The organism is Acinetobacter sp. B-6, from assembly GCF_056930735.1.
The window spans coordinates 1-114,923 of the sequence record NZ_JBXPBY010000004.1 but is presented as its reverse complement, the minus strand read 5'-3'; the positions used below and the strand labels follow the sequence as shown (position 1 = coordinate 114,923).

The window sequence follows — 114,923 nt, the reverse complement described above, 5'->3', positions numbered from 1 at the left end:
TTCTTTAGCCAAGATATTTGCAACACGTTTATTTGCAGCAGCGAGAGCAGCAGCTTCTGGCAAATCACGGAAATGATTCACTGCGGTAACACGCTTATCAAAATCTAAAGGTGATTTTGGTGAAAGTGCTTGAACAGCCTGAATCACATCAACGGCAACACCTTGGTCTTCGTATTTAGCACGATAACGACCTTCAAGGAATGCCACAGCATCGGCTAAAGTCTTCGCATGATCTTTCAATACATCGCCATAAGCAGCCAAAGCTAACTTGATGAGTTCTTCAATCGAAACATCAAGATTATTTTCAGTCACTAAACGCAAGATACCAATCGCAGAACGACGTAAAGCAAATGGATCTTTCGAGCCTGTTGGCGCTTGACCAATACCAAAAATACCTGTGAGGGTATCTAAACGGTCAGCAAGCGCAAGCGTTGTACCTGTTTTGGTTTTTGGTAGAACATCGCCTGCAAATTTAGGCAGATATTGCTCGCCTAAAGCTTCAGCAACTTCATCATTCTCGCCTTCAATGCGAGCATAATAAGTACCTGCAATCCCTTGCAGTTCAGGGAATTCACCGACTAATTCAGACGTTAAGTCACATTTAGCAAGTAGTGCGGCTTTTTCAGCATCCGCAGGATTTGCGCCTGTGATTGCAGATAATGCCACAGCCAATTTAGCAATACGCTCAGACTTATTCCAAAGTGTTCCTAACTGTGCTTGGAACACCATATTGGCTAATTTATCTTTACGTGATGCAAGTGGCTGCTTTTGATCTTGTAAGAAGAAGAATTCAGCATCTGACAAACGTGGACGTACAACTTTTTCATTCCCTTCAATAATTTGAGTTGGATCTTTAGACTCAATATTTGAAACAGTAATGAAATAAGGTTGTAATTTATTGTCAGCGTTGACCAAACAGAAATATTTTTGGTTGTCTTGCATGGTCGTGATCAAAGCTTCTTGAGGGACAGCAAGGAAACGCTCTTCAAAACTTGCACGAAGTGCAACAGGCCATTCCACCAATGCTGTCACTTCATCACGAAGATCTGCCGGTACAATCGCAGTCGCATTCACTTCATCTGCCAAAGCCTTGACTTGTTGATCTATGATCGCTTGGCGCTCAGCAAAGTCAGCAACAACATAAGCCTGACGTAGAACATCTAAGTATGTATCTGGGTTTGCCAATACAATAGCTTCAGGTGCATGAAAACGATGACCATAAGTCACATTACCGGTTTTGTGATCTTGAATCGATGCATCAATCACAGCATTGTCTTTCAGTAATACTACCCATTTCACCGGGCGGACAAATTCGGTACGGCTTGCAGCAGAACGCATACGTTTAGCAATTGGCAGGTTATCCAATGCTGTTTGTAAAATTTGTGGAAGTAAAACGTCAAGGCTTTGACCTTTTACATCTTTAAGGAAGCAAACTTTTTCAACTTTACCGGCTTGGAAAGTTGATACTTGATCCGCTGTAATGCCTTGACCACGCATAAAGCCTTCCAAAGCTTTGGTTGGTTTGCCTTCAGCATCATAAGCCGCTTGAACAGCAGGACCATCAAAACGCTTTTGGGTGTCTGCTTGAGCAGCATCCACATTGACGATCTTCAAGGCCAAACGACGTGGTGCAGCATAAGCTTCAATAGCTTCAAATGCTAAACCCGCTTCCTTTAGCCCTTTTTCTGTTTCTGCTTTTAAGGCATCACGTAACGTTTTTAGGCTTTTAGGTGGTAACTCTTCACAGCCAAGTTCGAATAAAACAGTATGTTTAGACATTATTTATTCTCCTCAGCTTTTGCTTCTGCTTCAACTTGCGCCTTTAACTGTGCCAATACTTCATCACGTAAATGTGGTTCCGCCATTGGGAATCCTAATTTTGCACGGGCAGCCACATAGCTTTGTGCAATAGAGCGAGCCAAAGTACGGACACGTAAGATATAACGTTGACGCTCAGTGACTGAAATAGCACCACGAGCATCAAGCAAGTTAAAACTGTGTGATGCTTTGATAACTTGTTCATATGCAGGAAGTGGAAGCTCAGCTTCCATTAAACGTGTTGCTTCAGCTTCGTAAAAGTCGAACAGCTCAAACATTTTTTCAACGTTGGCATATTCAAAGTTATAAGTCGATTGTTCAACTTCGTTTTGATGGAAAACATCACCATATGTCACTGTACCGAACTGACCTTTGGTCCATACCAAATCGTAAACAGAATCTACGCCTTGTAGGTACATTGCCAAACGTTCAAGTCCATAGGTAATTTCACCAGTCACTGGATAACATTCAACACCACCTACTTGTTGGAAGTAGGTAAATTGAGTGACTTCCATCCCGTTTAACCACACTTCCCAACCTAAGCCCCAAGCACCCAGTGTTGGAGATTCCCAGTTGTCTTCTACAAAACGAATGTCATGGGTTAAAGTATCAATACCGATTGCTTTTAACGAGTCTAAGTAAAGCTGTTGGATATTGTCAGGGTTCGGTTTAAGTACAACTTGGAATTGATAATAGTGCTGTAAACGGTTTGGGTTTTCGCCATAACGCCCGTCTTTTGGACGACGTGATGGTTGAACATAGGCTGCGTTCCATGTTTCAGGACCAAGTGCGCGTAAGAATGTTGCAGTGTGGAATGTCCCTGCACCCATTTCCATATCGTAAGGCTGTAACACCACACAACCTTGTTCAGCCCAGTAGTTTTGTAAGGCAAGAATTAAGCCTTGGAATGTATCAATATGCGATATGGCGCGACTCATGCAGCATCCACTATAAGTATTAGAAAAAATTGGTTCTAAGTATAAGGATTTTGCGGAGGTGTGGCAAAGGTTAGTCTACAAATATTGACGCTCATCGCAGATCAGTTCAGGTACATTTTTTAAGATTTTCTTTTGAGATCAAATTTTTCATTTGATTGGCCTCTTTTCTTATTTTCATTTCCTGAATATGTGCCTCGATTTCTGCATCTGGGGAGTCTGTATCGATGACGGTTTCTGAGGTAGAATTCTCAGAAATTAAAATGAGACCATCTCTAAAAAAAGCCCAGTCTTTTTCAATGGGCGGGGTATTCTTTACACTTGTTTTTGTTTTTAATAGACAGATTTTACCTTTCTTGATCAGTGTGAGTTCAAGTACGCTTAAAGGGTTGTTTGCAATTTCAATCTGCTGAGTTTCTAAAATTACAGGTTCATTCGATGAAAGGCAGGCGCTAAGAAAAAGACAAGAAGTTAAAGTGATTATACGGGGTGTTTTGTTCATCATTCATAATTAAAAAGTTAAATTATATATTTGATATTAACATGGAAATTATAAATATTATGTATTTGATAGATTATGAGCTTAAATTCAAAAGTTGGCAAAGTTATGTTGAGTTGCCATTCGGCTTATCTTTTTTAATGGACGAATTCGAATTAGAACACTATTTTTCCCAACGGATAACTTTTTTGAAAGGCTTTGATGCCACTGAGTTTTCTCTGCTCATGTATAAAGAAATGCCTAAAACATTTAGGGATGAGCAATACTTAAATGTTTCCGAAAGTTGGAATTCTGATCTTGAGATTGCTCAAGTAAGAGAATGGTTATTTCAGAAAAAAATTCCTTTCGATCAAGATATTTACATGTTATATGATGAAAATGTAATCAAAACCAAATGGAAAGTTTTTGTGAAACATTGGGATATTTTTAGTTGGTCTGTCGGAATAAGTTTAAATATTGTGGATCAAACAAGAAGTTGGATGTTGGAAGTTCATCATGAAAATGTCATGACTTTTTATTCAATGGAATCAGTTCGTGGTTGAGAGGAAAGTACTTGTAAAAATGCCCAATAACAGCAACCTGAAAATATTGCAATTGCATAGAAAAACCAGTCACTGAATAATTTCCAGATGGGCGTTGGGAACGCGCCCGTAAAAACCAAATAACCAATCATAGTAACAATCAGCCACATCAATAATGAACCCGCGAAAATATTGAAAAAATTGAGCCAATATTTGTGTGCAAGCCATAATGAAAGTACATATGCAATTGGAATGACGATCACACAGTAAATCAAATAAATCATTAAGCTGATGCCAAATACTGTGAGTATTGACTGCACATCATATTGATGATTCATGAAAAGAAAAAAAGTGATTAATAGGATTAAGCTAATACTCGGTGCTAAAAATAAAGCTTTTAAAATAGATTTATTGCTATATTGAACCATGATCAAAACAACAAAAGAGATTAAATAATGAAAGCATGCCTAAAATTGATTATTTTTTCTACTGTGATTTTTTCCACTTTGCTATATGCGGAAAATCAAGATGTACAGATAGATGTATACAATAAATGTGTTGATCAAACCATAGAAGAACTTGGATTGGGCAATATTAATAATGCTGTTGTAGAAATATGTAGTCATCAAGGCAAAGCATTCTATGAAAAAGAAATTGTTAAAGTGTTGGATCAGATTAAAAAACAAAGTCAAAAAGACAATCAACAAGAACGTTATACGGACCTGATGAAATCTCAACGCTTATGGAAAGCCTATGTTGATCAGGAGTGTCAAAACGCAGGGCGTTATATTGGTTCACCGATGTATGAATTTTGCCTTATGCAAGAATATGGCAAAAGATTAGCCCAGTTAACTGAATATACACGATAAAAAATCACTGTGTGAGAAATATAGTAGAAAAATTTATACAGCTAAGATGGATAATAAATACATCTTATAATCACAACAACGTATAATTCGCACTTCAACAGTGCAAAAGTGCAGGATCGTCGTGTTTCATACGCAACTTGAATGGTTAAATACCTTAAAACCCAATTTTAAAGTGTTACCTCTAAAAGATCGTTTAATTTGTGGCTTAGGCGCACTTTTAGGCTTGGCGATATCTTCACTGATCTGTTGGTATGTATTAGGCGGCTTTAACGCATGGTATATCGCACCGATGGGAGCATCCTCTGTATTGCTATTCGCAGTGCCCGCAAGTCCTTTGGCGCAACCTTGGAATATGGTAGTAGGCAATACCATTGCTGGTTTGGTTGGTGTGACCTGTGCATTATTGATTTCCAATCCAACGGAAGCATTTAGTATAGCCGTTGCATTGTCGATCTTCTTAATGATGAGCACCGATTCATTGCATCCGCCAAGTGGAGCTGTGGCAATTACTGCTGTATTGGGCGGTGATTCGGTACACCAACTGGGCTATCATTTTATTTTCTATCCCGTGTTGATCAACTCTGTATTTTTGTTGGCTATCGCAATTATTTTTAACAGAATGCTAGGCAAACAATATCCCCAAAGTGCACAGCTCAATGTTCGATCTAAAGACCCAACACCAACACAGAAGGTCACCATCCAACCCCAAGATATTCAAGAGGTCTTAGAGTATCAAACTCAGCTTTTAGACATTAGTGAATATGATTTACAAAAAATCATTTTAGAAGCACAAGAGAAAGCCAATGCGCGTGCAGTTCATGAGTTTCTTTGTCAGGATATTATGAGTAAAGATGTGATTCGTTTAGACGAGCAGGACGATATTCACCAAGCTTTAGACAAATTCAAACGGGTAAATTTAATGAGTTTACCTGTGGTCAATGCCGCACATGAATTGGTGGGTACATTGGCGCTGTATGAAATTGTGGAATGGTTTAAACGAGCGGCTGATCCACGAGCCTCATGGGAGCACTTTGTAAAACAAATTATGAATCGACAGGTCGTAACTGTACAACCAACACAGCCGATTCAAGATCTTGTGCCATATTTTGTGGAACGGTCTTTTAACTATATTCCTGTGATTGAAAATCAGAAATTGGTGGGGATTATCAGTCGCGCAGATATGATTGCCGCATTACAACAACAGTTAAATCATCAAAAATAAAGTGATGTTGAATAAAAAAAGCTACAACAGTTTGGGGGAACTGTTGTAGCAGAAAAGGGAAAAGTGTTTAAAAGAATTTTAATTAATGGGTTTTCTCTTCATAAATGGTACGTACGGGACGCTGATAACCTTGATGATCATTCAAACGTAAATTCTGTTTAGGCATCAGTAACCAAAGAATTAGATAGACCAGAATACCTGGGAATGCAGCACTCATACATGAAACAATCACGAAAATGATGCGCAGCAAAGTCACATTCCAACCAAAACGTTCAGCAATACCGCCCATAACACCGGCGATCATATTATGTCGGCTTGAACGATATAAACCAGAATTGGTCATTTAAATCTCCTTAGAAAGTTATCTGTCACAGATCATGCTTTAGCACTATAAGAACAATCTCTGTACTTTTAATAATGGAGTTCTGACACAATTCTTCAAGTAAAGTGCCGATAAAAATTGTTAATACTGTGTAACAATGTTTCTTAAATTATTCAAAATACTGTAAAAAAGCGGACGTAAAGCAAGTGCTGACGAGTTGAAAAAAAAGTGTTTTTTATACTTTTGTAAAAAAAATACCGTGAAGATTTCGAGAAGTGGTACAACGCAATACTATATGCGCATGTAGATGAATGTTTGACATGTTTTTTACTCAGTATATTTGGGTTATTGGGATTTATGCATTTGATGGTTCATAAAACAAGCTTCCTTGGAATTTTAGGTATAGGCATCTGTAGCCTATTGAGTGCTTGTGATTCTTCAAAATCGAACAATAAGCAGCAGGGGGCTTCTGATTCACAGAATTCATCTAGTGAGATTGCTTTGCAAGAAGCAACACAAGCTGTACCTGCCAGTGATGGCAAGAAGTTGAGTGAAGTTGCGGGGCAGGCGACCTTACCTGCAATGGCAGAGATTAAAGGTTTTGCACCGCAGCGTGAAACCTTACCATCCAAAGCTGAAGAGTTTGTTGGACGCTATCATGTGCAAATCAGCTGTGATGATCCATTTGCCAAGTGTGAACAGGGCAGTGCAGAGTTTATTATCAACTTACTCGCAGATGGAACAGCGCACCGTACATTTGTATATATGGGCAAAATAAGCAATGAAAATAGTGATGTAAAATCAAATCGAAGCTATCAAAAAAATACATGGATTTATGATGACGCGCAGCATGAAATCATTGTAAATCGAATCGAAGGAATTCAATTTTTTTATAAAGTGGATGAGAAAAATAATTTGGTGATGGACATTGATAAAATTCTTAATGGAACTGAAGAGAACCGTTTGTATTTTGCTCAACACCATACAGCGCCAATGAAAGCGTATGTCTTAAAGCGTTTTGAGAATTAAAACAGATAGATCGTTTTTAAATTTGGTGGGTTGTGTGGGGTTCGAACCCACGACCAATAGATTAAGAGTCTACTGCTCTACCAACTGAGCTAACAACCCAATACCTGTCTAAAAGTGTTTAAACAAAAGTAAAAGATCAAGCAAAATTTCGAGAACGGCGAAGCATCAAAAAAGATGATGTTTTGTCTAGGTCGGAATATTTGCAGGTTTCATTTCTAGTATAGTACTTAAACAGTACAGAAAGAAGCCCGAAGAAAGAATGGTGGGTCGTCCGCGATTCGAACGCGGGACCAACGGATTAAAAGTCCGCTGCTCTACCAGCTGAGCTAACGACCCTGAGTCAGGATGTATAAAGTATCACTTTATCCGAATCAATGAAAATCTAGATTTTCATTCGGTATCCATGTTCAGATTGAAACATATAGATGGTGGGTCGTCCGCGATTCGAACGCGGGACCAACGGATTAAAAGTCCGCTGCTCTACCAGCTGAGCTAACGACCCTGAGTTAGGATGTAAAGTAAAACTTTACTTAAAGCGACATGAAAATCAGTAATTTTCATTCGATATCCATACAGGTCAAAACAATAAGTGGTGGGTCGTCCGCGATTCGAACGCGGGACCAACGGATTAAAAGTCCGCTGCTCTACCAGCTGAGCTAACGACCCTTTTGTTTTGATGGAGCGTATTTTAGCAAGATATTGATAGAGCGCAAGTAAAAATTAAGAAACTTTGCAACGTTCGGTTATAAATAACACAAAATCAATTAAAAAAGCCCTGAAAACAGGGCTTTTATTTCTAGAAACGGTATTTATAAGCTTCGATATTGGCATAAACCTCTGCTGTGACATCACAATATGCTGTCGCACTTGGCAATAAAACCAGTAAACGATCAGAAGTTTTTTCAGGATTAAAAGCCTGTTCCTTCAATTTATTCTTCTGATATTTAAATGTTCCAGTCGTTTCTACAATCTGTTGAATACGTAAAAAAACTGGAACTGCATAAGCAGGTAAGTTCTTTTTAAAATCTGTAACCATCTGGCTTAAATCTTGTTCTGTCAGCTGTTCGCCTTCATGTAAGGTAATTGCTGCCATACCTGCACGACCATTGGTATTTGGAATCTCAACGCCGTAAACCACTGCTTCTGTAATCTTGGGATAGTCGCTACAGATATTTTCAACTTCAGTGGTAGATACATTTTCGCCTTTCCAACGGAAAGTATCTCCCAGACGATCAACAAATTGAGCATGACGGAAACCGATATCACGAACCAAATCACCTGTAATGAAATAAGCATCGCCCTTTTTAAAGACATCTTTCATGATCACGGATTTGTTTTTTTCGGGGTCTGTATAGCCATCAAAAGGAGAACGTTTGGTAATTTTACCAATCAGTAAGCCCACTTCACCTTTTTTGACTTTTTGGCAGTAGCCATCTGCATCACGTACTGCTTCGTTACTTTCTTTATCAAACTGTACAATGGCATAAGGAGTAGGTGAAAACCCAACAGTATTATCAAAATTGAAGATATTGCTGAACCCCACATTGCCTTCACTTGAAGCGTACAGTTCAAGAATTTCTTCTACGCCAAAACGCTGTTTAAACTTGTTCCAGATATTTGGACGCATGCCATTACCGATCATTTTGGTAACGCGGTGTGAATGATCAAGTTCGGATGGGGCTGCATCCATAAGATAGCGACAAAGTTCTCCTACGTACCCAATTGCAGATGCGTTAAATTTTTTCACATCTGACCAAAATGCAGAGGTTGAAAATTTACGTCGAATTGCCAAAGCCGAACCACCTGCAATGACGCCACACCAACATACCACCATGCCTGTTGCATGGTAGAGCGGTAAAGTACAGTACATTACGTCATCTTCACCTAAATTTAGGATGTGACCATAGGTTCCATAAGCGAGTGTCCAACGACTATTGGTGAATATAACCGCTTTAGGTAATCCCGTTGTTCCAGAGGTATAGATATAAAATAATCCATCTTTACCTTTAACATTGTGAGTTGTTGCAGGATTAAATTTAGGGAATGCATCAATTTGCTGTGCAAGATTGACATAGCCTTGTGGTGCACTACCTGGTTCTTTTAAGGTGTCTTGATCTGCAAACCAGTGTAGGCGATCTGAAGCGATGTTTAAATCTTGACGAACTTCATCCACAGCAGCACGACATTCCTCTCCCACAACAATTGCCACAGGATTAACGAGGTTGACACTGTGTGTGAGTACTTTGCCTGTTTGTGAAGTGTTCACAAGTGCAGAGGTTACGCCAATTTTTGCTAAAGCGATCACTGTTGCAATCAACTCTGGACGATTCTCGATCATCACAGTGATCACATCGCCTTTTTTTATACCAAGAGAAAGATAGAAATGTGCAATTTGATTTGCCCAAGCATTCAGTTCTTTATAACTGTAGCGTTGGTTTTCAAATAATAACGCATCTCCATATGGATTACGTTTGACCGCACGCTCAAAAGCTAGACCTAGCCCAGCAGGTGTGTTGGGCGTTCTGATATAAGCTTGTTTAAGTCCAGTCAGGATATTTGGAAGCTTATTGATGAGCTGTGGTAAGCGCTCGGCTACATCAGCAAATCCGATGAGATCGGTCTGTGTTGTTTGACTCATATCAATCCTATTTTTTTTTCGTAATCCGATACAATTTCTTAGTGTGTCATTGATCTGCATAAGGTACACATCAACTTTCATGTCATGTCTGCATTTGAGTAAACATGTATACATGATCTGTAGATATTATTCTTAGTTCCAGATTCGAGAATCAAATTGGAAATAAAAACCACCTTATCGTTTAGACATTTGTCTTTTTAATCGTTTAAGACTAGTGCAATCAACCTAATCTGACAAATGTCTTTAAAATCTATTCAAAATAGCAAAAAAACCTAGCCATCGAAATGACTAGGTTTCCTTTAATCGCTATATTTTAAGCAAATTTGCTGAATTACTCCGCAGCAGGTGGTGTCGCTTTTTTCGGTGGACGTCCACGAGGGCGACGAGGGCGAGCAGGTTTTTCTTCTGTTGCCGCAACATCTGTCTTAGATGTTTCTGCCTCATCAGAAGTTGCTGCTGTATCTAAAGCTAAAGCTTGCTGTGCTTTTTGTGCTTTCTCTGTCGCGGCTGTTGCGCTTTTAGACGGTTTTGCTACTACTGTTTCAGTTGCTGTAGCTGTTTTAGCTGCAACAGGCGCTACTGTGGTTTCTACAGTATTTTCTGTTGGTGCTTTTTCTTCAACAGCTTTCGGTGCAGAAATATCTACAGTTGCTGTGTCTTCAGCTTTAGCTTCAGCTGGCGCTACGGGTTGTGCTTGTTCTTGATTTTGCTCAAGTTCAGCCTGATGCTCTTGCTTTGCTTGTACCGCAGCCTGTTTTGCTAAACGACGACGTTCGCGAGGGTCATTGGCTACACGACGGTCATTTTCAGGTTTTGGTGGAGTTAAGTCTAACACTTCAGCAGGTTGTGCTTCTGGTGCTGCTTTTGTAACAGCAACATCACGTGTCACAGGTTGCTTCGCAGGTTCAGCAGTTTCTTGAACCGTTAAGGTTGCAGAATACTCTTCTGTGAACTTAAGCAATGCACGATTGAATGTTGGAATTAGACCAAATTGTTCAATCAATACCGCACAATCATCACCATAGACATGGCGAATCAAAGAACCAACTGAGTACTGGTTTAATGTCGGTACTTGTGAAGGTCTGATCTTTGGTGTTGCTGCTTTTGCTTGTGCTGCTTCACGCTGTTGACGACGTTTTTGACGAGGATCATTGCTCGCACGTTGAACAGGTTGCTGTACTTCAGCCTTTTCAATACTGAGCTCTGGTTCAGCCTGTGCATGCTGATTTTCTTCAACAGGCTTCGCCACAGGTTGAGTTTCAACAGGGCGAGGTGCTTTTGCGACAGTTTCGCCTTTTTCATGACGATCATGTTTCTTCGCTTTTGCAGGTACTGTGGCTTGTTGTGGTGTCAATGCAACAATTTCACTTTGCGCCTGATCAAGATTGACCACCAATGCAGTTGTCATTGACGCATGTTGTGGTGCATCAATAATTTCAACTTTTGGTTGTTTCTCTTGAGTTTGAGCTAACTCTACAGGCGCGTTGTGAGGCGCTGATTGTTGCTCATCATTAAATACGCTGCTGTCGCGATGGCGATTTGGGCGATTTGGGCGTTGTTGATGATTGCGATCACGACGTGGAACAGCTTGCTCATTGTTGCTATCAGCCTGTTGATCGTGTTGTGAACGCTGTTGCTTTTGTTGGCGACGTTGATCACGTTGCTCTTGACGCTGTTCTTGGCGTTGCTCTTGACGAGTCACTTGAACAACTTCTTCGATCACTTGATGCTGATCATTCGCTTGTTCACGAGACTCTTTATGCTTATTGCGATTTTTGTTTTTATTGTTGCGTTGAGATTTTTCTTCTTTCTCAACATGCTTTTCATATTCACGCGGTTCTGACTTTTGAACAGGTGTATGTGAAAGATAAGCATTTGTTTCAGGAACAATCTGAGCTTCAATCGCTGTTGAAGCATGCTGATTGATTTGACCAAACTGACCACGGCTGACAGCTCCACCATTAATCATTTGCTCAATTGCTGCTGCTGCATTATTTGCAGTGCGTGATTGATCAATGGTTGCAGCTTGTTTTTGTACAAACAAGTTTTCTAACCAAGCGCATGGGCTTGATGATGTTTGAGCAATTTGTGCTGGTACTGCTTTTTGAGCTTGAGCAGGTTGTTGCTTTCTATTTTGCTTATTGTTTTGAGCTTGAACAGGTGCTGTATTTTGCTGAGTCTGTTCTTCTTCCAAATGCCATTCAGAAGATTGGTAACCCAATTCTTTTTCACTTGAACGTGTTGCTTCTGTACGCTCATAGCTTGTCGGCGCAAAGCCTTCTGGGTTATACGAAATTTCGTAATGCGGTGTTTCTAAATGCGGGTGAGGGAGTACAGTCACGCGTACATTTGAGGTTTGCTCTAAGTAAACTAGGCTGTGACGTTTCTCATTTAATAAGAATGCCGCAATTTCAACAGGCACTTCAACTTGAACTTCACCATGACGTTCACGAAGCGCGATTTCTTCAACCTTACGCATGATTGAAAGAGACAGTGAGCGTAAGTCACGTACCATACCTGTACCGTGACAGCGTGGGCAGACATAACCTGTTGCTTCTTCCAATGAAGGACGTAAACGTTGACGGCTCATTTCCATCAAACCAAAACGTGACAATTGACCAAACTGGATACGTGCACGATCACTTTGTGTTGCTTCACGAAGTTTGGCTTCAACCATACGTTGGTTACGTTCTTTGGTCATATCAATAAAGTCGATTACAACCAAACCACCGATATCACGTAAACGTAATTGGCGCGCAATTTCTTCAGCAGCTTCTAAGTTGGTGCTTAACGCAGTTTCTTCTACGTCGTGACCACGTGTTGATTTTGCTGAGTTGATATCAATTGAAACCAATGCTTCAGTTTGGTCAATGACAATCGAACCACCTGAAGGAAGTTTGACTTCACGTTCATAAGCCGTTTGAATTTGGCTTTCAATACCAAAGTGAGCAAACAATGGTTCATTCAAGGTATAGGTTTTGAGTTTATCCAATTGATTTGGCATCACTGCTTTAACAAAGTTATAGGCTTCGTTATATGCTTGCTCTGAATCAATTAAAATTTCTGCTACGTCATCACGTAAGTAATCACGAATTGCACGTGTTACCACACCTGCTTCTTGGTGAACCAACATTGGTGATGGACCAGAGTTCGCTGAGTTTTGAATTTGCGCCCAAAGGTCCAATAAATGTTGTAAGTCGAGTTGTAGTTCTTCTTGTGAGCGACCAATCCCCGCAGTACGTACAATGACACTCATACCACGTGGAGTGTTCAATGATGCCAACATCTCTTTCAATTCTTCACGAACTGATCCAGAAATTTGACGACTGATACCGCCACCTTTTGGATTGTTTGGCATAAGCACCAAATAGCGACCAGCAAGTGAAATATACGTCGAAAGCGCAGCACCTTTATTGCCACGTTCTTCTTTTTCAACTTGAACTAAAAGTTCAGTACCTTCTGTGATTAACTCACGAATATTTGAAGTTTGACGAGGGTCTGCTTTGTAGTATGTATTGGCTATTTCGCGCATCGACAAGAAACCTTGACGACCTGCACCATATTCTACAAATACAGCTTCTAAAGAGGGTTCTACGCGAGTGACATGCCCTTTATAAATATTGGCTTTCTTTTGCTCACGGGTACGATTTTCTAAGTCGAAATCATAAAGACGGTGACCAGTGATGAGTGCAACGCGAACTTCTTCTGCATGTGTTGCATTAATCAACATACGTTTCATGGGTGTAACACCTAATAGTGATTCACACCAACAACTCGCTATCTGTTTAAGTGAAGCGAACATCTGAATATTGGATCAAAACTCAAACCATCAGTACATCTATATGATTTCAGTAATGAACCCACTTGTTTTGAGCAAGCTTGGGCTTTTGATACCTGTATTGATGCTGCAATACTTCTTTAATCTTTGCACAATTAAAGTTTTGAGGCTTTCACTGGTACTCAAAGTGGTGCATTGGATGACTGATTTGTTCGTCTTTCACTATCACATTGCTCGAAGAGTCTCTCAACTTTGGTGAGAGCGTCTTGATACGGAATGATCATCGTATCTTTACAAATTGTGCAGTTCCAATGCCTCAAACACTTATGTCCTGAAAAACACTCTAAAGCGACTTGTCTGATGTGTATCAGTTTATGTTTAAAAACCAACGTCTGGGTTGGCGACATATATTTTTAAACAAACCGATTTCTGTACTTTAAGTACAATTAAACGCAACAGTTTGTCTTTTTGCCGATATAATAAAGCCTTCGGCGTCGGCATATTCTTTTGGGACCTTTCCGCATCTGTCGTGAGGTTTACCTTTTATATTCCATTTTCAATGGGTGAAAGGAACATAATAAACTTCACTTACGGTGGTATCCGTGCGCTGACTATAGCAAACCTTGAATCATCTGCCTATGGGCTATACACTTATTTTGTATGAAAAGTATAGTCTAAATGATCAGTTTTTAATCAAATTTTAGTTTTTTATTGGATCACGTAACTGTATGAATTCTACGCAACAATGGCAAAGTGTCACTTGGTTTGAAGTGGACGAGCATCAAGAAGGTCAACGCATAGATAATTTCTTGTTTACGCGTCTTAAAGGTGTGCCAAAAAGTCGGATCTATCGCTTAATTCGTGAAGGGCAAGTACGCGTCAATAAAAAGCGTATCAAGGCTGAAACTAAATTGGCAATTGGTGATCAAATCCGTGTTGCTCCCATTCGATTTGAACAGAAAGATGAAACGGATGCTCCTGTGTCTGATAAAGTCGCACAGAGTTTACTCAGCCGTGTAATTTATGAAGATGAAGGGTTGATGGTGGTCAATAAACCTTCTGGAATTGCTGTACATGGGGGGAGTGGCGTAGCGTATGGTTTGATTGAAGGCTTGCGTGCAGCAACAGGCAAAAAATATTTAGAGCTGATTCACCGTATCGACCGTGATACTTCTGGTTTGGTCATGGTCAGTAAAAAACGCAGTACATTAAAAACACTACAAGACTTGCTGCGGGAGCATAAGATTCAAAAAACTTATGCCGCAATCGTGAAAGGGCAGGTCAGTCTGGATCGTCAACTTATTGACCAACCATTATTGCGTTATGAGTTATCTAATGGCGAACGTCGTGTACGTGTGTCAAAAGATGGTAAAGAATCTAAGACGCAGTGGAATGTTGCTGAACGTTTTATGCATGCCACTTTGGTCTATGCGTCACCTCTTTCAGGGCGTACCCATCAAATTCGTGTGCATGGATTAAGTATTGGTCATCCTCTGGTTGGGGATGAAAAATATGGTCATGAGACAGAATATCGCGGACCAAATCCACGTCGCTTATGTTTGCATGCGATGCGCTTGGAAATTCCGGGTTATCCTGTGATTGAAGCGCCTTTACCCGAAGATATGCAGAGTTTGGTTGCACAGCTAAGAGCACAAAAGAAAGATTAATTGGATCAAACGATCCTATTCTTTTGCTTTATAGCATGTGGAAATTTGATGATCAAAATTTCCACATGTTTAAAATAAGTGATGACTTTAACCTGTCAAGGATGAAAATAAATCAATATCACCTCTCTTGGTCTGTGATACGGTAACCTTTATCGGGAATGTAAAGACCCAATCAACGGAACACATATTGGAAGTAATTCATGCAAAAGCCTGTAGAACTGATTGTCTTTGACTGGGATGGAACATTATTTGATTCAGTTGGGCAAATTGTTGAAAGTTTATTATTTGCTGCAAAAGTCTATGATCAACCCTTAACGCCTGAAGCAGCTAAAAGCATTATTGGTTTAGGGTTGCCTGAAGTGGCACAAGTGCTATTTCCTCAAGTTCCTGCATTGCATGCAGATATTTTGAAGTGTTATGGCGATCATTATGTTGAACACTCTAAAGATGATCAGTGGTTCGCTGGCGTCTCTGAGATGTTGTACGATTTAAAAAATCAGAATATTAAATTGGCTGTTGCAACAGGGAAAAGCCGTCGTGGTCTAGATCGAGTTTTAGCTCAAACACAAAGTCTTGAATTATTTGAAGTCACGCGCGCAGCCAATGAGACTAAATCTAAGCCAGATCCTTTGATGTTGACTGAAATTTTAAATTACACGGGGATGGATGCTACACAGGCGATTATGGTGGGGGATACCTCATATGATCTGGAAATGGCGCAAAAAATTGCAATGCCGCGTGTGGGTGTGAGTTATGGTGTGCATAGTGTTGAGGTACTGAAAACATTTAATCCCTTGATGATTGCCAATAATGTGACTGTTTTACATCAATTTTTAAAGACGCAAATCAATACTTCTGAAGTCGCTTAAATGTCTCTTTACGTTGTTTGTATATGGCAAACAACGTCTTTACTCAAAAGCAAAAAACATTACAAGAAAATTTTTTATGAGCCGCTCAATACGATTACTCACTTTACTCCAACATTTACGGGAACAACGTTATCCGATTACTGCACGCCATTTAGCCGAGCATTTAGAAATCAGTGTTAGGAGCGTTTATCGGGATATTGAAAGTTTACGAGATCAAGGTGTTCATATCGAAGGCAGTGCAGGTTTAGGTTTTCAGCTCAAAGAAAACTTTTTGCTTCCCCCGATGAGTCTGGATGAAACAGAAGTTGAAGCAGTGTTTTTGGCACTGCATTGGTTAAAATCTGTGCCAGATCCCGCATTGAAAAGTGCCTCACATTCCGTCTTAACGAAGCTCAATGCAGTGCTTCCAAAAAATAAACAGGAATTAATTAATGAAACCATGCTTCGTTCTATCAATCACTGGTTGGCTGTTGATGAAAAAACTGTAGAACAGGTGCGTTTGGCAATCCGCTATCAAGTCAAAATTGAAGTCGATTATTTAGATGAAAAACAGAATATTTCTACACGAGTACTTTGGCCATTTGTGTTGGGCTATTTTAATGACAAAATGCTTTTGGCTGCGTGGTGTGAATTGCGCGAAGACTTTCGAAATTTTCGTTTAGATCGCATTCAAAAAATGCATGTGTCAGAAACGGTCTATCCTGAATTTAAACGTCATCTTTTTCAGGCATGGTGGCAAAAAGAGCAAGAAAGGAAATCAAACACACATGCTCCTGACAAAAACTGACAATACCCACGTTTATATTATAACAACCACAATAAAGGAATGGAAAAATGGGCTTAAAACTATATACCAACGCACAATCTAGAGGTCTTGTGATTGAGTGGCTATTGATTGAACTTGGTGCTGAATTTGAAAAAATTGAGTTGGCGTATCATACTGAAATGAAATCAGAATCTTATCTAAAAATTAATCCATTTGGGAAAGTGCCAACTTTGGTTGATGGCGATATTGTGATTTATGAAATGGCGGCAATTTGTGCTTATTTGGCAGATAAATTTTTTGATCAAGGTCTTGCACCTGCATTAGATGATCCAAAACGTGGCTTATATTACCGTTGGTTACTCTTTGCTGCTGGTCCGTGGGATGCAGCCAATTCAGATCGCGCATTAAAAGTTGAAATTTCTGATGACCAAAAAATGTATATCGGGTATGGGAATTTTCAGGATACTTATACGGCTTTAATTCAAGGCTTGGAACAAGCTCAACCCTATCTTTGTGGTGAGCAATTTACCGCAGCGGATGTTTTTGTGGGCTCGATGCTATTTTGGCAATTAAAGATGGCACAGATTGAAAGTCATCCAGCAATTGAAAAATATCTTGATGCAGTCAAAAGTCGTAAAAATTTAAAAAATCCTCAATCGCTTTTTGCAGAGTAACTTTCAAGACCATGCAAAATCAGAAATTAGACTGGTTTTGCATCATTGTCTTGAAAAATTGAGGTATTGCTGAGAAGAGAAAAATTATATTTTATGGTATGAGTTTTTAACAGTTACGCGAATTTCAACTCTCTAAGTACTTAAAAAAAAGGACATAACACAATTTAACCTGAGCTCGATAAAAATTCTTGATGAAATATGATACTCGGAAACGTCATCCGCAGTTGTTTGAGGCAGGACTACTTCTATAAGGTATTGTTTCTGCGACTGATCGAATATGTAGCTGGTCGTTGACGAGTTTTGCGGATGACAATGGTTTTGCATACTTTTGCCAAAACAAAAGTATGGCGAGCCGCAGGCTGATCCTGAAATTGGGTGAGAACTCAGCAAGACTCCGCAGAGACTTATTTTTTTTCAATGAGTTGAAGATATAGTTGCGTCGAACTCACGTAATTTAGAATTCAAAATGTGAGGGCTAGGGATTTATGGCATTTAACTCATCGGGTCATGCGAAAAATTCTTTCGCATTCAGTTTCAGTTATTTTAAATTTTCAATGAGGTCATCCGCCTTTACAGTTGGAAAACCTAATTAAAAGTTGAGAGTGGCGTAACAGTTTTACGATATCAATGATTTGAACTCACGTGGCTATATCCGTGTTTAGATAAAACCTGCCGCAACATTAATACAGATTGCCAAAATTGTAGTGTTAAACCCATAGGCCAAAAGGATATGTAAAATATTTAAGACACGCATTGAGCGAGAAGTAATGGATACATCAGCGGTTTGTGCAGAAGTACCGATCACATAACTAAAATATAGAAATTCAGGATAGGTTGGTTCAGGTGTTTTGGGAAAATCCAATCCGCCATCTTGATGCTTTGCCACAGCCAAATAAAAATCATGTGCATAATGAATGGCAAACACAGTATGCATAAATAACCATGCGAAAATAATGGTCAATATCGCCAAGCTCAAATGCCCAAATTTAAACATTGTATTGCTGGGCATATGTGAGAGTTCAACCACAATTGCAATGAAGCACATCACTAAAGCAAAGATGACCAAAAGTAAAATAATCCACTTACTGGCATCCTGTTGTTGGGCTCGCTTGAGAATGTGGGTTTGATGGGTTGCCCATAAAGTCTTCATGGTCAGTACTAGATAGATCATGATTGCGATATTCCAACCGAATAACAATTTGGTTGACCATGCCAAATCTGTACTTAGCCCCAATACAGCATAAACCACAAAAGTGATAAGAAAAGTAATAAAAAAATAGGGACGAGATTGAATCCCTGTACGAATATGATGAAATGTCGATATCGCCACAATCATTCAGCCTTTACTATCATTGTTATGATTATTCAGAAATATCTTAACTGAAATAGCATCAGATGATGAGACTTATGTTGTCGTTCTTGATTAAAGAAAGTGAAAAGCTTCGGTAATCCCCCATTCTAATACTTTAGAGGATATTTTTCTCTAAAATGAGAAATATATGCGATTGAAAGTAACTTATTCAAGTGTATTTGTTGCTTTCAAAGATGAATAAGTTTCGCTGTTTGTGAGCATGAGAATGTCTTAAGCACTCTGTGCGATGAATCATGTAAATACAGCATGATTTTATCCCATAGCAACATTTAACTGTCTATACGGTTGATATCAAGATGGAACGTTTTTGTCAGTAAAGCCATAAATTTTTGTACTGCAACAGCGTGGGTAAGTTTCTTATAGCTGACATATAAGTCTAAATAAGGAAGTTCAACATCTAATGGACGAATGATGGTATTACTCATTGCCAATGGAGCGATATAGCCAGGCACAATACTACAACCGAGCCCCATACCCACAGAATTGATATGAGATAAAATATTGTCTACTTTTTGCACAACATTAAATTCAATATGATGCTGCTTCGCAAAGTCTAAAATAGAATTGTGTAATGTACCTGATGGCTCTTCCGCAGGAATCACAAAATCAACGCCATTGAGTGCTTTTACTGGAATACGCTCGTATTGTGCCAGTGGATGGTCTTTAGGCAAAATAAAAATGAGTGGTTCACGCAATACAAATTTACTTTCGATTGTATCATTATGAAAATTATGCCGAGTAAAGCTGATATCCAAATCACCTTTTTTGATGGCACGTATTTGTTCGTGATTGTCTAAGCTGAGTAGCTCAATCTTTAAATCAGGGTTTTGAACTCTGAGATTGGGCAACACATAAGGGAAGACTTTCATTTCAGCAACAGGTACAAAACCTATGCGTAGTAATTGTTGTTTTGCCTTAGAAACTTGTCGAGCCATGGCAACAGCCTTATCTGCTTGTGCCAAGGTGAGACGTGCTTGCTCAAGAAAAACAGCACCTTCTTCTGTCAGTTCGACTTTCCGTTTGGTTCGATGCAATAGTTTGACACCGACATCTTCTTCAAGATCTTTGATTTGTTGGCTGAGTGAGGGCTGTGCAGTATAAAGCCTCAATGCTGCTTTACTGAAGTTCAGCTCTTCAGCCACAGTAATGAAGTATCTTAGGTGTCGTAATTCCATATAACTCGTCCAAAGAATAATCCAAAAAAAGTCTTATTAAGATTTTGCAAGAGTATAATCGATAAACAATGATCAGGTGAAGATGGTTATAGTATTTAGAAAATAAATGGATTATTAAAACCCATAGGTATTTCAATATAGAAAATCCTCTTTTAAATAATTCTTAAAATATATTAATGAACAGCAATTCAATATTTAATCATTATTCTTTTAACTACAACTTTTTGAGCTTATTACCGTATGAGATGATCTAGATTTATCTCATACGGTATACAGGCTTTATCGTCTTGATTACTTTTTCAGTTTCAAATGCAAAATTGGAAAGGGATTACCTTCCGCATCAAGTTCAGAGCGCGCCATTTGTTGAAAATTATGTTTAAGATAAAACTCTAAAGCGCGAGTATTTTGTTCATTGACATCCACTTCATCCGCACCTAATTCAAAAGCTTTTTGAATCAACAGTGAGCCAATACCTTGATCAAAAAAAATAGGGTTTACAAATAGCATTTCAATTTTTTTATAAGCTAGCCCCATAAAACCTGCAATTTGCTGTTCGCGTTCCACATGAAACAATTTTACATGGTCAAAGTAATGGTGCTGAATGATTAATTCTTTAATTTGCAGAATATGTTGTTCATTTAAAAAATCATGTGTTGCACGTACAGATGCCTCCCAAATTTCTAATAATTGTGGGTGGTGCTTTGAATGAGTCATTAGAATAGGGGTTAAATCAGATTGCATAAAAAGATTCACTCAATTGTGAAAAGCAACAAAAAATAAAAATAAATCACAAGTTGTTTGGTTAATATGAGGCAGGATAGGTATAAAAATCAAATTGATGTATTTGATGATAAAAAGCAGGACAATAAATGTCAGATTCCAACAAAATTGTTGTATATGCAGCACTTTTGGGCAATTTAGCAATTGCTTTGGTAAAGTTCATCGCCGCTTATATCACCAATAGTTCTGCTATGTTGAGTGAGGCTGTTCATTCTGTAGTCGATACACTCAATGAAATTTTATTATTGTATGGCTTAAAGAAATCTCAGCAACCTGCAAATTATCAACATCCTTTTGGCTATGGTCGAGAGTTGTATTTTTGGGCATTTATTGTTGCATTGTTGGTTTTTGCATTGGGTGCAATGGTTTCAATTTATCAGGGTATTCAACATATTCGTCATCCAGAAGTTATAGAATCACCTTTGGTGAATTATGTTGTACTTGGATTTGCAATGCTGTGTGAAGGAACTTCGTGGTTTATTGCCTTAAAAAGCTTTAAGAAAATGAAAGGGAAAATGGGCTATTTTGAAAGTTTCCGCCGCAGTAAAGATCCTACGACATTTACAGTGCTTTTTGAGGATTCTGCAGCATTGATCGGCTTGATCATTGCCTTTGTTGGTATATTCTGCGCACAACAGTTTGATTTACCTATATTGGATGGTATTGCTTCAATATTGATCGGTGTGGTTCTTGCAATCTCTGCTTTACTTTTAGCCAGAGAGACGAAAGGACTACTGATGGGTGAAACTGCTGATCCAAAACTGCGTCATAATGTATTAGAGGTTGCTCAGGAAGATCCTGCCGTATATTCAGCAAATGGTGTATTGACTGAACAAATGGGTGCTCATCAGGTGATTGCATCATTAAGCTTAGAGTTTAAAGATGGTTTAACTTCTGATGAGATAGAAGCCTGTGTCAACCGAATTGAAGTAAAGATTAAAAGTATTCATCCCGAAATCGTGGCATTATTTGTCAAGCCACAAACACAGCAAGTTTGGCTTGAAAGAATGAAAGGGCGTTTAGAGTAATCATGTCGAAACAAGAGCCAATCGTCCGTTTGGATGATAAAACGGTACAAGACCATACAATGCAAGAAAAGACAATTCAATCTGAGCATATACAGCAATTGCATTATCGAATTGATACTGAAAATTGTTTGTCACACACCTGGTATAAACCTGTATTTAGTGTAATTGGTTCTAAGCAACACAATGGCGAACGTTTCTTTAATGAAGTACGTAAACCACAAGGTCGTAGCCGTTGGGATCTTATGAAGTGGCTGGGAACACGTAAATCCTATACTTGGAATGTAGACACTCAAAAAGAAGCAGCAGAGTTTTATGCAACTAAGCGGCTACTTCCGCAAAATCGCCAAGAAGTCGATGATCACGATTGGCAAGTCTGGTTTGTGAGTCATGCCACAGTGTTGGTACAAATAGGTCCTTATAATTTCTTAACTGATCCTGTTTGGGCAGATTATGTCAGTCCAAAACATGGTCGTGGTCCAAAACGCGTTATTCCAGCAGGAATTGCTTTAGAACAACTTCCAGAAATTCATGCTGTTTTATTGAGTCATAATCACTATGACCATATGGACTTAGCAACATTGAGATGGTTGCATAACAAATTTGCGATGCCGATCTACACGGGTTTAGGCAATGCCAGTTATTTACCTAAAGAATTTCATGTGATTGAAATGGATTGGTGGCAATCTGCACTTTTTAAAAACTTAAAAATCGTTTATACCCCAGCACAACATGGTTCTGGTCGTGGTTTACGTGATCAAAATATTGCCTTGTGGGGTGGATTCTCGGTCGTGTCTGAGCATGGTCATTTCTTTTTTGCAGGCGATACAGGCTATGGACCACATTTTAAAGAAATTCAAAAGCGTTTAGGTGCACCACGTATTGCACTATTGCCTATTGGTGCATATGAACCGCGCGCGTTGATGAAATATATGCACATGAATCCACAAGATGCATTTCAGGCACATTTAGATTTACAAGCTAAACGCTCTTTGGCGATACATTACCGTACTTTCCAATTGACTGATGAAAATCGTGATCAGCCTGAACTTGATTTACAAAAGGCCATGAAGAATTCATCGAAAATGGTGAATCCATTCTATTGCATTCGTGAAGGACGTAAATTGGTGGTCTAACTTATATTAATGGTTGAGATAAAAATGATAAAAATAGCTTTAAGTACACTGTTGTTGAGTTTGACATTCACTTCGGTTGTGGCAAAACCTGTAACAGTTGCAGCAACTGATGCAACAGATTGTGTTTCAGATGAGCTGTGTGCTGTTGCAGAACAGTTGACGATGGCAACATCTGAGAGTTCATCATCTGATGATTCTGAACGGATTAAGCCTCTTCATGAAAAATACGATTTAGACACAGGGGATGAATGGAAATTAATTCACCAGCATGCAGATACCCAATTTTTTGAAAGTATCACCACCATATCTGATGGTAATCAACTTATCCAAGCTTGGGTGAAAAGTGTAAATCCGAAAAAACAATATACAATTAATTATTATCAACTATTATGTAAAGATCGGACATTTACTCGACTGGAACAATTTAAGAGTCGAGATGATCAGGATTATAAACGGGTCAAAAGAGTAGAGCATTATCGTCAAACACAACCTTTTGATCAGGCAGGTGAATTGCTTCCAGTTTTAGAAAAGTTATGTTTATAAATTAAAATGGATGAACTTAATTAGAACAAAATATTTATGCCTGATTAAAAAAAGAGGGAGCTGAACAATGAATACAATTCAATGTTTCCTGCTATCACTAGCATTATCTAGCACTGCTTTTGCAGAGAATCAAAATCTAAAAATTAATCAAACTGTTTTTGAGTTAAAAAGTGCCTCAAATCAAGATGATGTCGGCTTTATAAGCAATGATATTGAACTTTATCGGCATGGCAAAAAACTTTTAACGCATACCCTATATGCAACATCTGGCGACTGTAGTATCACTCAAATCGAAGTAGGTGATTATGCAGTCAAAGATAATCAGATTATTTTTTATAGTTACTGGGCTGCCGCGGATCGACAGGGGATATGGAGTTATCCCTATGGCGTCCGTAAACAAACTTATACTGTAGATGCAAAGGGAAATGTTAAACTAGTAAGTGCGTTACTTTACGTTGAAGATGTCATGGATGATCCATTAAAGATAAATCCTGACGAAGGCTATCTGCAATTTCTACATCACCCACCAAAAACCAAGCAACAGCAACGTATATTGAATGATTATGTTCAAACTATGCAAACCCAATATAAAGGGCGTTTTGTTCATGGACAGGAACGGGCTTTGCTAATTAAAGAAGTAAAAAGCAGATTGGCGAAACAAATTGCTCGTGAAACTCAGGGATGGAAAGAACAGTTTGGCAACAATGCCCGTATGTAAATTTACGAATGTTTAGCAGTGTCCAAAAGCTGTAATGCAACAATCGACAGTGCAGCCATAGCTGTATTCATGATAAAGGGATTAAAACCCTGAACAAAATAGTGTGGATAAACAACTGCAACCACGACGATAAAGAACAGCATTGCCATGATATTTAAATAATGTAGTACCTTTGATTGTCTAAAAATTAAAAACAATATGCCAAATATGATTTCTCCAACGCCAGAGAGTTGGATTAAGCTTGGAATGCTCAGGAATTGAATCCCTGTAAATTCCCAAAACTGCTGTTCTTCAATGACCTTATATATGACTTTAGGCACCAAGCCTTGATAAATCCATAATACAGCTAAAGTGATTTGGATACTCAATAAGGCATGGCTAATTGCTTGAAGTGGATTCATAAACAACATGTTCCAAAAAATGGTGTTGATGATGTGAAGAAATGAATAGGCATTGATCTGTGGTACCAAATAGGCGATAGCGATTTAAAGCGATTCGGCGATACACAAAGTTTCGGATAAACTTTGGAATTAAATAACCAATTTTTAATCCAGAAAAAGGAAAGCCTAGTTCTTCAATGACTTTTAAAAATGCTGTAGATTCACGGCTTGCTTGTCCATTTTTAATCACCAACATGGTGTCAAAGTGTTCAGTGGGCATTTGATAGTAGTTTAAAATGGATTGACCCAGTGGAGATTGAACGGAAGCCAACTTAAATCTTGCTTGAGTATCATGCTGGATTAAAAACTTTGCCCAAGCATTGCATAACACACAAATTTCATCGAATAAGATAATGTCATATTGTTGAATGATCTCTTCAATTTTCTGTTGCATGTTTGCACTCTAGATGGGAGCTTTTTTTCAATATAGTTGATTTATAGACAATAAAAAACCACCCGAAGGTGGTTTTTCATGTTTCTATCAATTATAGAAAACCAGGATGACCTTTTGCAGGATCACTGTCTCGAGCAGCTTGCGCATCGGCAACGCTGAGTCCTAATGCTTTTGCAACACCTTCGCCATATGCAGGATCACATGCATAGCAGTTACGGATATGACGATACTTGATGAAGTCTAAGGCATCGCCCATTGCACCCGCCGTATTGTCAAATAAAGCTTGTTTCTGTGTATCATTCATTAAGTTGAACAAGGCACGCGGTTGGCTAAAATAGTCTGCATCATCCTGACGGAAATCCCAATAATCGGCATCACCACTGATTTTTAATGGAGGTTCTTTAAACTCAGCCTGTTCTTGCCATTGACCAAAACTATTCGGTTCATAGTGCGGTAAGCCACCATAGTTGGCATCTACACGACCTTGACCATCGCGATGATTGGAGTGGACAGGGCAACGTGCAGCATTGACCGGGATCTGTTGATAGTTCACACCAAGACGGTAACGTTGCGCATCTGCATAGTTAAAAAGTCGTGCTTGTAGCATGCGGTCAGGTGAGACGCTGATTCCTGGCACTAAATTACTTGGTGCAAACGCTGACTGTTCAACATCCAAAAAGAAGTTTTCAGGATTTTTATTCAGCTCAAATTCACCAACATCAATCAATGGATAATCTGCATGTGGCCAAACTTTGGTGAGGTCAAATGGATGATAAGGAACTTTTTCTGCATCAGTTTCTGGCATGATTTGAACTTGAAGTTTCCACTTTGGAAAGTTGCCATTTTCAATTGAATCGAATAGATCACGCTGGTTACTTTCGCGGTCTTTTGCTACGACTGCTTCAGCTTCGGCATCAGTTAAATTTTCAATGCCTTGTTGTGTACGGAAATGAAATTTCACCCAAAAACGTTCGTTGTTTGCATTGATGAAGCTATAAGTATGGCTACCGAAACCATGCATATGACGGAAGCTTTTCGGGATACCGCGATCAGACATTACAATCGTAACTTGATGCAACGCTTCTGGTAATAATGTCCAGAAATCCCAGTTATTGGTTGCACTACGTAGATTGGTTTTAGGATCACGTTTTACGGCTTTATTTAAGTCTGGGAATTTACGTGGGTCACGCATGAAAAATACAGGGGTATTGTTTCCGACAAGGTCCCAGTTACCTTCTTCAGTATAGAATTTTAATGCGAAACCACGAATATCTCGTTCTGCATCTGCTGCACCACGTTCACCTGCGACTGTTGTGAAACGAGCGAACATTTCTGTTTTCTTACCAATGTGTGAAAAGATTTTAGCGCGTGTGTACTGTGTGATGTCATGAGTGACAGTAAATGTACCAAAAGCACCAGAACCCTTGGCATGCATGCGACGCTCTGGAATTACCTCACGTACAAAGTTAGCGAGCTTTTCATTTAACCATAAATCTTGTGCAAGCAGAGGACCTCGTGCGCCTGCCGTTAAACTATTTTGGTTGTCTACAACAGGTGCACCAAAAGCAGTTGTTAGGTGGGTGACAGGGCATTTTTTTGAGTCTTGGCTCATTCTATTTCTCCATTTTTAATTAATCATGTATTCATTTTTGAATAGATGGAATAGATAAAGAATATTCGCTATTACATGACATTAACTGTATTTCAAAAACCAATATAGTGAACAATTGTTAAATCTATTTGTCCTTAAATTAAATGATTAATCTTTTAATTTAAGGCACAGGACAGTGCTGGATATCTGCTTTAAATACACAGCTTCTATACGAAGCGTTGTGTGCTTTTTAAAAGAGACAATTACACTTTAAGTCGAACTTTGTTATTTGTAAAATTGATAAAAATATTATATTTGATTTATTTTTACGATTAAATGGTTGTGCATACCCATTTACAAGCTAGGAAGAGTGACTCAATAAATTTTTGCAATATTGAAATCAAAATACAGCTTCAGATGGGATAGTGGTCTCTTCTTTAAATCTGAAAGTTAAGATAATCCTGTAGAATTTCCTATAAAATATAAGATATTTCGCCTAAGAAAACTGAATGGTAAAAATGAAGAGTCATGCGACTATCCTCTTCTTTTTAACTCAGCGATCACCCCTTATCTGAAATTACGCTGAGTTGCTGAAGGATTTCATTTTCTAAAACTTTCCAATCTTTAAACTCAGGTTCAATCAACAATGTCTGAGAGACAAAACCATAGCAAATCCGTTGTACGTTTAGACTGATCTGTTCGAGTTGTTCATTATCCACAATAAAAGGTTTCAGTATGTTTTGCCACATCTGTACCATCATGGCATAACTTTTTTGATAAGTTTCTATACTTGAAATCTGCCGTTCTAAGAGAAAAGACTGCGCCCATAAAAACTGTTGAGATTGGATTTGCTCAATTTGAAAATGAATAATTTGCGCTAAATAGTCAGTAAAACTCAAATCTGTGGATAAGTCATATCTGCTTTGTGCATAACTTTTAAGAGTTTCAGCATTGTTTTTAACATGTTGATAGATGGTTAACGCTATCAAATCTTCCTTTTTAGAAAAATACTCATAAAAGGTACCTAAACCAACACCAGCAATATCGGTAATTTCTCGAATGGTAATTTTATGAGCAGGATGTTCATGTAAAAGCCGAACAAAGCTTTCAATCAACGCTTCTTGCGTGATACGAGCCCTTGATTGGCGAGGTTTACGACGTACATTGATTGCAGGTAAAGCCATAAAAATAATCCGAACATCCTTGAAGGTATTTTCTTCTATACTGAATGTAATTGGTTAAAACAACAAGATAGGATTTTCAGGATGAACACGCTACAAAATTGGCAAACCCATGAAATCAGTAACCAGTTTGACGAGTTACAAGCTTACAATCTATTTGAAACAGATCAGGTGTTGCAGGAAATATTGCAACGTTATGGCAGTACAGATCAGCAAAACCTCAGTCAACTCGCGCAGATTGTGGGTTCCACAGAATATTATCAATATGCCGATTTAGCCAATCGCCATACCCCTGAATTACATGCTTTTGATGCTCGTGGTCGTCGTAAAGATTTCTTAGAATTTCATCCAGCATGGCACCAATGGATGAAGCTCAATCGTCAATTTAATACCCATGCTTATCCATTTAATCATCCACAATCGAGTACCAAATGGGTGGATTGGGCAGCACGTTTCTTTCTGAGTGGGCAAGTTGAGTGTGGCAATTTATGTCCAAATTCGATGACTTTAGGCAGTATTCCACTCATTCAAAATGAACCTGAATTATGGGCAAAAGTGGGTGAAAAACTATTATCTACTGAATATGATGAACGAGATTTGCCAATTGCTCAAAAAAAGTCAATTTGGTTAGGTATGGGGATGACGGAGAAACAAGGTGGTTCAGATGTTCGAGCCAATCAAACCATCGCAGTACCTGTTGCCGAATCAGGTCGTGGACAGGCTTATCTACTGACAGGACACAAATGGTTTTTCTCAGCTCCCATGTGTGATGCACATTTAGTTGTTGCGAAAACTGAACAAGATGGTTTGGCGTGTTTCTTTGTTCCTCGTTGGTTGGAAGATGGCACGAAAAACAATATCCATGTGCAACGTTTAAAAGATAAAGTGGGTAATCGTAGTAACTCAAGTTCAGAAGTCGAATTTAAAAATGCTTGGGGCATCATGATCGGAGAAGCGGGACGGGGCATTCCCACGATTATTGAAATGGCAAATTATACGCGCTTGACTTGTTCTGTAGGCTCAAGTGCGATGTTAAGACAAGCCTTGGTGCAGTGCATTGCCTATACGCGTCAACGAAAAGCTTTTGGTAAACATTTGGCAGAACACCCTTTGATGCAAGCGGTGTTAGCCGATTTAGCCTTGGAAACGGAAGCAGCCATGCAATTGAGCTTTCATTTAGCGCATTGCTATGAAAATACAGATGAGTTATCACTGGCGTGGAAACGGATCATGACCCCAGCCGCAAAGTTCTGGATATGTAAACGTACTGTTGAATTGACTGGCGAAATGATGGAGGTTTTTGGTGGTAATGGTTATGTTGATACAGGAATTATGGCGCGTATTTTTAAAGAAGCGCCAGTGAATACGATTTGGGAAGGCTCTGGTAATGTGATGTGCTTGGATGTATTACGTGCCATTCAACGTGACCGCGATTCAATTGAAGTCTTATTTAAATCATTGGCACAAGTCGCATCTCAAGATTCAATTCTACAAAATGAATTACAAGCTTTATTTAAATTATTTAATGGCTTACAAGCAGATGAATTGCAATTTATGGCACGTAGCTTAGTTAGCCGATTAGTTATTTTGGCACAGGCTATTTTGCTGAAACAATATGCACCCGATTTTGTTGCGGATGCTTTTATTGCAACACGTTATAGTGCGTTTTATGGAAGGGTGGTTGGAATGCTGGATGCCAAATCGGTAGATGTAGAAAGATTATTAGGTAGAGCTTTTGCCTAATTTCTTTAGCCGTGTAAAAAGGGCATTATTTACATAATGCCCTTCTTTTTAAGCGACTTTTATCAAAGTTCAAACTTAAAATAGGTTATCGGAATTACTTCTGTTTTTTAAGCTTTTTCTTGAGCTTTTTTAATTTACCTTCGTGTTTGGAGATTTTTTCCAAACGTGCTTTGATTTTCTGCTTTAAAGATTTAACTTGCTTAGACATCATGTTACTCCTTAGTTTGAGTATCCGTTGGCTGATGTTTTTTGATAAAACTACGGATAAATTTTCTTAACTCACGTGCTGCGCTGGTGTCCATCGTTTCACAGAGTTGTAAAAACTGATCACGCTCAGCACTGTTAATGCGAATTAAGAGTTGCCCATCTTTTTTATTCACCTTTGTCTTTTTGGGTAATTCAGCCATGACGTATATCCCCAAAGGTGATAATCAAAAATGTATATACAATATATATGCATTTTTTAGATTCAGCAAATTTATATTATTGAAAATATTTAATATTCTGTGTTTTATTGATTTTTTTTGTAATTCATCTTCCTTTTGTGTTGATAAGTGATTGTTACTAAAACTTTTATTTTTGAATCAAAAAAGATTTGTAAAATAGCAAATCAATCGCAGGTTATAAGTGGATGATTTATCGTTTTAGAACATCATTTGACCATTTACTTGGTTATTTTAGGTAGCGTTTTGCTCAGTGTGTTGCATATGCAAGAAATAGATCTTAAACAAAACCCATTGATTTAAAATGGGTTTTGTTAATTTAAGAAATTCAATATTTCATCAGAAAAATTAATGAGACTTAATCAGTTCAACCCGGCGATTTAAAGCTTTACCATTTTCTGTTGAGTTTTCTGCAACCGGTTGAGTATCACCAAAACCTTTTGCAGTTAATCGATTTTGTTGAATCCCAGTATTATCGGTGAGTGCTTTAACAACAGCATTTGCACGCTGTTCTGAAAGGGCTTGATTGTGTTTTGCATCACCTGAACCATCGGTATGACCATTAATAGTTAATTTGAGTTCAGGATTATTTTTTAACAATTGAATGACTTGTTCTATTTGAGTCTGAGATTCAGGCAAAATATTGGCTTGATCTGTGGCGAAGTTGACCTCGATATTGACCTTATTTTCTTTGTCTAAAGTAGTCTTTAATTGATCTGAATTTAATACTTTTGATGTAATTTCAACAGGTTTTGTTTCAGCAACCAATAAGCCTGCATTTCCATTTCCTGTTTGAGTAAGTTGAAACCAGATATTCTTATTCGCTTGACGAACTACAAAGGTCTGAGTTGGGTTATTAAAAACATCTCCTAAACCAGCAACATAATCTACTTGGAACTTTTGTGGAAGCTTGTCTAACGCTTGTTGAGGAATTTTACTCATTGTAATTTGCTTGCCCCCCAACTGTTGAATTACATTTTCCAAATTACGTTGTAACTCTAAGAAGCTACCTTCTTTGTAATCCTCATTTTGTTGAATAGCTGCGCTATATAATTGCCCTTCAATGTTTTGAATATGTTGACCTGTCCAAAACGGTATTTTCTCAAAATTTACTTTGATTGCGTCATGAAACTGATAGCCATTCGGCAAGGAAATATAGGGGAATTGACCGAGCGTAATATTTGAAATTGGAATCTGTGAAAGATCAAAAGTGTTTTGAATAGATTCGGTTTTTACTGTTTCTGAGGCAACAGAACTTGCACTTGATTCGGTTGTAATGACTTCAGCTTTCTCAGGTTTACTACATCCCATTAAGCCGAAGGTTGGAAGCACCAACAAGAGTAGAACACTTGATAATTTTTTTTGATTGAACACATTATTCTCCAATTTTAACTTATGACCCTATGTTGTATTGAGCATGTTTATATTCAAATTTATGTGCATACTATAGAGAACGGTGTTTAAAATTTATACGTGATTTTTAATTTGATTTGTAAAACTTTAATTGAATTCAAAAGATATCGGCTGGTGAATATAATCAATTTAAGATCAATCTAAAAGATTGTCTCAATATAATATATACAAGGATTAGGCATTAAATAGTGACAAAGCTGATTAATTTAAATACTTGTATTCTGCACAAAAAAGCGTAATATCACAGTCCCACTCATGAGGTGGTAAATCATAAAATAGGTAAATAAAATGGCAAAGAAAAAAGTCATGCCTGAGGTTGTGATTCACAACTTTGTGGCAAAACACATGCACGAAGTCAACAAGAGTCAAGTGTTTGTAGATCGTAAAAAGAATGCAAAACGCGGTTATGATAAACACAAAAAAGGTCGATATTCTGATGATTATCGACCTTTTTTGTGGACTACGATTTTTGCTTAATCTTAAGAAAAATAAGAATTAAATATTCACTAAACGATTTGATTTTACCATGTCAGCTAGACCATGATGTTTAAAGTAATACTCCATCCAGCTTTTCACCATCAATGGGTTATTCATTGCCACAACTTCTTCAAGTAGCTTTTCTGCATCACTCATTGAAACGTGACAAATCGCCTTACGCACACGTAAGATATTGCTTGAACTCATCGATAAAGTATTGAAACCCATTGCCATCAGCAGAATTGCAGACAATGGATCTCCCGCCATTTCTCCACAGATACTGATTGGTTTATCGTATTTATGACACTCTTGAACCAAACGTGTTAAAGCACGCAAGATGGACGGGTGAAAGTGTGAGTAAACACTTGAAACACGTGGATTATTACGATCGACAGCCAGCAGATATTGGATTAAATCGTTTGAACCCACCGAGAAGAAATCAACCAATTCTGCAAATTCACCAATTTGTAAAAGTACACTTGGTACTTCAACCATGATACCAATTTTAGGTTTGGTAATTTTAACCTGTTCTTCTTCTTGAACTGCAATCCAGTCTCGCTCTAGTAAATAGAGGGCTTCCTCGACTTCACTGACACTGGTTACCATCGGCAGTAAAATATGAAGATTATTCAAGCCAATGCTGGCTTTAAGCATGGCACGAATTTGCGAAGAAAAAATTTCAGGGTGGTCAAGGGTAAAACGAATGCCTCGCCAACCTAAAGCTGAGTTTTCTTCTTCAATTTGGAAGTAAGGTAAGTCTTTGTCAGCGCCAATATCCAAGGTACGCATTACCACAGGTTTATTGGCAAAATGGCTCAACTGTTGACGATAAATAGCACGTTGTTCTTCTTCGCCAGGAAAGCGCTCGCGTAACATAAACGGAATTTCAGAACGATAGAGTCCTACACCTTTGGCGCCACGTTGAACACCACGAACTACATCAATCATCAAGCCTGTATTGACATAAAGCTTTACAGCAACGCCATCAGGCGTGATGGCATCTTTGGTTTCGTATTGCTTTAAATCTTTGGCAATTTGTTCTTCTTCTTTTTGAATTTCTTTATATCGTGTACGTAGACGGCGTGGTGGGTTAACAAAAACACGTCCTTGATATGCATCCACGATCATTTCAACATCATCAAGGGTATTGACGGGCAATTCAGTGACACCCACTACAGTTGGAATACCGAGTGCACGGGCGACAATCACCATATGTGAGTTAGCTGCACCTTCAGAGGTGACGATTGCTGCAATCTTATCGACAGGAAGCTCAACTAATGCAGCAGTGCTAATCTCATCTCCGATCAGAATACTTTCAGAGGTGATTTCCTTATGACTGGTATCACCTTCTTGTAAGGCTGCTAAAATTCGCCGTCCTAAATCTTTGAGATCAGAAACACGTTCTCGTAAATAATCATCTTCCATTTGAGCAAAGAGAGCAACGTGACGGTCAATCACATGCTTTACAGCACCTTGCGCCCAACTGCCATCTCGAATAATTTCTTTGATTTCAGTAGGCAAAGCATTTTCATCTAGCATGCGTAAAAACACACTAAACAACGCTCGTTCTTCAGCCATAAGTGAGTCTTGCATTTTGTCATCAAGTGATTGAATTTCTTCACGTACAGAAGCAATCGCATGATCTAAAAGCTTGAGTTCTTCACTAATATCATCGGCATCACGATCTGGAACAGCCGCAAGGTCCGCGGGAGGATAAAGAATAATGGCACGACCTAGAGCAATTCCTCCTGCACCCGATGAACCTTGGAACGTTTTATAATTAGAGGAGTTACTTGGCTTGCGGAATACGTCAATATTTCCAACAGCATGAGCATGTGCAATAACGCCTGATAGCTGCGCACACAAAGTCACTAAAAAAGATTCCGCTGCTTCACTAAAGTCTTGAGGTTCAGTATTTTGAACCACCATTACGCCCATTACTTTGCGGCGATACATGACAGGTACGCCAAGGAACGAATTATAAATTTCTTCTCCCGTTTCAGGGAAATAGGCGAACCGTTCATGCTTAAATGCATTGTCTAAATTGACAATTTCTTCACGTTGACCGACTAAGCCAACGAGACCTTCACCTAATTGTAGGGAAACATTGCCAACAGACTCCTGATTTAAACCTTTGGTTGCCATGAGTACATAGCGTTGATTACGTTCATCTAACAGATAAATCGAGCATACATCTACATGCATTGCTTCAGAAACTTGATTGACCATGATTTCTAAAGATTCATGCAAACTGACCGATGCATTGATCTCTTGTACAATGCGTCTTAAGGTGTCCAGTTGCATGTTCGACATAGGTGTATGCTCCTAATCTAAGCTATGTTTTAAAGCGTTTTCATCAGTATTATTTATAACAGCACTACTTTGAAAAATCATTCATATTTTTGAAGAAATTTCAGGGGTGTAGTGTGGCATTTGCATACATAACTCCATCATCGCTTTACGATAAACATCTCGTTTAAAATTAACCACTTGACCAAGTGGATACCAATAACTGACCCATTGCCATTGATCAAACTCGGGCGGATCAGAGAGATTCAACTGAATATGTTTCGTTGAAGCTGTGAGTTTGAGTAAAAACCATTTTTGCTTTTGTCCAATACAAATCGGATCGGAGTCCGAACGAATGTATCGAAGTGGCAAACGATAATGCAACCAGTCATCTGTCTGGGCAATTATTTGGACGTGCTCGGGTAAGAGCCCAACTTCTTCACGTAGTTCTCTAAAAAGAGCTTGCTCAGGAGTTTCTCCAAATTGGATACCTCCTTGAGGAAATTGCCATGCATTGTGCCCAATGCGCTTTGCCCATAAAACTTGTCCAATATCATTTGCCAAAATGATCCCGACGTTGGGTCGGAAACCTTCTGAGTCGATCATTTGGCTACCTAAAATTTGTTAATTTCATCTGACTTTATATATGGGGACTGACACTCTTTTGTCCAACTCGATAAAGTCAAAGTAATAATGTTGTAAAATTGCTATGATCTTAACGAATTTCTATCGACTAGCGGTGATAGATTTACAATTTTTTTCTTAAATTTCAGTTTAAACGAGTATTTTCATGAAATTGGCGCTGTTTGACTTAGATCACACCTTATTAAATACAGATTCGGACCATTCTTGGGGAGAGTTTTTGGTCAATGAAGGCTTGGTCGATCCAGTTCGCCATCGTGCGATGAATGATCAGTTTTATGAAGATTATAAAGCAGGGCAACTTGACCCGATTGCTTATAATGAGTTTGTTTTTGAGTTTTTGACTCAACATGATAATGACTATTTAACTGAATTACATCAGTTGTTTATGAAAAAAGTCATTCGCGCACAAATGCGCCCGAAAGGCTTTGCTGCGATTCAAAAACACAAAGATTTAGGGCATGCTTTAGTAGGGATTACAGCAACTTCTGATTTTATCACTGCGCCTATTTTTCGTGAATTTGGAATTACTGAAATTATCGCAACCAATGCAGAAGTTAAAAATGGACAATACACGGGCAAAGTCACCAATACCCCATGTTATCAAAAGGGCAAATTAGCACGTTTGGATCAATGGCTTGAGGGACGTGATGTGACTGAATCCTGGGCATATTCAGATTCGATCAATGATCGCTTTTTATTGGAGTATGCAGATCATGCGATTGTGGTAAACCCAGATGATCGTTTAGAAGTGTTAGCCAAAGCACAAGGTTGGGATATTCAGGATTGGTCGATCTAATCCAGCTTGTTCGTTATCAGCAGCACTTCGGTGCTGTTTTTTTATAAAAATCTAGTAAAAATACAGCAGCAGAGTCTGTCATTTAAAACCCAGCAACAGTAAAAAAATACAGCATGATTTATGATAAAGAGGTAACTTTTGAGCTAGATTTATGATTGATTTGCAGCGTTATTCAAGCAATGTATTCGGTCCAATCCTGTTCAAATCACTGAATAGAAAATGCTGAATGGGTTGCTAAATTTGATCTGTTCATCAATTGTAAATATTTTTATAAATGAATATTTTGTGCTTCATTTTCAGTGTAAAAATGCTATGTTGAGCTGAGAACTTTTAAAACTGATGGAGATTATATAATGAGCCAGACACGTCCAAGAATGACCAATTTATTTGAACAACTTGGTTTAGACTCTAGCGAAGAAGCAATTCAAAATTTTATTGAAAATCATCAGTTAGATGCCGACACATTTTTGACTAAAGCTGAGTTTTGGACCGATGCACAACGTCAGTTTTTAGATGAAAAATTGAGTTCTGATGGGGAATGGGCAACCATTGTTGACCAATTAAATGAGTCTTTGCATGAAGATTCAGTCAAATAAGGCTGGGGATATTCTCAATCTAAATAAAGCGCTCATTATTCAAATAATCAGCGCTTTATTTTTTTTATTTCATCATTTCAATTAATTCCTGAACAGCTCTGGATTGAGTACGTGCAGGATGCCAAACCATTCCCAATTGACGGTTCATCTCGAAATGAAGATCCAACTGTTGTAAATCTTGATTGAGCAAGGTTTTGGGTAATACAGACCAACCTAAACCGATTGAAACCAGCATGCGAATAGATTCTAAAGGGTTGTTACTCATGGTGGTTTTAGGTTTTAAGCCTTTCTTTTCAAACTCTGCTAAGGTGATCTGACTGGTATACGTCTGTGCAGCTGGCAATAAACTTGGATACTCAATTAAATCTTCAAGTTTAAGATTTCTTTTTTGCGCCAAAGGATGAAAAGGAGCCACAACAAAAACCAAAGGATCATTCCAGATGGTGATGTAACTTAAACGTTCATCTCCCTGAGGGGGCAGGGTTAAAAAGGCAAGTTCCAAGTCGCCTGCCAGCACTTGTTCATGCGCTTGTTCAGAGTCGACAAAATGTACATCCAGTTTAACTTCTGGAAAGAGTTGTACATATTTTTTTAAGTGCTGTGGTAAATGATGTAAACCAATGTGGTGACTGGTTCCAATTTTGAGTTTTCCTCTTACTTCACCTTGCTCATGGCTGAGGGTATGGTGAATATCCCCTAATTCATTGAGCCAGTTTTTTACTTTGGGCAATAGTGAATGTGCTGCATGTGTTGCTTGAACACCACGTCCTGCGGATTCAAATAGTTTGACACCAAAATATTCTTCTAGACTGTGTATCCGTTTGGTCACAGCAGGCTGGGTAATAAATAGATGTTCTGCTGCCATCGAAATAGAACCAGTTTCCATAACTTTGACAAAAGCTTCAAAAGCAGCGAGATTCATGATCTTTCCATCCATAAAGAATTTTTATGCGTATTTCATTATTGAGAAGTTTTAAGAATTAATCAAAGTAATTTTCACTTTTTTTCGATTTTGGCTATTGTGATCTGTGCTTGGTTACAATGATAAAACTTTCATACAGGTTTAAACTGTACACAGCTAAGTTGACTGATTTATAGTGTGACAATAAAAATAATCGAGGAAATATTATTTGACTCAACCTACTCGAAGCACTATTGATGACTTTCAACAACGCACTCGTGACACATTGCCAATATCTTGGGGAAGATTTCTTGTGATTATGCTGATTCTCGGGGGAATCAGTTTAGTATTGTTATATTTCTTCCAAATTTATTTTCTTACCATTCTTGTCGGCATTATCGGTATATTTTGGTTGAGAGCACGCATACACAGACTACGAAAAATCCGCGCATGGAATGATTTTAAAATTCCTGCTGAAGTTTGGCGGGTATTTAAACAGCGACATCCCAATATTGCGACATCATCATATCCTTATATTGAAGAGGGTTTTAAAGATTATTTAGCGATTCATCTTTTGCGTAAAGATGCGTATGCTATGCCTTCTCATTCTGTAGATGCCTTATGGCATGTATTAATTGAAGAGTTTGATACATTTTATCGAACGATGTGCCTAAACTTCTTAGGTTATGAATTAATTCATCAACCCCATGATCCACTACCGACAGAAGCACAAAGAGCCTCTCAAAAAAAACAATTGCTCAATACATGGCAAAGTACATGCCATTTACATGGTTTAAATCCAGAAAATACTCAAGTTTTACCGAGATTGTTTCAAGTCGATGGTCATATTCGTTGGGAAAAAGGACTGATTTTTAGTTTGCCGTTCATGCTTGGAATGTATAGTCAAATGATGAGCTCCACATCAGACGCTTCTTCTACAGCCACGACATCCTCTTGTTCATCTTCAACCTCGTCATGTTCTTCAAGTTCCTGTTCTGGTTCGAGTTCTTCACATGATTCTGGACACTCTCATAGTCATAGTTCAGACTCTTCATCTTCTTGTAGTAGTTGTAGTAGCTGTGGAGGTGGTGGTGATTAACACCTCCCGCTACAGTCAATTTATCTAAGCTTTCACTTCTGTTCTTTGAGCAATTTTTTGATCTCTTTTATTCCAGACTTTTTCATGGAAAAAGAATGCAAAGGCTTGAACTGTAGGTTCGAGTAGACTCAATGTCACAGCCATCCAAAAGTTACCTGTCACCACATAAGCAACCAACATTGCGACAGTAATGTGCATGATGTAGTAGCTTAATGTTTTCTTGAAAACGCGTTGATTGTTTTGTAAAAAGTTTTGAATATTCGCCATCAGGTTCACCACTTATTGATTCATTATTTAAATAATAATCATTATCAATTGCAATGTAAAAAGGTTTTTTTGACTCATGCTGATTGGATTTCTAAATAAACAATAAAGAATAATTGAAAAGAGGTTGTTAACCGCCTAGATTAAGGCGAAATAAATCGATGCTCACTTTTATCATTCTACTTAAAAGTTCTGGGAAAAGTGAAAGTTAGGTCATGGTGTAATCGGTGATCTAGCAAACTGATTTCATTGGAGAGCTAGGGGTGATGAGGATTAAACTTTTAACTTCATTTAAGCTTATCTACAATGAATCTTTGAATTTTGATCATGCCTATTATTTGAAAATATGATTTTTTGAGCTGAAAATAGAGCATGATTTCAAGTCATTTATCTGGCAAAGAATGATATGGAAATAGTTTTAATGGATTCCAAAAAGTTTTTAAACTGATAAAAATGATAAATTAGATTTATGTAAAAACGTGGTTATAATCGACATTAATGAAAGAATTACCCAGTCCAGTGGAGCACATCGACATGGCAGGCGAAAACCAAAAAGCAAAAACCTTATATGATAAATTATGGGATGACCATCTAGTAAAACAACGAGATGATGGCTCTGCATTACTTTATATCGATCGTCATCTATTGCATGAAGTAACCTCTCCTCAGGCATTTGAAGGTTTGCAGCTTGCTGGGCGTAAACCATGGCGTTTGAGTGCCAATGTCGCGACTCCTGACCATAACGTACCCACTTCAACCAAAGAACGTTCTGAAGGAATTGCTGGAATTGAAGATGATACTTCACGTATCCAAGTTCAAACTTTAGATGATAACTGTAAAACATTTAATGTGGTGCAATTTGACATTAATGATATTCGTCAAGGGATTGCACATGTGGTTGGTCCAGAGCAAGGTTTGACTTTACCAGGAATGACGGTGGTATGTGGTGATTCACATACAGCCACACATGGTGCATTTGGTTGTTTGGCACATGGAATCGGAACTTCAGAAGTAGAACATGTATTGGCAACACAATGCTTAGTTCAAAAGAAAATGAAGAATATGCTGGTTCGTGTCGATGGTACATTGGGTCAAGGTGTGACGCCTAAAGATGTGGTGTTAGCCATTATTGGTAAAATTGGGACTGCTGGCGGTACAGGTCATGCGATTGAATTTGGTGGTCAAGTCTTCCGTGATATGTCGATTGAAGGTCGTATGACGGTGTGCAATATGGCTATCGAAGGCGGTGCGCGTGTCGGTATGGTAGCTGTTGATGAAAAAACGATTGAGTATGTAAAAGGTCGTCCTTATGCACCACAAGGTGAGCAATGGGATGCTGCTGTAGCTTATTGGAATACTTTGCATTCTGATGATGACGCGCACTTTGATACAGTTGTGGTTTTAAATGGTGAAGAAATTGAACCACAAGTGTCTTGGGGAACGTCTCCAGAAATGGTCATTCCAGTCTCTCAAGCGGTTCCAACTTTAGAACAAGCCAAAGATGACGTGCAACGTAATGACTGGACTCGTGCTTATCAATATATGGGTTTAAATGCTGGTCAGGCGTTGGCAGATATTCAATTGGACCGTGTTTTCATTGGTTCTTGTACCAACTCTCGTATAGAGGATATTCGTGCAGCTGCTGCTGTAGCCAAAGGTAAAAAAGTGGCTTCAAGTATTAAGCAAGCGATGGTTGTACCGGGTTCTGGTTTAGTGAAACAACAAGCAGAAGCTGAAGGTTTAGATAAAATCTTGATCGAAGCTGGATTTGAATGGCGTGAGCCGGGTTGCTCGATGTGTTTAGCGATGAATGCGGATAAGTTACAGCCTGGCGAACACTGTGCATCAACTTCAAACCGTAACTTTGAAGGTCGTCAAGGGAATGGTGGTCGTACTCATCTGGTGAGTCCAGCAATGGCAGCAGCTGCGGCGATTGCAGGTCACTTTGTCGATGTTCGTTCATTCTAAGCTGGGGTAAGGAGCAAACTATGAAAACTTATACCGTTGAACAAGGTATTGTTGCACCATTAGACCGTGCCAATGTTGATACAGATTTAATTATTCCAAAACAGTTTTTAAAATCGATTAAACGTACGGGTTTTGGTGACAATTTATTTGATGAATTGCGTTATTTGGATGAGGGTTATCCAGGGCAGGATAATGCTAAGCGTCCTAAGAATCCAGATTTTGTTTTAAACCAGCCGCGTTATCAAGGTGCATCGGTTTTAATTTCTCGTGCAAACTTTGGCTGTGGTTCAAGTCGTGAGCACGCACCTTGGGCATTGGAAGAGTTCGGTTTCCGTACCGTGATTGCACCAAGTTATGCAGATATCTTTTTCAACAACAGTTTTAAAAATGGCATGTTGCCAGTAATTTTGTCTGAAGAAATTGTTGATCAATTATTTAAAGAATGTGCTGCTACTGAAGGCTATCAGCTCACGATAGATTTAGAAGCACAGGAAGTCCGTACACCAAGTGGTGAGGCATTCAAATTCGAAGTAGATCCATTCCGCAAGCACTGCTTATTGAATGGTTTGGATGATATTGGTTTGACTTTACAGGCAGCAGATGAAATTCGTGCTTATGAAGAAAAAACCAAGCAATCACGTCCTTGGGTATTTGCTGAAATTCAAGGTTGATTTTCAGTGAACATTTTACTCGTAGCGTGAATGCCTAACTCTTGCTAACATGCAAAGCATAACAAAATGAATGTTGGCTCGGTAATGCAAGGGTTGGGGTTGAGCGATGACTAAGTTTTTAGTTCGTGGTGTTTTAATCAGTTTGACAGGTTTAATCTTGAGTGCATGCCAATCAGCACAAATGGTTGATTTGGTTCGTATTAAACAAGCTGAAAAAAATCAGATGAGCCAAAATACAGTTTCAGTTTATTGCTCAGGTGCAGAGCATTGTGAATTTGCGCGATTAAATGATTTGATTATCATGCAGGAAAATACACAGCGTGCGAATCGTAAAGCCATTGATAAAGGTTATCTAAAGCTAACAGGTAAGCCTTTAGATCAAATTGGTGTGTATTTAACGATTCCACCGCAGCAATATGAAATGGTGGTTCGGTTCTATCCAATTACCAAAGATCATGCTGAAGTTTTTCATGTGATTCATGATTTTAAAGCAAATCAAAAATATACATTTAAAATGTATCGCCAAAGATCACAGGGTGCAGGAAGCTTATTGAATGTTTCCTCACCAACACCACTCTGTGTCGATATGCTTCAAGAAAGTCGAACAATTCGCCGTTTCTGTCGTCCTCATAATGCAGTGACAGGGGTGAGCGAATTTGTTGAGCAAAAAATTTAATCTCAAATCAGTATAGATGCTGAATAAAAATGGAACTGCAAATGTCTAAACAAATTTTGATTTTGGCAGGTGATGGTATCGGTCCAGAGATCGTTGCCGCTGCTGAAAAAGTACTTACACGTGTCAATGAAAAATTTAATTTAGGTTTAACATGGGAACATGGTTTATTGGGTGGTGCTGCAATTGATGCTCACGGTGAACCTTATCCAGCAGTCACAGCAGAACAAGCAAAAAAAGCAGATGCAATTTTACTCGGTGCAGTCGGTGGTCCAAAATGGGACACGATTGAGCGCTCGATCCGCCCTGAACGTGGTTTATTAAAAATTCGTAGTGAATTAAACCTATTCGCAAACTTACGTCCGGCAATTCTTTATCCACAGTTGGCAGATGCTTCAAGCCTTAAGCCTGAAATTGTCGCAGGCTTAGATATTCTGATCGTTCGTGAACTCACAGGTGGTATCTATTTTGGTCAGCCACGTGGTATTCGTGAGCTCGAAAATGGTGAGAAGCAGGGTTATAACACCGACGTCTATGCAGAGTCTGAAATTAAGCGTATTGCGAAAGTTGCTTTTGAAATGGCGAATTTACGTGGCGGTAAAGTCTGCTCAGTGGATAAAGCTAACGTTCTTGAAGTGACTGAGCTTTGGAAACAAACCGTCACTGCATTGAAAGAACAGCATTATCCAAATATCAATCTTTCACACATGTATGTAGATAATGCTGCAATGCAATTGGTACGTGCACCAAAGCAATTTGATGTGATTGTTACAGGTAATTTGTTTGGTGATATTCTTTCAGACGAAGCTGCGATGCTCACAGGTTCGATTGGTATGCTTCCATCTGCATCTTTAGATGAAAATGGCAAAGGGATGTACGAACCATGTCATGGTTCTGCGCCTGATATTGCTGGTCAAAACGTGGCGAATCCGCTGGCAACAATTCTTTCTGTCGCAATGATGCTTCGCTATACCTTCCGTGAAGAAATGGCTGCAAAAGCAATTGAAGATGCTGTAGGGCAAGTGTTGGACCAAGGTTTACGTACAGGCGATATTATGTCGGAAGGGATGACCAAAGTAGGTACTGCTGAGATGGGCACAGCTGTGGTTACAGCGATTGCTTAAGTCTAGATTTTAGATCACTTTCAAAAACACAGCCTAGGCTGTGTTTTTTATTGCGTTGTGATCAAATACATTTAACAGGCTCTCCCCATATATTCAACGGACTCGGCAATATCATTGTTTAATTTAAAGCTGACTTTGCAATTAAAGTTAACATCGTAACTCGGTGTGCTTGCCGTATCATAGCGAATGACAGGCATTCCCATTGCATTTGAGCCGACCGTTGCATTGCTTCCTGTCATCGGGATATTGATAGGGCGAAGGATGGTATATGTTAATGTGTCATTGGTGGTTTGGATATGATCACTGACTTGATAACCTAAAGCTTTAAAGTTTAGTTCGGCTTGTATTTCAGCGCTGGATTTACCAATAAACTGTTGTAAATATTGATCTAAATTTGCAGGTCGGGTATCAACACTCTGACAGCCTGCAATACTGAAAGCGATCGAAACAAATGTAGAGGTGTATAAATATTTTTTCATCAGCTTCACCCAATCAAGTGAGAGTTTGATTTGAAACGCTCTATGCAATGAGTTTAATCAATCTACAAGCAAGTGTCTGTAGACAGATTGCGAAGTTGGATTGAACCCCTAAGCTTAAATTTGAAATGCGATTAAGGGAAAAGTGACGAAGATGTTGAAAATACACCACAAATAATTAGAGGCAGTGTAAAAATGAGAATTTTACGGGTAATTATAAATTGATGACATGCGACGTATGGCAATCAATAAACAGATTTAACAATAGATTTTAGCGTCAGGAACGTAATAACTAGACAATAACAATGTATCGTAAGCCAGATGGTATATTGTATAGATATTGAAAAAGCCACCTAATAGTGGCTTTTGCTTACACTAAAACTTAGCGTGCACGATAAGTAATACGACCCTTAGTTAAGTCATAAGGTGTCATTTCTACTTTTACATTATCGCCAGTTAAAATACGAATATAGTGTTTACGCATTTTACCAGAAATGTGAGCAATCACTTCGTGACCGTTTTCTAAACGTACACGGAACATAGTATTAGGAAGCGTTTCGGTGACAACGCCTTCGAACTCGATAAGTTCCTCTTTATTGGCCATAGCCTACCTGATGATCAAATTGGAAAGGCGCAAATTATAGGCAATTTTTTATAGAAAAACAAGATTATTCGGCATGGGAAGGTGGCAGATGACTTGAAAATAGGCGAACATATTGTTAAACAATTTCTACAAAAAAAAGCGGATAAATATTGTCAGTTCGGTCAATCGACGGTAATCTAAATCAAAGGTTTTAAGTATAAATGAATAACATACAAGGAAGGGCACTGCGTGAGCCAGCTAACTGATGCTTCGGTTGTTTTACGATTAGGCTATCAAGCGATCCGTCGTGCAGGATTGCCGACAGAAGAAATATTATCAAAAGCAGGTGTGGCATTGGGTCAGGTTGATCAAAATGCACGAACGCCATTAAATGCACAATTTGCTTTTTGGGTGGCTGCCGAGGAAGTCAGTAACGATCCAGATATTGGTTTACATCTCGGAGAACATTTGCCTCTTTATCGTGGGCAGGTGATTGAGCATTTATTCATCTCAAGTGAAAACTTTGGTGAAGGACTCAAACGAGCACTTGCGTATCAACGTCTGATCAGTGACGCTTTCCATGCGAAGTTGGTGGTTGATGACAATGGACGTTGTTATTTAACCAATGGTGAACAACCCTGGGGCGAAAATATTGTCAACCGTCATTTTTCTGAATGTGCCATTTCGGGGATTTTACGCTTCTTTAAATTCATTACTGAAGGACGCTTTGAACCGATCTACATCGATTTTAACTTTTCTCAAGGTGCTTCAGATGGTGAGTATTATCGTGTGTATGGCTGTCCTGTAAGTTTGGGGCAAAAAGAAACACGGTTGTATTTTGATCCTTCAATTTTAGACTATCCATTGTGGCAAGCTGAACCAGAGCTGTTGCAACTCCATGAGCAGTTGGCAATTGAAAAACTTCAAGAATTGGCGCGTTATGATTTGGTTGGCGAAGTTCGCCGAGCAATTGGTTCAACTTTGGAGAGCGGTGAAACAACCTTGGAAACAGTGGCGGCTCAACTGAGCATCACCCCTCGTCGGTTACGCACCCAATTGTCAGAAGCCAATACCAGTTTTCAGCAAATCCTTTCAGATTACCGTTGCCGTTTAGCCAAAAAATTATTGGCGAATACCAATGAAAGTGTTGAGCGTATTGTATATCTCACAGGTTTTTCTGAACCAAGTACGTTCTATCGTGCCTTTAAACGTTGGACCAATGAAACACCTGTTGAATATAGAAAACGTAAACAGCGTTAAGTGCAACGTTTTAATTATTGAGAAATTTTAAACTGCTTTCTAGATAAAAATCTTTCAGTTGTGAAGGATTTTTTATCTCATTTGGAAAAGAGTTATTCGGGCATATTTAGCCAATGTGGTCCTAGAGGTGGTCGCGGTAATTCAAACTGTTCTGGATAATCTGCATGAATGAAATATAGACCGTCAGGAGGGGCTGTAATCCCAGCGGCTTTACGGTCTTGTGCGGCAAAAATTTCGTCAATATGATCAATTTCATACAAGCCCTGACCAATTTCAAGTAGACAGCCCATAATGTTGCGAACCATGTGATGCAAGAAGCCATCAGCCTGAATATCCAGAACCAAATAATTGCCATGACGAATTAAACGACAGTGTTTAACATGGCGTACAGGTTGATTGGATTGACATGCCGCAGCACGGAAACTTTCGAAATTATGTGTTCCTTCAAATTTTTGCGCGGCTGCAATCATCTTATCGACATCAAGTGGATAATAAGCATGGGTAACTTGCTTGTGTAATAAAGCAGGGCGATTCGCTGATTGATAGACAACATAGCGATAACGACGTGCTTGTGCCTTAAAACGAGCATGGAAATCACGATCCATCTCTTTGATCCACTGGATAGAAATATCTTTGGGTAATTGGCTATTAGATCCCATTAACCAGCCACGCATAGGACGAATCGCATTGGTATCAAAGTGAGCAACCATATTGGTGGCATGGACACCTGCATCAGTACGACCCGCACCGTGTAAGATAATGGGTTCATCCGCGATGGTGCTTAGTACTTTTTCCATTGTCTCCTGAATACTACGTACGCCAGGCTGTTGAGTTTGCCAACCTTTATATCGAATGCCACAAAACTCAATACCAATTGCAAAGCGTTGCATAAATACCTCTATTCAGGATGATCATACCAATGGTCATGCCATTGTTGCGAAGTTGGGTATTGTAAATAAATTTTTAGAATTTTGGCATAAAGATCTGCTTGACTGAGTGCATCACTGACTAAAATTTTTGAGTCCTGAATCCATTGGCTAATCGCATAACGTTGATCCATACCGCCTAGAGGGACTTGAGTTGATAAAATAATTTGGCAACCTTTGGCTTGTAAGTTTTTAAAACTTTGGATAATCATTTCATTAACCGCCAAATTTCCAACACCATAAGCCTGAATCACTAAAAATTCTGGAGGCTGTTGAATGAGGCTGTTGAGATTATTTTCAAACTGTAATAATTCAGTGGGTACCATCATCCAATTCACGATATTTAATGATTTGGCTTTTTCAATATGGGATAGCTGGATTTGAATAACAGTTGAGTCATGATCAATAGGTTCTTCCGCTTTTAAGCCTCTGAATGCGTCCAAAGCAGTACTATGGGTTTTTAACGCAGTACGAGCATGAATCACTTGATGGAAGAATGTGAGATAAACACCTACAGGTAACTTGGTGATGGCATCGAGTGCTGTATTTAAATTATCAATCGCATCAGTAAAATCACGTGTGTCATCGCCTTGAAGATTGAGTAAAGGATATTGGCTTCCTGTAAGAATGACATGACATGATTCAGCGAGGAAACGAGATAAAGTTGCAGCAGCATAGCTGAGGGTATCAGTCCCCTGAATCACAACAAAATGTTCAAAATTTTGTAGTTGTAAGCTTTGAATTTGTTGAATCAGCATTAACCAATCAATTGCAGTACATGCACTACTGTCTTTAATACTGGGCGCTTTAAAGCATTCAATTTTCAGTTGAGGTGGGAGAATCCGTTTGAGCTGTGGAATGAATTGATGTTCAGGCATGGGAGCTAAAGGCTCACCAATACACCCAAAAGTTCCACCCATGTAAATTAAAGCAATTTTTTTGTTCATAATAAAAAGCAGCCATGAATGACTGCTTTATCTTAAATCGCTTAGTGATGTCTGACAATTCGTATTATCAAATTGCAACAGACAATAACCTCATCAAGCGATTTGGTTCAGTAAATTTTGTGATTGTTGGCGTTGCTCAGCCGTATATACAGACTCATCCTGTGACAATAATGCACGTGCTGAAGCATAAGCACCTAGATGAATATATTGTTGGGCAAGATCTAAATTAAGCTGAATTTCATTGACTTGAGCAAGCTCAGGAAATGAAGTTAGCAATGGATCAGTTGTTTCAACAGGCGTAACTGCTTCAACTTGGCTGGGTACTTCTAAATTCAACTGAGAAGCTGCCGATTCAGGTTCAACACTTTCTGATTTTGTTTCTTGATCAAAAACAAAAGTAGGCTGTGTTTCAACAGGTGTTTCAGCTTCTGTTGGTGTTAATTTAAATTCGAATGCTTGAGGCGCTGCCGTCTGTTCTTTTTCTGGAGTTGCAACAGGCTCAGCAAAATCCAGTTTAAATTCAGGCGCAATTTCAATTTCGACAGGCTTTTCAACTGGCGCAACGATAGGCTCATTAGGTGTAAAACTAAATTCTAAAGGCGTTATGGTTTCTTTTGCAGTCTCAGTTGTTGGTTTAACTGTTTCGAAAGAAAACTCTACAGTAGGCTCTGTCTGTGTCTGTGTCTGTGTCTGTGTCTGTGTCTGTGTCTGTGGGGATGAATCTAAATTAAATTCGAGTGCTTGTGGCTTTTCTTCTGATTTTTCTTGAGCAACTGATGGGGGGAAGTCAAGTGTCTCAACGTCATTGCGAGTAGGTGTTTCTAAAGTTGCAGTAGATGGCGTTGGGGTTGCTTCTATATTGCCAATCAAAGCATCGAATGCAGCAGTATTCTTGACTTCTGGAACAGCAGGCTCTGGTGTAGTTGGAACAAAAGCAATCGACTCAATCGGGCTTTCAGTTTGAGTAGCTTTTTTCTTTTCTTCAGCCTGAGCAACAATATCATCAAGACCCAATGAGCGAATATGGTTAATCAATTGATTCACTGCAAATTCATCTTTTTGTGCTAAATGCACATCCAAGAGGTAAAGATAGAGCTCATGTTGAGCATTATCTTGATTGAGTGCTTGATTGATTTTTGCTTCAGCTGAAAAATAGTTTTTTGCAGCAATCAGTTTTTCGATACTACTTTTTAATTCAGGGCTTAATGGTTTTGTTGCTTGTTGCACCACAACTTCGTTTTCAACAACAGCTGTGCGTTGTTGTTTTTGCGAGGTACGTGCAGTACGTGCTACATTCTTTTTTGACGATTTTTTATTGTTGGTCTTTTTACTCGTCGTATTGGTATTTTCTTTATTGGCATCTTCACGTTTCTTTAAAACGATGGCAACCACCAACAGTAAAACAAATGGAATCACATACAACAACATTTTATTTCCCCTTCATTGAGCACAATGAATCAATTTCCTTAATATATCCTAACTATTTGGCTTCTTTACATTTTGCTGTTGTAATTGCTGTTGCAATTGAGCAAGCCGAGCATTTAATAATTGAATTCGCTGATTCTTTTCTTGTAAAGCCGATGCAAGTTGGGTCACATTCTTCTGTAATTTAACTGTTTTTTCACGAGATGTCATAACTTTTGTAGATAATTCAGCAGTTGTCTGATTCACCTGTGTATTTTGTTTTGCAGAACCTTGTGCAGAAGATTGCTCGTTATCTGCAACCAAACTCATCTCTGCCTGATCTAAACGGTATTTGGCAGAACCAGATTGCTTTTTGGCAATCTGAGGTGCCTTAGGTGGAACTTTAGATTTCGGTTGTGGAACTTGTTGATAACTTGCAGCTAAATTTAATGCAACACCTCGACGGATACGATTGATGTCCCCTTGAATAAAGGCATCTGGATTATTCTCTTTGATTTGACGCATGACTTCAGGAACACTTTGATGTGTTTCTGCTGCGATACGAGATGCAATTTTCCAAAGTGATTCGTTGGCACGAACAACATGTCTTGGTGCTTTGTCTAAACTATTATTGGCGGTCGGTTTATTTTGTTGGGACGCTTTTTGAGTGTCAGTTTTAGGCTTGATCGTATTGGCTTTTTCAGATTTATGTTCAGCAGCAGTTTTTTCTATTTTTTGTGGTTCAGTTTTTGGTGCTGGGGTGTGTGCTGTTTGAGTCTGTTGGGATGATTTTTCAGGTTGTGCAATAGGTTTGGGTTGGATCACCACTTGCGGATTTGCAACAACAGTAGAATGAGTGTCGTCTTTATTGACCGCTACAGAGGTGGTGTTTTGAGAACTTACGCTATTGGTCACCGCAGTTTTTTGCTCAGTTTTTAGTGGGGGAGGCGCAATAACACTGATTGCCAATGATTGTTGAGTATCCGGCACTGCATTAGATTTTTTGATTGTTGGTGATGTTACCGTTTGTGGTGTTGTAACTTGGTATTGAGTGCTGGTTGGCAAATTCAATGCAATGTCTTTTTCACTCACAATAATTTGAGGTTTAAGTGGCTGTTCTTTAGCATTGGCATTTACCATAGGTGTAGGAATGTTATTGCGTCCACGTGTTAAAGGTGTTCTTACTTGTTGAATATGTGTAGCACTGCCTTCTTTAACCTTGAGTAAGATATTGAGTTCAGACTCAACAATGGGGCGAGAAGATGTAATGACGATAACCCCAGTCCCATCGCCAGAACGACGCGTATAAAAATTTAAATGTCCAGGTGCCTGTGTGGTAATTCCAATATGTTGTATATCGTCTGCATCTGCCAAACCCACTTCTATTTTTTCATTTGGATTGGCATTGCTAAATTTCATTTCTGCGTACAGAAGATCCCCAGACCCTGATTGAACTTGAATCGGATCTATCGTAATCGCACTGATTGTTTGCGACGTCATGATGGCTAAAATGGCAATTTTTAATTTGTTATATACAGTCATCTCTATCCATTGCTCTGACAAATTTCAAGGCATCCCAATGATACAATATTTCGCTGTAGTCTATATGTAAATTATTAACATTAGAGTTACACAAATATAGTTACATAAAAAAGCCGATCAAGATAGATCGGCTTTTTCAATGTTTAAGGCTTTTTTGTGACTTTAAGCATTTTTATAGTCAATTAAGATACGTAACATCCGACGTAAAGGTTCAGCAGCACCCCAAAGTAATTGGTCACCCACAGTAAATGCGCCTAAATATTCTTTACCCATATTTAATTTGCGCAGACGACCTACAGGCACAGAGAGCGTTCCTGTAACCGCTACAGGAGTAAGATCATTCATTGATGCTTCACGTGTATTGGGTACAACTTTTGCCCATTGGTTAGACTGACGAATCATATCTTCGATTTCATCAAGCGGCACATCTTTCTTCAATTTCAAAGTCAATGCTTGAGAGTGGCAACGCATTGCACCAATACGTACGCAGTGACCATCAATCGGAACAATTTGAGCATTGCCTAAGATTTTGTTGGTTTCAACTTGACCTTTCCATTCTTCTTTTGACTGACCACTTTCAAGTTGTTTGTCAATATAAGGAATTAAAGAGCCAGCTAAAGGTACGCCAAAGTTTGCTTTCGGGAAACCTTCACCACGTTGTAATTCGGCAATCTTACTGTCAATATCTAAAATCGCAGAGCGAGGATCATCTAACAAGTCTTGAGTATTGTTATATAAATAGCCCATGCCTGTAATCAATTCACGCATGTTTTGTGCGCCAGCTCCAGAAGCTGCTTGATAGGTCATCGCAGTCATCCATTCCACCAAGTTGTGTTGGAACAATGAACCCATACCCATTAACATCAATGAAACCGTACAGTTACCACCGACAAAGGTTTTGATCCCATTGACCAAACCATCTTTGATGACATTTAGGTTTACAGGATCAAGAACAATGATTGCTTCGTCATCCATACGTAGAGTAGACGCTGCATCAATCCAGTAGCCTGACCAACCTTCTGCTTTAAGCTTTGGGAAAACTTCAGAGGTATAATCACCACCTTGACAGGTAATAATGACATCCATTTGCTTCAGACTGGTAATGTCTGTCGCTTCCATAAGTGCTGGAGCAGTTTTACCACCAAAAGCAGGGGCTTCACCACCTGCATTACTGGTAGAGAAATAGAATGGCTCAAAATGAGCAAAATCATTCTCTTCAACCATACGTTGCATAAGGACGGAACCAACCATCCCGCGCCAACCGACCAGACCTACTTTCATGTCACTTTGCCTCGGTGCGTTAAAAAATTAAAAGGGGTTTGAGTGTATCAAAAGGACGTGTAACTGCAATAGCGTACACAATGAAAACACAACTATATTGTGCAATATATCTTGTTTATGATACATGCAAAATTGATATTAATTTATGAATCATTCAAAAATTAAGAATATAAGAGTGACAAAATATGATTTGGATAGAAATCCTTGCTGTGATCGTGATTTGGCTCAGCTTCTGGTCACTGATTCCACGAGATGAATGGTGGTTTAGGGGGGCAGATTTTCCACGACTACAGATTTTATATGTGGGTTTGACTGCTTTGGTGTTATTGCTATTTTGGGATGCACCTTGGGACTTGGCGCGTGAGATTATTTTATTTTTATTGATTGCTGCTTTGGCTTTTCAGTTAAAAATGGTTTTGCCTTATACCTTTATCTGGAAAAAGCAAGTTCAACATGTGCAACATGATCAATTGAATCCAGATCAACAGATTTCAGTCATTGTATCGAACGTACTAACGCCAAATCAGCAATATGATTTACTGATTGAGCAAATCGAAAAACATCAGCCTGATCTCGTGCTTACACTTGAGACGGATCAAACATGGCAAAACGAGTTGGCGAAGATCGAAAAAGACTATCCTTATCGTGTGCCTGTTCCTTTAGATAATTTGTATGGCATGCATCTCTATAGCAAGTTAAAGCTGGTCGACAGCGAGGTTAAATTTATTCTCAGCAATGAAATTCCTTCAATCCATACCACAGTGATTTTGCCTTCTGGACAGACTGTACAATTGTATTGCCTGCATCCAAAACCACCCAGCCCGACAGAAGCCAAAGATTCAACTTTACGAGATGCGGAATTATTGATTGTGGGTGATCAAATCAAGGATTTAGATGAAAGCTGTATCGTGATGGGGGATTTAAATGATGTGGCTTGGTCTCGAACAACACGATTGTTTCAACGCATCAGTGGGTTGCTTGATCCTCGTGTGGGGCGTAGATATATCAACACTTTTCATGCCGACTATAAGTTTTTAAGGTGGTCATTGGATCACTTATTTCACAGTACAGATTTTGCTTTAGTTCATATGGAGCGGTTGCCTCATATTGGTTCAGATCATTTTCCAATCTATGTGGTGTTACAATCAAGTCGTATTTTTGAACAAAGTCAAGAGGAGTTGGAACAAACTGACTCTGATGAGCAAGAAGCTCAAGAAGCTATTCAGGAAGGTATTGAAAAAGCAGAAAAAGAAGAGAAGATCGTGACCGATGAATTGGCTCAAGACTATAAAATGGACATGTCATTATCTAACAAGAAATCTTGAAAAAGGCGATTTTTTGTAAGCAATTTCTTACGTGGATTTAGTCTCTAAGCGGGTAGTATCTGAACACGATTCGTTTTAATCTTTACTCATCGACACATGGAACGAGAACGGAAAATCTCACTAAGGAAGACGAAGTCGATGGAGCAATCATCAAGGATTTGATGTTGGAATGGATAACCACAGTAAAATAACAATAAGATTTGAAAGCACAACCTCATAAACCCGAGTTTTGCAGGACGCAGAACTCGGGTTATGCTTTATTTATAGTATATAATTTGTGATAGACAAGATCGAAAATAAAAATTGAGTCCTTATGTTGCTATCAAAAATCCAAGAATTTGCACTGAGCCTTAAACATTTTACAGGTTTAAGTAGTGATGCTTTGTTTATCTATGCAGGTTTAATCTTCTACTTTATTGTCGCTGCAATTCATAAACGCCAACTGAAATCCAATATTGCTATGATTCTCACGGTTGTCTTGGCTTTTAGTATTGAGATTTTTAATGCGCGAGCAGATATTTTTGGTAAGGGATATTGGCGAATTTGGAGCAGTATTCATAGCATCGTTAATATGATTTTTTGGCCTTATGTGATTTGGGCAATGGCTCGCTTTAGAATATGGAAAGGTTGATGACTTCAACCTAAAAATTATATGTATTGATTTTCAATTTTTTAAATACGCTGACTTGAATGATGATCCACAATCAAATGAAAAAAATAATTCTACTATTTTGCTTAAATTTAATTTTAACAGGCTGTGAAAAGTCGAGTGTTGAGGTTCAAAAGTCTCAAGAGGTTGAACGACGGCAAGAGAACAAACAGAATTTAAATGATTTACAATCCAGCGAGATTTGGGAACGTCTCAATCGCCGTATTTATCATTGCCAGCAACCTTGTTCACGCAAAGATTTAACCGAAATCAGTTTTTCTCAAGCTTCGTCTTATTATTTGCTCATCACTCAAGATCAAACAGGATTTATCGAAGCATTAAACTCAACTCAAGATGGCATACAAATGAGGATTCTATGGGATGATGGTTCAGGCAAGTCAAAAAATGAAGATTTAGAAATCATTTCACTGGATAAGCAACAGCTCAAAATGAGAGACCAATATAGCCATATCAATACATATCAATTTGTGAAATTTGATGATGATTGAATCGGCTATATTTGTTAGCCCATGTTTGAAACGATATTACAGGATATTTAACTTTGCTTTTTTGATTTTAAAATTCGAGCCAAATAAAAGTAAGAACTTAATAAATTTTTTCATAACCTTCTGGACGGGTTTTAAAACGACGATGGAACCACATATATTGTGTGGGTGCGATCCGAAGTTGATTCTCGATGATTTTATTGACACGAATAGCATCATCCAATTCATCATCACTCGGTAAGGGCTCGACGGCAGGTTCAATCAAGACATGATATTTTGGATTTTTAATATCTCCATGACGATAAAAATACAAAGGAATCGCCACAGCTTTTGATATTTTTAATAAGCGTCGATGTGCGGTTACTGTTGCCGCAGGTGTACCAAAAAATGGCGCCATCACGCCTTGTTTCAGTCCAAAATCTTGATCAGGGCTGTACCAAATCGCATCGCCTTCCTTGAGGTGGCGAATCAATCCTCGCATATCGTCATGATCAATCTGTGCCTTATAAATGGTTGCACGGCAACGATAAATCAGCATGTCTAACAAAGGATTATTTTGCGGACGATACACCACATCGGGTTCAAAGAATTGGGCACATAAATAACCACCTGCATCGAGCATTGTACTGTGTGTACCTAAAAGTAATATGCCCTGACCTTGTTGTTTTGCAGTTGTAATATGTTCTAAGCCTTCAATACTGACACGATTTTTAAACCACTGTGGGGAATACCATGCATTCAGAGTTTCAAATACACCTATCATTTGGTCAACAAAGACTTGTCTTGAATTTTCAAGTACTTGCTCCGATGACCATTCTGGAAAGCAGACTTCCAAATTGCGTACAGTTGTTTCACGGCGTGATTTAAGTCGATCAAAGGCAATATTTCCTAATACCGTCGCGAGTCGGTGTTGAATTGCCCAAGGTAAGATCGCTAGTAACATCAAGAACACAATTGCAATCCATATTCCCCAATATTTTGGATGTAAAAATGCCCAATAAAATTTTCCAGGTTCGTATTGAAGCTTTTTACTCATAGCAATTTTGTAAATTTGGGGGTGGTTAAAACTGAAAGAAGTGTAGCATGAAGCCGTTTAAAGAAGAAAACTCGAGATGTGAATCATCATCAACAATGATGAGCAAGGAAGTAAAATGAAAATTATTCGATTAGTTCAAGGTGATATTACACTGCAAAAGGTTGATGCGATTGTAAATGCTGCAAATACCTCTTTACTTGGCGGTGGTGGTGTAGATGGAGCAATTCATCGGAAAGGTGGGGATTCAATATTAACTGATTGTCAAAAAATTCGTGCCAAACAAGGGGGATGTGCAGTAGGTGAAGCCGTAATCACAACAGCTGGACAATTACCCAGTCGCTTTGTTATTCATACTGTGGGACCGACTTGGCAAGATGGGCAACAAGGAGAAGCTCTACTGCTTGAATCCGCTTATACCAATAGTCTGAAACTGGCGGAACAACAGCAATTGAATACACTGGCACTTCCCAATATTTCTACAGGAATCTATCGTTTTCCAAAAAATGATGCAGCATCGATTGCGATCAAAGCCACGACAGATTTTTTGGAGCAAACAACACATTTACAAGAAGTCAATTTTGTCTGTTTTGATTTAGAAAATTTTAAAATTTATCGACAGCTTCTTGCTGAGATTGAGCAAAATCAATTACAGATTTTAGGTATATAATGATGATCAATCATTATTCTCGACCATTTGATCATGAGAGATACTTACTTAGACAGTTGTAAGGCAACCCTTATATTTCTTGTGGTTCTCGGACACTTCCTCGAACGAATGATTGGATGGGATGACTCATTTAACCATGCCTTGTTGGGGACTATTTATTTTATACACATGCCTGCATTTATTTTTATTTCAGGCATGTTATTTAACGAAAAAAAATGGCGGAAGAATATTTTATTTTTTATTTCGCTGTATCTACCTTTTCAAATTTTATTTCCTGCCTTTGATGCCATCTGGTCTGGGCAGTTCCAAATCAATTGGAATTTATTTGAACGACCTTACTGGATTCTATGGTATCTGTTGGGCATGATTGCATGGACAATGATTACCCATTTTTTGATAAAAACAAAATTTCCCCTATTGATTGCATTGATTTTTGCTTTATGTATTGGTTTAAGCCCTTGGAACAATTATCAATATTCAATTGGACGAATTTTTAATTTTTTACCATTTTTCGTTGCTGGTGCACTATATGGAAAAGAGATTTTAGTCAAAATTCAGCAAAGTCACTTTAGCAAAGTTTTGAGCCTATCTCTTCTAGGGCTGATCGCTATTTTGGTCTATTTCACGCAACTGAATCCATTTTGGTTATATGGCAGTTTGAGTTATTCGCAACTTAAAGTCAGCATACCTGTAGGAATCGGAATGAGACTAGCATGTCTGCTCATTTCATCATTGGGGATTTATGCGACTTTTGTATGGATTAAAAGTTTAAATCAGCACTTTGTACACTTGGGGCAAAATACACTGGCTGTTTATCTATTACATGGATTTGTGGTGATGTTGGTTGCACGTTATTGGCAATTGGATTTCGATCTTTTTATTGAAGTGAGTATTTGTATCATTTTATCTGTTTTGACCTGCTGGATTTTACAACAGTCTATATTTGATAGAGGATTAAGAAGATTATCATTGTGGCTGATCAAGCCCGCTGAAAAATTGGGGTTTAAGTAAAGCAAAAGTTTTAAAATGATCTCTATCTATATTATTTCTAGCGATAAAAATTTAAAAGCTACATCATTGATGTAGCTTTTAAGCATGAGGATCATTGATTTATAAAGTGTTTAAATTAACTCGATTATTTAGTTGCAGCTTTATCCTCTACTTTTTTTGCTGTTGCTGATTTATGAGCAGCTGCATGATGTTTTTTGGCATGTCCAGCTTTATGCTGTTTTTGAACCTGATGTGTTTTCACTGGTTGAGATGAATGTTGTGCTGGTGTTGCTGCCATTGCAGAACCTGCAAAAACTGCTGTTGTAAATGCTGCAATAAGTAATGATGTAACTTTTTTCATGATCATATTCTCACTAAATAATTCGAGATCTGAATTAGATTCGATAGTTGTATATTCAGGCATTTATATGGAAACATCATGAAGTGCTTGTAGCGAAAATCAGTATAAATGCAATGATGTAGAGTGAGATGATAGGGGAATGGTAAGTGTTTTAATTTTTTAAGATTTATTTAATTTTAATGCTTAAAGTATTGCCTTCATTTATTCTTTAAATAAGATTTGTTGCCTTTTGAACTTTCAAATTAACAATGAAAAGTCTGTTTTTTAATGCTATTCTTAACTTAACTATTGCTCTTGATAGTAATGTTTATTTTATGTCATTGTTAATAAAATAATTTTTTTATTTGATGTTTTTTTATTATTAGAATATCTAAAGAGAGAACAAAATATAATGGTTAATTATTATATCTGTATTGGTGATCGCACTTCGGGTGGTGGGGTCGTGGTTGAAGGTAATGTGAGTAATATCATTTTAGGGCGACCTGTCGCTTCAGTGGGAATGAAAGCAATTTGCTGTAATCGTCCTCAAACCATTCAACAAGGCTGGATAGGACATCTCGATCAAGATAGACAGATTGCTTATGATGGTTGTGTACTGAGTTGCGGGCATACGGTTAAAGCCAGTCAGAACTTAATGGGATGGAGTGATGGACGTAGCGATACAAGCATTCCAGAACAATTGATTTCTAAACCTCAAAAGTATTATGAATTTTTCACCTTGTATGACCATGATAATCACCCAGTCGTCAATCAAAAATATCGTTTAACGTCAGAAGATGGTTCTTTCATTGAAGGCTATACCAACGCACAAGGGCAAACAGAACATTTGTGGACTCATGAAGAATTGCCAGTCAATTTTGAAACGCTTGACGATGATGAAAATACTGATTTCGACAAATACCACACCACAGATAAAGAATAAGGATAAGAAAAATGGCTGGACGTCATACAGGTGGTTCAGGTTCTACCAGTCCCAATAAAACCAAACCATCAACGACAAAACCCAGTACCAAAGGTACGGACATTAAATTAGAAACGGGTATGAATAAAACTTATTTATGTGCACATATTTGCGCAGCCAGTAAAGCCCCTAAAATTGGAGCAATTGGACAAAAGCTTTACCAACAAACTGTTACAACAGCGATTCGTGCCGAAGCTGATTTAAACTTTGGGGTATGGGCATATCTTGCGGAAGTAGGTTACGATATGACACGCGATCCTCCAAAACCATTAATGAGTGATAACCCTGAACGGATGCATCGTCCTTCTACATTTCCACTCGGTGCAGCGCAAAACCAAATTGAAAACCTTGCCAAAGGTGATTTTCGTATTCCTGACCTGACTATTTTAACCATTAAAGCCGCAGAAATTATTGAAATGCGCATGTCAGGGATGATTGATTGGAAGCGTTTCTATCCCTTTGATGATAATATTGAGCGTTTGGTTGAAATTAAGTTTGGTAAGGATGATTGGGCGCTAGGTCAATATGAAGCTTACGAAGATATTGCTCCCAAAAAAGTACGAGAAGTCTCCGATAAAGATTGTCATTGTGATACCCGAAAACCACCCAGTGGCGGAACAAAAATTCCAGTTTATCCGCCGATTAAAAATCTAACTCCGTATAAAAATGCTACATTTCGCCCAGCAACTATTGCTTTAACTCCTAAAAAAGGCATTCCAAGTATGCTGGGTGCTTTAGGTAAATTGATTGTGCCCCCCTCACCACAAGTACAGTTTTATCGCAAACTTGTACCCCTTCAAGAGTATCAAAGCATGATGATTCCAATTACCGCCAGTGTTGGGGTCGCAGGGGCTTTTATTTGTGGAACAGTGGTTTTGGCAGGCGCAGCAGGTGGGGCAGTGGCTACAGCAGGGGCAATCGGTGCAAGTGAGGCAGTGGGTGGTGGTTTACTGATTACAGGCTTTGCCACTTTGGCACATTCATAAAAAATAGGAAACAACAGTATGATCAACAGCTATGCAGATTTAGAACCTTATTTAAAAGATTTTCAGTGGCTAGAACATAAAAAAGATCAACCCTCCTTATTTATTACGGGTGCTGAATTTCAGGCACATTTTTTATATTTTGCAGGACATACTCCTGAAAAACGCCAAGCTTTAGCCGAATGTATTGAAGCTTATAACCAATATTTTGCAGAGCATTTCACTTGGGGCATTGATTTTGATAAGAATGGAAAAATCCATTATACCGATATTACAGAAATGCCGAGTATTCGTGAAGTTCTTAAAAAGAATCCAGATCCAGATGATCAAATCGAATGGTACTGTGCATCAGGCGAACGTGATGAGGCACCAGAATATGCACTGATGGCATTTACCAATCGTGGTTGGGAAGGGCATAAACTATATAGTTCAACATTAACTTTTCATGTACCTAATCAATTGATTTTTGATCTTGAACAAAAGCAAATCCTGATGTCTTTAATCCAAATGTGTATTGATAAGCTTGGGGTATATCATGCAGTGGCTGGTTTTCAAGGGGTTTTACCCTTTAAGCCAATGGGCGTTGGTGATTATTCATTGGCACAAGGCGAACGCTTTTGGGGGATTTATCAAGGTGCTAGTATTCGTGAAAGAAGTAAAATTCGAAATGGCATTAAAAGTATTGATTGGCTGACCTATATTAGTCATAGCTTGGTACAACGAATTTGTGAAGTTAAAACTTTTCCAAAATATTGTGAGCACTTTAATTTAAAACCACAGCAACAACAAGAAGGTTTTTTATTTCAACTTGAAGAATTTCCTCAATTACTGCCAAGCAATCAACCTGTTTTAGACAGTTATTTTAATCTCAATAAGGCACTACGCCCTTTACGGAATGGTGCATATTGGCATATTAGTTGGGATACGGGTAATAACTATCAAGTTTTAGATGTTGATGAAAGTCGTAAATGGATTCGACGTTTAGATGCGCCTGATATTTTCCCTGATCGTGGGCATTATCAAGAGCGTAAACCCCAAAAAAAGAATATTTACTTGGAATCTGGACGACCATGCGAGATTGATGGCGTCTACCGCTATGATGAACAGTTGGATTTAGATGGTCAGCCAGTACATAGTGGGGGTAAGTATGAAATAGATCCGATAAATAGTTATGAAGAAAATTACCTTTCTGACTACCGCCAACATGTAGTTTTATTGAAAGGCGATATTGCCCCTCGTTTTTTAGAATGTTACGACCATATGGTTTTAAAACAAGCCAAGAAAATTAAATGGCATCTGGTAAGTGAGATTGTACGAGTAAAAGAATGATCAACAGCTATGCAGATTTAGAGCCTTATTTAAAAGATTTTCAGTGGCTAGAACATAAAAAAGATCAACCCTCCTTATTTATTACGGGTGCTGAATTTCATGCACATTTTTTATATTTTGCAGGACATAGTCCTGAAAAGCGCCAAGCTTTAGATGATCTATACGCTTAATACTTATCAAGGAATGCTAGCGATTTATCCTGATGGGAATACCTAGAGTGAAAACTGTGCTGATTTTTTAGAGTATTGCTACAATAAAAAAACTCCGCAGATTTACGGAGTTTTTTGGAAGAAACAATAAAAAATTAACCTTTGGTCATCTCTTCTAATTGATCCCAACGCTCCATTTTTTCCAACAGAAGATCATCGATTTCAGCCAAGCGTTGAGAAGCTTGTGTTGCTGCATCGGCATCTGTGACAAACCATGAACCGTCTGCGAGTTTTTCTGAGAGTTCAGACTGTTCTTTTTCCAATGCCTCAATTTCGGCAGGCAATTGTTCTAAAGCGCGTTGGTCTTTATAACTCAGCTTTACTTTCTTGACTGGTGCTTCAACGGCTACTGAGGCTGCTTCAGCTTTGGCGATGGCTTTTTTTACATCACTCTTTTGGTCTACAACTTTTTGATCAGGACGTTGCTCAAGGTAATCTTGATAACCACCAATATATTCATCAATATTGCCTTTACCATCAAATACCCAAGTCGATGTCACCACATTGTCCATAAAGGCACGGTCATGCGAGATCAACAACAAGGTCCCTTTATATTCACTGAGCATTTCTTCAAGAAGCTCTAAAGTCACCATATCCAAGTCATTGGTTGGTTCATCCATGACGATCAGATTGGATGGTTTGAGCAATAGTTTTGCCAGAAGAATACGATTTCGTTCGCCACCCGAAAGTGCTTTAACGGGTGTGCGTGCACGCTCAGGAGAGAATAAGAAATCTTGTAAATAGCTGTAGATATGACGGCGACCACCGTTAACATCCACAAAGTCTGAGCCTTCCGACACATTTGCCATGACTGATTTTTCAAGGTCTAGCGCATTACGCAGTTGATCAAAATAAGCCACTTCAAGTTGTGTACCTGTTTTAACCGAACCCCCATGTTCAAGTTCACCCAGTATGGCTTTTACCAATGTCGTTTTACCGACACCGTTATCACCCACCAAACCGATTCGATCACCACGCAGAACCAACGCAGAAAAATCTTTGATGATCGGGTAACCATCATATTCAACACGTAAGTGTTCAATATCGAAGACTAACTTACCTGAACGATTGGCTTCTTGCGTTGCCATACTGACTTTGCCTTGCTGCGAACGACGAGCTTTAGACTGTTCACGTAAATCTTTTAATGCACGAACACGACCTTCATTACGGGTACGTCGTGCTTTAATACCTTGACGAATCCAAGCTTCTTCCTCAGCCAGTTTTTTATCAAATAAAGCATTTTGTTTTTCTTCTGCTTCCATTTGTTGGGCTTTTAAGTCGAGATATCTTGAATAGTTGCCTTCATAACTGCGTAAAATACCACGATCTAATTCAACGATACGAGTTGCAATACTGTCGACAAAAGCACGGTCATGCGAAATAAATAACAGCGTGAGGTTGTTCTGGTCGAGTAAGAACTTTTCTAACCATTCGATACTTTCAACGTCTAAATGGTTAGTCGGCTCATCAAGCAATAAAACATCAGGTTGAGTAAGCAAAGCACGTGCTAATAAAACACGGCGTTTACGACCACCAGATAAATCTGCCAAATCAGCTTCTGGATCTAAGCCCATTTTACTGAGAATAGCATTGACTTTGGTTTCTAAAGCCCAGCCATCAAGTAGGTCAAGCTTATGTTGCAAGTTGCCCATACGGTCACAAGCATCCATATCACCTAATACACAAGCATCACTCGCTTCGTGGTATTCTTTGAGGACTTGAGCAGCTTCACCTGCACCCTCAGCGACAATATCCGCAACCTTGCCAGAGTCCATAGGGACATCCTGAGCAAGCATAGAAATGGTGATTCCGTTTTGTAAGGCAATTTCACCTTGATCGGGTAATAAACTTCCCTCAATCAGTTTGAGTAAAGTAGACTTACCTTCACCGTTACGGCCAATCAAACAGACTCGTTCGCCACGTTCTAAATTGAAGTTTGCGCCATCGAGCAGGGCAGGTCCACCAAACGCAAGTTGGACATCCCTTATAGTAATATAGGCCATACGGTTTCCTAAACATCCCACAGTGAGGACTAAAAATGACTAAACATAAAAATCTTGATGATCAGGCGTCATTTTCCGCACCTATCGAAGATTTGCAAGTCCGAATTGCATTTTTAGATGATTTAGTCGAACAATTAAATGATCAAGTTGTGCAACAGAGCTTGGAAATTGCTGATTTAAAAAAACAAATGCAATTACTTTATCAACGTGTAGAGTCCGCTGATTTGTCAGAAGGTATTGCTGCTTTTGATCCAATGACCAATCGTCCACCGCATTACTGAGGAGATAAAATGTAATTTGAATGTTGCTGGCATGATTTAAACTGCTTATGCATTTACACAATTATCCGTTACGCTGGCAAAGGATTTGCATACCGTCATCATTCATAGATAAGGTCAAGATGGATCATGAACTTAAAAAACCTTGAAGCATTTTATTGGGTGGTGACTTTAAAAAGTTTTAATAAAGCAGCGACCAAACTTCAAACTACACAACCCGCAATTTCACAAAAAATTACTGCGATTGAAAATGATCTTGGCTTTAAAGTACTGGATCGTAGTTCTCGTCAAATCAAAGCCACCCATAAGGGAACCACATTATTCAAGTATGCTGAAAAATTTATGCGGCTTGAAACAGATCTGGTTGCTGAGCTTACTGAAAGCCAATATTTAACGGGTACAATTCGTTTAGGTGTCTCTGAAACCATCGTACACACATGGTTAGTGGAATATATGGAGCAAGTCCAAAAAGAGTTTCCTAAAGTTTCTATCGAAATCGTGGTGAGTTTGACTCCTGATCTGCAAGAAGGTGTACGCGTAGGGGATTTGGATATGGCTTTTTTGCTTGGACCGACTTTACCCTTTGAATGTATTGAACGTTCACTGTGTGATTTTGAATTAAGTTTTTTAGCATCCCCTTCCTTTAAAGGAGGCATCGGACAAATGTCATTTCGTACATTGATGTCGCATACTATTTTGACTTATCCAAGAATTACTTATCCATATAAAGAACTCAAAGCTCGAATGAAAGAACAGGCAATAGATGAGCCACTTTCAATTACCAGTTATTCATTGGCAACCTTATTACGTTTAGCTGAACAAGGTTTAGGGATAGCTGTTGTCCCTAAATTGACTGCACTCAAGGAAATTTTAGATGGTCGCTTAGAGATATTGGATACCCCGATTCAGCTCAAGACTTTTCATTTCACTGCAATTTATACTCAGGGAAATAATACTGCTCTAAAGGAAAAACTAACGGATTTGGCGGTGTTAATCTCCGATAAAGCAATGAAAAAGTTGAATGATAAAATTAAAAATTAAGTAATTATTACTGTTGTACTTTATTTTTGATTCATAATTTGATCTTTTAAAGTTCCAAAATTGTCACATTATTGATAATTAGAACTTATCGTTATCTATAATGAATCATTATTAAAATGATATTATTAAAATAAAACATATTAAATTCAATATTTTAAAATTTTATTGCTAATCTTTTTGGCTGATTGTTCTGGCTCATTTCCTATGCTTTTATTTCAAATATAGATTTGGTAGGGCACTACCAAAAAAATCTTCAAGATTTAAAGGATAAAAGAATTTCATATTTTCAGAAAAATTGATGTTCTTTGTTTAACTTGAAATAGCGTTGATTAAGCTCAAATGGATGAGGAACGCATACATGTCTTTATTGAAATCTTCTATATTATCTGACCGTCAATGGGCAATTGTTGCATCGATATTTATGATGGCAACTTCTGCAATGGGTCCGGGGTTCCTTACACAAACTGCTGTATTTACAGTGAAATTAGGTGCAGCATTTGGCTTTGCGATCTTGATTTCTATTCTGATTGATTATGTGGTTCAACAAAATATTTGGCGTGTGGTGACCCTAACTCAGATGCGAGCCTCTGATATTGCCAATAAGGCTTTACCTGGCAGTGGTTATTTACTTGCATTTTTGGTCATTCTTGGTGGCTTCTTCTTTAGTATCGGGAACATTGCAGGTGCAGCGCTTGGCTTAAATGCCTTATTTGGTTTAGACACCAAAGTCGGTGGTGTACTCAGTGGTGCATTGGCTATTCTTATTTTTGCTTCCAGAAAAGCCACACTGGTGATGGACAAAAGTATGATTGTTTTGGGTTTGCTCAAAATTATTCTAATTGTCATTGTCGCCTTTATTGTCATGCCACCCGTGGGACAAGCTGTTCAACAAACTTTTGCGCCTGACCAAATTGATTTTGCGATTATCACCACGATTGTCGGTGGAACCGTCGGAGGCTATATCTGCTATGCAGGTGCACACCGTTTACTCGATAAGGGTGCTGTTGGGCCAGAAAACATTGATGAAGTCGCAAAGGCAGCAACCAAAGGGATCGTGGTTGTTGGGATCATGCGCTATGTTTTGTTCTTGGCGTTTTTAGGTGTGGTGGTCAGTGGTGCAACAATTGATCTAGCCAGCCATGATGCCAATCCTGCAGCACAAGCATTTCAATATGCCGCAGGTACTTTTGGGTATAAACTGTTTGGTTTGATTTTTTGGGCAGCAGGGATCAGTAGTACCATCGGTGCAGCTTATACATCAGTTTCATTTATTTCAGCTTTTAAAAAGAATCTAAATGCTAAACAAACCAACTATATCACCATCAGCTTTATTTCTTTGGCATTACTGTTGTATGTAGTTTTAGGTGCAACACCAGCTGGATTATTGATCTTTGTCGGTGGTTTTAATGGGCTGGTTTTACCGATTGGTTTGACAATTTTTGTCTATGTCGCTGCATGTCGTAAAGACCTCATGGGCAATTATAACTATCCAAAATGGTTATTGATTTTAGGTGTGCTGACCTGCTTACTGACATGGTGGATGGGATATATGTCATTCACAACAGTATTTAATTATCTCACTAAACTGTAATCAATCTAACACTCAATTAAAAAGGAAGTACGCTGATGTTTGTCGATTTAAATAGTGACTTGGGTGAAAGTTTCGGTTCATGGAAAATGGGCAATGATGAGCAAATTTTGCCTGTGGTCAGTAGTGCCAATATTGCTTGCGGTTTTCATGCAGGTGATCCATTAGGGATATTACAAACATTAAAGCAGGCTGTGCGATTAAATGTGTGTATCGGTGCGCATGTTGCTTATCCTGATTTAGTTGGGTTTGGTCGTCGCAATATGGATTTGTCTCAGGATGAGCTGATTGCTGATGTGCTCTACCAAATTTCTGCATTGGATGGGCTTGCCAAAGTGGCTGGTTCGGCAGTGAGCTATGTTAAACCACATGGTGCACTTTATAACACGATTGCCAAAGATGCAGTTCAGGCTGAAGCCGTCATTGCAGCGATAAAAATGTATAACCCCAAGTTGGTATTGGTCGCTTTAGCGGGGTCTAATCTGGTCGATCAGGCGCGTCAAGCAGGGCTAACAGTGGTTTCTGAAGCATTTGCAGATCGAGCTTATAACCGAGATGGTTCATTGGTTTCACGCCGTTTGCAAGGTGCAGTGCTGCATGATGCTGATTTTGTCGCTCAACGCGTGGTGTCTATGCTGAAAAACGGTGGAGTTGAATCCATTGATGGGGTATTTACCCCGATCCAAGCCGATACGATTTGTTTGCATGGTGATACGGCTGGTGCTTTAGAAATGTCTGCTGCGATTAAAGCTGAACTGTTAAAAAATGATATTCAGGTTCGTTCATTTTGTGGATAAAGGAAGATACACATGTTGAAAAATATCAAAGTAGACCCAGAAAAGTTAAAAGTGACCCAACAAGCAAGACAGCAAATTCGTGCAGGTTTTGATCGACCTACGGCTGGTATGGCACCGGGTATGACCCAAGTGAATATGATTTCTGTACCCAAAGATTGGGCTTATGATTTCTTATTATATGCGCACCGTAATCCTCAAAGTTGTCCTGTTCTCGATGTTCTAGAAGAAGGTGTTTATGCCACAAAATTGGCATTGGATGCAGATATTCGAACCGATTTTCCACGCTATCGAATTTGGAAAGATGGTGAAATGGTCGATGAAGTGACCGATGCAACTGAGATTTACAATGATCATCCAGATTTGGTGACATTTTTAATTGGTTGTAGCTTTTCTTTTGAAACGGCATTGCAAGATGCTGGTATAGAAGTCCGTCATATTCATGATAAAACCAATGTACCCATGTATTTGAGCAACATTAGTTGCGAACCAGCAGGGCGTATTTCAGGAAATATGGTGGTTTCCATGCGACCAATTCCTGCAGATCAAGTTTCAGAAGCTGTGAAAATTACCGCACGTATGCCAAGTGTGCATGGTGCACCTGTGCATATTGGACATCCTGAAAGTTTAGGTATTCAAGATATTAATCAACCTGATTTTGGTGAAGCATCTCGTATTGAACAGGGCGAGATTGCTGTGTTTTGGGCGTGTGGTGTAACACCTCAAGCAGCTGTAATGAACTCAAAGATTCCATTTGCAATTAGTCATGCACCGGGACACATGTTGATTACCGACATTCCAGATCGTGTCTGGATGGGTTAAAAAAGAAAGGATCAGTAAATGCGATTTTTATCAGTAAATTCCGATAGTTTCTTGATTGAACTTGCCAGTTTGCAAGAAACTTTGGCTTTATACAGCAAATTGCAAAATTTACACTTGAAAGGAATCAAAGATTTAATTCCTGCTGCAAAGACGATTTTGGTGTTTTTTGATGAGATCAACACTGACTTCAAAACCTTATCGACTTTAATCGGTAGCTTAAATATAGATTTAGATATTCAGCGACATTGCCAGCAAGTGATTATTCCCATTCGTTATGATGGTGAAGATTTAGCACAAGTGGCAGAGTTACAGGGCTTATCTGTCGCAGATTTGATTCGTAAACATCATCAAAGTACTTGGGATGTCGCATTTATTGGTTTTGCGCCTGGTTTTGCCTATATGAATAGTCCTGACCAGCCGTTTACGGATATTCCGCGTTTAAAAACGCCCCGTAAAAAAATTCCATCAGGCTCTCTAGGGTTAGCAGGTCAATATTCAGGCATTTATCCGAAGGATAGCCCTGGCGGTTGGCAATTGATTGGTACAACAACTGAAAAAATGTGGGATTTGGAACGCTCGAATCCTGCACTGTTAAGACCCGGAATGACTGTAAATTTTGAAGATGTGACACGTCATCCTATTTCTGTAGATGTACCAAAACAGATCACCTCGGTGCAAGACAATGGTTCAAAATTACCATTATTTAAACTGACTGCATCTGGATTGCAAACTTCGATTCAAGATGAAGGCCGCTTTCAACAGACCAGTATTGGTGTTGGGACAGCAGGTGCGATGGATATTGATTCTATGCACAGTGCCAATCGAATTGTGGGTAATCCAACTGACACACCCGTAATTGAGATTTTAAATGGCGGTTTAAAAGCAAAAATGCAACATTCAGCGGTTATTGCTGTGGCGGGTGCAATTTCAAATATTCATGTGAAATTTGCAGATGGTCAAAACGCTGATTTTGAGTGTTATCAACCCATCGCATTAGATTGTGGTGATGAGTTTCACATACAAACTCCTCGTGCTGGACTACGAAATTATCTTGCAGTTCGTGGTGGTTTCGACATTCAGCCTGTTTTAAATAGCTGTTCTTTTGACAGTTTAGCAATTCTTGGTCCACATCCCTTAAAAGTGGGGGATGTGCTTTACCAAGGTCAAGTTGTCCCATCCAATATCACGATCAATGACGTGGCAAAAGCCAATCTCCCTCAACTTGGCGACACGGTTGAACTGGATATTGTGATGGGACCCCGCACGGATTGGTTCGATCAAGACAGTATTGAGAAACTGTGCAATCAATCCTGGTTAGTCACCAATGAAAGTAACCGTGTTGGTTTGCGCTTGTTGGGTAAACAACCACTCAACCGTAAAGTGACCCATGAGTTGGAAAGTGAAGGTACCTGTATTGGCGCTTTACAAATTCCACCAAATGGTCAGCCGGTCTTGTTTATGAACGATCACCCACTTACTGGTGGTTATCCCGTGATTGCCTCGGTTGCTAAACACCATTGGAATCTGGTGGCGCAAATACCTGCAGATTGCCATGTCAAGTTTAGAAAAATTGCCGAATTTGTAGAGATAGAGAATTGAAATGAACAAGCAAAATTATGCCAATGAAAAACTATTAATCGCCAACCGTGGCGAAATTGCTGTACGTATTATTCAAGCGTGTCGTGATATGGGTATCACATCTATTGCCATGTATGCAGATGATGACATCGGCAGCTTACATGTCGAGCTTGCAGATGAGGCATGGGGTTTAGCGGGGGCAACCGCTAAAGAAACCTATTTAAATATCGATGCCATCATTGATGTTGCTAAGAAATCTAAAGCCACGATGGTGCATCCTGGTTATGGTTTTTTATCAGAACGTGCAGAGTTCGCTCAAGCAGTGATTGATGCTGGTTTAAAGTGGATAGGTCCATCTCCAACTGCGATTCAAAAATTAGGAGATAAAATTGAAGCACGTAAAATCGCAGCTTCAGTCGGCGCACCTCTGGTTCAAGGTACACAAGATCCTTTGAACAATGCAGAAGAAGCATTAACCTTTGCCAAACAGCATGGTTTGCCTATTGCAATTAAAGCTGCTTTCGGTGGCGGTGGTCGTGGTCTAAAAGTGGTTTGGAAACTTGAAGAAGTGAAAGAACTCTATGAGTCTGCGGTTCGAGAAGCCAAGGCTGCATTTGGTCGTGGTGAGTGCTTTGTTGAGCAATATTTAGATAATCCTCGTCATGTAGAAGCACAGGTGATCGCTGATCAGCATGGACATGTGGTGGTGTTGGGGACACGAGATTGTTCTCTACAACGCCGTAATCAAAAACTGGTCGAAGAATCTCCTGCGCCATTTATCAGTGATGAGATTTATCAAGATATCCTTAGTTCTGCAAAAAATATTTGTCAGGCAGCACAATATGTCGGAGCAGGAACAGTTGAATATTTGTTGAGCCAAAATGGTAGATTGTCTTTTCTTGAAGTAAATACGCGTTTGCAAGTCGAACATCCTGTGACTGAAGAAACAGCACAGGTAGACTTGGTGGTTGAACAAATCCGAGTTGCATTAGGTGAAGAACTGTCTATTCAAGATACACCAAAGGCACTTGGGCATGCTATTGAGTTCCGGATTAATGCGGAAGACCCAAGTCGTGGCTTTATTCCTGCATTTGGCACATTGAGTCTATTTGAAGCACCTTTTGGTCATGGTGTACGTGTTGATACAGGGGTGCGTACAGGCTCGTTGGTTTCAAGCCACTTTGATTCTTTGATGGCGAAGCTCATTGTGACAGGCTCAACCCGTGAGATCGCAATTGCACGTGCAAAACGTGCATTAAAGCAATTTAAAATCGAAGGTGTTGCTTCTGTTCTTGATTTTCATCGTGCTGTATTGAATGAGCCTGATTTTACTGAAGAATTTAAAGTCCATACTCGGTGGATTGAAAATGACTTTAAGCAGGTATTAAAACCGACGCAGCGAAGTATTCCTCAACATCAGCAAGCGATGACTTTGAGCTATATCGAAATTGATGGGAAATTACACCGTTTGGGACTGCCTGCGGGGCTGTTTGCCCAAAATATTATGCCAACGAGTCAACATGTAGAACAAAAAACATCCTTTGAGACTCTACCTGAGCATTTGCTTGCACCCATTAATGGCGCAATCGTGGCATGGAAAGTTCAAACAGGCGAGCACGTCACTGAAGGGCAAGTAGTAGCGATTATGGAAGCCATGAAAATGGAAGTTCAAGTGCTCGCACACCAAAGTGGTCAAATACAAATATCGGCAAACGTGGGGACAACTTGTCAGGCTGATCATGTGATTGCCAGTATTCAATAGTCTTTAGACATGTGCAATTTAACCTGAGCGTAAAAATTGGAAATTTATAGTTAAATTTCCAATTTTATTTGACCTTTTACTGAAAGCCCGCTGTAATGCACGCCACTGTTTAATTGCAAACTTTTGACCATGCCGGATACAGTTGTTCTTTTTGACCTTGAAAATAATATGCCTACAGCACCAATGCTGGGTAAAATGGTTGAGCATTACGCTACATTATATCTTTTTAATTGTACTGGGCATTTTCATTATTCACTGACTGATCTCACAGCGCTTTCCAGTTGGATCAACAGTGGTCAAGTGGTGATTTTAGACGTTCCTCAAGCGGCTCAAAAAGAATATGAGTATGCCGTGATTGCAGGGCAATTATTGGCACTCTTAACACCAGATACACAGATCGAAATTATTTCTGCCACATCCACTTGTACGGTGTTGTTGGATATTATCCGTAATGTACATCTCGATTGCCGTCTTGTTCAAATTGATCCGACTGGTCAATTGCCAAGTCAAAAACGACAGCTTCCAAGTCTTGAAACAATTCAAAATAAACCGTATTTACAAATGGTTAAAAAGTATTGTGATGCTTTAGCAAAGATGACAGGAAAGCCGAATACAATTGAAAAATTACGCAACTCTGTTGCCAATACATTGCAGATTGTACCAGAAAAAGCACAGCATCTTGTAGGAATGCTGATTAATTTAAGAATTGTGAAATGCCTTGATGAACAAATTTCTTATCGGAAAAAGGTCTTAAAACAGTGGATCAGTCTCGATATAGAAAATTCAACTTCTCATGACCAAGCTGATCAACAGCTGGACAAACAATCGCATATTAAATTACATAAAATTGATCAAATTTTAGAAAGCTTACATGCGCATCCGCAACAGGTTATCCAAGAAATAGATGATCAGGAATCACTTGAAGCTGTACAACAGGTGCTGTTTAAAAACTTTGAGCAGATTGATCCTGTTCAAATTGAAGTGATTCATAAACTGAATGATTTAAAAACATCGAAACCCAAAGATATTTATGCATTGCGCGATCTATTGGAAAAAATGTTCCCTAAATCTGATGTTCGTTTATTGCTTAAAGAGTTGATTGAAAAAGGCTATATTTATTGGAATGGGCATGAAGTGGTCTACAGTCATGAAATGTATTTGAATTAATGCTGTTCAAGTAGATGAGAGAAACACTCCAAGATATCTCTGATCTACTTTCAGATTTTTTGATTTAAATGCTTTACAAGTTGGCAACACCACCATCTATCAATAGTTCTGTTCCAACAACAAAACGAGACTCATCAGAAGCAAGATAAATAAAGGCGTTGGCAATTTCTGTTGCTGTGGCAAGTCTTTGTAGTGGGACTAAATTTTCAATACTGGTTTTGAGCTGTTCAACTTCAGCAGGGCTGTCTGCGACTTTATTCAGTGCAGGTGTAAATGTCGGTCCAGGAGAAAGCAGATTAAAGCGTATTTTATGATTTAACAGTTCCCTTGAAAGTGTTTTGACCAAGGAGCGTAAGGCGATCTTTGAAGCAGCATACACACTGCTTTTTTCTAATGCGATATGAATGCTGGTTGAACCACATAAAATTACTGAACTGTTTGGATTAATCATGGGAAGAAGGCTTTGAATCAAAAAGAAAGGACCTTTTAGATTGGTATTTAACACCTCATCAAATTGTTCAACGCTCCATTGCCCAAAACGTTGATGGTTCACATTGCCTGCATTGATATAAATCACATCAAAGATAAAGGATAATTGCTGTAATTTTTTGAGAAAATCATGCTGTGAATTTAAGTCAGCATGGTCACATGTAAAACCGAAACTTTGCGATCCTAATTGCTGTTGAACTTGTGCAATTTGATTGATATTCCGTCCAGTAAAGACTACTCGTGCACCTTCTTCAATGGCTCGTTGTGCGGCAGCAAAGCCAATTCCACTGGTTGCACCTGTGATTAAAACAGTCTTGTCTTTTAATCTCATTTTTTCACTATAATGTCATTAAGAAACACGTATATTGTGAAAATTTATGCGCAGATGTAAGAACTTACCAAATGGTAACTAAGTCGCTGTTGGGTTTGAAATAGGCTGAAATCAGCTTTTATAAATTGTAGCTTTATGTAAGGTGAAAAATGACAACTGTGCAATATGAGCAAAACTGTTCAATTATGCGATTCGTTGCGATATTTTCAGGCAAATGGGTCTTGCCGATTGTTTATCATCTTATACAAGCTCAACATCCTGTGCGATTTAATCAATTACAAAAGGCTTTAGCACCGATTCCTCAAAAGGAACTTTCAAAACAGTTAAAGCTTTTAGAAGAATGCCAACTGATCTCCAAACAGATTTATCCAGAAGTACCTCCACGTGTAGAATATCAAATTACTGCATTGGGAAAATCTTTGGAAAGTTCGATTCGCTCATTGGGTGATTGGATGACGTTTTACGAAAAAAATAGAGATGAAAAATAAGACATTAAACTGACTTTAAAATTACAGATTCGTTGTAATTTTAATTTTAAACTTGCGTTTTATATTCAGCTTATGCAACTCTAATATAGGAATTTAAAGGTGAACTATGGAACACACTGGTCTTTGGGTTGCGCTCGTAATCGTTGTTTTTGTATTGGGCTCAATTTTTGGCTTACGCGTAAGCCCAAGAGAAAAGGCATTAGGTTTAATGCGTGAAAAAGCCCGAAAGATGGGTTTACATCCGCGTTTGGTGGCTGCGCCAGAATGGACTAAAATCCCAATGGCAACAGAATCTCGTGCAAGTATGGTGGCTTATTATAGTGTACTTATTCCTGATGCACGTTTAGCGCTGATGCGTGCATGTGTCGAAGATGAAAAGCTTCACGTGATTCAAGGTGATGCGAAATTTAAAGATTTTCCCATTGCATTAAAGGGGATTTATGCTATTGATATGCAGGCAAATTGTGTAGGGCTATATTGGGATGAAGAATCTGACCTAAGAGCAACACAACTTGATGATATGAAAGCATATTTACTCAAATTGGCTGAAATTTAACTTAATAATAGGAACAGTGGTTTATTATGGCGAACGCTCCTCGGTCCACATCCAAAAGCACTACAGCAAAATCTCCTGATGCTGGAAAAAAGCGTGCATTAGTGATTGTGGAGTCGCCTGCAAAAGCGAAAACGATTAATAAATATTTAGGCTCAAATTACATTGTAAAGTCATCCGTAGGTCATGTCCGTGATTTACCTACAGGCGGCTCAAGTAAAACAGCAGAAAAAAAGCCAGCAACACGCACCAAGTTGACGGAAGATCAGAAGGCTGAAAAGGCACAATCCGCACTCGTCAATCGTATGGGTGTTGATCCAGAACATGGTTGGAAAGCTAAGTATGAAGTCCTTCCCGGCAAAGAGAATGTTGTTGCCGAACTCAAAAAGCTTGCCAAAGATGCAGATGAAATCTATCTCGCAACGGATTTGGATAGAGAAGGGGAAGCAATTGCTTGGCATTTGAGAGAAGTCATTGGTGGGGATGATAGCCGTTACCATCGTGTGGTTTTCAATGAAATTACCAAAAATGCCATCCAAGAAGCATTTAAACAGCCGACACGTCTAGATTTAAACCGAGTCAATGCGCAGCAAGCTCGTCGTTTTCTAGACCGAGTTGTTGGCTTTATGGTTTCACCATTGTTATGGGAAAAAATTGCACGTGGTTTATCTGCGGGTCGCGTGCAATCTGTAGCTGTGAAATTGGTGGTGGAACGTGAACGTGAAATTCGTGCCTTTATTCCTGAAGAATATTGGCAAGTTTTTGCAGACACTAAATCTCAAAAAGATGAGATTCGCCTAGAAGCAGTGAAGCAAGCTGGTAAGACATTAAAATTACAGAATAAAGCGCAAACTGATGCTTTGTTGAAAATTTTAAAAGATGCTGAATATAAAGTTGCCACTCGTGAAGATAAACCGACTAAGGTTAATCCAAGTGCGCCATATATCACTTCAACGCTACAACAAGCGGCAAGTACACGCTTAGGTTTCTCAGTAAAGAAAACCATGATGCTTGCACAACGTTTATATGAAGCTGGTTTTATTACCTATATGCGTACTGACTCAACATTTTTAAGTGATGATGCAGTCAGTATGGTGCGGCAGCACATTGAAACAGAGTTTGGTGCGAAATATTTACCTGCAAAAGCCAATCGCTATGGCAACAAGGCAAATGCACAAGAAGCCCATGAAGCAATTCGTCCTTCAAACGTTGGATTAAAAGGCGACAGCTTGGCTGGCGTTGAGCGTGATGCACAACGTTTATATGATTTAATTTGGCGTCAATTTGTGGCATGTCAAATGACACCTGCAGAGTATTTATCTTCAACAATTTTAGTGGATGCCAATGGCGTAGAGCTCAAAGCCAAAGGTCGTACTCTAGTTTTTGATGGTTTTACCAAAGTTCGTGGTCAAAACAAATCTGATGATGATGTTCTATTACCAGCCGTAAAAGTGGGTGAAATTTTAAAACTTGAGAAACTTGATCCTTCTCAACATTTCACTAAACCACCTGCACGTTTTACTGAAGCATCATTGGTCAAAGAATTGGAAAAACGGGGTATCGGTCGACCATCGACATATGCTGCGATTATTTCGACGATTCAAGATCGAGGCTATGTCAAGTTAGACAACCGCCGTCTTTTCGCTGAGAAGATGGGTGAAATTGTCACAGACCGTTTGGATGAGAACTTTAACAATCTAATGAATTACGCTTTTACAGCGGATTTAGAAGGTCAGTTGGATAAAGTTGCAGATGGCGAACGTAATTGGAAAGAGCTTCTTGATAGTTTCTATGGCGATTTTAAAAAGCGTTTAACCACAGCTCAAGGTGAGAATGGCATGCGCCGTAACTTACCTGTAGAAGTTGAGGCGGTACACTGTAAAGAATGCGAACGCCCAATGCAGATTCGTACAGGGACGACAGGTGTCTTTCTGGGGTGTTCAGGTTACAACTTACCTCCAAAAGAACGTTGTAAGGGCACGTTGAATCTAACGCCTGTCGAATCACTGGCAGCACTTTCCGATGATGATGGTGCTGAAACTGCCGATTTGATGTCGAAAAAACGCTGTCCAATTTGTGGTACTGCAATGGACAGCTATGTCATTGATGGTGGTCGAAAACTGCATATCTGTGGAAACAATCCAGACTGTGATGGTTATGAACTTGAAGAAGGTGAGTTCAAAATCAAGGGCTATGATGGTCCAACCATTCCTTGTGACAAGTGTGATGGTGAAATGCAGTTAAAAAATGGTCGGTTTGGTCCTTATTTTGCCTGTATGAGCTGTGATAATACCCGTAAAGTATTGAAGAATGGTCAACCTGCGCCACCACGTGTAGATCCAATCAAAATGGAACATTTACGTTCAACCAAACATGATGACTTCTTTGTTCTTCGTGATGGTGCTGCGGGTCTATTCTTGGCTGCAAGTAAGTTCCCGAAAGTACGTGAAACACGTGCACCCAAGGTTGCTGAATTGCGTTCTGTTGCAGATCAACTCGATCCAAAATATCAATTTATTTTGCAAGCACCCGATCAAGACCCAGATGGAAATCCGACATTGGTGAAATTCAGTCGTAAGAATCAAGCACAGTATATTGGTTCGGAAACACCTGAAGGTAAACAAACCAAGTGGTCCTTGGTTTACCAAGATGGAAAATGGGTTGAAGCCTAAGTTTTAATTACTCATAAAAATGCTCACAAAAGTGGGCATTTTTTATATCAATTATTATGGGAAGCGGTATGATAAATGAATGAATAAAAAACTAAAAATTGGGGATATTGTGGAAAATACTAAAAAATTTGCGGTTTTAATTGATGCTGATAATTCATCTGTGAACTCAATTTCGTCGGTATTGGAGGAAGTGGCAAAATATGGGATTGCCAGTGTAAAGCGTGTTTATGGAGATTGGAGCAGTGATTCTCTAAAAAAATGGAGAGAAGTCTTATTGCCGCATGCGATTACCCCTGTACAGCAATTTGCATATACCAGCGGTAAAGATGCTACAGATATGATTTTGATCATCGATGCGATGGATTTATTATATGGTGGTGCATTGGATGGCTTTTGTATTGTGTCTAGTGATAGTGATTTTACCCCTTTGGCTTCAAGAATAAGGGAAAGTGGTTTAGTTGTTTATGGTTTTGGGCGTAAGAAAACACCTGAGCCATTTAAAAAAGCCTGTGATAAATTTATTTCGATTGAAAACTTGATTGCTGAAGAGAAAGAAGAAGAAAAACAAAGTACTGAAACTAAAAATAATGAAGATACCAAAAAACCTTCTCCAATCGATAAAGAAGAAACGAAAACACCCATTGATAAAGCCACTTTAAATTTGATTTATAAGGCGGTAAAAGACAACTCAGATGACAACGGTTGGGCATATCTAGGTTCTATTGGTACCTATTTAAGTACAGTAAAGCCAGATTTTGATACTCGTGATTATGGTTATACGAAGTTATCAGGACTGATAAAAGCTGTGGAAGTCTTTGAAACTAAAATAGAGGGGAGTCAAATGTTTCTTAAAAAGCGTAAAAAACAGAGCTAAATTCAATGTGGAAAAAACTTCGAATTGCAATTTTATTGATCATTCTGCTTATTGTAGGAATGAATGCTTGGCGAGATATGAATCAAGATTGGACAAAACCGATTGTGGTTTTACTCCATCCGATCAATGCAGATGGACAAGTCTCCACGTCTCATTATATACAGCAAATTTCTGTCGATGATTTACAAGAGATGACGCATTATTTGGCGCAGCAATCTCAACTTTTCCGTGGTCAAGCGCTATCTTTTCATTTTCAGCTTGGGCGTGAATTAAATACTCTGCCGCCAAAGTTTCCTAAATCTTCAAGTATATTGAATACGATAATATGGAGTCTAAAGTTCAGGTTCTATGCATGGAACCAACATCAAGGAGCAGATGGAACGCCATCTGTGACCTTGTATTTGAATTATTATGATCCAAAGTTACAGAAAGTTTTAAAGCACTCAACTGCCTTAGAACGTGGGCGTATTGGCTCAGTCAACTTATTTGCCTCACCAAAGCAAAGTGCAAGTAATCAAGTTGTCTTAGTACATGAGTTATTACATACCTTTGGTGCGCAAGATAAATATGATTTATCGACAGGGCAGCCTCTTTATCCAACAGGTTATGCAAATCCTGAGCAACAACCTCTTTACCCGCAACAGCGCGCAGAAATTATGGGCGGTTATATTCCACTTTCCCAAAGCAAAAGTAAAACCCCTGAACATTTGGAAGATACCATGATCAGTCGCTTAACTGCACAAGAGATGGGGTGGGTAAAATAGTATCTAGGGAATGCTGTTATTTTGTTGATTTCGTATAAAGGCAATATTTTATATGCTTTAGATGCAGATTTTATACAGACAAGATGCTGAATTAGATCAACAATCAAATCAATGAATAACAAACAAGAGAAGAATATGCGTACAGTCGGAAATGATTTAGTTCGTCACCAACTCCATGAAAACCGCAAATGGTATCTTTTACTTGGGGCATTGTTGGTCATCTTTGGATTGGTCTTATTGGCTTCATTGGGTATGGCAACACTTACAGTTGTCGTACTGTTTGGTGCGTTGATGATGATTGGTGGGGTTTTGCATCTTATCGCAGCATTTAAAATTTTTGATGGCGGGTTCCGCTGGCTTTGGGCATTGTTTGGTGTGCTGTATCTGGTTGCTGGATATTATGCATTTAAGTCACCCGTGACTACCGCAGTGGTGCTTACCAATCTTCTGGCAATTGCTTTATTGATTGGTGGTTTTATTCGTATTTTTAATGCTTTTATGCTCAAGCCAATGTCTGGATGGGGATGGACATTATTTTCAGGTTTATTAACTTTGGCAACTGGGGCAATTATTTTGGCTTCACCAGATGCTCCTTTTTGGGTACTTGGATTATTCTTAGGCGTAGATATTTTATTTCAAGGAGTGAATTACCTGACTTTTGCCGCAGCAATTAAGCAGATTCCTCCTGCAAGTCACTAATTTAATCTTTGCTTCTAAAATAGATCAATAATAAAAAAACGCCTGATGTGTTACATCGGGCGTTTTTATTTTGCAGTTTCAGTTGATGAAATTTGATCTTGATCAAACATCAGATCTAACACAAATGTTGTTGGCTTATTCAGGCGCAACACGATATTGACTAGAAATAGCAATGCGATTCCATGTGTTAATCACTATCCCAATCCATTCAATTGCAGTAATTTCAGCACTGGATAAATGTTGCGCTGCCTGCTCATAAGCTTGGTCAGGAAAATGATGCTGGGCAAGCAATGTGATTTCTTCAATTAAAATTAACGCTGCACGTTCTTTTTGATTAAAGTATTCGCTTTCACGCCAAGCACTGATCAGGGCGATACGATCAGTCGTCTCACCTGCTTTAACTGCATCTTGGGTATGCATGCGCACACAAAAAGCACATTGGTTGATTTGAGAAGCGCGTAATTTCAGTAAATGTGAAAAACCTATATCTAGCCCAGCTTGTTGAACTTTTTGCATCGATAAGTTTTCAAGTTCGATGACCGTTTTATAGAGTTCAGGGGCAGTTCTACCGAGATTTATACGTTGCATAATGATTATTTCTTGAGTGTTAATTTTTTCACTTTACAGTTTATTCGCTATAAAAAAATCGTTATGTTATTTTTTGAATATCACCAAAATAAATTTTCTCATGACTAAAGTTTTTGTTCTTGCTCCAGACTCATTTAAAGAAAGTATGACGGCTGAACAAGCCTGTTTTGCAATGCAACGCGGCATTGAAAAAGTCATTGCTAATGCGCAGTTTATTCATGTACCTATGGCTGACGGTGGTGAAGGAACCGTTGATGCTTTAGTCGCTGCTCGGGATGGTCGTAAAGTACATTTTGAAGTCACAGGTCCTTTGATCGGTCAAAATGTTCAAAGCTATTTAGGTTTAATTGATGATGGCAAAACAGCCGTTATTGAAATGGCGATGGCGAATGGTATTCACTTGATCGAAAAATCCCAACGTAATCCTTTAGTGACAACAACTATGGGTACAGGTGAAATGATCAAAGCAGCATTAGGGTTGGGTGTGTCTAAAATCATTATCGGTTTAGGGGGCAGTGTCACCAACGATGCAGGTGCAGGAATGGCACAAGCATTGGGAGTAAAATTTTTAGATAAGAATTTGCACATTGTGAATGTTGGTGGTGGGCAACTGGAGCAAATTGAGAGCATTGATATTTCGCAATTGGACCATCGTTTAAAGCAGACCGAGATTATCATTGCCAGTGATGTGACTAATCCTTTGTGTGGAGCGTCTGGCGCTTCTTATGTGTTTGCCCCACAAAAAGGAGCAACACCAAAGATGGTTGAAAAACTTGATCAAAATTTAAAATATTTTGCGGAGTTGGTAAAACATCAATTAAATGTCGATGTTGCCGATGTACAGGGGGCGGGTGCAGCAGGTGGTTTAGGTTTTGGTCTGATGGTATTTACAGGTGCGAAAATACGTTCAGGCGTTGAGCTTGTGATTGAAGAAACTCAACTCGCTGAAAAAGTTGCGAAAGCTGATTATGTTTTGACTGGAGAAGGTGGTATGGATTTTCAGACCAAGTTCGGTAAAACCCCTTTTGGAGTGGCGCAAGTTGCTAAGAAGTTGAATAAACCAGTGATTGCTTTTGCTGGGTACGTGGGGCAAGGAATTGAGGAGTTATACACTGAGGGTTTCACTGCAATTTTTGCAATAGTTGATGGTGCTTGTGACTTACAAACAGCATTGAAGCAAGGTGAGAAAAATTTACAGCGTTGTTGTGAAAATGTGGCTCGCTTAATCAATCTATAGTGTTTCTAGATCGAGTAAATTTTGATTGTTTTTTATAGAGGTTGAATCTTTTATCTTCAATATTTCTCGATCTTCGATCCAGAGTAAAGCGTCAATTCACGACTTGATCATGAGCTTAAACTACATAATTTCATGATAGCTCTGCTAAACTAACGACCATCCATAAAGTGATGAGTGAAAATGAGTTTAGCCAACCTGATTGATGAATTAAACCCTCAACAAAAACAAGCTGCTACGACTAAAAACAAGCATAGTCTAGTGCTTGCAGGGGCAGGTTGTGGCAAAACAAAAACCATTGTCGCTCGTGCTGCATATCTCATAGATCAAGGTATTCCTGCGAATCAAATTCAGATTTTGACCTTTACTCGTCGTTCTGCCAGTGAAATTGTAGCAAGAGTAGAGTTGGCATTGGGTGATCAGGCGAGAGGATTACGCGCTTCGACATTCCACACCTTTTGCATGTATCTACTGCGCCGTGCACCGAAAGCATTTGGTCTGGACCAGTTTTCAATCATTGATCGTGATGATCAATTGATGTTATTTCGTTTGATTCGGGGCAAGGATGATAAAAAGAACCCGAATGCGTTACCCAAGCCACAACAACTTTGTGATTTATATTCTTTTGCTCGCAATACTCGTCAAAAACTCAGCTTAGCTTTAGAAAAACAGTTGCCTGAGTTTTTAGAATATAAAGATCAAATTGCTGAAATTATGAAAGAGTACGAAAGCCGTAAACGCACTCGTAGCTTTCTCGATTACGATGATATTCTGGCTGTTGTTGCATCGGCTTTGGCGCAATCTGAGGGATTGGTTGAATATGTGGCAAGCCTATGTCAATACATGCTGGTTGATGAAATGCAGGATACCAATCCTTTGCAATGGGCGATTTTAGAACCGTTGAAAGAAAAAACCTCATTGTTTTGTGTCGGTGATGATGCACAATCTATTTATGGTTTTCGTGGTGCAGATTTTGAAAACATTCATCATTTCAAAGATCGAGTACCAGACGCAGAGATTTTCAAATTAGAAAAAAATTATCGATCTACTCAAGAGATTTTAGACCTCTCCAATTGGCTATTGGAGCAAAGCCCGATTCATTATGATAAAAAACTAGAAGCTTACCGCGGCGATGGTCTTAAACCACGTATGCATATTTTCCCAAACGAGTTTGATGAAGCAAAGTGGATTGCAATCGACATTAAAGAACGTCATTTGTTGGAAGCCTCGGCATGGAATGATCATATGGTCTTGGTGCGTTCAGCTTTTGCTGCCAGACATATCGAAGCTGCATTTATTCAAGCCAATGTTCCATACCGGTTTATTGGTGGGATGAAATTACTTGAAACGGCACATGTCAAAGACTTGTTGAGTTTATTGCGTGTGATTGCCAATCCGCTTGATGATATTGCTTGGATGCGTTTCTTAACCCTGTGGAATGGTGTCGGTGATGTCGGTGCAAGTAAGCTTGCTCAACAGCTGTTACTTGATCCTGATATTGAAAAAATTACGGAGAAACTTGAGAAATTTGGGCGTATTCCAGATCATACCTTGTTGATCATGAAGCAAATGAGTGTGTTGAAAACTGAAGTTGAAGCTTGTGTTCGGCTTGGTGTTGAAGCAATTCTGAATCAGTTAGAAGAGAATTATGCTAAGAAGGATTGGCATAAACGCGTGGGTGATTTTGATCTGGTTAAACAGCTTGCCTCAAAACATAGCCAATTAAGTGAGTTTTTAGAAGAGTATGTGCTTGACCCTGTTTCAATTAGTGAGATCGAACGTCAGTCGCAAGATGATGTGGTAACACTGATTACGATTCATTCTGCAAAGGGCACTGAACAAAAAGTGTGTTATGTTGCCAATGTATCCGCAGGACAATATCCACATGCACGCGCACAAGGTGATTTTGATGAAGTTGAGGAAGAACGCAGAGTTCTTTATGTGGCACTCACCCGTGCACAGAACGAATTGATTTTAACCAAGCAAAATTTAAACTTTTGGGCGCATCGTCAGACGGATGAACAAGGCAGAGAAATTGAAAGTTATTTCTTCAATGATTTAACTCGAAATTTATGTACAACAGAAACTCATTACAGACAACGAGAACAAACGGTTAAAAGTGCTTTAATCGAGCGACAAGCGATTAATTTAGATTTTGGCATTGATCTGGATTAAACTATAGCAATCGTTTTTCATTCAAAAAGTAGGTAGGCGAGTGCTTTTTGATGTTTTTTGCCTCGTTTATATTTAAGGTTGTAAGATGAAAATTTTAGTTCGCAGTTTAGAACGCACTGTAACAGAAGCTGAATTATTAGAGTTGTTCCAACAATTTGGCACAGTGAAGTCTTGTACATTGGTGCTGGATGCGACCACGGGCAAATCAAAAGGTTTTGCTTTTGTTGAAATGCCACATGGCAGAGAAGCTGTAAAAGCGATCAAAGGTTTGAATACTTTGCGTTTACATGGTCATGGGATTCGTGTCAAAGCTGCTGAAGAAAAACCAGAAGCTTAAATCAAAAGGGAGCAGGAATGCTCCTTTTTATTGCAAATACGATTTATAAAAAAATATAAGATAATGATTTAAATGTATTTTATTGCTAGATTTTTTCTATTCATTTTATTGACATTCGACATGGATAAAATTTATTGTGATTTTTGTGAAATAAAGATTAAGCTAAGTAAAGTATGTTGACACTTCACAGATACCTGCGACAGTGGACATTTTTTCATGCCTTGTTTATGTAGTTTTAACTGATAACGCAGTGCACGGTTGAAATATCAACAGGTGTTATATAGTAAATGCCAAAATCTTAGGGAACATCCATGTCACGTGTAGCTCGCTTTCATGCAGACCGTACCAATCAAAAACTTTATTTTGCTCGTCTTTCATGTATGCAGGCAGAGCAGACAGAAAATGTTCAGCAAGCCCAAGCTCAACGTGAAGCAGCGGTATTTCATCTGCATGGTGCGGTTTTGGCTTTTTTACAGGAACTGGTTCGTTATTATCGCTTAAATGATTTATCTCCTACTCTGAAGTCGATTGAAGAGAACATGGCAGCAAAAGGGCAAGTATCACCTGAAGTTTTGGTGATGCAAAAATTGGCAAAGGAAGGATTTATTGCTGAGCTTAAAAGAGCATATCGACTTTGCCAATATGCACCTGAACCGAGTGCGCCAGAACCTGAAGATGAGACATCATCTAATTTAATTATTAAAGTGACACAAACACCACAAGCATGGTTGCCAGATACCAGAATTTTAAGAGAATGGCATCGTGATTTATCACAACTTATTGATGGTTTTCGTAATGAAATGGTTGAATTCTGATCTTTTTGATCAGATTCACTTGAAATTTTGTTTTAAATGACTATATAAAATATCTACAAGATGCAAAGTGCATTCAGTGCTTTGCCCCATGTTGAGCATGGAGGATTTATGTCTATCGAACAGTTAAAAGAGTTATTTGGGAATCAAGAAGCTATTTTGGAGTTAGTACAACTCGAAGGTGGTGAATTGGCATTGCGTAATGCAGGATCTGAAAAGGATCCATTGGTCACGATCCAATTTAATGAAGAAGTGAAAGCGTTATTGGGTGATCAAACACCAGCAATAGCTCAACAAATGATTCAAGCTGCATTATTCGCTTTACTTGAAAAGCAGGCGGATGAATGGCATGCGGAAGTTGTTGATGTGCAGCCGAAATATATGAGCTAGTACAGCTAAGGTTTGGTTTTCTAAAATAATTAAAAAACGCACTTTAAAGTGCGTTTTCTTTGTCACATGTTTTAAATTGGCTGAAAGCTCATTTCAAATTCAATGTGTTGGTTCATGATGATGTGCAATTTGAATTTGGTTCAAAATATGATTGCTCATATTTTTCGCCATTTCCTCTTTTGCATAATAGACTTCACCAACATTGTCTTTGCGAATAACTTCTGCCTCTTCTTTATTTTCAGCACAAACCAAAACTTGAATTTCTGGATTCAGTAATTTTGCTGTGTCGACAATTTTATGAATATCGACAATATCCATCGGTGAAATAACCAATAGTCTTGCATGTTGAATATGCGCTTGAATAAGGACACTGGGTTCAGTGGCACGACCTGAAACCGCAGCAATACCTTTTTCACGTAAGTTTTCTACGATTTCACGATTTTCTTCTGCGATCACGACTTTAATACCATCTTCCATAAGTGTTTTGGTAATACGACGACCGACTTCACCATGACCGACAATCACCACTTGGTCACGCAAGTAAGCTTGATCGACTTCATCAGGAAGCATTGCCAAAGGGTCACCACTACGTTCAAGCAAGCGTGCTAAATGTGAACGTTCACGAATCCAGTTCTGTACAGGCTCAATGGCTGAGAACAGGAATGAGTTTAAGGTAATCGAGAATAATGCACCTGCCAAAATTAAGTTTTGTGCTTCAGGGCTGAGTAAGCCAAGTGAGAGACCGAGTGTGGCAAGGATAAATGAGAATTCCCCAATTTGTGCCAAACTTGCACCAACAGTCAATGCAGTATTGATTGGGTAGCGGAAGAATAAAACTAACGCCATTGCTGCGAGTGTTTTACCAATCATGATGATGGCAATCACGGCTAAAATATGTAAAGGTTGTTCAATAATAATGCGCGGATCAAATAACATTCCCACAGAAACGAAGAAGAGGATTGAGAAAATTTCTCTTAATGGTAAGGTTTCTTCTTCTGCACGATGACTAAAATCAGACTCTTTTACCACCATCCCCGCAAAGAATGCGCCTAATGCCATAGAGACGCCAAAGATCGCGTAAGAGCCATAAGCAATTGAAACTGCTGCTGCAACCACTGTTAAGGTAAAAAGCTCTCTAGAACCCAAACGAGCGACATATTGCATGATCATTGGAACAAGTCGTTTCCCAATAATGAGCATAAAGGCAATAAAGCCAGTGACTTTGAGTAGCGTGATGCCTAAGGTCATCCAAATGTTTTGATCTGACTCATGCCCTGCGATGGGATGTCCTCCCAAAAGTACTGCGGTTGCAGGAAGCAGAACCAAAACCAGTACCATGACCAGATCTTCGACCAATAACCAGCCAACTGCAATTTTACCATTGATCGAATCGAGTAAACCTTTATCACCCAAAGCCTTCAATAAAACCACGGTACTAGCACAAGATAAACTTAAACCAAAGACCAGTGCAGATCCAAAACTCCATCCCCAAAACATGGAAACAGCTATTCCCAACAAGGTTGCAACTGCGATTTGTAAAATTGCACCAGGTAAAGCAATTCTTCGAACTTGCATTAAATCATTGAGGGAAAAATGCATGCCTACACCAAACATCAAAAACATCACGCCTAATTCAGCAAGCTGATTGGCAAGTGTGATGTCTGCGACCACACCGGGTGTATTAGGACTAATAATAATCCCTGCAATAAGATAACCAATCAAAGGAGGAAGGCGTAAACGTGCAGCGATATAGCCAAAAATGAGGGCTATACCAAAGCCAACTGCAAGCAAAATAATCAGATCTACGTCATGAGGCACTAAATACTCCTTAATATTGAGGAGAAATCATTCAAAAAATCATTTCTAGAAGGGTATGGCTCTGTGTGAAACCATAGAAAATGCACGAATAGTGCCAAATTTGATGAAGATTTTAACAAGTTGAAGAAAAAAAAGGCAAAAAAAACGACCCAAATGGATCGTATTTTTTAAGAAAACTAAAATTATTTAATTTTAGCTTCTTTGAAGATAACGTGTTGACGGATTTTTGGATCAAATTTTTTGATTTCCATTTTTTCCGGCATAGTACGTTTGTTCTTAGTAGTGGTATAGAAATAACCTGTACCAGCAGTAGAAACTAGGCGAATTTTATCACGCATGGTTCAGACTCCTTAGATCTTTTGACCTTGAGCACGTAGGTCAGCAACAACCTTTTCAATGCCCAATTTGTCGATAATACGCATACCTTTAGTAGTTAGACGAAGACGTACGAAACGTTTTTCGCTTTCTAACCAGAAACGGTGGTGATGCAGGTTCGGCTCGAACCGGCGTTTAGTTTTGTTGTTGGCGTGTGAGACGTTGTTACCAACGACTGGACGCTTGCCGGTAACTTGGCAAACCTTAGACATGGTGTAACTCCATTGATTTAGCCAACAGCAAATCTGTATGGCCAGTCAAAATAAAACGGATTGAATTCATTCAAGGGGCGTTTTATACCAAAATTCCGCTTAAAAGACAAGCGGAATTCGTCAAAACGCAATCTGATCTATTGTGATAGATCATGCCTTGATCAGTTAGCGTAAGAAAGTTTTCTCTAAAATTTTATTTAGGGGTTTATCGTAAGGCGCTAAGATGAGTTTTAAGCTGAATAGCTTAGGAATAGACATCACTGAACGCTCATGTGATAAACCAAAGAAACCTTCTGGGCCATGATATTTGCCCATACCCGAAGCACCTACGCCACCAAATGGTAGATCGTCTTGTGCAACATGGGTTAGAACGGCATTTTGACCGAAATGTCCTGAGTGAGTACGTTGGGAAACATATTCAGCACGAGCATTGTCAAAGTCGAAATAGTATAAAGCAAGTGGACGAGGTCTGCCATTAATAAAGTCAATCACATCGTCGATTTGATCATATTCCATGATTGGAAGGACTGGACCAAAAATTTCATTCTTCATAATGTCCATAGTCGGTAAGACACCTGTTAAGAATGTTGGGGCTATTTTTCGTACAGCAGTTAAATCCTCATGATTGGGATTAATCTCAGTGAATTGAGCGCCTTGTTGACGCGCATCTTCTAAATACCCTTGGATACGATTGTACTGTTTGTCATTGATGATGCTGGTGTAATCCTGATTGTCTCGCAAGGTTGGGTACATTGCTGTAGCGATTTCTTTAAATGAATCAATGAACTCAGCAGTTTTACCTTTAGGCAGGAACATATAGTCAGGTGCAACACAGGTTTGACCTGCATTCCAAAGCTTACCAAATGCAATTCGTTCAGCCACCAATTTTAAGTCGCTAGACGGATGTACAATCACTGGTGATTTACCACCCAGTTCAAGAATAACAGGTACAAGATTCTCTGCCGCTGCACTCATCACTGTTTTACCCACATTGGTAGAACCAGTAAAAATGATTTTATCGAAGGCTAAATGCGAAAAAGCATCAGAAATTTGTCCACCACCATTCACGACTGCAACCAACTCTTGTGGGAATGCTTCTGATAACGCATTTTCAAGCACATAACCAAATTGAGAAGATGAACTGGAAATCTTTAACATGGCATGATTACCAGCAGCCAAGGCGCAAATCAGCGGTCCAACTGACAGTAACAATGGGTAATTCCAAGGTGCAATAATTCCAATTACACCTAGAGGTTGATATTGCACCCAGGCTTTGCCTGGTTGGTGTAACATAGAGACATGGCGCTTAGATGGTTTCATCCATGCTGTTAAATGCTTGCTATAATATTTAATTTGCTCTAAACAGGTAAGTAATTCACCGATTTTAGTTTCGCTGATTGAACGATTGCCGTAGTCTTGATTGATTGCATCTGCAAATTGATCTTGATATTTTACCAAAACTTTTTTCAAGCGAGCTAAACGTTCAATACGCTCTTTGGCTGTAGGAACAGGATAACGCTGATAAGCAGCTTTCTGTTGTTCAAGCAGATCGTGCATATGTTGAACTTCAGGTGAATAGGAAGTCATTGAATTTGTTTTTGTATGACTGTTCATGACAAACACCATTTACGAATAGGTTAATATAATATATTTTTTAGAGTAAATACTCTAAATAGTCAAGTCACTTTATGTTAGCTTGTGCTAACGGTTAAAAATGGTAATAGGATGTCAAGCTCCAAAACTTTGAAAACGAAAGATCGAATTTTGCAGATTAGTCTGCAACTTTTTAATGAACGCGGAGAGCGTGCAGTTACGACAAATCATATTGCTGCTGAGCTTGGGATTAGTCCTGGAAATTTGTATTATCATTTTCGAAATAAGCAAGAAATCATTAAAGAGTTGATGGAGCAATATCAAAAAGAAACATTAGATATGCTTTCATTACCCGATGACCGTAAAGTCAATGCAAATGATAAGATTCGTTATTTTCAAGTTTTGAGTAGCCAACTTTGGGAATATCGTTTCTTACATCGTGATGTTTATCACTTAATAGAAAATAATGATGATTTTAGAAAAATATATCCTCGTTTCGCTGGAAAAGTGATGCAGCAGGGACAAAAAATTTATCATGCCTTTGTTCAAGCGGGCTTGATGCAGATGACAGCATCTGAAATTGAAGCGTTGATTATCAATATTTGGATTGTACTGACCAACTGGACAAACTTCCTTTATATGTCTGGGCATTTGAGTGATTCCAATCATTTGGATGAAAAATGGATTTGGCAGGCGTTACGTCAAATGGTGTTTTTGGAAGGTCCGTATTTGCGTGGTGAAAGCCGTGAAACCTATGAGCGCTTGTTGGAAAGTTTTGGTTCTTCAGAATTATTTGCAAGTTTATCGGCAGTAAAACACGATTGATGCTGAATCAAGATTGAAAGCTGCTAAAAAAGCGTTAGAATACTCGGCTGTTTTAAACTAATTTATAAGTGATATCCTTCAACATGAACATGACTACTGCCAACACAGCACGTCTACTGATTACTTGTGAAGACAAGCCAGGAATCGTGCAAGCTGTATCGAGCTTTTTGTATCATCAGGGCGCAAATATTACCGCGCTTGATCAATACGCAACTGAAGCTCAGGGCGGACGTTATTTCATGCGTGTTGAATTTGAACTTGACCATTTGCAATCTCGTCGTGAAAGTCTGATCCAAACTTTTGCAAGTAATGTTGCTGAACGCTATAGCATGCATTGGCGTTTAAGCTTGGTGAGCGATATTAAAAAAGTAGGTATCTTGGTCTCTAAAGTCGACCATGCTTTACTTGAGTTACTTTGGCGTCATTCACGTGGCGGTTTACATTGTGAAATCACACAAGTGGTTTCAAATCATGAAGATTTGCGTGAGTCAGTAGAGAACTTTGGTATTCCTTTCCATGTGGTTCCAGTCAATAAAGAAAATAAGCGTGAAGCGTATGCGCAAATTGATGAACTCATGCAAGGCAATGACTTGCTGGTGCTTGCACGCTATATGCAGATTCTTGATGAAGAGTTTGTACAAAAATGGGAAATGAAGGTGATTAATATTCATCATTCATTCTTACCTGCATTTGTCGGCGCTAATCCTTATAAGCAAGCCTATGAAAAGGGTGTGAAGTTGATTGGTGCAACAGCCCATTATGTCACAGCTGATTTGGACCAAGGACCAATTATTGAGCAAGATGTAGAACGTGTAAATCACGATTTTACTGTTGAGCAATTACGTGAATTAGGTCAGGATGTTGAGCGTAATGTTTTGGCAAGAGCAGTCAAATGGCATCTTGAAGATCGTATTATTGTCGATGGCAACAAGACTGTAGTATTTCAATAATATGTGAATGTTGGTTAAATTTTTAAGATGAAAAAGGGATGCTTTAAGCATCCCTTTTTATTTTTTTATTTGTAAAAATGATAAAAAACGCAAAAAAAGCTGTTGCAAATGAAAACACTTCTCATTTATCATTGTTGCACTTTAATTGTTCTATCCGATGAGCTTAATCTGTAAATTGATTATTTTACAGTTTACTCAATTTTAGGTATTTAGATTCTTATGAGTCAGTCTTCCTCTGCACCACTTCAAACGCCTCCACCGATGAAGAAAAAAGTCCTTGCTGCAGTCTTAGCAGTTATTGTTGGGCATGTAGGTGTATTGTGGGGAATCAGTAATATGAAGGCTTTTGAATTACCTCAAATAAAGAAAGAACCTTTAAAAATCAAATTTTTAAAGCTCAAAGAAGATGCTCCACCACCGCCTCCACCTCCTGTTGAACAGATCAAGCCTAAAGTTAAACCTAAGCCGGTAGAGAAGAAAATCGAACCGAAACCGGTGGTTAAACCGAAAATCATTGAACAGAAAAAACCTGTTGTAAATGATGATCGTGCAAGAAAGCTTGAAGAGCAGAAACGTTTAGAAGATCAAAAACGTTTAGAAGATCAGAAGCGTATGGATGAGCAAAAACGTCTAGATGAGCAAAAGCGTTTAGAAGATCAAAAACGTTTGGATCAACAGAAGCGTGAACAAGAGGAGCGTGACCGTCAGCGTCGTGAGCAAGAGCAAAGAAATACACCACGCAATGTAAGCGAAGGGCAGGTTTCTTGGAATCGCAGTCCTCGAATTGCAAAAGACCAGTTGCTTAAACTGATGTCACCTGAAGATGGTACAAAGGTTGTAAATCTTGAAATTACCGCAGATGCGAATGGAAATATTACCAATGTACGTGTGATCCAATCGAGTGGTAACTCAAGTTTAGACAGTTACGTTGTTAAACAGACACAATCTGCAAAATTTAAAGCCTACAAAGAAAATGGCACTGGTGTACCATTTAAAATTAGGCAGGATTTTGCGTTGTCAGTCTCTAAAAAATGATTTTTTTTAAGAATTAGGAAATGTGCATATGAACTTTTCAGTTTATTGGCAACATGCTGATGCGGTCAGTAAAACACTGTATTTCGTGTTATTGGCAATGTCTATTGCAACGTGGACTGTGTTCATTTTGCGTATTTTGGGCACGCGTCAACTCAAGCAGGTTGCTCAAGACCATCTCGCTCAAGCGTTGAGTGCATTAAAGGCAAAACTTGCACCACTTGGATTTGATCAACGTAAAGCAGTTGCAGAACAAGCTTTATTGCGTCAGATTTCAGTAGAGAAAGCCAATGCTGAAAAGGGTGTTTCTGTATTAGGTACGATTGCTTCACTGGCACCATTTGTGGGTTTATTTGGTACAGTATGGGGAATTTTCCATGCATTGGTTGCTGTCGGTAAAAGCGGTCAAGCAGGTTTAGCGCAAGTTGCAACACCTGTTGGTGAGGCGTTGATCATGACAGGGCTTGGTCTTGCAGTCGCAATTCCTGCTGTATTGGCGTATAACATCTGTGTACGTTTCAATCGCACTTTGTCAAATGAATTACAAGATCAAGCACATGGTTTATTGATTGATACGATGTTGCAGCAAGAATCTTCAACAAAAAAAGTTGAAGCTGAAGCAACAAATAAAGGTTTAGTTGGAGGTCAAGCTTAATGGCTTTTCAATTGGGAGAAGACAACGATTCTGGCATGAATGAGATGAATCTTATTCCGCTGATCGATATTATGTTGGTATTGATGATCATCTTCTTGGTGACAGCAACCGTTGCTAACCCATCGATACCGTTAACCTTACCGAAAACTACCGCTGAAGTGAATGCTCCACCTCCTGAAGCCATTACGATTAGTATTAATCAGCAAGGCGAAGTGGCTTGGAATGATCAAATCATTACTTTAGATGAATTATCAAAACGATTTGATGAAGCAGGACAAAAAGCTGTTAAACCAGCTGTTCAGCTAAGAGCCGATAAAGAGTCGCGTTATGATACTGTTGCACAAGTGATGTCACGTGCAAGTGAGGCAGGATTAAATGATCTTGCGTTTATGAGTGATAATTAATAAATAACAAGAAAATGATAATATTTTTTAAAACCTCCCTGATGGGAGGTTTTTTTATACGGATTTTAAACACTTTAAATTTTAAAAAGACTTAATCTTTGAGTAAGTCTTGGAATTGGCTATGTAATTTGAGCAGTTTAGGAGGAATGGCAAAATTACAGTATCCCTGCGCAGGGTTTCGAGCAAAGAAGTTTTGATGATATTCTTCCGCAGGATGGAAGATTGGGGCTGGACTGAGTTCAGTGACAATATTTAGCCCATCTGCTTTGAGTTGCTCAATAAAGCTTTCAGACTCAGCTTTTTGTATTTCATTGAAATAATAAATGACAGAACGGTACTGTGTACCAATATCATTACCTTGACGGTTTAATGTGGTTGGATCATGTATCGCAAAAAATACAGTGAGCAATTGTTGATAGCTGATCTGTTGTTCATCGAAATCAATCAAAATCACTTCAGCATGATTGGTATCTCCATTGCAAATCGCCTCATAGGTAGGATTGGTTGTATGCCCACCAGCATAACCACTTACCACCTTTTGAACACCTTTAAGCTGTAAAAAAACGGCTTCTGTACACCAAAAGCAGCCACCACCGAATAAAGCTTGTTGCATTGAGAAATCCTTTTATTATTGAATAGGAAAAATATATGATCAAAATGATCATAGCGTGAATGATGTGATTGTGTCATATCACTATTTCAGAATAGATAGTATTACAACCTGATTAAGTTGATCAGTCAGTGGAAATTGTAGCTAGATTTAACATCAAAAAAATATAAATAAATTGTCAAAGCTTATTGCATTCGTGTGAGTAAAAGACATTTGAAAAAATGCGCTCATAAAAAATTGATTTTATAACAAATAGGTTGTTAAGTTTTTTTGTATTCGCTTAAATGCCAGGTGGAGTAGGAGAAAAATTAAGCTTTCCTTTATGAAAATATTTCTTTCCTTCAAAGGATAAGTACGATGAGTAATCGTTATCAAGCATAAGAATGACTTTTTTTTCCGCATGTATTTTGTAGAAAAAATCAGATTCTTTATGCGTTGTAACTTTCACTATTATTCCATTGGGTAGAATCGCTTTAGCAGCTTGGAGGTCTGTTTTATATTTATATATATCAATACTTTCTTGATCTTCCCACCATGAAATAATAATTTCCATATTGTCAAAAGGGCTATACCAGAGCACTTCAATCGCCCCATAATCAACCCACACTGGTATGACGAATGACATTTTGTTCACCAACTATTTATTTTCTATACAACTAACATACGACATCTTATGTGAAATTCTTAAATTTTATTTTTGATCAATATTTTAAACTTAAGCCATTCCAGTATACTGAAATGGCTTTAATGATTTTCATATTCCAAAATTAATCAAGAAATAATGCTTCTCAATGATATTTGTTTCAATGAAACAATCTTTATTCGTCGTCTAATAAGTCCATTTGCTTGGCAATTTGGTAAAGATTATTTGAACGATTGCCTGTGCGACAGAACATAAGGACCGGCTTTGGAAGTTCATTAAAACGATTCGCAAACGTTCTGACATCGACTTCTGTAATTTGTCCTGCAACAACAGGTAAAAATACATAATCTAACCCAGCAGCACGTGCTGCTTCTTCGATCTGTGCGCTGGTAGGCTGTTCTGAACCACCCTCTAAATCAGGGCGGTTATTGATCACAGACTTAAACCCTTTCTCTGCAACTTGAGCAATATGTTCTGGACCTATTTGACCTGCGAAACCAACATTTTCACTCATTTCGTCACTCCTATATTATTTAAAATCAAATATGCTATATATAATAGCATTAAGCTCAGAACTGAGTTTGGACTACAAAAGATTTATAAAAGAAATATCTATAAAAGATAACGCAATGGAGTGTGTATGTACGCATATACAGTTGAACCACTGTATGTCCCGATCGGGCAAGAAGTTATAGCCGCAGATTTTTATCGTCCTAAAAACTTAAAGAAACCAGCTGTAATCATTATGGCACATGGCTTTGCTTGTCTCAGACAATTTAGACTGATTGCATATGCACAAAAATTTGCGCAAGCTGGTTATGCGGTTGTGCTCTTTGACTATCGTTTCTGGGGAGGGAGTACTGGCTTTCCCCGTGAACTGATTTCTTTACAAAATCAGATGGAAGATTGGAAAACGGTCGTTAATTATGTGGCAATACAAAAGAAAATAAATTCTAAGAAAATGGTGTTATGGGGGACATCGCTGAGTGGTGGTTATGTATTGAGCCTTGCCAGTGAACTTAAAAATGTTCAAGGGATCATGGTACAGGTACCTTATGTCGATGGGGCAGAAACGGCAAAATCATTCCCGATTCAGCAGCTTCCTAAAGCTTTAAAAATATCCAGTCAAGATTATATGGGGGCAAAAGTTGGGATGCTGCCACGTACCTTACCTGTCGTGCATCCCTATGATCTTTGCTTCATTCCAACCAAAGATAGCTACAGCGGTTATATGTCGATTGTACATCCCGATTATTTTTGGAGTGGTGAAGTTCCTGCACGTGTTTTCTTTAACTTAATTCGTTTTAGACCGATTCAGACAGTAAGAAGTATAAATATTCCAGTGTTATTTATTGCTTCTAAAAAAGATAGTTTTATCCCAATAGAATCCAGTCGAGAAACGGCGACGAACATAGCACCTTTTGTACAATATCATGAGTGGGATATGGCGCATTTTGATATTTATCACGGGAAATGGTTGGAAAAAGCAATTTTGACCCAATTAGACTTTTTACACCAACATATAGGAGTGAGCTAGATGATTATCGTATGTCCATCATGTGGCGCAAAAAACCGTGTTCCTGAAGACAAGCTGAATGCGCAGCCGAGTTGTGGGCAATGCCATCAAAATCTTATACCACTTGCTCCAATTGAATTAAATGAACAGAATTTTAGTAATTTCGTCAGTCACAGTGACCTACCTATTCTGATAGATTTATGGGCAGAGTGGTGCGGTCCATGCAAAATGATGGCACCTCATTTTGCCCAAGTGGCGGGCAGTAATCCCAATGTGGTTTTTGCCAAAATTGATACAGAAGCCAACCCTCGTTTGAGTAGTGCATTTAATATTCGTAGCATACCAACCTTGGTTTTAATGAATAAAACCACAGAAGTTGCTAGAATTAGCGGTGCGTTACGGGCTAACCAATTACAAGAATGGTTAGATCAACAATTGAATGCCCTTAAGTAATTCACGGGCTCGGAGTTATTGTGTCAGATTCTCATGTAAAACCTGAAGGTACACTGTCTTTACAAACCATCGCAATGCCAGCGGATACAAACTGGAGTGGTGATGTTTTTGGTGGTTGGATTGTTTCACAAATGGACTTGGCTGGCGCTATTCATGCAGAACGTTTTAGTAAAGGGCGTTGTGCAACTATTTCTATTAATCAAATGACTTTCCTTGTTCCAGTGAAAGTGGGTGATGTGATTAGTTGTTATACCAAAATTTTAAAAGTGGGGAATACCTCCATTCAAATGCAGATTGAAGTGTGGGACAGTCACGACAGTTCACGTGCTGCCAAGCGTGTAACAGCAGGTGTATTCACTTTTGTTGCTGTAGACGTTACAGGGAATAAACGACAAATTCCTGAGGATGTCAAACAAAAGCACCTTGCATCACAAACAGTGTGATGGCTTCAAATTAAAAAATCCCAACATTGTTTGGGATTTTTTTATGGGTTCGAACAGTACAGATTTGCTGTTTCAGAACATGGTGTTTTGATTGGCACTTGTCTCAGGAACGGGTTGCCGTACATCCCAGTGCTCAACAATCTTGCCATTTTCAACTCTAAAAATGTCGATGATTGCAACACCGCGATCTTGTGGATTCATTGTGGAATGAACATGCAGAAATACTAAGTCTCCTTCAGCAACAGCCCGCTTAATGACGCTTTTAGCTTCCGGATTGTCTTGAAAATATTGGGTAAAGTAATTTACAAATGGTGCTTTGCCGTCAGGGACACGTGGATTGTGTTGAATATACTGTTCACCAATATAGCGATCAGCATAAGTTTTGACTTGGTGTTTCTGAAATACACCCTCATAAAAATCAGTCACAAGCGCTTTGTTCTGTTGTGCAAGCTGGTTTACCGCCACGACTTTTGTGCTGTTGTTAGTGAGGTTAGAGTTGATTTGATTTTGGGCACATGCTGTTAAAAATAAAACAGGACTCAACATGAGCATCAATACAATTAATTTACGTGGGATATTGGATTTCATGATTATTCTCAATATTTCAAGATGATGTTTTAACATCATCTTGATGAATAAATATTGATGAATATAGTGACCAATCGTCATTCATTATGAGGACTTTAGTAATTTTTATACTTACTTAAAAGTAAGTTTTATTTACATTTATTTATTTTTTAGGCGATCTTTAGATACCCATGCCCAAACCATTTGGCATTCTACAGGTTCTTTGCCTGATTCATCCATAATCGTAACTGGAACTAGGGTTTCACCCTTTTCAGACGTTTGCATTTCTAAAATTTGTTCAGGGCTAAGGGTAGCTGTTGCTGTCATGTCACCCTTGGATGGGCGTTTGTAGTCAATATGCATACTTTTGATCAATACAATTGAGCTATCAGGAACATTCATTCCTGTCACAAAACCTGTGGCTGTTTCTGCAATTAATGCCATCGCAACAGCGTGTAATTGACCAATATGATTTTGCATAGCGCGATGGTTTTTAATCTCCACCACCACTTTTGAAGAGCTGACCTCGAGGTATTTAATATTGGCTGTACCCACCATAGGGACAACTCGACCAAAGGCTTTACTCCAGAGCGTACTACGAATGCCTTTAGGGAATTTACAAGTCGCTTTTACAAGTTTAGATAAACGATTGGTCTGAGTCATGTCTTAACCTATAGGGCTATTAAAGACTTTAGTCTTTGAAGTTGTTAAATTGTAAAGGTACACCGAACTGTTGTTCTTTTAAAAACGCCATAACTTGCTGTAATGTATCGCGCTTTTTATCCGTTACACGAATCTTGTCACCTTGGATAGAAGATTGCACTTTGACGCCGCTTTCTTTAATGGCTTTATTAATTTTTTTTGCGGTATCTGAGTCAAGTCCATCTTTGAGTTTGATCACTTGAATAACATTCTTACCTGAAGCCGTCATTTTTTGAGGATCAAGTGCTTGGATATCAACTTTACGTTTAAAGAAATGATTTTCAAGCATGCTATAAACCTGTTCACATTGGAAATCGCTTTCAGTTGAGATTTTAATCTCTTTGGCTTTTTCGTTGATCTCAATAGAAACATCCTGACCACGGAAGTCGAAGCGTGTAGCAATTTCTTTTTGGGTGTTTTGAACCGCATGATTGACTTCAAAAATCTCTAATTCTGAAACAATATCGAAAGATGGCATAGTTTAGACCTTTACAAATAGAAAGAATATCTGAGATGCTAGGGATGTTTTCTTCATTTGCCAAGTGTTGTTTACATCAAAGGAGTGCACAATGATCCGTAAATTAGAAATTACAACATTTGAGTTCCCAGAAGATGCCATTATCTGGGATGTTCGTGACGCAAAAGCCTTTGCTGAAGGTCATGTGAAAGGTGCTGTAAATCAGCCCATCGATAGCCTAAGTGCAGAGAGCTTGACTCAAGTGAATTCGGATCAGTCCATCTACATCTTATGTGGTGGTGGAAGTAAGGCACCTCGTGCTGCTGAAAAATTAGAAAGTTTAGATGGTTCTCGCGATTATGTCGTGCTTATGGGCGGTACTCGTGCTGCACGTGATGCAGGCTTACCATTAGAACAAGGTTCGTAAAAAAGCGCCGAAAGGCGCTTTTTTATTGCCAGTAGATGTGATTAACGATCAATATGATTTGGCTTGAAGTATGGTTTCTTTGGTTTTAGTTTTTTATTGAAACGTTTGACATCCAATTTTCTCAAAAGCGCTTCTGGCACAGGGCAAGCTTCATTTAAAATCATTGCAATCAAAACTTCACTACACAATGGTGCAAATAAAAAACCTTTAGAACCCAGTCCTGAAAAAGTATAAATTTCTTTGTCTTTCTCAACTTTTCCGAGCAATGGGAAATAATCCAAACTCTGCGCACGTACGGATGCACGACCATGCCATTCTGCAACAGGTGCGAGCCTTTCTGCATATTGTGGAAATACACTGTGGATAAGATCATAGTTATGCACATGGTCTTCCGCTAATGCTTCAGTATCATCTCGATTAGGATAAAAAGAAGCGCCTAAGATCAACTGTTGATCATCAAGTTGCATGCAATAACCGCCGTAGCTATAAGCATGTTTGGGATTGAGTTTGTGTTGACTGTTGTTGAGCCAACTCACTTGCCCACGGATGGGTTTAAGTATGGGAAAGTTTTCAAAAAAATGTTGGCTGTCTTTGGCACAGCAAACAATCACATGATCAAAGTTGCCCAAATGACTATGCTGATGATCGAATAAGGTCAGTCGCTGAACATTTGTTTGAGTAATATTTTCGATTTTGGCATGTTTTAATTGAATCAACGGATGTTCAAGAATTTGATCTTTGAGTTGTTGCGGATAGACTGAACCTGCTTGAGTCAACTGCAAACTTTTGTATTGAGTGTGCAGATCGAGTTGTTCCGCTGTTTGTGCTTTAAGTAAATCTTGAGGATATTCACTCGCTAAGTGAAGCAATTCATCCGGATTTTTTTGTGCCAGTTGCTGAACGGCAATCGGACGAAAGGCACTAAAATTTTGATAATGATTAAGCGCATATTGCCAAGCTAAGGTCATTAAATGTTCTGAACTCTGCTCAATCGGGCTGAGTTTTGGATTGAGCAATGCCAAGGGATTACCAGATGCACCTGATAATGGGGCAGATTGCTCGTAAATCGTAACTTGATGTCCACGTTGAGCTAAACCCCATGCACAACTTAAACCCGCAACTCCTGCGCCAATAATCGCAATTTGACGTTGACCAAAATGATCTGTTGAGTTGCGATGATTGTGTAGTTGTAGTTCTTGGCTTTGTTCTGCAATGGGTTCAGGCGCATTCCAAATCGCTTTTAACATCTCGCGTTTATGTCCAAAACCACGTGGACGTGAAATGGTGATACCGTGTTGTGTTAAACCGCGCTTAAGCACGCCTGCTACACTGAATGAGGCAAATGTTGTTCCTATGTCAGAAAGTCTGATGAGATTGTTTAAAACATTGGCTTCCCACATGTCAGGATTGCATGAAGGCGCAAAACCATCTAAAAACCATGCATTGACGGGATGGGTTTTTGCAATAACGGGAAAGACATCATGTGCATCACCTAACCAAAGATCAATTGAAAATCGGGCTTCAGGAAAGTTTAAACGATGGCATCCTGCAATTGGTAAGGGGTACTGTTCAATCAGTTGTTGTGAAAAACCTTTTAGCTCAGACCAGACTGCTAAAGCACGGATTAAATCTTGCTTAGACAGTGGGAACTTTTCGACGCTGATGACGTGCAAGTGACTATGATTATCAGGACGAACCTGTTGCCAAAGTTGCCATAAGGCGAGAATATTGAGCCCTGTACCAAAACCTGTCTCACCTACACAAAAATACTCAAAATCACGCAAAGCCCCCAGTCTGGTTTCAAGGTCATTGCCATTCAAAAAAACATGCCGTGTTTCTAGTAGTCCATTGTCTTTTGAAAAATAGACATCACCAAATTGTTTTGAAATTGGAACTTCAATTCCATCAACACATTGCCAGTCTAAGTCGGCAGTTTGAATGGCATTTGACAACGTGAATTACCTTTTAATGATTGAGATGTGGAGAACGCTTGAAATTATTCATATTCAAAACGATAGAGCATTATGATGCCAACAGATCACGGAGATTTACAACACTTGATTTGACGCTAGACACTATTTACAACTTTTTCCAGTAGGTAAATCGCATTTAAATGTAGTCTAGCTGTTCTAAAACATATTTCAATAAGAATGCCCTGCAGGCATAAAAATGTCGAAAACAACTTTTATACGTGGAGGGCATTAGAGTATCTGGATGAATGCGGTCTTGATCGTGGTTTACCACTGACGACGGCGTTTGGTATAGATATAGCTTGCGATTAAAAAGCCAAGTAATACACCCACAGCAATAGTAGCTGCACCATATAAAAACATTTGTGCGCTTTGTTCACTTTGTAGGACTTGAACCTGCACCCCAAGATTATCATTTTTCAATTGTAATTCTTGGTTCTGCGCCAAGGCTTCTAAATTGGCTTTTTCAAGCTGTTGCAACCGAGTTGCTTGGTCTTTAACTAAAGCCTTGACTTTGGCATCTTGAGACGCTTTTTCCTTGACAATTTGTTCAGCAGTCAAAGGTTTATTTTCTTGTGCCTGTGCCTGAGTTTGAACTGTCGCATTTGCACCAGCAACTGCAGGAATGATATTGGGTTTTGGTGGCGCGACAGTTGGGTTCGCCTGAGCGGAAGGCGCTGCTGTCGTTGTTTGAGCTGTGAGTGCCTGTGTTGGCTCTGCCCATAACATAGGAGATAGAAGTATCGTAGAACTTAAAGTCAGACGAAGTAAGCTTTGAACGACAACGCGCATTTTGTTATCCCTTAGGTAATGCTTTATTGAATGGCTTAACATCGATATGACGATAAATTCCTTCTTTAAGGAAAGGTTCGTCTTTCAGCCATTCATCTAATGCCTCACGACTTTCAAAATCAAGAATCATCGTACTGCCATAAAAACCGGCTTGGGGATTTTCACGATCAACGGGCATTGCTCCAGCCACAATAACACGACCTTCAGCATCTAATTTTTCTAGTCGAGCCAAATGCTGTGGACGTACAGCAAGACGTTTTTCTACTGTACCTTCTTGATCAGTACAGGTAATTACAAATAATGGCATGATATTTCTCGATTTTTCTAAAACACTTTATTCGTCGCCTGACTTGAAGTGTTTTCGTAATATAACAAACTGGATAATGATAAAGGAAAACATCACAATCATGTCACCAAATGCTGTAAATTCTCCCCAATATTTGCCGCCTGCAAATAAAAAAGCAAAGAAAACATGTAAACCTGACATCACAATGAACATCGCTGCCCAAGCAAAGTTTAAATTTTTCCAACCTTTTTCAGTCAGGTCTAAAACCGGACCAAATAGTCGTTGAATGAGTGGTTTTTTATCTTTACCAAAATAAGGAGAAAGCAAGAAAGCGCCTGCAAAAACTAAATTCAGAATTGCAGCTTTTAAGCGAATATAGAAGTCATCACTTAACATTAAAGTGATTCCACCAAAAATCACAGTCATAAATAAAACAAACCATTGTTGTTTATCCAGACGGAATTTTTGTGAAATGAATAAAGCACCATAGACAACAAGCATTGAAATAATCAAACCTGTTGTTGCAACAAGAATGTTATTGTTATTTACACCACCTGCTGAGCCGATCAACTGTAGTAAGGGATGATCAACATCTTTGGGATCAACCGTTTTGTATAAATAAAAGAAAATTATGAGGGGCACAAAGTCTAAAAGTGCTTTCATGTTAAAGTATCTAGTCTGTTCAGGTTGATGGGATAGTATAAAAGATGCAAGGCATAGATTTACATACTCACAGTAATATTTCTGATGGAACTTTAACACCAGCATTACTGGTTGAAGCTGCCATCGAGAAAGGCATACATACGCTTGCCTTGACGGACCACGATAGCATGGATGGCTTAATACAAGCTGAACAATTTGCAAAAAATCAACCAATTCAAATCATTTCAGGTGTAGAAATCTCGAGTCAGTGGTCTAGACCCGCCACAAAAAAGAGTTATGGCGTACATATCGTTGCACTCAATATGCAAAATCCTGAACCTTTACAACGGCTTTTAACCGCACAGAAAAAAATTCGTGCCGAACGAGCAAAGGAAATTTGTGAGCTGTTGATTCCTTTGATTCACCAAGATATTTATGCCGATGTTGTGGCAAAGGTAGATGGTGAGCCTGATCGAATTACACGAACGCATATTGCGAAAACATTGGTTGAAAAGGGCATTGTACAGCGCGCACAGCAAGCATTTGATAAATACATCAAAGAGGGCAAAAAAGCTTATGTGAAGTTTGATGGTTTAGGCTTGGCAGAAACCATACAGGTGATTCATGAAAGTCAGGGCTTTGCGGTATTGGCACATCCTACACGCTATGATTTATCAGCAACCAATATTCGATATTTGATTGAATTATTTGCTCAACACGGGGGCGATGCTATTGAGTTACCTCCTGCGATTGAAACCGCTTCAACACGCCAAATGGTTGATCGAATGATTGCTGAACATGCATTAAAGGTTTCAGTAGGCAGTGATTTTCATGGAGATAATATGCCCTGGATTAAACTGGGCAATATTCCACACGTGAAAGAAGGTCAAATTGGAATTTGGGAAAGTTTTCGATAATATTTTTTGAAGTCTTAAAAGTGCAGTCTAAAATATTTTGTGTCGCTGGTGCTTAGGATTTACTGATGCTGTGTGAGCGCTACAATTCATATCTTTTGAGTCTTCTATGCATTGGAAGCCATCCACATGTCATATGTAAGTACGACCATCTATGATGAAAAATACCAAACTATATGCTTAGGTTGAATTATATTTGGCGATTCTAAGGTATCGCTATGCGTGCGAGTGGTGCGTAGTAATGATGTGCATAGGTACTGTATTGATGAAATAAAAAATCCTTCTTTTTAGAAGGATTTCAGTTTGATTGGAAGATCAATCTTCCTTTACGGAATAGGGATTTTCGAAACCAAGTTTGTTTAATATTTCGATTTCTAATGCTTCCATTTCTTCGGCATCTTGATCTGAAGTTTCATGATCATACCCCATCAAGTGCAGTGTTCCATGAACCAACATATGGGTAAAATGTTCAATCGGCGTTTTTTGCTGTTCAATGGCTTCTTGCAACACCACTGGGATACAAATGACTAAATCACCTAAAGGTAACGCATCCAACAGCGGTAGCACTTCTTCAGGGATATCACTTGGAAAAGACAACACATTGGTGGGTTTGTCTTTTTTTCGATATTCAGCGTTTAACTGATGGCTTTCGTCATTATCTACACAAGCGATTCCAATTTCACAATCTTGATCAACTTCGATATGACGTAAAGTGGTTTCAATGACTTTCTTTAAATAGGCACGTTTGAGCACCAGAGTTGGTGCTTCAAACGATTGTTGTAACGATAAGCTAAGTTTCAAAAACAATCCTTAAACATTTTCCTGATTTGAAGCAACTGCGTCTTGGTGTTGAGCATCTGCCGCAGAATCATTTTCAGCAATTAAGGCTTCCTGACGTGCTTTACGTTCAGCACGTGCTTCAGCACTTAAACGATATTGTTCACTGTCCCATCCTTCATAAGCTTCGACGATTTTCTGTACCAGCTGATGACGAACCACATCCCGAGAATGGAAACGTGTGATATGAATTTCCTTGATTTTTTCGATGATTCGTAAGGCATGTGCCAGACCAGACTGTTGTCCTCGTGGTAAATCGACCTGTGTAATATCACCTGTGATGACTGCACGAGAACCAAAACCTAGTCGCGTTAAGAACATTTTCATCTGTTCTGGCGTGGTGTTCTGAGCTTCATCTAAAATCACGAATGAGTGGTTTAATGTTCGACCACGCATATAGGCAAGTGGTGCGACTTCAATGACTTGGCGTTCGATAAGTTTTGCAACTTTTTCAAAGCCAAGCATCTCATAGAGTGCATCATAGAGTGGACGTAAATACGGGTCGATCTTTTGACTCAAGTCACCGGGTAAAAAGCCCAATTTTTCGCCAGCTTCAACAGCAGGGCGAACCAAAAGAATACGTTGAATTTCGTTGCGTTCGAGCATGTCGACAGCGGCAGCAACGGCAAGATAGGTTTTCCCTGTACCCGCAGGACCGATCCCGAAAGAAATATCACTCTGTAAAATGCGTTGTACATAACGCTTTTGATTGGCACCACGAGGATTAATTCGACCTTTGCGGGTTTGCAACCAGACTTCATCTAAGCCTGTGTGCTCATTGTCCGAAAGGTCTTCTTGTAACTCGCGGTCAGTTTGACTGCCTTGAATCATTAAATGGATCGTATCAGCACTGATTTCTTGAGAGAGTTCAGCTTCAGCATGCAAACGTTGCAATAAGCCTTCAACTCGCTCCACTGCTTCTAATTCACCATCAATATAAAAGCTGTCGCCACGGTGTGAAATACTGACATTTAAACGTTGTTCGATTTGTTTCAGATGACCGTTATAAGCACCAAGCATGCTTTTTAAACGTTCAACTGAAATACCTGGAAAAGCTACTGTACGTCGAATCGCTGCAGTCAAGAGATATCCTTTTTAAAAGTAAAGTCTATACCCTTACATTACGCCACGTCAGGCTCAAGATTCAAGAGTTCTCCGTAAACTAAATTTAAGGTCTTAATCTCCGTAATCTCAATCTCTGCAAAGCGTCCGACCCAAGAGGCATCACCTACAAATGTTACTAAACGTGTATTGTCGGCTGTACCCACCAATAAATTTGGATCTTTGTTCGAAACATTCTCAACCAAAACGCGTTGAATAGTACCCAACATAGCATCTGTTTTACGGATACTGGATTGCTTAATCCAATGCTGAACTTTGGCTAAACGTTCCTTTTTCACTTCATCAGGTGTGTCATCTGGTAATTCAGATGCAGGTGTGCCTGGACGCTTTGAATATACAAAACTATAAGAATGGTCAAAGTCTAAATCTTGGATAAACTGGTAAGTCTCTTCAAAATGCGCATCTGTTTCCCCCGGAAAACCGATGATGAAATCTGAAGATAAATGCATATCTGGGCGAACTTTGCGCAATTTGGCAATTTTTTCGATATAAACATCAATGGTGTGATTACGTTTCATCGCTTGTAAAACATCATTTGAGCCACTTTGCACAGGTAAGTGCAAATGTGAAACCATTTGTGGTAAGTCGCGATAGCATTGGATCAAATCGTCATTAAATTCGAGTGGATGTGAGGTGGTATAACGTAAGCGACCAATACCTGGAATTTCTGCAACAAGACGCAATAAATCTGCGAATGTGCAAATTTCGCCTTCAAAGGTCTCACCACGATAACCATTCACATTTTGACCCAGTAGGCTAATTTCACGCACACCTTTTTCAGCCAAACCTGCAATTTCTGCCAAGACATCATCCAGAGGACGAGATACTTCTTCACCACGTGTGTAGGGAACTACGCAAAATGAACAATATTTCGAACAGCCTTCCATGATAGAAACGAATGCTTTGTAGCCTTCTACGCGCGGTTCAGGCAAAAAGTCGAACTTTTCAATGTCAGGGAATGAGATATCCACCAGCTTAATTTTATCTTTTTTAGGTTTTTCAATTTGATCAACATGTTGATCTAACATTTGCGGTAAACGATGCAAAGTTTGTGGACCAAAAACCATATCAACATAAGGCGCACGCTTTTGGATGTTGTCACCTTCTTGTGAAGCAACACAACCGCCGACACCAATAACAAGATCAGGATTTTTTTCTTTAAGTTTGCGCCAGCGTCCTAATTCCGAAAATACTTTTTCTTGGGCTTTTTCACGGATTGAACAGGTATTCATCAGTAGAATATCTGCATCACTTGGATCGCTTGTGAGCACATAACCGTGTGAGTCGCCTAAAAGATCTGCCATACGATGACTGTCATACTCATTCATCTGACACCCTTGCGTTTCGATATACAGTTTTTTAACCGTACCGTCGGCTGGGGTGTGCTGTGGCTGGGTTACAGTGTTTTCTGAGGCAGCTTTGGCACCATTTGGAATGAAGGTTTGAACCGTCATGGAGGGGTCTATCCTATGAATAAAGGGAATTTTAAATTCGCATTGAGTTTGTCATTTTAACAGACTCGCAAAAGGCGCGCTATTTTACAGCATTTAAATGGAATTCAGGGAAATATTTAAACATCACTGCTAGCTTAAGAACAGTAGGGAACACAAATGAAAAAAATCAAGAAAAACAGAATAGATTATTAATGATGAATCATGAGGTTACATAACACAACAGTAGAAATGGATTAGAATAATTAAACTAGGCACAAATAAGTGCATCAGCAAGTTAAGGCACATCATGCAGGTTGAGAGAAAAACGGTGTTAAAGCAGCAACTTAAGCAAAATAAATTAAAACTTTACCTTTTAGGCACAGTTGCATGCACAAGCCTGCAAGTGACTTATGCTGCTGAAGAGCAGTTTAATGATGCTTTGCGTAATGCGAATAATTCGAGTGCTTTAGAACAGTACCGTGTTTCAATGCAAAATGATGCTTTAGGCTACTATCCTGAATATTGGATGTTGAATGCTAATCTTGCTTTTCAACCTGCTGGCAACATTATTAGCTTTGCGCAACGTTACCCACAATCGGCAATGGCTGAAAAGTTAGCGGCAGACTATGTGGAAGAAAAAGTCAAACAAGCAGATTTTTCAAGTGCCCAACCTGTATTGCAATATGTCACCAATCCAGACCAAGCAGAACGCTGTGCAGTTGCACAAGTTCGTGCCAAAACAGGCGATGCCTTGGTTTTTGCTGAATTCAAAGATGTTTGGCTGACGACCAACACTCAGCCTGAATCTTGTAATGGTTTGGGGCGGATGATGTTGTCTAGTCCACTGATGACGACACAAGATCGTCAACAACGTCTTTATGCACAATTAAGAGCAGGACAATCTGGTTTGGCTATAGCGACAGCACAATCAATTGGTATTAATTTATCTTTGACCCAGTTAAACCAAATTCAAGCGAATCCACTCAATTACTTATGGTCAGCACCGAAAACGAATGTGCAAGATTATGCCTATTTAGTGTATGCCTTAGGTCGTGCAGCGGATACAGATTTAACCAGTGCTTTGCAGTCTGTACCTAAGTTGGTTCAGGGTGTGCCAGAAGATGTGCAAAAATATATTTATCGTACTGTGGGCTATATAGGTGGCACAACAGTCATGAAAAATAATTTTAATCGCGAAGTGCTGCAAAACTTTGATGCCAGTTATGGTGTGCCTTTTAGCGCTGAAGAAGCTGAGGTGTATGCACGCCAAGCAATACGATTTGGTGCGTGGGAAAGTGTGATTCGTGCAATTGACAGTATGAGCGTCACGCAAAAACAAGAAGATCGTTGGCAATATTGGTTAGCACGTGCGTCTGAACAACGTAGTGATGCGCAATCGAAAAGAACAGCACGTGAGATTTATCAGCGTTTGGCTATGTCAGGCGATGATTATCATAATTTGCTTGCCAAAGATCATTTGGGGCAAAAATATAATGATAGCCCAGCAAGAGAGCAACCCTCGACAGACGATCAACAACGTTTAAATAGTGATATTCATTTTCGTCGTGCGTTTACTTTACGTAATATCAATGCCCCAGCAACCTATACCAATAGAGAATGGAATTGGGCTGTACGTCAGGCATACTTGAAGCATGATGATGGATTACTGCTTGCTGCTGCAAAACGTGCCACTGATATGGGCTGGTATGATCGGGCAATTTATGCGGCAGAACGTACAGAGAAAAAACATAACTATACCTATCGTTATGCGACACCACATCAATCTTTAGTCGTTAGCCATAGTCGAAATGCTGGGATTGACCCTGCTTGGGCATATGGTTTAATGCGCCAAGAAAGTCGTTTTGTCACCGCTGCTCGTTCACATGTGGGTGCGGGCGGTTTGATGCAAATCATGCCAGGCACGGCAAAATTGGTGGCAAGACAGATGGGTGAAACATATAATCCTGCTGCACTCAGTGATGCCAATACCAATATTCGTTATGGTACTTTCTATTTGTCAATGATTCATGGGCAATTAAGCAGTAATCCAGTTTTGGCAACAGCAGGTTATAACGCTGGACCAAACCGTGCTAAACGTTGGCAACCTGATTATCAAAATCTTTCAGCAGATCAGTATACAGAGTCAATTCCTTTGAATGAGACTCGTGACTATGTAAAAAATGTGATGACCAATGCTGCGCATTATGGAATTTTATTAGGACAAGGACCTCAAGCCATTGAAAGTCGTATGCCTGTGATTCCAACTCGTGTATCACAATAATCGCTTTAAATTTGGATGAAACTTTGTTGGTAAATCAATGATTTTCAATATTTTGCGTAAATTAAAGAAGTTTTGCACGGCATTGACTGTATGCTGTGCGGGATTTTTTTTGGTCAATGTGCCGTTACATGCAGCACCGCAATTACAAGGTTATGTGATGCAGGTGCAATTGACGCCAGCGGTTTGTGCCTTGGATTCATCTAAACAAAAACAACGCAAATGTTTAGAAGGATATTCATTAACGATTTCAGGTTTATTGCCCGAAACAACTGAGAGAAATTGCACCACCAATTCATCTGCAAGCTTAACGCCTTTGCAGGCAAAGGTCGTAGCTCGAGTGATGCCAGAGGAAAATGCCCGCATTCAACTTTGGCGGAGTGTGGGGGGATGTGTCCCGATGAATGCCAGTCAGTATTTTAGAACAGTTATCAATTTGGCTGATCGACTTAAAATTCCAGCAGATTTGACCAGTTCAGAAAATAAAAATGTTCAGCACAATGCTTTAAAAACACAATTTGTAAGATTAAACCCAGGAATGAACAACGATAGTATTCGCTTCACTTGTCAAAGTTCATCATCAAATCCAGTATTAACTGAAGTTCAAGTGTGTTATCGGGTCAATGGGCAGTATAAACAATGCTCGAATCATATTGTTTCAAATTGTCCAAATACATTCTCAATCAAGGGTACATATTAGCCGCTGTTGGTATTTTAGATTTTGTGTCTGGTCATCCCTAAAAAGCATATATATTCACAAACAAAGCTGAATTGTCGTTAGAACCCATTCTTTTTGAGCTATTTTATTTATATTTCCTATCATACTTTTGTTGAAATTCATTCTCTTTTACATGCAAGTGTTAAAGGATTGGAGTACAATCTTTGCCGTTTATGATAATTCGATTAAAACGGATTTAACCGTTTAATCACATTAACGATCCTCATTGGAGATAATTACATGAAGCAACCTGTTCGCGTTGCCGTTACTGGCGCAGCTGGTCAAATCGGTTACAGCTTATTATTCCGTATCGCTAGCGGTGAAATGCTTGGTAAAGACCAACCCGTTATTTTGCAATTGTTAGAAGTTCCATTTGAGAAAGCTCAAGCTGCGCTTAAAGGCGTAATGATGGAATTAGATGACTGTGCTTTCCCATTATTGGCTGGCATGATCGGTACTGATGATCCAAAAGTTGCATTTAAAGATGCTGACTACGCGTTATTGGTTGGTTCACGTCCACGCGGTCCTGGTATGGAACGTGCTGACTTGTTGAAAGTGAACGGTGAAATCTTCATTGGTCAAGGTCAAGCGCTTAACGAAGTAGCAAGCCGTGATGTAAAAGTACTTGTTGTAGGTAACCCTGCAAATACAAATGCTTATATCGCAATGAAATCTGCTCCAGACCTTCCAGCGAAAAACTTTACTGCAATGTTACGTCTTGACCACAACCGTGCGTTAACTCAAATTGCTCAAAAAGCTGGTGTTGCTGTAGCTGACATCAAAAACCTTACAGTTTGGGGCAACCACTCTCCAACAATGTATGCTGACTACCGTTTTGCAACTGCAAATGGCGAAAACCTAAAAGACAAAATCAACGATGCTGATTGGAACGCAAACGTATTCCTTCCAACTGTTGGTAAACGTGGTGCTGCGATCATTGAAGCACGTGGTCTTTCTTCTGCTGCTTCTGCTGCAAATGCTGCAATCGACCATATGCGTGATTGGGCACTCGGCACAAATGGCGAATGGGTAACGATGGGTATTCCTTCAGACGGTTCTTATGGTATTCCTGAAGGCGTAATCTACGGTGTTCCAGTGACTTGTGAAAATGGCGAATACAAACGTGTTGAAGGCTTAGAAATTGACGCATTCAGCCGTGAACGTATGGATAAAACACTTCAAGAACTTGAAGAAGAGCGTGCTGCAATTGCAGATATGCTTAAATAATTAAAAAATTTAATCTATTTAAGCTTAGTTTTGAAAAAGCACTCTACATAGAGTGCTTTTTTATTGGTGAAATTAAACACAATACAATGAAACACTGTCTGTTGAAGCAAGCTTTGTTTGAATTTTAATCACAAATTGAAACAAGAAAACCAAAAATACAACTATCTTTTGTATGACCTTTCTTATAAGTTAATTGTATATCTAATGACAAATAAACTTATATAAGGAGGGCGATATGCTCAGGACGAACAAACCATCCTTAGAGTTACTGTTTTCCCAACTGGGTTTAGCCAATAGTTCAGCAGCGATTGAACTTTATGTACGAACCCACCAGCTACCCGCAAATGTGTCTCTACATGAAGCACCATTTTGGAATAGATCTCAGCGTGATTTATTAATCAGTCATTTGGTGCAAGATGATGATTGGGCAATTTGGATTGACGAGTTAAACCAACAACTCCATTTAGATGCTTATAAATTACAAACAGCTTAACGCTTTCACTTTTCCCAAGCGCAACAAAAAAGATGGCTACACTTGCCATCTTTTTCTTTTTTTATGGGTTGCCAGTTCATGTCATAGTGACTTTACACCAAATGCTTAGTGTAATTTACTTTGGATCATTTGGCTGAACCAAGGTTCACTTCGAACAGGTTGAAAAGCATGATGTTGTCGAAGTAGCGTTAAATCAAAATCTGCAGTTTTGATATATTTATTTAACCAATGACGAGTCAAAGCAAAATCATGCTTGCTTACAGAAGCATAAGCCAACATAAAGTAAATATCCGCATGCTCATGTTGAGTCATCGGTTTCAAGATTTGCTGTGTGATCAGGGCATAACGCGATTCTTTAGTCAGTTCAAAGTAAATCATATAGGCTTTGGCTAAATGCAAAGAAAGCTGTATATACAATGACATCTGCATTTCTTCGTATTCCAGACGCGCAGTTTCAAGTAATACAATCGCTTCTTGTAAAAAGTGTATCTGTTCCTGTTTTGAATGACTTTGCGTGACTAACTGTAAACGTAGATCACCACGTTCAAGTGCAAGTTCAGGTGTATTGCCTGACAAATACAATTGATCAGTTTCACCAATACGCGAGATGATTTGTTTTGTATTATCAAACATATGCTGAATCCTCTTAATTTCTACACTCTATTATGAGGTTTATTTCAATAATTTAAAGCCGATTACTTCGAGATGGAGCGTTGCATATTTAAATACTCAAGACCAAAATGGTCAAAGCTATTCAATAATCCTAAAAGTTTTTATAACTACAAGAATTTGCAATATGGCTGATCTTTTCGTTAAAGCACTTATAGGATAGGGGTATCGCTTCTGAGCCATGCTGTAATTGAAAGCCGTTGATGTTTAGCTTCAAGAACTTCATGCAATAAGTCGCTTTGGAATAAGGCGATTCGATTGGGTTTGGGTTCTAAAGTATGCCATACATTATTTTTGTCTTGTAGATGCAATTTACCTCCCCAGTTATCCTGCCATTCATTATGTAAATAATACACTGTAGAAATCATACGACCATTTTTGCCTTGAGGATTATCTCGATGCAAGGCATAAAACTCGCCTGCGTTATAGCAAGCAAAATGAGCTTCGACTTCTTTGATTCCCAAGTAAAATGTTGCATTGAAAATTTGAACGAGCTGTTGCAGCGCTTGGATATGCTGTTGAGCAATTTCTAAATCTTCATTGATCCATAAAATATGATCACTGCGAATTTTGCTGATTACACCATTTTGAATTGCCGCATCACGGAAACGGTTTAAATTTTGGGTGCACTCTTGCATCAATTGTTGTGCATAGTCAGCCGGGTAGGCATGGTCAATAACAGTAAATCCATGTTGATCTAAATCATCAAGAATTTGATCAACATTCCATGACTTTGGGAGGGAAAGTGCTTCCATAAATAACCAAAAATTAGTGTTTGAAGTGCTGTTGCTATATTAGAACAAACGATGGACAGTGAAGAAATATTTTTTCGTGTTAAAATAACCATTGAACTCAGGAATTAATCGAAACATGAATTACCGTCACCATTTCCATGCAGGCAACTTTGCCGATGTCATGAAACATGTGTTATTGCTCCAACTATTGACACGTCTCAATGCTAAAGACAAACCCTATCGTTATATAGATACACATGGTGGTGCGGGCAAATACGATTTATCTACATCTGAAGCGCAAAAATCAGGTGAATTCTTAACGGGCATTCACCGTCTCGTTAAGCTTGATGATTCAATTAAACGCAATGCACCAGAAGGGGTAAAACAATACCTCAAAGTGGTTGAAGATATGCGTGCAGGTTCTGGAAAAGGTGCTTATCCAGGCTCACCTTGGTTTGCACTTGAAGCAATGCGAGATATAGACAAGGCAACAATCTTTGAAATGCAGCGTGATGTGTTTCAGCAATTGTATTTTAATATCCGCGACAAACGTGCAGGCTTGCATGAACGTGATGCATACGAAGGGCTTTTAGGGGTAATTCCACCAAAAGAAAAACGTGGTTTGGTGATGATTGATCCACCTTATGAGTTAGAACGTAAAGACTTTCCGCAATTGGTTGAATTAATCGCTGCTGCATATAAAAAATGGTCTACAGGTGTATTTGCAATTTGGTATCCGATCAAAGACCGTGCCATGATTGAACGTTTTGAAAAGAAAATGATTAAAACAGGGATTCGCCGTCAGTTGATTTGTGAAGTTTGTGTATGGCCCGACGATACGCCAGTTGGATTAAATGGTTGTGGTTTGTTGGTCATCAATCCACCATGGAAATTTTCTGAAGATGCGGATGAAGCATTGCAATGGTTATTCCCACATTTGCGCATGAGTGAAAATGGTGGGCATGCTGCTGTGCGTTGGTTGGTGGGCGAATAATTCATTTCTGGCAATAGTTAGAAAGGTGAATAATGATGCGAATTACAAATTATGACCAAATAATTTGAGTAATTCGTATCAATTTCACTTAGAAATGAATGTGATAAAATCTTAGGTCAGATATCAACAGCTCCAAAATAAGAGCCATAGATAGGATTCGAAAATGACAAATATAAATAAACCAGAAAGCCCAAACTCTTCAAACCAAGACCTTGGATTTGATGGCATTACTTTTGAGGTTGAAGAGGAAGAGCATACGCATGAAGGGCAAAAAGTAAAACGTCGCGGGATCTATTTGTGGCCTAACCTGATTACAACTTCAGCGTTGTTATCAGGCTTTTATTCCATTATTGCCAGTATGAATGGTGATTTTACTCAAGCGATTTATGCCATTTTCCTTGCAGCATTATTTGATGGTTTAGATGGTCGAGTGGCACGCGCAATTGGTGCACAGAGTGCTTTTGGTGAGCAATTCGATTCACTTTCAGACTTGCTGGCGTTTGGGGTTGCACCTGCTATCTTAATGTATAGCTGGAGTATGCATGATTTAGGTAGAATTGGTTTAGCTGCCTGTTTTGTTTATACAGCTTGTGCTGCATTCCGTTTAGCACGTTTTAACGTACAAATTGGTGTGGTCGATAAACGTTATTTTATCGGTGTTGCGAGTCCTTTGGCTGCAATCATTATTATCGCATGGGTTTGGGTTGGACAAGATTTCAGTTATATTTTTAATCTTAAAGATGGTGCTATTCAGGCAATCAATGCGTTTGTCATTATTGCCGTTGGTTTGTTGATGATTTCCAATATTAAATACTATTCATTTAAAACAGTGGATCGTAAGAGAGTACCATTCTTTGTATTGCCAATCGCTGTATTTATCCTTGCAGCAATGACTTATAATATTCCTGTAGGCATATTGGTGATTTCAATTATCTATGCTATTTCTGGTTTTGTAACAACATTCTTGGCAAGAAAGAATACGGTTGAATAAGATATAAAATAAAACCTATGGTAAGGAGCTTGATATGCGGTTGTTTCAAGATTTCTTAGATCAGTCTAAACAACTGAATCAAGCTCAAACGCCCACTGAACTTTGCTATCACCCTCCCAAAGATAAATACAAAATTGCGCATCAAAAGTTGGTTTTGGCTAACTTACCGGCTCCATTACATTATCTCAATTTCTATAGTTTGATCGGGCAACCGAATAACGCTGTTTTCTGCAATCAAAATGAAATCTCGACCACTGCTTTAGATACTGCCACTGTATTGGGCAGTACAAGTGCCCATATGGTGGGACAACTCAATGGCTATTCGATTCAGCATGATTGTCAGTTTCAGGTTGATGATCAATCCAAAGTAAAATTTGAGTTTGGTCAAAAAGAACAGGTTTTTGGAAAAATTCCAAATTTTGTAATGCGAAGGTGGGATAGCGAATTAAGTTTTGATTTAAAGATCAGGACTTTGCCTTTGGTTTCGCATTTTATTCATTTGAAATTTGGTTTTGCTGAGAATTGGTCTTTGGTTGCGCACTGTGAAGGTTGTATCCAATACAAAGATCAAAAATATGATATTCAACAATACGCGGCTTTTGAATATATGCGTATGGTGAATTTTCCATATCTTCCTTATGCGCTCTACACTTATCAACTCATTCAATTGAATGATGAGTTACAAATCATTTGTGTTTATAGTTGTGACCAAATGAATAATACCTTGCATTCTCGTATCTATATGCGAAATATCCAAACACTTGAAGCCAAAATGTTTGATCGACAAGTTGTATTTAATATTCAGCGTGTTTTCCCTAAAGTCAAAACGGTTAACCAACAAGAAATGTATTTGCCCAGAGAGTTTGAGTGGCAATACCAAGATGAAAAAATTTCTATCAGTATCCAAGCTCAAAGTCGGGGTGATTATAAATTTGGTTTAGCGGCAGGTTATGTCGGTAGTTTTAGTTATCAACTGCAAATCAATCAACAAAGCTACCAAGGCGAAAGTGGTTATTGTGAATATATTGATTGTCGCCCTTTAAAGTGGCAAGAAATCGATAAAGAAAATAAATTATCCAGTAAATCGAGCCAACCTGCGCTCATAATGCTTAAAAAATAGATAAAAAAGCAAAAAAAAGGGTGAATTTGAGGAAAAAACATCCATCCGAACAGAAAGATTAAAAAAGGGGGTTGTGTTAGGTT

Annotated in this window: 117 protein-coding genes, 4 tRNA genes and 2 pseudogenes (1 of these 123 running past the window's edge); 68 read left to right on the top strand and 55 right to left on the bottom strand. The window is 38.9% G+C overall.

Going from position 1 to position 114,923, the window contains the following annotated elements:
* The 3 genes from glyS to AC1Z3T_RS06615 all read right to left on the bottom strand — a co-directional run.
* Nucleotides 1–1,779, bottom strand: partial view of a glycine--tRNA ligase subunit beta gene (glyS, locus tag AC1Z3T_RS06625; protein ID WP_100886041.1) — the 5' portion only. Its footprint begins 291 nt before the window's first position; only the first 1,779 of its 2,070 coding nucleotides appear in the window; it begins with the start codon at nt 1,777–1,779; the stop codon falls past the left edge of the window.
* Entirely contained in the window at nt 1,779–2,756 is a 978-nt protein-coding gene (gene glyQ / locus AC1Z3T_RS06620; RefSeq protein ID WP_004826512.1) for a glycine--tRNA ligase subunit alpha, read from the bottom strand. Before glyQ ends, glyS begins: the two co-directional genes overlap by 1 nt.
* A gap of 106 nt (nt 2,757–2,862) precedes the next feature.
* Entirely contained in the window at nt 2,863–3,255 is a 393-nt protein-coding gene (locus tag AC1Z3T_RS06615) for a hypothetical protein (RefSeq protein ID WP_100886040.1), read from the bottom strand.
* 41 nt (nt 3,256–3,296) lie between these two features.
* Between AC1Z3T_RS06615 and AC1Z3T_RS06610 the strand changes: the two genes are divergently transcribed.
* Nucleotides 3,297–3,794: a hypothetical protein gene (locus AC1Z3T_RS06610; RefSeq protein ID WP_228153633.1), complete on the top strand. Its 498-nt coding sequence runs from the start codon at nt 3,297–3,299 to the stop codon at nt 3,792–3,794.
* Here the strand turns inward: AC1Z3T_RS06610 and AC1Z3T_RS06605 are convergent.
* Entirely contained in the window at nt 3,767–4,201 is a 435-nt protein-coding gene (locus AC1Z3T_RS06605; protein WP_100886039.1) for a hypothetical protein, read from the bottom strand. The two genes, AC1Z3T_RS06610 and AC1Z3T_RS06605, sit on opposite strands and share 28 nt — an antisense overlap.
* Nucleotides 4,202–4,225: 24 nt before the next feature.
* Between AC1Z3T_RS06605 and AC1Z3T_RS06600 the strand changes: the two genes are divergently transcribed.
* Entirely contained in the window at nt 4,226–4,642 is a 417-nt protein-coding gene (locus AC1Z3T_RS06600; protein ID WP_418134822.1) for a lysozyme inhibitor LprI family protein, read from the top strand.
* 121 nt (nt 4,643–4,763) lie between these two features.
* Complete coding sequence (locus AC1Z3T_RS06595) at nt 4,764–5,864, top strand: HPP family protein (protein ID WP_100886037.1); 1,101 nt, start codon at nt 4,764–4,766, stop codon at nt 5,862–5,864.
* An 82-nt stretch (nt 5,865–5,946) separates the two neighbouring features.
* Here the strand turns inward: AC1Z3T_RS06595 and AC1Z3T_RS06590 are convergent, their stop codons facing one another.
* Nucleotides 5,947–6,207, bottom strand: a complete 261-nt coding sequence (locus AC1Z3T_RS06590) for a PspC domain-containing protein (RefSeq protein WP_005035529.1) — start codon at nt 6,205–6,207, stop codon at nt 5,947–5,949.
* A gap of 345 nt (nt 6,208–6,552) precedes the next feature.
* Here AC1Z3T_RS06590 and AC1Z3T_RS06585 point away from each other — a divergent pair, with 345 nt between their 5' ends.
* On the top strand, nt 6,553–7,215 hold the full coding sequence (locus tag AC1Z3T_RS06585) for a hypothetical protein (protein ID WP_042088591.1): 663 nt from the start codon (nt 6,553–6,555) through the stop codon (nt 7,213–7,215).
* A 23-nt stretch (nt 7,216–7,238) separates the two neighbouring features.
* Here AC1Z3T_RS06585 and AC1Z3T_RS06580 read toward each other — a convergent pair.
* The 6 genes from AC1Z3T_RS06580 to AC1Z3T_RS06555 all read right to left on the bottom strand — a co-directional run bounded on the left by AC1Z3T_RS06580 (nt 7,239) and on the right by AC1Z3T_RS06555 (nt 13,592).
* A tRNA-Lys gene (locus tag AC1Z3T_RS06580) sits at nt 7,239–7,314 on the bottom strand.
* A gap of 161 nt (nt 7,315–7,475) precedes the next feature.
* Nucleotides 7,476–7,551: transfer RNA gene (locus tag AC1Z3T_RS06575), tRNA-Lys, on the bottom strand.
* Nucleotides 7,552–7,641: 90 nt separating this feature from the next.
* Nucleotides 7,642–7,717: transfer RNA gene (locus AC1Z3T_RS06570), tRNA-Lys, on the bottom strand.
* Between the two features lie 88 nt (nt 7,718–7,805).
* A tRNA-Lys gene (locus AC1Z3T_RS06565) sits at nt 7,806–7,881 on the bottom strand.
* Between the two features lie 130 nt (nt 7,882–8,011).
* Nucleotides 8,012–9,853, bottom strand: coding sequence for a long-chain-acyl-CoA synthetase (locus AC1Z3T_RS06560; RefSeq protein WP_100886036.1), 1,842 nt, complete (start codon nt 9,851–9,853; stop codon nt 8,012–8,014).
* Nucleotides 9,854–10,184: 331 nt separating this feature from the next.
* A complete protein-coding gene (locus AC1Z3T_RS06555) occupies nt 10,185–13,592 on the bottom strand; it encodes an Rne/Rng family ribonuclease (RefSeq protein ID WP_100886035.1) in 3,408 nt (1,135 codons plus the stop codon).
* 767 nt (nt 13,593–14,359) lie between these two features.
* On the opposite strand from AC1Z3T_RS06555, the gene AC1Z3T_RS06550 reads away from it, so the two are divergent.
* The 5 genes and pseudogenes from AC1Z3T_RS06550 to AC1Z3T_RS06530 form a co-directional block, all read left to right on the top strand.
* Nucleotides 14,360–15,298 carry an RluA family pseudouridine synthase gene (locus AC1Z3T_RS06550; protein WP_004826533.1) on the top strand — a complete coding sequence of 313 codons (939 nt, stop codon included), beginning with the start codon at nt 14,360–14,362 and terminating at the stop codon, nt 15,296–15,298.
* A gap of 200 nt (nt 15,299–15,498) precedes the next feature.
* Nucleotides 15,499–16,167, top strand: a complete 669-nt coding sequence (locus AC1Z3T_RS06545; protein WP_042088484.1) for an HAD-IA family hydrolase — start codon at nt 15,499–15,501, stop codon at nt 16,165–16,167.
* Nucleotides 16,168–16,243: 76 nt separating this feature from the next.
* Entirely contained in the window at nt 16,244–16,954 is a 711-nt protein-coding gene (locus tag AC1Z3T_RS06540; protein WP_309170321.1) for a helix-turn-helix transcriptional regulator, read from the top strand.
* A gap of 47 nt (nt 16,955–17,001) precedes the next feature.
* Complete coding sequence (locus AC1Z3T_RS06535) at nt 17,002–17,607, top strand: glutathione S-transferase family protein (protein WP_100886033.1); 606 nt, start codon at nt 17,002–17,004, stop codon at nt 17,605–17,607.
* 453 nt (nt 17,608–18,060) lie between these two features.
* Nucleotides 18,061–18,165 (top strand): annotated as a pseudogene (locus AC1Z3T_RS06530) (IS982 family transposase); the annotation flags it as partial.
* 100 nt (nt 18,166–18,265) lie between these two features.
* Here the strand turns inward: AC1Z3T_RS06530 and AC1Z3T_RS06525 are convergent.
* From AC1Z3T_RS06525 to AC1Z3T_RS06515, 3 genes are all read right to left on the bottom strand, one after another.
* The gene (locus tag AC1Z3T_RS06525; protein WP_100886032.1) at nt 18,266–18,943 is read right to left on the bottom strand and encodes a DUF1345 domain-containing protein; all 678 of its coding nucleotides are present in this window, start codon (nt 18,941–18,943) and stop codon (nt 18,266–18,268) included.
* Between the two features lie 305 nt (nt 18,944–19,248).
* The gene (hcaR, locus tag AC1Z3T_RS06520) at nt 19,249–20,154 is read right to left on the bottom strand and encodes a DNA-binding transcriptional regulator HcaR (protein WP_100886031.1); all 906 of its coding nucleotides are present in this window, start codon (nt 20,152–20,154) and stop codon (nt 19,249–19,251) included.
* A gap of 291 nt (nt 20,155–20,445) precedes the next feature.
* A complete protein-coding gene (locus AC1Z3T_RS06515; protein WP_005035550.1) occupies nt 20,446–20,895 on the bottom strand; it encodes a GNAT family N-acetyltransferase in 450 nt (149 codons plus the stop codon).
* Nucleotides 20,896–21,023: 128 nt separating this feature from the next.
* On the opposite strand from AC1Z3T_RS06515, the gene AC1Z3T_RS06510 reads away from it, so the two are divergent.
* The 4 genes from AC1Z3T_RS06510 to AC1Z3T_RS06495 all read left to right on the top strand — a co-directional run bounded on the left by AC1Z3T_RS06510 (nt 21,024) and on the right by AC1Z3T_RS06495 (nt 24,356).
* The gene (locus AC1Z3T_RS06510; RefSeq protein ID WP_004826547.1) at nt 21,024–21,962 is read left to right on the top strand and encodes a cation diffusion facilitator family transporter; all 939 of its coding nucleotides are present in this window, start codon (nt 21,024–21,026) and stop codon (nt 21,960–21,962) included.
* Nucleotides 21,963–21,964: 2 nt separating this feature from the next.
* Nucleotides 21,965–23,095, top strand: a complete 1,131-nt coding sequence (locus tag AC1Z3T_RS06505) for an MBL fold metallo-hydrolase (protein WP_004826549.1) — start codon at nt 21,965–21,967, stop codon at nt 23,093–23,095.
* A gap of 24 nt (nt 23,096–23,119) precedes the next feature.
* Complete coding sequence (locus tag AC1Z3T_RS06500; RefSeq protein WP_009586173.1) at nt 23,120–23,638, top strand: hypothetical protein; 519 nt, start codon at nt 23,120–23,122, stop codon at nt 23,636–23,638.
* Between the two features lie 67 nt (nt 23,639–23,705).
* On the top strand, nt 23,706–24,356 hold the full coding sequence (locus AC1Z3T_RS06495) for a hypothetical protein (RefSeq protein ID WP_004826553.1): 651 nt from the start codon (nt 23,706–23,708) through the stop codon (nt 24,354–24,356).
* A gap of 2 nt (nt 24,357–24,358) precedes the next feature.
* Here AC1Z3T_RS06495 and AC1Z3T_RS06490 read toward each other — a convergent pair whose 3' ends face one another.
* The 4 genes from AC1Z3T_RS06490 to AC1Z3T_RS06475 all read right to left on the bottom strand — a co-directional run bounded on the left by AC1Z3T_RS06490 (nt 24,359) and on the right by AC1Z3T_RS06475 (nt 27,965).
* The gene (locus AC1Z3T_RS06490) at nt 24,359–24,757 is read right to left on the bottom strand and encodes a DoxX-like family protein (protein ID WP_004826555.1); all 399 of its coding nucleotides are present in this window, start codon (nt 24,755–24,757) and stop codon (nt 24,359–24,361) included.
* Entirely contained in the window at nt 24,735–25,190 is a 456-nt protein-coding gene (locus tag AC1Z3T_RS06485; protein WP_100886030.1) for a thiol-disulfide oxidoreductase DCC family protein, read from the bottom strand. Before AC1Z3T_RS06485 ends, AC1Z3T_RS06490 begins: the two co-directional genes overlap by 23 nt.
* A gap of 91 nt (nt 25,191–25,281) precedes the next feature.
* Nucleotides 25,282–26,802 carry a catalase gene (locus tag AC1Z3T_RS06480; protein ID WP_004826559.1) on the bottom strand — a complete coding sequence of 507 codons (1,521 nt, stop codon included), beginning with the start codon at nt 26,800–26,802 and terminating at the stop codon, nt 25,282–25,284.
* A gap of 539 nt (nt 26,803–27,341) precedes the next feature.
* Entirely contained in the window at nt 27,342–27,965 is a 624-nt protein-coding gene (locus AC1Z3T_RS06475; RefSeq protein ID WP_100886029.1) for a TetR/AcrR family transcriptional regulator, read from the bottom strand.
* Between the two features lie 81 nt (nt 27,966–28,046).
* Between AC1Z3T_RS06475 and AC1Z3T_RS06470 the strand changes: the two genes are divergently transcribed.
* Entirely contained in the window at nt 28,047–29,705 is a 1,659-nt protein-coding gene (locus AC1Z3T_RS06470; RefSeq protein WP_100886028.1) for an acyl-CoA dehydrogenase family protein, read from the top strand.
* 212 nt (nt 29,706–29,917) lie between these two features.
* On the opposite strand, the gene AC1Z3T_RS06465 is transcribed toward AC1Z3T_RS06470, so the two are convergent.
* Both AC1Z3T_RS06465 and AC1Z3T_RS06460 read right to left on the bottom strand, forming a co-directional pair.
* Nucleotides 29,918–30,112, bottom strand: a complete 195-nt coding sequence (locus AC1Z3T_RS06465; RefSeq protein WP_004718119.1) for a hypothetical protein — start codon at nt 30,110–30,112, stop codon at nt 29,918–29,920.
* 384 nt (nt 30,113–30,496) lie between these two features.
* Complete coding sequence (locus tag AC1Z3T_RS06460) at nt 30,497–31,522, bottom strand: OmpA family protein (RefSeq protein ID WP_100886027.1); 1,026 nt, start codon at nt 31,520–31,522, stop codon at nt 30,497–30,499.
* A gap of 327 nt (nt 31,523–31,849) precedes the next feature.
* Between AC1Z3T_RS06460 and AC1Z3T_RS06455 the strand changes: the two genes are divergently transcribed.
* On the top strand, nt 31,850–32,038 hold the full coding sequence (locus tag AC1Z3T_RS06455) for a DUF7230 family protein (RefSeq protein WP_004826569.1): 189 nt from the start codon (nt 31,850–31,852) through the stop codon (nt 32,036–32,038).
* A gap of 18 nt (nt 32,039–32,056) precedes the next feature.
* On the opposite strand, the gene ptsP is transcribed toward AC1Z3T_RS06455, so the two are convergent.
* Nucleotides 32,057–34,351 carry a phosphoenolpyruvate--protein phosphotransferase gene (gene ptsP / locus AC1Z3T_RS06450; RefSeq protein WP_004826571.1) on the bottom strand — a complete coding sequence of 765 codons (2,295 nt, stop codon included), beginning with the start codon at nt 34,349–34,351 and terminating at the stop codon, nt 32,057–32,059.
* Between the two features lie 81 nt (nt 34,352–34,432).
* Complete coding sequence (locus AC1Z3T_RS06445; RefSeq protein ID WP_005035569.1) at nt 34,433–34,933, bottom strand: RNA pyrophosphohydrolase; 501 nt, start codon at nt 34,931–34,933, stop codon at nt 34,433–34,435.
* Nucleotides 34,934–35,117: 184 nt separating this feature from the next.
* Between AC1Z3T_RS06445 and AC1Z3T_RS06440 the strand changes: the two genes are divergently transcribed.
* Both AC1Z3T_RS06440 and AC1Z3T_RS06435 read left to right on the top strand, forming a co-directional pair.
* Nucleotides 35,118–35,768 carry an HAD family hydrolase gene (locus AC1Z3T_RS06440; protein ID WP_100886026.1) on the top strand — a complete coding sequence of 217 codons (651 nt, stop codon included), beginning with the start codon at nt 35,118–35,120 and terminating at the stop codon, nt 35,766–35,768.
* Between the two features lie 353 nt (nt 35,769–36,121).
* Nucleotides 36,122–36,364 carry a DUF2789 family protein gene (locus tag AC1Z3T_RS06435; RefSeq protein WP_004826578.1) on the top strand — a complete coding sequence of 81 codons (243 nt, stop codon included), beginning with the start codon at nt 36,122–36,124 and terminating at the stop codon, nt 36,362–36,364.
* Nucleotides 36,365–36,428: 64 nt separating this feature from the next.
* Here AC1Z3T_RS06435 and AC1Z3T_RS06430 read toward each other — a convergent pair whose 3' ends face one another.
* The gene (locus AC1Z3T_RS06430) at nt 36,429–37,286 is read right to left on the bottom strand and encodes a LysR family transcriptional regulator (RefSeq protein ID WP_005035575.1); all 858 of its coding nucleotides are present in this window, start codon (nt 37,284–37,286) and stop codon (nt 36,429–36,431) included.
* A 208-nt stretch (nt 37,287–37,494) separates the two neighbouring features.
* Between AC1Z3T_RS06430 and AC1Z3T_RS06425 the strand changes: the two genes are divergently transcribed.
* Nucleotides 37,495–38,364: a glycine-rich domain-containing protein gene (locus AC1Z3T_RS06425; protein ID WP_171266139.1), complete on the top strand. Its 870-nt coding sequence runs from the start codon at nt 37,495–37,497 to the stop codon at nt 38,362–38,364.
* 24 nt (nt 38,365–38,388) lie between these two features.
* Here AC1Z3T_RS06425 and AC1Z3T_RS06420 read toward each other — a convergent pair whose 3' ends face one another.
* Entirely contained in the window at nt 38,389–38,631 is a 243-nt protein-coding gene (locus tag AC1Z3T_RS06420; protein WP_004826583.1) for a DUF2061 domain-containing protein, read from the bottom strand.
* 531 nt (nt 38,632–39,162) lie between these two features.
* On the opposite strand from AC1Z3T_RS06420, the gene leuC reads away from it, so the two are divergent.
* The 4 genes from leuC (at nt 39,163) to leuB (ending at nt 43,064) form a co-directional block, all read left to right on the top strand.
* The gene (leuC, locus tag AC1Z3T_RS06415) at nt 39,163–40,596 is read left to right on the top strand and encodes a 3-isopropylmalate dehydratase large subunit (protein WP_004826584.1); all 1,434 of its coding nucleotides are present in this window, start codon (nt 39,163–39,165) and stop codon (nt 40,594–40,596) included.
* A gap of 20 nt (nt 40,597–40,616) precedes the next feature.
* Nucleotides 40,617–41,267: a 3-isopropylmalate dehydratase small subunit gene (leuD, locus tag AC1Z3T_RS06410; protein WP_005035580.1), complete on the top strand. Its 651-nt coding sequence runs from the start codon at nt 40,617–40,619 to the stop codon at nt 41,265–41,267.
* Between the two features lie 106 nt (nt 41,268–41,373).
* Nucleotides 41,374–41,943 carry a hypothetical protein gene (locus AC1Z3T_RS06405; RefSeq protein WP_100886025.1) on the top strand — a complete coding sequence of 190 codons (570 nt, stop codon included), beginning with the start codon at nt 41,374–41,376 and terminating at the stop codon, nt 41,941–41,943.
* 41 nt (nt 41,944–41,984) lie between these two features.
* Nucleotides 41,985–43,064 (top strand): 3-isopropylmalate dehydrogenase, encoded by a 1,080-nt coding sequence (gene leuB / locus AC1Z3T_RS06400; RefSeq protein ID WP_009586108.1) that lies wholly within the window; start codon nt 41,985–41,987, stop codon nt 43,062–43,064.
* Nucleotides 43,065–43,135: 71 nt separating this feature from the next.
* Here leuB and AC1Z3T_RS06395 read toward each other — a convergent pair whose 3' ends face one another.
* The gene (locus tag AC1Z3T_RS06395) at nt 43,136–43,543 is read right to left on the bottom strand and encodes a hypothetical protein (protein ID WP_004826592.1); all 408 of its coding nucleotides are present in this window, start codon (nt 43,541–43,543) and stop codon (nt 43,136–43,138) included.
* 379 nt (nt 43,544–43,922) lie between these two features.
* On the bottom strand, nt 43,923–44,144 hold the full coding sequence (infA, locus tag AC1Z3T_RS06390) for a translation initiation factor IF-1 (RefSeq protein ID WP_004718087.1): 222 nt from the start codon (nt 44,142–44,144) through the stop codon (nt 43,923–43,925).
* 228 nt (nt 44,145–44,372) lie between these two features.
* Between infA and AC1Z3T_RS06385 the strand changes: the two genes are divergently transcribed.
* Complete coding sequence (locus tag AC1Z3T_RS06385) at nt 44,373–45,383, top strand: AraC family transcriptional regulator (RefSeq protein ID WP_004826594.1); 1,011 nt, start codon at nt 44,373–44,375, stop codon at nt 45,381–45,383.
* A gap of 92 nt (nt 45,384–45,475) precedes the next feature.
* Here AC1Z3T_RS06385 and truA read toward each other — a convergent pair whose 3' ends face one another.
* The 5 genes from truA to asd all read right to left on the bottom strand — a co-directional run bounded on the left by truA (nt 45,476) and on the right by asd (nt 51,483).
* Nucleotides 45,476–46,273: a tRNA pseudouridine(38-40) synthase TruA gene (gene truA, locus AC1Z3T_RS06380; protein ID WP_004826595.1), complete on the bottom strand. Its 798-nt coding sequence runs from the start codon at nt 46,271–46,273 to the stop codon at nt 45,476–45,478.
* A gap of 8 nt (nt 46,274–46,281) precedes the next feature.
* Nucleotides 46,282–47,256, bottom strand: coding sequence for an asparaginase domain-containing protein (locus AC1Z3T_RS06375; protein ID WP_100886024.1), 975 nt, complete (start codon nt 47,254–47,256; stop codon nt 46,282–46,284).
* A gap of 93 nt (nt 47,257–47,349) precedes the next feature.
* On the bottom strand, nt 47,350–48,684 hold the full coding sequence (locus AC1Z3T_RS06370; protein ID WP_262556721.1) for a hypothetical protein: 1,335 nt from the start codon (nt 48,682–48,684) through the stop codon (nt 47,350–47,352).
* A gap of 48 nt (nt 48,685–48,732) precedes the next feature.
* Nucleotides 48,733–50,202 carry a type IV pilus assembly protein FimV gene (locus AC1Z3T_RS06365; RefSeq protein ID WP_100886022.1) on the bottom strand — a complete coding sequence of 490 codons (1,470 nt, stop codon included), beginning with the start codon at nt 50,200–50,202 and terminating at the stop codon, nt 48,733–48,735.
* Between the two features lie 162 nt (nt 50,203–50,364).
* The gene (asd, locus tag AC1Z3T_RS06360; RefSeq protein ID WP_005035594.1) at nt 50,365–51,483 is read right to left on the bottom strand and encodes an aspartate-semialdehyde dehydrogenase; all 1,119 of its coding nucleotides are present in this window, start codon (nt 51,481–51,483) and stop codon (nt 50,365–50,367) included.
* Nucleotides 51,484–51,668: 185 nt separating this feature from the next.
* Here asd and AC1Z3T_RS06355 point away from each other — a divergent pair, with 185 nt between their 5' ends.
* From AC1Z3T_RS06355 to AC1Z3T_RS06345, 3 genes are all read left to right on the top strand, one after another.
* Nucleotides 51,669–52,808, top strand: coding sequence for an endonuclease/exonuclease/phosphatase family protein (locus AC1Z3T_RS06355; protein WP_046760418.1), 1,140 nt, complete (start codon nt 51,669–51,671; stop codon nt 52,806–52,808).
* A 313-nt stretch (nt 52,809–53,121) separates the two neighbouring features.
* Complete coding sequence (locus AC1Z3T_RS06350) at nt 53,122–53,439, top strand: hypothetical protein (protein ID WP_046760417.1); 318 nt, start codon at nt 53,122–53,124, stop codon at nt 53,437–53,439.
* Between the two features lie 77 nt (nt 53,440–53,516).
* A complete protein-coding gene (locus tag AC1Z3T_RS06345) occupies nt 53,517–53,966 on the top strand; it encodes a membrane lipoprotein lipid attachment site-containing protein (protein WP_228136531.1) in 450 nt (149 codons plus the stop codon).
* A gap of 97 nt (nt 53,967–54,063) precedes the next feature.
* Here AC1Z3T_RS06345 and AC1Z3T_RS06340 read toward each other — a convergent pair whose 3' ends face one another.
* On the bottom strand, nt 54,064–54,999 hold the full coding sequence (locus AC1Z3T_RS06340) for an LpxL/LpxP family acyltransferase (RefSeq protein ID WP_046760416.1): 936 nt from the start codon (nt 54,997–54,999) through the stop codon (nt 54,064–54,066).
* 115 nt (nt 55,000–55,114) lie between these two features.
* On the opposite strand from AC1Z3T_RS06340, the gene AC1Z3T_RS06335 reads away from it, so the two are divergent.
* On the top strand, nt 55,115–55,666 hold the full coding sequence (locus tag AC1Z3T_RS06335; RefSeq protein ID WP_046760415.1) for an O-acetyl-ADP-ribose deacetylase: 552 nt from the start codon (nt 55,115–55,117) through the stop codon (nt 55,664–55,666).
* Between the two features lie 33 nt (nt 55,667–55,699).
* On the top strand, nt 55,700–56,677 hold the full coding sequence (locus tag AC1Z3T_RS06330) for an acyltransferase family protein (protein ID WP_042085074.1): 978 nt from the start codon (nt 55,700–55,702) through the stop codon (nt 56,675–56,677).
* A 124-nt stretch (nt 56,678–56,801) separates the two neighbouring features.
* Here AC1Z3T_RS06330 and AC1Z3T_RS06325 read toward each other — a convergent pair whose 3' ends face one another.
* Entirely contained in the window at nt 56,802–57,017 is a 216-nt protein-coding gene (locus tag AC1Z3T_RS06325; protein WP_010590781.1) for a hypothetical protein, read from the bottom strand.
* Between the two features lie 391 nt (nt 57,018–57,408).
* On the opposite strand from AC1Z3T_RS06325, the gene AC1Z3T_RS06320 reads away from it, so the two are divergent.
* From AC1Z3T_RS06320 to AC1Z3T_RS06305, 4 genes are read left to right on the top strand one after another with little or no spacing between them, the layout of a single operon-like run.
* Entirely contained in the window at nt 57,409–57,939 is a 531-nt protein-coding gene (locus tag AC1Z3T_RS06320) for a PAAR domain-containing protein (RefSeq protein WP_042085071.1), read from the top strand.
* Nucleotides 57,940–57,950: 11 nt separating this feature from the next.
* The gene (locus tag AC1Z3T_RS06315) at nt 57,951–58,964 is read left to right on the top strand and encodes a hypothetical protein (RefSeq protein ID WP_042085068.1); all 1,014 of its coding nucleotides are present in this window, start codon (nt 57,951–57,953) and stop codon (nt 58,962–58,964) included.
* Nucleotides 58,965–58,982: 18 nt separating this feature from the next.
* Nucleotides 58,983–60,290: a type VI immunity family protein gene (locus AC1Z3T_RS06310; protein ID WP_042085065.1), complete on the top strand. Its 1,308-nt coding sequence runs from the start codon at nt 58,983–58,985 to the stop codon at nt 60,288–60,290.
* The gene (locus AC1Z3T_RS06305; protein WP_167387369.1) at nt 60,287–60,460 is read left to right on the top strand and encodes a hypothetical protein; all 174 of its coding nucleotides are present in this window, start codon (nt 60,287–60,289) and stop codon (nt 60,458–60,460) included. Before AC1Z3T_RS06310 ends, AC1Z3T_RS06305 begins: the two co-directional genes overlap by 4 nt.
* Nucleotides 60,461–60,594: 134 nt before the next feature.
* Here the strand turns inward: AC1Z3T_RS06305 and AC1Z3T_RS06300 are convergent, their stop codons facing one another.
* Complete coding sequence (locus AC1Z3T_RS06300; protein ID WP_009586161.1) at nt 60,595–62,502, bottom strand: ATP-binding cassette domain-containing protein; 1,908 nt, start codon at nt 62,500–62,502, stop codon at nt 60,595–60,597.
* Nucleotides 62,503–62,537: 35 nt separating this feature from the next.
* Here AC1Z3T_RS06300 and AC1Z3T_RS06295 point away from each other — a divergent pair, with 35 nt between their 5' ends.
* From AC1Z3T_RS06295 to AC1Z3T_RS06260, 8 genes and pseudogenes are all read left to right on the top strand, one after another.
* On the top strand, nt 62,538–62,783 hold the full coding sequence (locus AC1Z3T_RS06295) for a SlyX family protein (protein ID WP_004826619.1): 246 nt from the start codon (nt 62,538–62,540) through the stop codon (nt 62,781–62,783).
* Nucleotides 62,784–62,909: 126 nt separating this feature from the next.
* Nucleotides 62,910–63,821: a LysR family transcriptional regulator MumR gene (mumR, locus tag AC1Z3T_RS06290; protein WP_004826621.1), complete on the top strand. Its 912-nt coding sequence runs from the start codon at nt 62,910–62,912 to the stop codon at nt 63,819–63,821.
* 339 nt (nt 63,822–64,160) lie between these two features.
* Nucleotides 64,161–65,412, top strand: a pseudogene (locus AC1Z3T_RS06285) (NRAMP family divalent metal transporter).
* A 35-nt stretch (nt 65,413–65,447) separates the two neighbouring features.
* Nucleotides 65,448–66,206: a LamB/YcsF family protein gene (locus AC1Z3T_RS06280; protein WP_046760413.1), complete on the top strand. Its 759-nt coding sequence runs from the start codon at nt 65,448–65,450 to the stop codon at nt 66,204–66,206.
* 12 nt (nt 66,207–66,218) lie between these two features.
* On the top strand, nt 66,219–67,025 hold the full coding sequence (locus tag AC1Z3T_RS06275; RefSeq protein WP_100886020.1) for a putative hydro-lyase: 807 nt from the start codon (nt 66,219–66,221) through the stop codon (nt 67,023–67,025).
* A gap of 18 nt (nt 67,026–67,043) precedes the next feature.
* Nucleotides 67,044–68,624, top strand: coding sequence for a 5-oxoprolinase subunit B/C family protein (locus tag AC1Z3T_RS06270; protein WP_100886019.1), 1,581 nt, complete (start codon nt 67,044–67,046; stop codon nt 68,622–68,624).
* A 1-nt stretch (nt 68,625) separates the two neighbouring features.
* Entirely contained in the window at nt 68,626–70,365 is a 1,740-nt protein-coding gene (locus AC1Z3T_RS06265) for an acetyl/propionyl/methylcrotonyl-CoA carboxylase subunit alpha (protein ID WP_100886018.1), read from the top strand.
* A 129-nt stretch (nt 70,366–70,494) separates the two neighbouring features.
* Nucleotides 70,495–71,532 carry a hypothetical protein gene (locus tag AC1Z3T_RS06260; RefSeq protein ID WP_100886017.1) on the top strand — a complete coding sequence of 346 codons (1,038 nt, stop codon included), beginning with the start codon at nt 70,495–70,497 and terminating at the stop codon, nt 71,530–71,532.
* Nucleotides 71,533–71,605: 73 nt separating this feature from the next.
* On the opposite strand, the gene AC1Z3T_RS06255 is transcribed toward AC1Z3T_RS06260, so the two are convergent.
* The gene (locus AC1Z3T_RS06255; RefSeq protein WP_004826634.1) at nt 71,606–72,352 is read right to left on the bottom strand and encodes an SDR family oxidoreductase; all 747 of its coding nucleotides are present in this window, start codon (nt 72,350–72,352) and stop codon (nt 71,606–71,608) included.
* A 149-nt stretch (nt 72,353–72,501) separates the two neighbouring features.
* Between AC1Z3T_RS06255 and AC1Z3T_RS06250 the strand changes: the two genes are divergently transcribed.
* From AC1Z3T_RS06250 to AC1Z3T_RS06225, 6 genes are all read left to right on the top strand, one after another.
* Complete coding sequence (locus AC1Z3T_RS06250) at nt 72,502–72,840, top strand: winged helix-turn-helix transcriptional regulator (protein WP_004826637.1); 339 nt, start codon at nt 72,502–72,504, stop codon at nt 72,838–72,840.
* A gap of 106 nt (nt 72,841–72,946) precedes the next feature.
* Nucleotides 72,947–73,396: an ammonium transporter gene (locus AC1Z3T_RS06245; protein WP_004826640.1), complete on the top strand. Its 450-nt coding sequence runs from the start codon at nt 72,947–72,949 to the stop codon at nt 73,394–73,396.
* 26 nt (nt 73,397–73,422) lie between these two features.
* Complete coding sequence (topA, locus tag AC1Z3T_RS06240; RefSeq protein WP_058968143.1) at nt 73,423–76,065, top strand: type I DNA topoisomerase; 2,643 nt, start codon at nt 73,423–73,425, stop codon at nt 76,063–76,065.
* A gap of 79 nt (nt 76,066–76,144) precedes the next feature.
* Nucleotides 76,145–76,939: an NYN domain-containing protein gene (locus tag AC1Z3T_RS06235; RefSeq protein WP_004826644.1), complete on the top strand. Its 795-nt coding sequence runs from the start codon at nt 76,145–76,147 to the stop codon at nt 76,937–76,939.
* 5 nt (nt 76,940–76,944) lie between these two features.
* Nucleotides 76,945–77,703, top strand: coding sequence for a hypothetical protein (locus AC1Z3T_RS06230; RefSeq protein WP_100886016.1), 759 nt, complete (start codon nt 76,945–76,947; stop codon nt 77,701–77,703).
* 135 nt (nt 77,704–77,838) lie between these two features.
* On the top strand, nt 77,839–78,402 hold the full coding sequence (locus tag AC1Z3T_RS06225; protein WP_100886015.1) for an HdeD family acid-resistance protein: 564 nt from the start codon (nt 77,839–77,841) through the stop codon (nt 78,400–78,402).
* A 135-nt stretch (nt 78,403–78,537) separates the two neighbouring features.
* Here the strand turns inward: AC1Z3T_RS06225 and AC1Z3T_RS06220 are convergent, their stop codons facing one another.
* Nucleotides 78,538–78,990 (bottom strand): carboxymuconolactone decarboxylase family protein, encoded by a 453-nt coding sequence (locus AC1Z3T_RS06220; RefSeq protein WP_100886014.1) that lies wholly within the window; start codon nt 78,988–78,990, stop codon nt 78,538–78,540.
* Between the two features lie 100 nt (nt 78,991–79,090).
* Here AC1Z3T_RS06220 and AC1Z3T_RS06215 point away from each other — a divergent pair, with 100 nt between their 5' ends.
* The 5 genes from AC1Z3T_RS06215 to AC1Z3T_RS06195 all read left to right on the top strand — a co-directional run bounded on the left by AC1Z3T_RS06215 (nt 79,091) and on the right by AC1Z3T_RS06195 (nt 83,938).
* Nucleotides 79,091–80,227, top strand: a complete 1,137-nt coding sequence (locus tag AC1Z3T_RS06215; RefSeq protein ID WP_100886013.1) for a glycerate kinase family protein — start codon at nt 79,091–79,093, stop codon at nt 80,225–80,227.
* Between the two features lie 180 nt (nt 80,228–80,407).
* Nucleotides 80,408–82,399, top strand: coding sequence for an ATP-dependent helicase (locus AC1Z3T_RS06210; RefSeq protein ID WP_100886012.1), 1,992 nt, complete (start codon nt 80,408–80,410; stop codon nt 82,397–82,399).
* Nucleotides 82,400–82,484: 85 nt separating this feature from the next.
* A complete protein-coding gene (locus tag AC1Z3T_RS06205) occupies nt 82,485–82,736 on the top strand; it encodes an RNA recognition motif domain-containing protein (RefSeq protein WP_004826655.1) in 252 nt (83 codons plus the stop codon).
* Nucleotides 82,737–83,047: 311 nt separating this feature from the next.
* Entirely contained in the window at nt 83,048–83,551 is a 504-nt protein-coding gene (locus AC1Z3T_RS06200; protein ID WP_004826657.1) for a DUF6586 family protein, read from the top strand.
* Between the two features lie 108 nt (nt 83,552–83,659).
* On the top strand, nt 83,660–83,938 hold the full coding sequence (locus AC1Z3T_RS06195; RefSeq protein ID WP_004826658.1) for a hypothetical protein: 279 nt from the start codon (nt 83,660–83,662) through the stop codon (nt 83,936–83,938).
* Between the two features lie 99 nt (nt 83,939–84,037).
* Here AC1Z3T_RS06195 and AC1Z3T_RS06190 read toward each other — a convergent pair whose 3' ends face one another.
* The 4 genes from AC1Z3T_RS06190 to AC1Z3T_RS06175 all read right to left on the bottom strand — a co-directional run bounded on the left by AC1Z3T_RS06190 (nt 84,038) and on the right by AC1Z3T_RS06175 (nt 87,957).
* Nucleotides 84,038–85,756 carry a cation:proton antiporter gene (locus AC1Z3T_RS06190; RefSeq protein WP_005035651.1) on the bottom strand — a complete coding sequence of 573 codons (1,719 nt, stop codon included), beginning with the start codon at nt 85,754–85,756 and terminating at the stop codon, nt 84,038–84,040.
* Nucleotides 85,757–85,938: 182 nt separating this feature from the next.
* Nucleotides 85,939–86,094, bottom strand: coding sequence for a 50S ribosomal protein L33 (rpmG, locus tag AC1Z3T_RS06185; RefSeq protein ID WP_003654787.1), 156 nt, complete (start codon nt 86,092–86,094; stop codon nt 85,939–85,941).
* A 12-nt stretch (nt 86,095–86,106) separates the two neighbouring features.
* Nucleotides 86,107–86,343 (bottom strand): 50S ribosomal protein L28, encoded by a 237-nt coding sequence (rpmB, locus tag AC1Z3T_RS06180; RefSeq protein WP_000048256.1) that lies wholly within the window; start codon nt 86,341–86,343, stop codon nt 86,107–86,109.
* Between the two features lie 165 nt (nt 86,344–86,508).
* A complete protein-coding gene (locus AC1Z3T_RS06175; RefSeq protein WP_100886011.1) occupies nt 86,509–87,957 on the bottom strand; it encodes a coniferyl aldehyde dehydrogenase in 1,449 nt (482 codons plus the stop codon).
* Between the two features lie 111 nt (nt 87,958–88,068).
* On the opposite strand from AC1Z3T_RS06175, the gene AC1Z3T_RS06170 reads away from it, so the two are divergent.
* The 5 genes from AC1Z3T_RS06170 (at nt 88,069) to AC1Z3T_RS06150 (ending at nt 91,802) form a co-directional block, all read left to right on the top strand.
* Nucleotides 88,069–88,761: a TetR/AcrR family transcriptional regulator gene (locus AC1Z3T_RS06170; RefSeq protein ID WP_004826666.1), complete on the top strand. Its 693-nt coding sequence runs from the start codon at nt 88,069–88,071 to the stop codon at nt 88,759–88,761.
* 83 nt (nt 88,762–88,844) lie between these two features.
* Nucleotides 88,845–89,711, top strand: coding sequence for a formyltetrahydrofolate deformylase (gene purU / locus AC1Z3T_RS06165; RefSeq protein WP_004826668.1), 867 nt, complete (start codon nt 88,845–88,847; stop codon nt 89,709–89,711).
* Between the two features lie 219 nt (nt 89,712–89,930).
* Nucleotides 89,931–90,746 carry an energy transducer TonB family protein gene (locus tag AC1Z3T_RS06160; protein WP_100886010.1) on the top strand — a complete coding sequence of 272 codons (816 nt, stop codon included), beginning with the start codon at nt 89,931–89,933 and terminating at the stop codon, nt 90,744–90,746.
* A gap of 28 nt (nt 90,747–90,774) precedes the next feature.
* Complete coding sequence (locus tag AC1Z3T_RS06155) at nt 90,775–91,398, top strand: MotA/TolQ/ExbB proton channel family protein (protein ID WP_004826672.1); 624 nt, start codon at nt 90,775–90,777, stop codon at nt 91,396–91,398.
* Complete coding sequence (locus tag AC1Z3T_RS06150) at nt 91,398–91,802, top strand: ExbD/TolR family protein (RefSeq protein WP_004826673.1); 405 nt, start codon at nt 91,398–91,400, stop codon at nt 91,800–91,802. The genes AC1Z3T_RS06155 and AC1Z3T_RS06150 overlap by 1 nt, the downstream gene beginning before the upstream one ends.
* A 91-nt stretch (nt 91,803–91,893) precedes the next feature.
* Here the strand turns inward: AC1Z3T_RS06150 and msrA are convergent, their stop codons facing one another.
* The 3 genes from msrA to AC1Z3T_RS06135 form a co-directional block, all read right to left on the bottom strand.
* Complete coding sequence (gene msrA, locus AC1Z3T_RS06145; protein ID WP_100886009.1) at nt 91,894–92,415, bottom strand: peptide-methionine (S)-S-oxide reductase MsrA; 522 nt, start codon at nt 92,413–92,415, stop codon at nt 91,894–91,896.
* 277 nt (nt 92,416–92,692) lie between these two features.
* Nucleotides 92,693–93,037, bottom strand: coding sequence for a hypothetical protein (locus tag AC1Z3T_RS06140; protein ID WP_100886008.1), 345 nt, complete (start codon nt 93,035–93,037; stop codon nt 92,693–92,695).
* A gap of 193 nt (nt 93,038–93,230) precedes the next feature.
* Nucleotides 93,231–93,569: a protein tyrosine phosphatase family protein gene (locus tag AC1Z3T_RS06135; RefSeq protein ID WP_004826681.1), complete on the bottom strand. Its 339-nt coding sequence runs from the start codon at nt 93,567–93,569 to the stop codon at nt 93,231–93,233.
* 126 nt (nt 93,570–93,695) lie between these two features.
* Between AC1Z3T_RS06135 and AC1Z3T_RS06130 the strand changes: the two genes are divergently transcribed.
* From AC1Z3T_RS06130 to AC1Z3T_RS06120, 3 genes are all read left to right on the top strand, one after another.
* Complete coding sequence (locus AC1Z3T_RS06130) at nt 93,696–94,592, top strand: alpha/beta hydrolase (RefSeq protein ID WP_100886007.1); 897 nt, start codon at nt 93,696–93,698, stop codon at nt 94,590–94,592.
* Nucleotides 94,593–95,024, top strand: coding sequence for a thioredoxin TrxC (trxC, locus tag AC1Z3T_RS06125; protein WP_004826686.1), 432 nt, complete (start codon nt 94,593–94,595; stop codon nt 95,022–95,024).
* A gap of 74 nt (nt 95,025–95,098) precedes the next feature.
* Nucleotides 95,099–95,467 carry an acyl-CoA thioesterase gene (locus AC1Z3T_RS06120; RefSeq protein ID WP_181447883.1) on the top strand — a complete coding sequence of 123 codons (369 nt, stop codon included), beginning with the start codon at nt 95,099–95,101 and terminating at the stop codon, nt 95,465–95,467.
* A gap of 72 nt (nt 95,468–95,539) precedes the next feature.
* On the opposite strand, the gene AC1Z3T_RS06115 is transcribed toward AC1Z3T_RS06120, so the two are convergent.
* From AC1Z3T_RS06115 to AC1Z3T_RS06105, 3 genes are all read right to left on the bottom strand, one after another.
* Entirely contained in the window at nt 95,540–96,055 is a 516-nt protein-coding gene (locus AC1Z3T_RS06115) for a nuclear transport factor 2 family protein (RefSeq protein ID WP_100886006.1), read from the bottom strand.
* A gap of 138 nt (nt 96,056–96,193) precedes the next feature.
* The gene (locus AC1Z3T_RS06110) at nt 96,194–96,697 is read right to left on the bottom strand and encodes a DUF4442 domain-containing protein (RefSeq protein WP_100886005.1); all 504 of its coding nucleotides are present in this window, start codon (nt 96,695–96,697) and stop codon (nt 96,194–96,196) included.
* Nucleotides 96,698–96,725: 28 nt separating this feature from the next.
* Nucleotides 96,726–97,214 carry a YajQ family cyclic di-GMP-binding protein gene (locus AC1Z3T_RS06105; protein WP_004826694.1) on the bottom strand — a complete coding sequence of 163 codons (489 nt, stop codon included), beginning with the start codon at nt 97,212–97,214 and terminating at the stop codon, nt 96,726–96,728.
* A 91-nt stretch (nt 97,215–97,305) separates the two neighbouring features.
* Between AC1Z3T_RS06105 and AC1Z3T_RS06100 the strand changes: the two genes are divergently transcribed.
* Nucleotides 97,306–97,620 carry a rhodanese-like domain-containing protein gene (locus AC1Z3T_RS06100; RefSeq protein WP_005035678.1) on the top strand — a complete coding sequence of 105 codons (315 nt, stop codon included), beginning with the start codon at nt 97,306–97,308 and terminating at the stop codon, nt 97,618–97,620.
* Between the two features lie 41 nt (nt 97,621–97,661).
* Here the strand turns inward: AC1Z3T_RS06100 and mnmC are convergent, their stop codons facing one another.
* From mnmC to AC1Z3T_RS06080, 4 genes are all read right to left on the bottom strand, one after another.
* Nucleotides 97,662–99,572 carry a bifunctional tRNA (5-methylaminomethyl-2-thiouridine)(34)-methyltransferase MnmC2/FAD-dependent 5-carboxymethylaminomethyl-2-thiouridine(34) oxidoreductase MnmC1 gene (gene mnmC / locus AC1Z3T_RS06095; protein ID WP_100886004.1) on the bottom strand — a complete coding sequence of 637 codons (1,911 nt, stop codon included), beginning with the start codon at nt 99,570–99,572 and terminating at the stop codon, nt 97,662–97,664.
* Nucleotides 99,573–99,857: 285 nt separating this feature from the next.
* The gene (locus AC1Z3T_RS06090; RefSeq protein WP_004826701.1) at nt 99,858–100,382 is read right to left on the bottom strand and encodes an SH3 domain-containing protein; all 525 of its coding nucleotides are present in this window, start codon (nt 100,380–100,382) and stop codon (nt 99,858–99,860) included.
* Between the two features lie 4 nt (nt 100,383–100,386).
* Entirely contained in the window at nt 100,387–100,689 is a 303-nt protein-coding gene (locus AC1Z3T_RS06085) for a YciI family protein (RefSeq protein WP_004826704.1), read from the bottom strand.
* Between the two features lie 27 nt (nt 100,690–100,716).
* Nucleotides 100,717–101,331: an inner membrane-spanning protein YciB gene (locus AC1Z3T_RS06080; protein ID WP_004826707.1), complete on the bottom strand. Its 615-nt coding sequence runs from the start codon at nt 101,329–101,331 to the stop codon at nt 100,717–100,719.
* Nucleotides 101,332–101,375: 44 nt separating this feature from the next.
* Here AC1Z3T_RS06080 and AC1Z3T_RS06075 point away from each other — a divergent pair, with 44 nt between their 5' ends.
* The gene (locus AC1Z3T_RS06075) at nt 101,376–102,227 is read left to right on the top strand and encodes a PHP domain-containing protein (protein ID WP_004826709.1); all 852 of its coding nucleotides are present in this window, start codon (nt 101,376–101,378) and stop codon (nt 102,225–102,227) included.
* A 312-nt stretch (nt 102,228–102,539) separates the two neighbouring features.
* On the opposite strand, the gene ybeY is transcribed toward AC1Z3T_RS06075, so the two are convergent.
* The 3 genes from ybeY to miaB are packed head-to-tail and all read right to left on the bottom strand — an operon-like array spanning nt 102,540 to nt 105,637.
* Entirely contained in the window at nt 102,540–103,025 is a 486-nt protein-coding gene (gene ybeY, locus AC1Z3T_RS06070) for an rRNA maturation RNase YbeY (RefSeq protein ID WP_004826711.1), read from the bottom strand.
* Nucleotides 103,026–103,034: 9 nt separating this feature from the next.
* Nucleotides 103,035–104,144, bottom strand: a complete 1,110-nt coding sequence (locus AC1Z3T_RS06065; protein WP_005035687.1) for a PhoH family protein — start codon at nt 104,142–104,144, stop codon at nt 103,035–103,037.
* A gap of 38 nt (nt 104,145–104,182) precedes the next feature.
* The gene (miaB, locus tag AC1Z3T_RS06060; protein WP_004826717.1) at nt 104,183–105,637 is read right to left on the bottom strand and encodes a tRNA (N6-isopentenyl adenosine(37)-C2)-methylthiotransferase MiaB; all 1,455 of its coding nucleotides are present in this window, start codon (nt 105,635–105,637) and stop codon (nt 104,183–104,185) included.
* A gap of 286 nt (nt 105,638–105,923) precedes the next feature.
* On the opposite strand from miaB, the gene AC1Z3T_RS06055 reads away from it, so the two are divergent.
* From AC1Z3T_RS06055 to AC1Z3T_RS06040, 4 genes are all read left to right on the top strand, one after another.
* Nucleotides 105,924–107,897 carry a lytic transglycosylase domain-containing protein gene (locus AC1Z3T_RS06055; protein ID WP_005035688.1) on the top strand — a complete coding sequence of 658 codons (1,974 nt, stop codon included), beginning with the start codon at nt 105,924–105,926 and terminating at the stop codon, nt 107,895–107,897.
* Nucleotides 107,898–107,934: 37 nt separating this feature from the next.
* The gene (locus AC1Z3T_RS06050; protein WP_009586073.1) at nt 107,935–108,594 is read left to right on the top strand and encodes a ribonuclease T2 family protein; all 660 of its coding nucleotides are present in this window, start codon (nt 107,935–107,937) and stop codon (nt 108,592–108,594) included.
* 258 nt (nt 108,595–108,852) lie between these two features.
* A complete protein-coding gene (locus tag AC1Z3T_RS06045) occupies nt 108,853–109,839 on the top strand; it encodes a malate dehydrogenase (protein ID WP_004826724.1) in 987 nt (328 codons plus the stop codon).
* A 235-nt stretch (nt 109,840–110,074) separates the two neighbouring features.
* Nucleotides 110,075–110,332: a DUF2789 family protein gene (locus tag AC1Z3T_RS06040; RefSeq protein WP_004826725.1), complete on the top strand. Its 258-nt coding sequence runs from the start codon at nt 110,075–110,077 to the stop codon at nt 110,330–110,332.
* Nucleotides 110,333–110,437: 105 nt separating this feature from the next.
* Here AC1Z3T_RS06040 and AC1Z3T_RS06035 read toward each other — a convergent pair whose 3' ends face one another.
* Together AC1Z3T_RS06035 and AC1Z3T_RS06030 are read right to left on the bottom strand one after the other, a co-directional pair.
* A complete protein-coding gene (locus tag AC1Z3T_RS06035) occupies nt 110,438–110,965 on the bottom strand; it encodes a hypothetical protein (protein WP_100886003.1) in 528 nt (175 codons plus the stop codon).
* A gap of 188 nt (nt 110,966–111,153) precedes the next feature.
* Entirely contained in the window at nt 111,154–111,756 is a 603-nt protein-coding gene (locus AC1Z3T_RS06030; protein ID WP_004826728.1) for a 2OG-Fe(II) oxygenase, read from the bottom strand.
* A gap of 115 nt (nt 111,757–111,871) precedes the next feature.
* Here AC1Z3T_RS06030 and AC1Z3T_RS06025 point away from each other — a divergent pair, with 115 nt between their 5' ends.
* From AC1Z3T_RS06025 to AC1Z3T_RS06015, 3 genes are all read left to right on the top strand, one after another.
* Entirely contained in the window at nt 111,872–112,729 is an 858-nt protein-coding gene (locus tag AC1Z3T_RS06025; RefSeq protein ID WP_005035691.1) for a 23S rRNA (adenine(2030)-N(6))-methyltransferase RlmJ, read from the top strand.
* Nucleotides 112,730–112,892: 163 nt separating this feature from the next.
* Nucleotides 112,893–113,720, top strand: coding sequence for a CDP-diacylglycerol--serine O-phosphatidyltransferase (pssA, locus tag AC1Z3T_RS06020; RefSeq protein ID WP_100886002.1), 828 nt, complete (start codon nt 112,893–112,895; stop codon nt 113,718–113,720).
* A gap of 34 nt (nt 113,721–113,754) precedes the next feature.
* Nucleotides 113,755–114,840, top strand: coding sequence for a DUF6670 family protein (locus AC1Z3T_RS06015; protein ID WP_100886001.1), 1,086 nt, complete (start codon nt 113,755–113,757; stop codon nt 114,838–114,840).
* Nucleotides 114,841–114,923 lie beyond the last annotated feature (83 nt).

Coding starts and splice junctions, on each gene's coding strand:
- glyQ (WP_004826512.1), bottom strand. CDS start 2,756: ATGAGTCGCGCCATATCGCATATTGATACATTCCAAGGCTTAATTCTT.
- AC1Z3T_RS06615 (WP_100886040.1), bottom strand. CDS start 3,255: ATGAACAAAACACCCCGTATAATCACTTTAACTTCTTGTCTTTTTCTT.
- AC1Z3T_RS06610 (WP_228153633.1), top strand. CDS start 3,297: ATGGAAATTATAAATATTATGTATTTGATAGATTATGAGCTTAAATTC.
- AC1Z3T_RS06605 (WP_100886039.1), bottom strand. CDS start 4,201: ATGGTTCAATATAGCAATAAATCTATTTTAAAAGCTTTATTTTTAGCA.
- AC1Z3T_RS06590 (WP_005035529.1), bottom strand. CDS start 6,207: ATGACCAATTCTGGTTTATATCGTTCAAGCCGACATAATATGATCGCC.
- AC1Z3T_RS06585 (WP_042088591.1), top strand. CDS start 6,553: ATGGTTCATAAAACAAGCTTCCTTGGAATTTTAGGTATAGGCATCTGT.
- AC1Z3T_RS06560 (WP_100886036.1), bottom strand. CDS start 9,853: ATGAGTCAAACAACACAGACCGATCTCATCGGATTTGCTGATGTAGCC.
- AC1Z3T_RS06555 (WP_100886035.1), bottom strand. CDS start 13,592: ATGAAACGTATGTTGATTAATGCAACACATGCAGAAGAAGTTCGCGTT.
- AC1Z3T_RS06550 (WP_004826533.1), top strand. CDS start 14,360: ATGAATTCTACGCAACAATGGCAAAGTGTCACTTGGTTTGAAGTGGAC.
- AC1Z3T_RS06545 (WP_042088484.1), top strand. CDS start 15,499: ATGCAAAAGCCTGTAGAACTGATTGTCTTTGACTGGGATGGAACATTA.
- AC1Z3T_RS06540 (WP_309170321.1), top strand. CDS start 16,244: ATGAGCCGCTCAATACGATTACTCACTTTACTCCAACATTTACGGGAA.
- AC1Z3T_RS06535 (WP_100886033.1), top strand. CDS start 17,002: ATGGGCTTAAAACTATATACCAACGCACAATCTAGAGGTCTTGTGATT.
- AC1Z3T_RS06525 (WP_100886032.1), bottom strand. CDS start 18,943: ATGATTGTGGCGATATCGACATTTCATCATATTCGTACAGGGATTCAA.
- hcaR (WP_100886031.1), bottom strand. CDS start 20,154: ATGGAATTACGACACCTAAGATACTTCATTACTGTGGCTGAAGAGCTG.
- AC1Z3T_RS06515 (WP_005035550.1), bottom strand. CDS start 20,895: ATGCAATCTGATTTAACCCCTATTCTAATGACTCATTCAAAGCACCAC.
- AC1Z3T_RS06510 (WP_004826547.1), top strand. CDS start 21,024: ATGTCAGATTCCAACAAAATTGTTGTATATGCAGCACTTTTGGGCAAT.
- AC1Z3T_RS06505 (WP_004826549.1), top strand. CDS start 21,965: ATGTCGAAACAAGAGCCAATCGTCCGTTTGGATGATAAAACGGTACAA.
- AC1Z3T_RS06500 (WP_009586173.1), top strand. CDS start 23,120: ATGATAAAAATAGCTTTAAGTACACTGTTGTTGAGTTTGACATTCACT.
- AC1Z3T_RS06495 (WP_004826553.1), top strand. CDS start 23,706: ATGAATACAATTCAATGTTTCCTGCTATCACTAGCATTATCTAGCACT.
- AC1Z3T_RS06490 (WP_004826555.1), bottom strand. CDS start 24,757: ATGAATCCACTTCAAGCAATTAGCCATGCCTTATTGAGTATCCAAATC.
- AC1Z3T_RS06485 (WP_100886030.1), bottom strand. CDS start 25,190: ATGCAACAGAAAATTGAAGAGATCATTCAACAATATGACATTATCTTA.
- AC1Z3T_RS06480 (WP_004826559.1), bottom strand. CDS start 26,802: ATGAGCCAAGACTCAAAAAAATGCCCTGTCACCCACCTAACAACTGCT.
- AC1Z3T_RS06475 (WP_100886029.1), bottom strand. CDS start 27,965: ATGGCTTTACCTGCAATCAATGTACGTCGTAAACCTCGCCAATCAAGG.
- AC1Z3T_RS06470 (WP_100886028.1), top strand. CDS start 28,047: ATGAACACGCTACAAAATTGGCAAACCCATGAAATCAGTAACCAGTTT.
- AC1Z3T_RS06465 (WP_004718119.1), bottom strand. CDS start 30,112: ATGGCTGAATTACCCAAAAAGACAAAGGTGAATAAAAAAGATGGGCAA.
- AC1Z3T_RS06455 (WP_004826569.1), top strand. CDS start 31,850: ATGGCAAAGAAAAAAGTCATGCCTGAGGTTGTGATTCACAACTTTGTG.
- ptsP (WP_004826571.1), bottom strand. CDS start 34,351: ATGTCGAACATGCAACTGGACACCTTAAGACGCATTGTACAAGAGATC.
- AC1Z3T_RS06445 (WP_005035569.1), bottom strand. CDS start 34,933: ATGATCGACTCAGAAGGTTTCCGACCCAACGTCGGGATCATTTTGGCA.
- AC1Z3T_RS06440 (WP_100886026.1), top strand. CDS start 35,118: ATGAAATTGGCGCTGTTTGACTTAGATCACACCTTATTAAATACAGAT.
- AC1Z3T_RS06435 (WP_004826578.1), top strand. CDS start 36,122: ATGAGCCAGACACGTCCAAGAATGACCAATTTATTTGAACAACTTGGT.
- AC1Z3T_RS06430 (WP_005035575.1), bottom strand. CDS start 37,286: ATGAATCTCGCTGCTTTTGAAGCTTTTGTCAAAGTTATGGAAACTGGT.
- AC1Z3T_RS06420 (WP_004826583.1), bottom strand. CDS start 38,631: ATGGCGAATATTCAAAACTTTTTACAAAACAATCAACGCGTTTTCAAG.
- leuC (WP_004826584.1), top strand. CDS start 39,163: ATGGCAGGCGAAAACCAAAAAGCAAAAACCTTATATGATAAATTATGG.
- leuD (WP_005035580.1), top strand. CDS start 40,617: ATGAAAACTTATACCGTTGAACAAGGTATTGTTGCACCATTAGACCGT.
- AC1Z3T_RS06405 (WP_100886025.1), top strand. CDS start 41,374: ATGACTAAGTTTTTAGTTCGTGGTGTTTTAATCAGTTTGACAGGTTTA.
- leuB (WP_009586108.1), top strand. CDS start 41,985: ATGTCTAAACAAATTTTGATTTTGGCAGGTGATGGTATCGGTCCAGAG.
- AC1Z3T_RS06395 (WP_004826592.1), bottom strand. CDS start 43,543: ATGAAAAAATATTTATACACCTCTACATTTGTTTCGATCGCTTTCAGT.
- infA (WP_004718087.1), bottom strand. CDS start 44,144: ATGGCCAATAAAGAGGAACTTATCGAGTTCGAAGGCGTTGTCACCGAA.
- truA (WP_004826595.1), bottom strand. CDS start 46,273: ATGCAACGCTTTGCAATTGGTATTGAGTTTTGTGGCATTCGATATAAA.
- AC1Z3T_RS06375 (WP_100886024.1), bottom strand. CDS start 47,256: ATGAACAAAAAAATTGCTTTAATTTACATGGGTGGAACTTTTGGGTGT.
- AC1Z3T_RS06370 (WP_262556721.1), bottom strand. CDS start 48,684: ATGTTGTTGTATGTGATTCCATTTGTTTTACTGTTGGTGGTTGCCATC.
- AC1Z3T_RS06365 (WP_100886022.1), bottom strand. CDS start 50,202: ATGACTGTATATAACAAATTAAAAATTGCCATTTTAGCCATCATGACG.
- asd (WP_005035594.1), bottom strand. CDS start 51,483: ATGAAAGTAGGTCTGGTCGGTTGGCGCGGGATGGTTGGTTCCGTCCTT.
- AC1Z3T_RS06355 (WP_046760418.1), top strand. CDS start 51,669: ATGATTTGGATAGAAATCCTTGCTGTGATCGTGATTTGGCTCAGCTTC.
- AC1Z3T_RS06350 (WP_046760417.1), top strand. CDS start 53,122: ATGTTGCTATCAAAAATCCAAGAATTTGCACTGAGCCTTAAACATTTT.
- AC1Z3T_RS06345 (WP_228136531.1), top strand. CDS start 53,517: ATGAAAAAAATAATTCTACTATTTTGCTTAAATTTAATTTTAACAGGC.
- AC1Z3T_RS06340 (WP_046760416.1), bottom strand. CDS start 54,999: ATGAGTAAAAAGCTTCAATACGAACCTGGAAAATTTTATTGGGCATTT.
- AC1Z3T_RS06335 (WP_046760415.1), top strand. CDS start 55,115: ATGAAAATTATTCGATTAGTTCAAGGTGATATTACACTGCAAAAGGTT.
- AC1Z3T_RS06330 (WP_042085074.1), top strand. CDS start 55,700: ATGAGAGATACTTACTTAGACAGTTGTAAGGCAACCCTTATATTTCTT.
- AC1Z3T_RS06325 (WP_010590781.1), bottom strand. CDS start 57,017: ATGAAAAAAGTTACATCATTACTTATTGCAGCATTTACAACAGCAGTT.
- AC1Z3T_RS06320 (WP_042085071.1), top strand. CDS start 57,409: ATGGTTAATTATTATATCTGTATTGGTGATCGCACTTCGGGTGGTGGG.
- AC1Z3T_RS06315 (WP_042085068.1), top strand. CDS start 57,951: ATGGCTGGACGTCATACAGGTGGTTCAGGTTCTACCAGTCCCAATAAA.
- AC1Z3T_RS06310 (WP_042085065.1), top strand. CDS start 58,983: ATGATCAACAGCTATGCAGATTTAGAACCTTATTTAAAAGATTTTCAG.
- AC1Z3T_RS06305 (WP_167387369.1), top strand. CDS start 60,287: ATGATCAACAGCTATGCAGATTTAGAGCCTTATTTAAAAGATTTTCAG.
- AC1Z3T_RS06300 (WP_009586161.1), bottom strand. CDS start 62,502: ATGGCCTATATTACTATAAGGGATGTCCAACTTGCGTTTGGTGGACCT.
- AC1Z3T_RS06295 (WP_004826619.1), top strand. CDS start 62,538: ATGACTAAACATAAAAATCTTGATGATCAGGCGTCATTTTCCGCACCT.
- mumR (WP_004826621.1), top strand. CDS start 62,910: ATGAACTTAAAAAACCTTGAAGCATTTTATTGGGTGGTGACTTTAAAA.
- AC1Z3T_RS06280 (WP_046760413.1), top strand. CDS start 65,448: ATGTTTGTCGATTTAAATAGTGACTTGGGTGAAAGTTTCGGTTCATGG.
- AC1Z3T_RS06275 (WP_100886020.1), top strand. CDS start 66,219: ATGTTGAAAAATATCAAAGTAGACCCAGAAAAGTTAAAAGTGACCCAA.
- AC1Z3T_RS06270 (WP_100886019.1), top strand. CDS start 67,044: ATGCGATTTTTATCAGTAAATTCCGATAGTTTCTTGATTGAACTTGCC.
- AC1Z3T_RS06265 (WP_100886018.1), top strand. CDS start 68,626: ATGAACAAGCAAAATTATGCCAATGAAAAACTATTAATCGCCAACCGT.
- AC1Z3T_RS06260 (WP_100886017.1), top strand. CDS start 70,495: ATGCCGGATACAGTTGTTCTTTTTGACCTTGAAAATAATATGCCTACA.
- AC1Z3T_RS06255 (WP_004826634.1), bottom strand. CDS start 72,352: ATGAGATTAAAAGACAAGACTGTTTTAATCACAGGTGCAACCAGTGGA.
- AC1Z3T_RS06250 (WP_004826637.1), top strand. CDS start 72,502: ATGACAACTGTGCAATATGAGCAAAACTGTTCAATTATGCGATTCGTT.
- AC1Z3T_RS06245 (WP_004826640.1), top strand. CDS start 72,947: ATGGAACACACTGGTCTTTGGGTTGCGCTCGTAATCGTTGTTTTTGTA.
- topA (WP_058968143.1), top strand. CDS start 73,423: ATGGCGAACGCTCCTCGGTCCACATCCAAAAGCACTACAGCAAAATCT.
- AC1Z3T_RS06235 (WP_004826644.1), top strand. CDS start 76,145: ATGAATAAAAAACTAAAAATTGGGGATATTGTGGAAAATACTAAAAAA.
- AC1Z3T_RS06230 (WP_100886016.1), top strand. CDS start 76,945: ATGTGGAAAAAACTTCGAATTGCAATTTTATTGATCATTCTGCTTATT.
- AC1Z3T_RS06225 (WP_100886015.1), top strand. CDS start 77,839: ATGCGTACAGTCGGAAATGATTTAGTTCGTCACCAACTCCATGAAAAC.
- AC1Z3T_RS06220 (WP_100886014.1), bottom strand. CDS start 78,990: ATGCAACGTATAAATCTCGGTAGAACTGCCCCTGAACTCTATAAAACG.
- AC1Z3T_RS06215 (WP_100886013.1), top strand. CDS start 79,091: ATGACTAAAGTTTTTGTTCTTGCTCCAGACTCATTTAAAGAAAGTATG.
- AC1Z3T_RS06210 (WP_100886012.1), top strand. CDS start 80,408: ATGAGTTTAGCCAACCTGATTGATGAATTAAACCCTCAACAAAAACAA.
- AC1Z3T_RS06205 (WP_004826655.1), top strand. CDS start 82,485: ATGAAAATTTTAGTTCGCAGTTTAGAACGCACTGTAACAGAAGCTGAA.
- AC1Z3T_RS06200 (WP_004826657.1), top strand. CDS start 83,048: ATGTCACGTGTAGCTCGCTTTCATGCAGACCGTACCAATCAAAAACTT.
- AC1Z3T_RS06195 (WP_004826658.1), top strand. CDS start 83,660: ATGTCTATCGAACAGTTAAAAGAGTTATTTGGGAATCAAGAAGCTATT.
- rpmG (WP_003654787.1), bottom strand. CDS start 86,094: ATGCGTGATAAAATTCGCCTAGTTTCTACTGCTGGTACAGGTTATTTC.
- rpmB (WP_000048256.1), bottom strand. CDS start 86,343: ATGTCTAAGGTTTGCCAAGTTACCGGCAAGCGTCCAGTCGTTGGTAAC.
- AC1Z3T_RS06175 (WP_100886011.1), bottom strand. CDS start 87,957: ATGAACAGTCATACAAAAACAAATTCAATGACTTCCTATTCACCTGAA.
- AC1Z3T_RS06170 (WP_004826666.1), top strand. CDS start 88,069: ATGTCAAGCTCCAAAACTTTGAAAACGAAAGATCGAATTTTGCAGATT.
- purU (WP_004826668.1), top strand. CDS start 88,845: ATGAACATGACTACTGCCAACACAGCACGTCTACTGATTACTTGTGAA.
- AC1Z3T_RS06160 (WP_100886010.1), top strand. CDS start 89,931: ATGAGTCAGTCTTCCTCTGCACCACTTCAAACGCCTCCACCGATGAAG.
- AC1Z3T_RS06155 (WP_004826672.1), top strand. CDS start 90,775: ATGAACTTTTCAGTTTATTGGCAACATGCTGATGCGGTCAGTAAAACA.
- AC1Z3T_RS06150 (WP_004826673.1), top strand. CDS start 91,398: ATGGCTTTTCAATTGGGAGAAGACAACGATTCTGGCATGAATGAGATG.
- msrA (WP_100886009.1), bottom strand. CDS start 92,415: ATGCAACAAGCTTTATTCGGTGGTGGCTGCTTTTGGTGTACAGAAGCC.
- AC1Z3T_RS06140 (WP_100886008.1), bottom strand. CDS start 93,037: ATGTCATTCGTCATACCAGTGTGGGTTGATTATGGGGCGATTGAAGTG.
- AC1Z3T_RS06135 (WP_004826681.1), bottom strand. CDS start 93,569: ATGAGTGAAAATGTTGGTTTCGCAGGTCAAATAGGTCCAGAACATATT.
- AC1Z3T_RS06130 (WP_100886007.1), top strand. CDS start 93,696: ATGTACGCATATACAGTTGAACCACTGTATGTCCCGATCGGGCAAGAA.
- trxC (WP_004826686.1), top strand. CDS start 94,593: ATGATTATCGTATGTCCATCATGTGGCGCAAAAAACCGTGTTCCTGAA.
- AC1Z3T_RS06120 (WP_181447883.1), top strand. CDS start 95,099: ATGCCAGCGGATACAAACTGGAGTGGTGATGTTTTTGGTGGTTGGATT.
- AC1Z3T_RS06115 (WP_100886006.1), bottom strand. CDS start 96,055: ATGAAATCCAATATCCCACGTAAATTAATTGTATTGATGCTCATGTTG.
- AC1Z3T_RS06110 (WP_100886005.1), bottom strand. CDS start 96,697: ATGACTCAGACCAATCGTTTATCTAAACTTGTAAAAGCGACTTGTAAA.
- AC1Z3T_RS06105 (WP_004826694.1), bottom strand. CDS start 97,214: ATGCCATCTTTCGATATTGTTTCAGAATTAGAGATTTTTGAAGTCAAT.
- AC1Z3T_RS06100 (WP_005035678.1), top strand. CDS start 97,306: ATGATCCGTAAATTAGAAATTACAACATTTGAGTTCCCAGAAGATGCC.
- AC1Z3T_RS06090 (WP_004826701.1), bottom strand. CDS start 100,382: ATGCGCGTTGTCGTTCAAAGCTTACTTCGTCTGACTTTAAGTTCTACG.
- AC1Z3T_RS06085 (WP_004826704.1), bottom strand. CDS start 100,689: ATGCCATTATTTGTAATTACCTGTACTGATCAAGAAGGTACAGTAGAA.
- AC1Z3T_RS06080 (WP_004826707.1), bottom strand. CDS start 101,331: ATGAAAGCACTTTTAGACTTTGTGCCCCTCATAATTTTCTTTTATTTA.
- AC1Z3T_RS06075 (WP_004826709.1), top strand. CDS start 101,376: ATGCAAGGCATAGATTTACATACTCACAGTAATATTTCTGATGGAACT.
- miaB (WP_004826717.1), bottom strand. CDS start 105,637: ATGACGGTTCAAACCTTCATTCCAAATGGTGCCAAAGCTGCCTCAGAA.
- AC1Z3T_RS06055 (WP_005035688.1), top strand. CDS start 105,924: ATGCAGGTTGAGAGAAAAACGGTGTTAAAGCAGCAACTTAAGCAAAAT.
- AC1Z3T_RS06050 (WP_009586073.1), top strand. CDS start 107,935: ATGATTTTCAATATTTTGCGTAAATTAAAGAAGTTTTGCACGGCATTG.
- AC1Z3T_RS06045 (WP_004826724.1), top strand. CDS start 108,853: ATGAAGCAACCTGTTCGCGTTGCCGTTACTGGCGCAGCTGGTCAAATC.
- AC1Z3T_RS06040 (WP_004826725.1), top strand. CDS start 110,075: ATGCTCAGGACGAACAAACCATCCTTAGAGTTACTGTTTTCCCAACTG.
- AC1Z3T_RS06035 (WP_100886003.1), bottom strand. CDS start 110,965: ATGTTTGATAATACAAAACAAATCATCTCGCGTATTGGTGAAACTGAT.
- AC1Z3T_RS06030 (WP_004826728.1), bottom strand. CDS start 111,756: ATGGAAGCACTTTCCCTCCCAAAGTCATGGAATGTTGATCAAATTCTT.
- AC1Z3T_RS06025 (WP_005035691.1), top strand. CDS start 111,872: ATGAATTACCGTCACCATTTCCATGCAGGCAACTTTGCCGATGTCATG.
- pssA (WP_100886002.1), top strand. CDS start 112,893: ATGACAAATATAAATAAACCAGAAAGCCCAAACTCTTCAAACCAAGAC.
- AC1Z3T_RS06015 (WP_100886001.1), top strand. CDS start 113,755: ATGCGGTTGTTTCAAGATTTCTTAGATCAGTCTAAACAACTGAATCAA.